The organism is Pseudoalteromonas sp. B131b, from assembly GCF_037162545.1.
Taxonomy (GTDB): Bacteria; Pseudomonadota; Gammaproteobacteria; order Enterobacterales; family Alteromonadaceae; genus Pseudoalteromonas; species Pseudoalteromonas fuliginea.
This window is the reverse complement of sequence record NZ_JARLUZ010000001.1, coordinates 2,593,781-2,709,123: the sequence shown is the minus strand read 5'-3', so window position 1 is coordinate 2,709,123 and position 115,343 is coordinate 2,593,781. Positions and strand designations below refer to the sequence as shown.

Genomic DNA, 115,343 nt, shown 5'->3' with positions numbered 1-115,343 from the left:
GTACACACATATAATCACCTGCTGCATCTATACATAAAATATCGTTGTAAGGTACAAGTTGTATAGGGTTTCGACCATCTTGTATAATTAAGTTATCAGCCTCAACTAACGTTTCAATTTTTGTTGAGTTGGTGAGTTTTGGTTGCTGCGCGTTTAAATAACTTTCGCGCATTTCAAGTAATTGCTGCTTGTTAACCACACTGCTTAAACGTTCACTTGCGCGCTCAATAGCTTCATCTAAGCGCTGCAATTTAACAGGCTTGAGCAAATAATCTACCGCCTTAACTTCAAAAGCTTGCACTGCATGCTGATGAAAAGCTGTAACAAAAATAACAGCAGGGCAATAATTCCCAATAAAGTATTTAACTAACTCAAAGCCTGATTTTTCAGGCATTTCTATATCTAAAAAAATAAGGTTTGGTTGGGTTTTATTTATAATACTTACGGCGTCATCTACACTATTAGCATGACCAATAACATCTATTTGAGGAAAGCTTTCAAGCCTTATCATCAACCCTTCTATAGCACTGTACTCATCATCAACTATCAGTGTTTTTAGCTGCATGCATATTCTCCTGTGTACGCTCAAGTGGAATTGCCATATTAACCCACGCTCCGCCCAGTTCGTTGTTACCTGTTTTAAATTTATTATTTTGAGGATAAATTAAGCTTAATCGTTGTTCACAATTTTTTAAGCCTATTCCTCTTTGAGAATTAGTATTTGTGTTAAAACCTTTGCCTGTATCTAAAACAGAAATAGACAACGTATTATTCTTTTGCTCTATTCTTAGCGTTATTGTTATGTTTTGAGCTTGATCCATTCCATGCTTTAATGCGTTTTCAACTAAAGGCTGAATAAGCATAGAAGGAATTAAAAAGTCATCGCAGTGTGACTCAGTAATAATGTTTACATTCAGCTTATTACCAAAACGGCATTGCTCTATATCAAGATAGGTATTTAATATTTGTACTTCTTCGTGCACTGTTATTTTAGCAAGCGGATCGGTGTACAAACTATACCGTAATAAATCACATAGTTTTTCAAGCATATCAACTGCATGCATATTATCTTTTTTTAGTATTAACGTACAAATTGCGTTAATGCTATTAAACATAAAATGAGGATTTAACTGATAACGCAGCATTTTAAGCTGTGCTTCGTTTGCTAAGTTAAGAGCAACAGCAGCTTTTTGTTTTTGCGCTTGGTTATCAAGGTAAGATGTAATACCAAAATAAGCCCCCGTCCATGTTGCTAACATAGTAAGTGACGCCGTACTCCAGGTGCCAAAGTCAAACCAACTCATCGCTGACCACCAATGGCCATAAAACCACTGCAAAGCAGCCCATTTAAAAGCGGTCCACACTATACTTGCAATCAACAGCGCTGAAACATGCAGTGGAATACTTATGTTTGCCGATTTTGTTCTTGCGAACAAATAACACTTCCTTAAACCAAGCGTTATGAAAAGCCCGCATAAGGTGTCGAGTAACAAATGCGGAATATGAATTTGCCAAGGCTCGTTACTAGGTAGCTTTATCATTATTTCAGTTAAAAGCGCATAAATCCCCCAACCACTCAACTGAAAAGCCCAAAATAAATAACGCCGAGATTCTAATTTCACATCTATCCTAATAAAATGAAAACAGGTATTAAACCCGATTAAAGTTTATAAATCATTACAGCCTATAATAAGGCTATTACTCTGTGTCGCTTTCACTAACGCAACATTCGCAATTGCTAAATTGAGTGGATGCTGAGCATTAATACTAAGTATTTCAGTGACTTCGTTCATCTTTGTTTGCGCTGCACTACATCCCAACTTTATAGCGACAGTTTGCCAGCCTTTATTTTTTAACTGGGTAAGTTGAGTCATTAGACTTATTTTAGTCAAACATACTTGTTCCCCACACATTGCGCGAAGCTCAACAACATCCGATTGCACATCATCAACACGTATATCAAATTGTATGAACTGTTTATCAACGTCTTTAAACTCTGTCGTTGCTTGTTCAAAACGTAAACTCACTATGGCAATCTCTTGTGTATTATTCCAAACAAACTGTCTGCCATCTTCTTGATACGCTAAGTTAACCGATTGCATAGAAATACTTTTGCCGTCGGCGCTCATGGCTGATGAGCTTTTAGTCATCATGTTGGTTTGAGTTTGGTCTGATAACGCCCAGCGAACGTTAGGTGCTAAGTTTCTAACAAAAAATGAGGTGCCTTGGCTGTCACTTTCATTAGCTTTTGGACTGGTTTTTTCTGATAGTTTTTTTACACTTTTAGGTTCTTTATAACTAAGTCCATAACCATAAGCAAATAAAGGATCGTAGTTTTTATCGCCTTTATTGAGAATAAATTGATCGTCAAATTTTGGCCACGAAAAACTTAATTTACCTGTAAAGTCGTATTTAACAGCATCGTTTTTATCTAAAAGTAAAACGTCAGCAACACCTTGCCCTTGTGAGCCCGGTAACCATGCGGCTACAAACGCATCCGACGCATTTATCTCTTTATTTACCCAAAGCGGACGACCGCTTATAAATACACTCACTACCGGAATGTTTTGTGCTTGCAGCGATTTTAATAAAACGAGATCTTTTTTATTATCTTGCTGATATTCAAGCCCTTGTATGTCGCCAAACCACTCGGCGTAAGGCTCTTCGCCAAACACGACTATTGCTATATCGGGTTTTTGCTTAAATTGTGCATTTTGCGATAATTCAATTTCACCACCAGCGGCAAGTACTTGTTCTTTTAAACCATCAAAAATAGACACTGCATTTGGAAAATCTGCATTGGTATTATCCGTTCCTTGCCATGATACGCTCCAACCACCCGCTTGTTTGGCAATATTATGTGCGCCATTACCTGTCACTAATATTTTGCTACGCGGAGATATTGGTAACACATTTTGATTATTTTTTAGTGTATTGTTTTTCAATAATACTAAAGACTTTCTAACAGCCTCACGTGCCAAAGCTTTATGCTCTGGGGCATTTAACCAGTCTGTATTTTTAGATTCTGCACGACTCGATGGCTTATCCTTGATAAATAATCCCCAACGCACTTTTGCGCGAAGAAAACGCCTAACCGCGTCATTTATTCGCTCAAGCTTTATATCGCCTTGCTTAACTTGCTTAACTGTATTGTGATAAAATGCCTCATAGTGTTCTGGCACCATCATTACATCGACACCGGCATTAAATGCACCGGCACATTGTTCAAGATCGCATCCTTTTACAAATTTATGCGCATTCCAATCACTTACAACAAATCCATCAAACCCCATTTTTTTCTTCAGTACAGTCGTTAATAAATATTTACTGCCGTGAACTCGTCTTGAATTCCAACTATTAAACGAGGCCATGATTGATTGCACACCTGATTCAATCGCCGAAAAATAACCCGCCGCGTGAATATCTCTCAGTGTTTTTTCATCAATCACAGTATTACCTCTATCTATACCGTTTTCGGTGCCGCCATCACCCACAAAGTGTTTTGCCGTAGCAATACGATGATAACCATTTAAAAAATCGTCGTTTATATCACCTTGTAAACCTGACACCATAGCACTTGCGTAACGTTTAACTATATCAGGGTCTTCTGAATAACTTTCGTAAGTACGTCCCCACCTATCATCCCTTACTACAGCAACTGTGGGTGCAAAACTCCATTCAATACCGGTTACTGAAACTTCTTTTGCTGTTGCTTTGCCAATTTTTTTATTAATTCTGCATCGTTAGCTGCACCTAAACCAATATTGTGAGGAAACAACGTTGCACCATATACATTACTATGACCATGCATAGCATCTGTGCCCCAAATGGTGGGTATTGTACTTTGGTCTTGCGAGCTATCAATTGAGGCTAAATACATTTCATCAGCAAAGCGTAACCACGTTTTTGAATCTGCGGTTTTATTGCCGTATGGTGCTGAATTACCTCCATTTAAATATGAGCCAAAGCCATACTTTCGCATTTTTTTAACGCTGAGATAGCTTATTTCTGGTTGAATTAATTGTGCTACTTTTTGCTCAATACTCATTGTCGCCATAAGCTCATCAATTTGGTGCTCAACCGATAGATTAGGCTTTAATTGCGTATTAACCATTGGCCAATCTACTGATTCTGTAGCCATTACGCTAACGCTTAAAGTACATACGCTTAACAAAGCAGGAAAAGTATTTCGCCAAAAACGACGATTAATAGTAAGCATTTAGGGATCCTTAGAGTTTTTATAACTTGATTTTTAATGCTGTTAGCCATTCGTGCTAACATTATTACGAAAAACGCTTCCTTGCGATTTTATGTAATTAACCTGAACCCTGGTTAAGAGATTTGCTAACATATTGAATCATGGTGATATTTAAATTTATTCTCTCTAACCAGCGATTTTCAGTGAAACAAGGCGAATTTACACGTCAATAGCTGGCCTACTGCAAGTAAATTTAACGCAGTTAGCGCTGAAAATAGCTGCTCAAGATAGGTTTATTATCCAGAGTTCAGGTTAATTAGCCGTAATAAAATAACGAACCACACAACGTTTAATGTAGTGATCAATTAAACAAAGTACTGTAGAACGACAAAGTGAGCTTAATTAGTTAGCCGTGTACTGAATGAAGTCATAGTATGCCCAAGCAGAGCTTTGATAATACTGACCTGGAAAATAATAAGCTTGCTCTGAGTTATCACCATGCCAGTGATTAATCATCAACTTGGTGTTATCAACCGGCCATGCATAAGCAGGAATTTCGTTATTTGTTAAATTGCCATCACCATTGTCTTTATACATAACGCGAATTGTTTGCTCTGTACCTTGGCTATTATAAATAAACCAGCGTATTTGATTTACACTCCACTCAAATCCTATTTCTACTAACTCATTTTGAATGTTTACTCCAAACTGTGCTAAATCAATATCTTCTTCCCAACTTTGATATACCCCGCCATTTGGCTGATAAATAATATTGGTATGAACGACATTGCCAAGTGAAGGTAAAAATTCAATATCAATTTCTTGCCAAGCCCGTCCTGGCTCATCAAACCATGAGGTATAGGTAAAAATAGATGATACAGTCCCTGGGGTATTCCCTGTTTTTAATGCTCCTTGTACTTTGCCATAGGTTATCGTATTTGTACTTTGTAGCTCAGCACATTTGTTGTTATCAACTACCAGTGTTATGCCATGTGAGCTTGGTGAGATTAGACCTGGTTCAAATGTACAGCCAAATGGGCTGCCATTATCGCCTGATCTGGGTGTCCATATTGATGAATCAAAACCCCATGTAAAATTATCTTTAAAACTATTAGCTAGTACATCAGGTACTAACAACGCATTTAGTAAAATGAATACGACTATTTTTTTATACATATTTAATGATCTCTATTAAGATTTAAATGCACGTCAAATACTGTAATTACACAACCGCTTAAAGCACAGGACGTGCGTTTTAATAATATATTTGACACTATAGGTTAAAAGTTAAACCCTACTTTTGCACCATAGTACCTAGGCATACCAAAACTGCCTTTAGCAAAGCCTTTAGAGGTACTGTTCCAATGCTGAACAGTTTCGTCACTGGCGTTACTAATGAACGCTTCTGCAAACCATTTTTGGCTTTGCGGTTCATATTTTAAAGAGGCATTAAACATTGCAAAGCTATCACGGGAGTCATCTATATAACGCGTGGCTTCATCAGAGATGGCAAACTCCATATCATCGAGGTGTTTATCAACGTTCCAAACTGTTGAATATGATTTATCTTTCCAACTTACATTAAACCAGCTGTGTATAAACCCGTATTCACCAAAATCAAAACTATGCGTGTAACTTAAATTAGCGGTAAATTTAGGCGTCATCGCCAAGACATTGCCTTTTAAATTAGTTTGTAACAAAGGATTTTCAGGATTGAGTGAGTCCTCATAAGAAATATCAAATAAATACTCAGCATCGTAGTCCCACTTTGTAAACCAATCGTCTGTTACTTGAGCCTCTGTCCAGGTTACATATCCCGTAATTCGACCGTTTGGATATGGCTTCCAATCAAATTCGAGCTCAATCCCTTTAATAGTAGAACCAGGTACATTTTGTGTGTAATACGCTATAACAGGCTGATTTATGTAATCTAATACAGGGTTTCCTGAGCCATCCAAAATAGGCCTGCCATCATTATCCTCGACAGCAGAAAGACGCTCAACGTTACCAATAGAACCAACAGATGCATACTGCATGTCTGTGTAATCTGTGTAGAAAAATGCAGCTTGTAGATTTAACGAGTTATCAAAAAAGCTCGATTTAGCGCCTATTTCCCATGTTAATACTTCTTCTGGATCAAATTGCGTTTCGAATCGATTTACTTCAGAGGTTCTATCGTTTACTACTTCAAACACATCGCCAATACCACCGGCTTTAAAGCCGCTTGCTAAATAAGTATAAAGCATTGTATCGGGGCTCAAGTCGTAATCTAAACCCACTCTAAAGTCATGGTGCGTCCAACTGCCTTTGTTGTCATTTTCAAAAAATGATGCGTAAATAGTAGGATCTTCAAAGTAATCTGCTGGCAAGTTATTTAAATCAGTACGATTAAACCAACCCGGCGCGCAGCCATCTGCATTTGAGCAACGATAAGAGCGCCCGCCTTTATCTTCTTTTGTTTCATCACTAAAGCGATATCCCAGTGTGGCGTGCAGTTTGGGGGTTATTTTATACGTAGCTTGAGCAAAAAATGCGAATGCATCGGTTGATCTATCAGGTTGATCCCAAAATACTTTATCGTCCATTGGATTATCGTAATACCCGAGCGTTGTGGTTTTTTCGTGAAAATAGTTAACGCCCACAATCCAAGTAAGGTCAGTCATATCCGATGATTGTAGTTGCAGCTCTGTAGAATAAGATTTAGCGCCAGTACCGTCTAAAAAATAAGTTGCACCATCCCAAACATCTAAACCCGCTTCGCTATCTTGCTTTGAGGAGCGCTCCATGTCTTCAAAGCCCACTAACCACACTAAATCAAGATCGTCTGTTAATGCATAATTAAGGGTATTACGTAAATACGTTATATCTAATTTAAGTTCACCGGGTACATTCACAACCGCTTGATATGCATTATCTGAAGGTAAAAAGTTTGAACAATCGCCACCGTACTCTGTTGGGCGACCTCGTAATTTATCGCAGTTTACCAAATCAACATTATTACCACTGTCGTTAACATATTTTTGAAATACGGTATGGTTGGTGAAATTACCATCTAAAGGCGACCATAACGTACTTACTCTAAATGAATACTCATTAGCACTATTATAAAAATCTGATTTGTCAGCTTCTGTTAACGCGCGAACTTGCTGCGACTCTGGGTTGGTAGCAGCTGCATCTATCCACCAATTCTCTCGTTGAGTAAGTGTACTGCCAATGTTTTGATATGAATCTTGTGAAATAACGTCTGTATTTAGTACTGCATCACTTAATCTGCGAGTATCGTATTGGTTAGGATCGTAATAACCTTCCAAATAAGAATCACGTTTTAACCCTTTAGCTGCAATACGGACCGCAAAATCGTCGCTAACTGAAAAGTTATAAAAACCTTCCGCACTGCGTGTATTATATTTGCCCGCTTCTAACGTTACACTACCATAATCATCAGTAAAATCAGGTTTTGCAGAAATAACATTAATGCTACCAACGGTCGAATTTCTGCCAAACAGCGTACCTTGTGGTCCACGTAGTGCTTCAATACGCTCAACATCGTACATTAATGCTAAAGCACCTTGCATTCTTGGTGAATAAATTCCATCTAAATGCACGCCAACAGCAGGGTCGCCAAGTTCAGTAATATTGGTAGAGCGCACGCCTCGCATAGATATAACTGGTGCTGATTGATCTGTTGCCGTTGATATATCAAGCCCAGGTACAAGATTTGCTATATCCCTTATATTATTAACACCACTTTGTTTTAATTGTGCCGATGTTAACGCTGTAATTGCGACGGGTGTTTCCATTAACCTTGTTTTACGCTTAGTCGCCGTTACCGATATAACTTCTAATGCAGTGTCATTTTTTTAACCTCGTTACTATTGCTTTGATCTGCTAAAGACTCTTGAGCAATACTAGGCAACGAACAAGCAAGTGCGATTGCCAAAGTTATTGTGTTTATTTTTTGCACGGGTATCACCTTTCAATTTGTGTGGGTTGTCAGAGGCATGTAAAACAGCTTTATTTACTACCTGTTAACAGGTTACAAATTAGTTACACCCATTGACTACCCTAATACGGTAAAGCGAAGCACTGGCAATACAACCCGAGTAAATTACACGTAAATAAAAATTAAGTTGTCATATTTATCATTATTAAATAACCTGAACTTTGGATAATAACTGCTTGAGATAAATAAGTTTAACTATCATTGTGGTTCAATATGTTCATAAATCTCTTAACCAGAATTCAGGTTAAATAGATATAAATTAACTAGAGCCTATTTACCTTTCGAGGTTAAATTTACAGCAGTATGTCTGGTTTTAGGCAAATTGGTGCTTATGAGTCGAGGTTATTCACCATAGGCGATGTAAGTCATTATATTAGCGCAGGAGCCGTTACCAGCTCCATTCGGTTACACACCTTACGCCTCGGTTAAGCCGCATTTAGATAAAACACATTTAAATCCTGAAAGATCAACCAGCCACAATAAAAGTGTTCCGATTGAGGTGAACATACGCTTTATGGATAATCAGATGTGATGAACTAAAAGCAAGGAGGGCAGCTTAACAACTCTTAGGTCACAGATATTAAAAAGCCATGGTTTTAAACCATGGCTTTTAAATTTAAAAATATGAAAAATTACTATTTTAGTGCTTTTTTAACAACTGGGTAGTGATCCCATACTTGTTTATCACTGAGTGAGCGTACCAGCTTAATGTATTCTGCGTGTGTCCAAGCTAGAGGTGTTGCTGAATTAGTCCCTTCGCCCAGTGTATAACCTGCTTTGTTTACACCAACGCCGTCCCATACTTGCTCTGGTAACATCATGCCTTCATTGGCAAATTGCTCTAGCCCTTTAACGTAACTGTTTTTAATTTGCGCTTGTTTAGCATCATCCAGAGCGTTGTTCGCATTAGCTGCAGCTATTTCATAGTTACCACGCTCACCGGTGAAAAACGGCCATACACGACCACGTTGGCCTGGTGTATTACTGCCACCCTCTGCGTAATTAGTACCGGTTACTTCATCTTCGCCGTAGCCATCATTACCGTAGCGACGGTAGCCTGCAAATGTGCCGCTGCCGTCGTCAAAGCTAAAGCTGTATTTAACTTGTAGGTTATCTTCAAGCGTTTCGTCATCGTACTCAGGCAATGTTTTAACAATGCTTTCGTCGTTAGCACCACGTACGCCGTAGCGTACTAGTTCTAAGAAGCCGCCATCTAAAATTTGCTTTTTGTTAAAACCTTCACGGCCATTATTAGCGTTAATTTTAGTGTCTGAGTTTGCATCGGTATCTTGGCCTATACGAATAAAGTATTCACCATCACTATTTTCGCCTTTTAAGTTACCTTTAGTGGTAAACATTTGCGATTCAATATCGTTGTTATACTTTTTAGCCGTAGCTAGGTAGCGCTGTGCGTTTTTATCATCGCCACTAAGCGCTGCTATATCACTGGCTGTAACAAGGCCTGCTACTATTGCGGCTGTAGTTGAAGGCGAATAACCGCTTTGCTCTTCCCAGCGCTCTTGTTGTGTTGCCGGTGGTGTAATTTGCGTGTCGTTCCACAAAATTTTAGCAAGGCCGCCCTCGACTAAAAAATCCGCCGCTGGTTTTAACATACGTGCGTACCAGTCTTTAAGCTCGGCATCACTAAGTACATTTGCTTGGTGTAATTTCCACGCAAGCATAATTGGCATCGCAGTTTGATCAAGCTGTACACCCACCCATTCTAGTTCGCCATCGACATGTGTTTTTTGTAAAAACCAGCCTGTATCGCCATTGTTACCTGGCGTTTTGCTATTAACTTGAACTTTTTCAAGGTATTCGAATGCTATTTTTGCTGTAGCTGTATCACCCAGTGCCATAAATGCCATAGCTACTTGGTAGAAATCTCGTACCCACACGGCTTTATAACCAGTTGAGCCTGTTTTAGCCGATACGGTTTCGCCCCACGGATTAGACAACGACGCAATAAGCGCACCTGCGTGCGTTTTGTCTTCTTGTGCTTTTAATACCATTGCGCTGGTATAAAGTAACTTACCGTTATCGGCCGTTTGCCCCGTCATTTTATTAATAGGTGTAAGGCTTTGTAGGTAATCTTGCCAACCAAATGCCGCACCTTTACCATTGTAGTTATCAAGTACACTTTGATAACCTTTTGCTAATGTTTGGGCGCCCTGCTCTGCACTTTGTTGCTCGTTATGTGCAAAGCTCAGTACTAAATCAAACGTGGTATTACTTTCAATATTGCCAAGCTCAGCAAGTAAACTGACATTACCTGACTGCTCACCAGTATTGCTATAGCTGGTATTTAATGATTGTGACTTTTTAAGCTCATCCAAACCATCGCTTACACCCGTAAAGCCAACCGTTTTTGCGCCAAATTCAGTATTTGCTTGCAATGTTAAGTAGTTGTCACCTTGCCAAGCAACTAAACCTTGCTCGGTAGTTTTTGCAAAATCATCAAGGCCGTTATTATCAATATATGGATTTACTACAACATAGGCTTTAACGTCTTTAAGGTCGGTATTAAACACGCTACGAACAAATAAACTTTGCCCATCAGGATCGGTAAAAACGTGTTTTTCAAGAGTGAATCTGCCTTGTTTATCTTTACTTACTATTTTATAAGCAAGTGATAACGGACGGCCTTGCTCGTCTTTGTATAGATAATCAATAGTGACATCAAGATCGTCTGCTTCGCTAACAGTAAAGTCTTTTCCTGTTACCACAAATTGCATATCTTTTATTTGTGCTTGATGAATAAGGCCAAACATAGTTTCGGTGATCATGCCTTTAGCTATTGAAAACCAGACTTTTGATACTACCCCTGTTGGTGCATCACTTGTGTAATGACCATTTTGGTATTGCTCGTACGATGTGCCAATCCCTGTTTTACCTGCGTATGACCAAAACGGGTCGCTGCCCGGGGCACCAGGCGCAGTTGTTTTAGATGTTTGTACTGTTTGTGACTGATTCGTATTTTGAGCACCGCATGCAGTTAATCCAAGTGCTAATAATGAAATAGTAATTAGGTTATAGTTTTTCATTTTTTTACTCTTAATTAGAATTTTTAACGCGCATAACAGCAATGGCTGCTAATACAAATGACGCAGCACCAATTAACAAAGCGTAAATGGGCTGATTAGAAAACACATGACTCAAAATAAGCCCTAAAATACTGGCTGCAAGTAGCTGTGGAATAACAATAAAGAAGTTAAATATTCCCATATAAACACCCATTTTATTACTCGGTAATGAGTTACTTAGCATTGCATAAGGCAGTGACAATATTGAAGCCCACGCAAAACCAACACCAATCATAGGAATAAGCAGCATTTTGGGGTCTGTTATAAACATAAAGCTGGCAATGCCTAATGCGCCTAGTAATAAGTTAAAACAATGCGCGCCTTTTAAGCCCATTTTTTTAACTAAGAATGGAATGCACATTGCGGCAATAGCAGCGAATCCATTGTAAGCCGCAAATAAAATACCGACCCAATCAGCGCCATCATTAAACGCTTTTGATGTTGTATCGCTACTCCCATAATGAAAGCTTGTTACTGCCGACGTGGTATAAATCCACATCGCAAATAAGGTAAACCAACTAAAAATTGCACCCAAGCTAATTGCTTCATCGCAGTTGGCATTGTAAATACATCTTGCACTACTTGATAAAAGCCCCCTTGAGTGTGATTTTTAGCTTTTAATAAACCAGCTATCCACTGCACAATGCCAAAGGCAAGTAAGCCACCCGCTAATAAATAAAGTTCTTTTTCAAGCGCTAAGCCCATCACTAGGGCAAGTGTTGCAAGGCCTAATACAACAAATATAATGCCGCCTTTATTGTAGTTAATATCAGCAATTTCAGCCGTTACAACTGGCCCTTTTTGTGCCTCAAATTTAGCTAATTGCTCAGGTGTGTATTCTTTTGTTTTTGCAACAGTCCACAACACAGCAGCTAGTAAAACAACGCCACCCCAGTAAAATGAGTACTTAACTGAGTCTGGTATTTCACCAATAGCTGCCGTGTTACTCACATCAAACCAATTTGTCATCATCCATGGCAGTGCTGATGCCAAAACTGCACCTATTCCAATAAAAAAACTTTGTAACCCATAACCGGTAGCGCGTTGTTTTTCTGGCAAGTTATCACCAACAAGTGCTCTAAATGGTTCCATGGTTACGTTAATTGACGCATCCATAATCCACAACATACCAGCAGCAATCCACAATGTTGGCGAATGCGGCATAATAAACAATGCAATGGTTGTTAATATTGCACCCAAAAAGAAAAATGGACGACGACGACCAAAACGACACCACGTTTTATCACTCCAATAACCAATAATAGGTTGCACAATTAAACCGGTTAGCGGTGCTGCTACCCATAAAATAGGAATATCATCCACTTGTGCGCCAAGGGTTTGAAATATTCGGCTCACGTTACCGTTTTGCAGGGCAAAACCAAACTGTATGCCTAAAAAGCCAAAACACATGTTCCATATTTGCCAAAAGCTTAGAGTTGGCTTGTCGCTATTATTTTGATTATTCATTATTAGCCTTATTTGTTAATACTGCGCTGCTAAATGCATCAAGTGTAAATGTGAAGGTTGCGCCTTGAGGCCCTGATGTAATCTCGGTGCTATGCTGCTCAAGTAAGTCATGCAATTGAGTGTATTCGCTGAGTCCCGCTAATTGCACTTTTGATAAATTAACCGTAATTGTTTGAGATTGTTCGCTAAAGTTACTTAATACGTAAAGCATTTGTTGGCCAAGTTTGCGGGTAAAGCCTACAACTCGCTCACTTCCTGTAACGCTTAGCTCACTCATTTCACCGCCCACCACTGCAGGTAAACTATTAAGTGACAGAATGGCTTTATAGTAATCACGAAGTGCTGACTGCTCTTTTGTTAAATTAGCGCCGTCAAACTTACCGCTATTCATCCATGCTTGATGCGCTGGTACGCCAATGTAATCAAAAATACTGGTGCGGGTTGGTAAGCCAAAGCCTGCATATTCAGATCCATCCTCCCCTACATCTTGGCCAAAATATAATAAGGTTGGTGCACGGCTAATCAGGTTTGAAACCACCATGGCTGGTTTACCCCACACGGCTTTGCCTGCAAAGTCTGGGCTTGCGATACGCTGTTCATCGTGATTTTCTAAAAAGTGCAGCATGTGCTGTTCAATATCCGCAACCTGTTGCTGCGCATCAAAAATAGCGTTTGCAGGTTGCTTGCTTTGCATAATTGCTTTTAAGGTATCGTAAAAACCGACCTTATCGTATAAATAGTCCATTTTACCTTGATGGATATAAGCACGGTACATTTTTGGGTTGTAAACTTCGGCAAGTAAAAATGCATCAGGGTTTTGCATTTTTATTGATGAGTTTAAAAAGCTCCAAAATTCAACCGGCACCATTTCGGCCATGTCGTACCTAAAGCCATCAACACCTTTATCTAACCAAAAAAGCGCAATGTCTCTAAATTTGTACCAGCTGTTAGGGAGCTCTTTATCTTGCCAAAACGCGTAGTGAGCACGGTAATCTTTATTTTTGTATTCACTTGGTAACTCTACAAAGTCGTAGCTGCCATCAGGCTTTACACCGTAATTCACTTTTACTGTTTCGTACCAATCGTTCATATCTGGTTTTGGAGATCGAGCACCATTACCTGTCCATTTGGCGGGTGTTTCATCAAAAAAACCATCAACAAGAGGATGAGCATTCCCGCCTAGCACTTTATAGGTTGTAGAGGTAGGCACTTGAAATGGCTGCCCAGGCACATAGTAAAAATTGTTGTTTTTATCGTACGTTTTACTGGTGTCGTCTTGCGCGCCAAAATCTTCAACCCCTTTAGGCTTTCCTAATGATTGATAATTTCGCGCAACATGGTTAGGCACTATATCAATAATGACTTTCATGCCATGGCTGTGCGTACGCTCAATGAGCTGGCTAAACTCTCCCATACGATTCGTCACGTTAATTGCTAAATCAGGATTTACATCATAATAATCTTTTATTGCATATGGCGAACCTGCTCGTCCTTTTACAACATCAGGGTCGTCTTGAGAAATCCCATAATCGCTATAATCGGCTACTAAGGCGTGGTGTAATACGCCAGTATACCAAACGTGCGTTGTTCCCAGCTCCTTTATACCTTTGAGGGCGGCATCGTTAAAATCGGCAAACTTACCTACGCCATTTTGCTCTTTAGTGCCCCATGAAACATTGGCTGTTTCGGTATTACCAAACAAGCGAGTAAATACTTGATATACAACCGGCTTGGTAAGCTCACTTTTTGTGTATGCATGCGCTTGCGGTTGCTCAGGTTTGTTATTCTCTGAACACCCTGTAGAAATAAGTGCGCTACACAGTACTGCGGATACATAAACTGATTTTTTCATTGTGTGTCTTTTTTGTCAGTATTGTTATTACTTTATACTAAAGATTACTGCAGCAACCATACAGTTGCTGCATACGTATTCAGGCAACTATTGTGGGGTATTTATAACGAATACCGTTGCACTCATAGCCGGTAAAGCAACTGTATTACCCAACACCTGTGTTTTGTGGGTGAATAAGTTTAGTGCTTTGGCATTTTTTGGTATTACTTCCTGCATATACTCAATATTCTTAGTGAGCTCTTTTGTGTTTTTATTCATAAATACCAACACAGTTTGCTCGCCGCTAATACGCGCGTAACTATACACACCTTGTTGAGGCGTAAAGTGTACAAGCTTTCCTTTATCAAGCGCAGTGCTGCCTTTTCTAAAATTAAGCAAGGTGCTAATTGTTTTATGCATCTCTTTTTGCTGTTTTGTTAGCCCCTCGCCCGTAAAGGCGTTACGAGTTTGGCCTTTAAATCCACCTGGGAAGTCTATTCTAATATCACCATGGTCTTTACTTGGAGTGTTATCTAATAGCACTTCCGTACCGTAGTACATTTGGGCTATACCTCGTGTGGTTAAAAACAAGGTCATTGCCATTTTAGTTTTGGCTTCGTCTTGGCCAAGTTCAGTGTAAACGCGGCTCATATCGTGATTATCTGCAAATACCATAATGTTATTGGTATCAGGGTATAAAAAATCATTAGCTAACGATTCATATACTTTAACCCAACCGGTGTTCCAACTTTCATCTTCATTTAGCGCTTGAATTACCGCCTCTTGCAACGAAAAGTCCATAACGCTTGGTAGGCTTGATGTATAGCCATCTTGGTTATGCTTACCACGTTGCCAGTAAGAGGCAATAGCAGGGTTAGAGGTCCACTCTTCTCCTACAATATTAAAATCCGGATACTCTTGCATAATTGCTTTTGTCCAATCGCTCAAAAATGCTTTATCTGAGTAAGAGTAAGTATCAACGCGAATACCACTTAAATCTGCGTATTCAATCCACCAAATCGCATTTTGAGTTAAATATTCGCTCAAGAGTGGTTGGCGCTGGTTTAAATCCGGCATGCTGGCTACAAACCAGCCATCGTTAAACTGGCGTTTATCGTAATCGCTTGCGTGTGGGTCTTGAATTGTTTGGCGGGCATGGCTTGTCGCATTTTTACCATTTTCAAATTCGCCATTAAAGTTGATCCAATCTTTGCTCGGTTTATCCTTCATCCATGTATGCTCAGCACCAAAGTGATTAAGCACCATATCCATTACCAAGCCTATACCCTGCTCTTTGGCCTTTACTGAGAGCGATTTATAAAGTGAATTAGAACCCATGCGTGGGTCTACGTTATAAAAATCAGTAATAGCATAACCGTGATAAGAGTAATCGGGCATGTTGTTTTCAAGCACCGGCGTTAACCATAACTGCGTTACACCTAAATCTTTTAAATATGGCAATGCATTAATAACACCTTGTATATCACCACCGTGTCGCCCGCCCTTTGTAGTAGGATCAGCGGCTTCTAGCATGCTAGGGACAGTATCGTTTTGCTCATCACCATTAGCAAAACGATCGGGGTTAATTAGATAAAGAGTATCGGCTGATGTAAACCCTTGGCGCTTTGCACTGTTTTTATCACGTGCAAGTAGCGGAAATTCAAAACTTTGGTTCGTTTCGCTGCTATTAAATTCAAGCGTTCCCGCTTTAGCGGCATCGGAAATGGTTATATTTAAAAATACATAATTAGGGTTATCTGTACGCGTTATTTTATTTAACTTAACGCCATTGTATTTAGCTAATTTAATTTGCTCGTTAGAAATGTTTTTTTCATGCACCATGATGGTTATAGTGCTTTTATTCATACCTACCCACCAATTGGCCGGTTCAACGTCAAGTGCATAGCTAATGGTTGGTAAGGTACATGCACTTACAAGTAAAAGTGTGTTTAAAAATCGCATCATTAGGCCTTTTTGATTTCTTTTAAAAAATCTTTATGAGTGGGTAACTGCTCTACCGTTGAAGTAATAAGCGTTTTTAATGTAGAAAATAAATCGTTAAGTTGTTCACTACTGAGTGAATCTACAATACTGTTGTAATCATCGGGGATAAGGCCCTGGCCTATAAACACTTGCTGCCAAGCAACTTCAGCAAATAACTCGTCGTTTTCACGGACTACCTTGCCTGTGTGTTTAAATAAACTGAGTTTATGAGCCAATGAGTCGGGAATTTCCATTTGCTTACACTGACGCCAAAATGCAGAGTCGCCCCGCTCTGTAAGTTTGTAATGCAAAATAATAAAATCGCGCATGTGCTCTATTTCTGTCACGCTTTGTTTATTAAACTCGCTTGCTAACGCATCGCTGATACCATGGTGTGGAAATAATTTAATCAGCCGTGTAACTGCGCTTTGAATTAGGTGAATGCTTGTAGATTCCAATGGCTCTAAAAAGCCACTTGATAAACCAACCGCGACTACATTTTTATGCCATTGTTTTACACGTCTACCTGTTTTGAATTTAATAAATCTAGGTTCTGTTATTGGATCTGCCGGTAAGTTATTAAGCAACAACGCCTTTGCGTCTTCATCCGATAAATAACGACTACAATAAACCAAGCCATTGCCTATTCGGCTTTGTAGCGGAATTTGCCACTGCCAACCGGCACTGTGCGCAATTGCTTGCGTATAAGGTTTTAATTCATCGTTTGATTTTGTTTGTACTGCGATGGCACTATCGCATGGTAAATAATGAGACCAATCTACAAATCCGGTATTGAGTGTTTTCTCAATAAGCAACGCACGCAACCCTGTGCAATCTATAAATAAATCACCGTTGATTTGCTTATTATCATCGAGTATGAGTGTTTCTACATTACCCGTTGCTAAACATTGTGTAACTTCACTAATTTTGGCATCAATGTGTTTTACACCGCGCGATATTGCCAGCTTTTTTAAATATTCAGCGTAGAGTGTTGCATCAAAGTGATACGCATAACTTAGGCCAGGCAATTGCGTATTAGGGATGGTATTTAATGGTGCAAATTTATGCTGTTTAGCAGCTTGATGATTTAACGAGAAATCCCATAGGCTATCTTCAGAGCCTGTAATATTTCCCTTTACCCAAAAATTGTAAAAATCGCAAAAAGGAAAGTCTTTTCCAAATGAGCCAAAAGCATGCATGTAGCTGTGAGAGGGTTTTTTCCAGTTTTCGAATTCAATACCGAGTTTAATTGTTGCGTTGGTTTCGTTTATAAACTCTTTTTCGTTAATGCCTAATGCGTTATTAAGTTGGATAATAGGTGGTATGGTTGCTTCTCCAACTCCCACGGTGCCAATAGATGATGACTCTATCAATGTGATATTAATTACTTTACCTAACACTTTATTAAGCAGTGCTGCAGTTATCCAACCTGCGGTACCACCGCCTGCGATCACGACGTGTTTTATTGATTTCATCTTATTATCCACGTTTTATTAAATCAAAGTATGATTAAAAAGTTAGGTAAAGTAGCTATAAAAAAGCCCTTGTAAAATAAATCACAAGGGCTTCTACACACAATTTTTATTATAGCTTGTAGCTAAAGCCTAACAAGTAAGTGCGACCGTAATCTTGGTAGTCACGTACTTGTAAATTGTTATCACCCGAAAGCGAAGTAAATGGCTCTGCGGTTAAGTTTTGAATTTGGAATGTAACAGATAACCCTTCCAGACCTTGTAAGCCAGATTCAGCAAAATCATATCCAGTTTGAATATCCCAAATTGTTTCGCCTTTAATATCTACTTGCGTAGCCGCAAGTCCTAAGCCGTTAACATTACCTTTAAAGTCAGAGCGTTTACGCATACTTGTACGCGCTTGAAAGCCATTTCTTTCGTAATAAAAAGTTAAGCTATCGATCTTCTCTGATAAACCTGGCAGTTCATATTCATTCCCATTTTGATCTTCAATATCTTGCTCTACACCAGTATGGCTGGCAATTAAGCCAAAGCCTTCCAGTGATGAACTAAATATACTCAATGGTAAAGAAAGAGATAGCTCGTAACCCCAAAGGTCACCTCCGCCACCATTTACTTTGCCTGAGCCAGAACCTTGGCTATTTGCTGGTATTTCACCTGTTGATGGATTAGCGACACCAGTCATATCTATTGCGTAGTTACCGTCAAAAATCCAAGTAGAAATATCTTTATAGAAATACGCTGCTGCAAAATAACCTTCTTCATGAAAATAGTTTTCATAGCTTAAATCAAAACCAGTGGCTTCTTTAGGCTCAAGCTGCGGATTACCACCAGATACACTCCAGTTATTACCGTTAGAGTCTTGAGTTGGGCTATATGTTGCATTTACAGAAGCGTTCATTTCATCTAAACGAGCACGTGAAATAGTTTTAGCTGCACCAAAACGAACCGTTTGTTCTTCATCTATTGCAAATGATAAGTTTAAGCTAGGTAATACATGCGAGTAATCATGGCTAATGTCTGTTGGAGATACAACAACTAAACCGTTTTCGGTCGTCGCAGCAGAACCTTGTGAGGATTGTTCCGTTTTAACATAACGCACACCAACGTTACCTGAAACAGGAATTGAACCTAGTTCAGTATTAATATCTGCTTGCAAAAATAAAGCTGTAACTTGTTCTTGTACTGTCCAAGACTGCGTTTTATGTTTTTGATCTGTTAAGCTCTCTTGTAGGAGATTGTAGTAACCGTCATTAACCAGACCATTAGTGTCATAAGCAATCATATTACCCATACCAATAAAGTCTAAACTTGCAGTGCCCAAACGGTATTTTTCAGGTACTGAGACCATTCCTGGGTTATCAAGTGAAAAATCTTTCAAAGTCATAAAATAACCTTCTGACTTTTTAGTTTTTTCACGGTCACGGTACGAAATACCAAATTTAATAGCGCTTATGTAGTCATTTTCAAGCACTTTGCTAGCAGCTAACTTTAATGTTTGAAGCTCATCATTAATTTCTGGTGCGTTGATGAAGCCATCTTGTGCTGTATTTTGGTAAGGCGTATCATTTAGGCCGTATTTATCATTTAACGCAGAGCTTGCGCCCCAAGATAACGGTCCACCTAGTTGAATTAAGTTATAGTCACTGTAATCAAGTTCATGGGTAAATTGCGCGCCCGTGTTGCCACCATTAAAGGTATAACCTAAGTTATCAGCAACACCATTACTGTCTCCGCGACCAGTTCCTGAGTAGCTTTCTATACTCCAAAGCTGACGTTCTACTTCAGATACACTTGCATCAAACTCTACAGACCATGCATCATTAATATCGTATTTTGTATTAAAACCGAATTGCTTTAGTTCAGCATTACGTTCTTCATAATCATTTCGAACAACAACACGCTGGCCTTGTTGCAGCTTAGCGCTAGTAATAAAACCAGAGTCTTCGTCTACAATAACACTGTTTGGATCTATACTACCTTGACCCCATGCAAATGGAATTTCAATACCGCGTAAAATTCTTTCGTCAGAAAAATCAACATATAATGCATCGAATGTCATATTCAAGCGATCATTCGGAGATGCTTCTATAACCAGCATTGCTGAGTCACGATCTAATGTAGATGAACGGACATAAGGTTTTGCACCACCTAAAATTGAATAATCTTTACCATTATTTGTGAATTCTGGATAACCCCACGAATTCCAACGCTTTTCTTGGTTTGGAGAACTCATTTTGTTATACGCGAATGCCACACCAATAGTGTCATCTGCAAATTGGTCAATATACGAAAAAGTACCGCGGAAACCTTGGTTATCGCCATCTGGGTTTAACTTGTCAAAGCTTGTTTTTTCAAGCTGACCATTAAACATAACAACACGTTCACCTTTACTTAAAGGCTTAACCGTTTGCATGTCAATGACACCAGCAATACCTTCGGCTTCAATACTGGCATTAGGTGTTTTATAAACAGTAACACCGCTCATTATTTCAGATGGGTAAAGATCAAACTCTACGCCTCGGTTGTCACCAATAGACACTTGCTCACGGCCATTAAAAGTGGTCGCACTTTCATCTTCACTGAAACCACGAACACTCACACGACTTGCTCGGCCATCTAAACGTTGTGCAGTTAAACCTGGTAAACGTGCAATAGACTCAGCAATAGACGAATCAGGTAGCTTACCTATATCTTCTGCAGAAATAGATTCTACAACCTGTGTAGAAAAGCGTTTAGTGTTTATAGATTCAATTAAGCTGCCACGAAAGCCTTTAACCTCGATAACCTCTACGTCATCTTTTTTTATTGTATTTTCTTGAGCAGCTAGTGTTGCAAAGCTTGATAAGCCTGCAGCTGTTAATGCCAAAGTTAATATACTTGGTTTGAACATAGACATAATGTTTCCCGTTACCCATATTGTGATACCCGCATTCATTGTTTGAGTGATAGTCAAACAGGCGAGCTAATTTTGTTGTCAGGATGAATATTAACGCCAGCTTTATTTTATTAACAACTTTATGCATACGTATTCAACCGTTACAGAAGGATTTAACATTAACATAAACTTGAAAAAATAAAGACCAACCAATTGATTTAATTACATATAAAAACAAATAATATCAATTGGAAAACATTGCTCGTTAAATTTACTCTATTAACAGTTAATAGCTCACTGACCTTGATGTAAACAAAGTGAAACTAATTAGTACCGCTATGAAAAATAAGAACTATCAAACATCAACCAAGTGTTGAATTGGTCAGACCATTAAAGGTGAAACATAAAATATATTTCCCTTATAGGACAAGCTATTAGGTTTAGTTCGAGTAAGAAAATAGCTAAATTATATAATTGGTAAACAAAAAAACACACAAATCGAACATTTTTAATGATGCCTAAGTACTTATTTTTAATAATTTAATTGTATTAATTTTAGTGCATACGTATGCAGGCTTTTTACAGTGTTCAAGGCTTCACGTATGCTTTTTCAAATAACGTGATTAATCTTAATCACAAATAAGAATAGTCTAAGTACTGTGTGGAATGACGGAGAAAAGCATGACCCAAAAGCAGTGGTATAAAGGTGCGGTTATTTATCAGGTTTATCCGCGTAGCTTTCAAGATAGCAACAACGATGGTATTGGTGATTTAAAAGGAATTATTAATCGTATTGATTACATTAAAAGCTTAGGCGTTGATGCTATTTGGATTTCACCTTTTTTCAAATCGCCAATGAAAGACTTTGGCTACGATATTAGTGACTACCGCGACATTGACCCGCTTTTTGGTGATTTAAATGATTTTGATGAGCTAATAAGCCAAGCCCATGATCGTGATATTAAAATAATTATTGATCAGGTATTAAGTCACACCTCTGATCAACATCAGTGGTTTTTAGATAGCCGCGATAATTTAATAAACGATAAAGCCGACTGGTATGTTTGGGCCGATGCAAAAGAAGATGGTACAGCGCCAAATAACTGGCTTTCTATTTTTGGTGGTGGGGCTTGGCAGTGGGAACCTCGTCGCGGGCAATACTACTTGCATAATTTTTTAACCGAACAACCGGATCTTAACTTTCATAATCCAGATGTAAGAAAAGCAGTGCTTGATAATGTAGAGTTTTGGCTTAAAAAAGGCGTTGATGGTTTTAGACTCGATGCTATTAATTTTTGTTATCACGATGCACGACTACGCGATAATCCAGCTAAACCAAAAGATAAGCGTCAAGGCCGTGGTTTTAGTGAAGATAATCCGTATGCGTTTCAGTACCATTATTACAACAATACTCAGCCAGAAAACATTGAGTTTATGCAAGATATTCGTGCATTACTTAATAAATACCCAGGTACTGTATCGCTTGGCGAAATCTCATCAGAAGATTCATTAGCTACAATGGCGCAGTACACCCAAGGTGGCGACAAACTGCACATGGGTTATAGCTTTGAGCTATTAACAAATGATTACTCAAGTGAATATATTAGAACTACGGTTCAAACCCTAGAACAACATATGCTTGAGGGCTGGCCATGCTGGGCATTTAGCAATCATGACGTAGAGCGCGTAGCAAGCCGCTGGAGCGAAAACGGCAAAATCAATTCTCAGCAATGTAAAATGTTAACCGCCCTACTTGCTTCTCTTCGCGGCAGCGTGTGTATGTACCAAGGTGAAGAATTAGGGTTAGGTGAAGCAAGTGTTGCCTTTGAAGACTTACAAGACCCGTATGGCATAACGTTTTGGCCTAACTTTAAAGGGCGTGATGGCTGTAGAACGCCAATGCCTTGGGAGCAAACTGGATCGCAGCACGCTGGGTTTAGTGAAGCCAAGCCTTGGCTCCCAGTAGATGATGTACACAAAAAACAATCAGTTGCGATGCAAACAAATGATAACAACTCAATTTTAAATGCCTACCGTGAATTTATGACCTGGCGAAAAAAGCAAACAGTTTTGCTTGAGGGTGATATTGAGTTTATTGAAACGCCTGAGCCTGTGCTTGCTTTTTATAGAACCCTTGGAACGCAAAGAATGCTTTGCATGTTTAATCTAAGCTTTCAACAAGCAAGTATTGATATGCCAACATCAATCGTTAAAGAATACACTGAGCTTAGCCACCACAGCGCAAAATTAAGCCAAGATACACTAACGCTTGAGCCTTACGCTTGCTTTTATGCAGAGTGTTAATGACATCAATAATTACACTTAATGTTACAGCTAAGCTCTAAACATAAAAAGCCCAAGTAAATTAATTGGGCTTTTTTGTACATTTAATTTTTCTAATGACTTTGGGTTTTACTGTTTAAGTAATCAGTTAGCGCAAATAGAACACCAGACATAACAAACGTAACATGAATAATCACCTTCCACAGTAATTCATCGTTTGGGTATGCACCTGAGTTAATAAATACTTTTAATAATTCAACAGCTGAAATAGCCACGATTGCGCTTATTAGTTTCATCTTTAGCCCTGAAAAACCGACTTTCCCCATCCAAGATGGTCTGTCTTCATGATTATCAATATCAAGCTTTGAAACAAAGTTTTCGTAACCGCTGAATGTAATGATTAGTAATAGCCCTGCTAATAGTGCGGTATCAACTAAGGTTAAAATGCCAACAAGTAATTCTTGATTAGTTGCTGAAAACGTCGCAATACCCATTAAATAAAGCTGTTTAAAAAATTTTATTAGTAACAATACAACTGCAAAGAGTAAACCAACAAAAAATGGGGCCAGAAGCCAACGTCCTTTAAAGATAAAAGATTCTAACGCATGCTCTAATTTATTCGCTTGGCGTGGCTTTTTTTGAGGTGTATGTGATGACATTTTTTGGTCTTTTAATTTAAAAAAGCGACCTTAGCTTATAACTCACAACAACACAATGATGTGAAAATACCGATAAATGAATTACTCATCTTCACGATAAAAATATTTCGTTATCTTTTATCTCAATTTCGTTTAAAAATCAGCATACCAACAGAATTGTTCTGTACTGGACACTATTGTTTTACGCTTCAACTTAAATAGCGTAATTCAGTCGTCACACCATTTTTTTAGGAATAAACGAATGAACAAAGCATTGCTAGCATTAATCGTAGCACCTTTATTTGCAGTATCTGCAACTTACGCAGTAGCAGACGATGCGACAAACGCCTCAGCCGAAACAATAAAAGAATACACAGAAATGTGTGTTAACTGGGCTAAAGATGACGACGTAAGTAATGAAGATCTAAATGCATACGTATTAAAGTGTGTAAATGATGAACTTGAATCAGAAGGATACAAGAAAATATCTTCTGTAAAAATTTAATAATATTCATACCAATCTGCTTGTATATGTGGTCTATTTAACGATAATAAAATCGCGCTAGAACTAGGCAAAAATTTTGTATCTATTTGTTATAAATAAAAATTTTTAACAACGTGTAGAGTGATTTAATTCGATAAATTGTTCAAATATTTATGCAGGTTGGTATTATATGTGCGGCTAACAAAGCCATTGCGAAGTACATATAAATAGATAAAAAAACCGGAATCGACACAAGCTGTGCGTTCCGGTTTTTTTATAGCTTTTAAAAGCGATGAATAAGCGATTATTTACTTACTTATTCAGCCTCTTTTTTTGCTTTTGGCTTAGCCTTTGCTTTAGCAGGGGCTTTTTTAGCCGCTGGTTTCTTTTTAGGTGCTGCTTTTTTCTTCGCTTCTTCTGTCCATTTACCCGCTTCATAATGAGCAGTCCAGCCGGTAGCTTTACCGTCAACTTCAGTCATAACATACTGAGATTTATTTTTACGGCTATAGCGTACAACAGCAAGATTACCATCAGGATCTTTAGCTGGTGCATCTGCTAAATAATAAAACTTAGGCGAAATGCGGTCTCTAAAGCGTTTTAACTCTTCTACCTTAGGTGCACGTGTTTCACGTGACTTAGGAAAAGTATTTGCGGCTAAAAATATACCCGCAGCGCCATCACGTAAAACAAAATACGCATCTGATTTTTCACATTCTAATTCAGTAATGTGAACAGGGTCTTCTTTTGGCGGCGCTGCTTCGCCATTTTTAAGTAGCTTACGAGTATTTTTACATTCCTCGTTATTACAGCCAAAGTACTTACCAAAGCGACCCGATTTAAGCTCCATGTCCGAACCACATTTATCACATTCGATAATTGGTCCATCATAGCCTTTAATTTTAAAGGTACCTTCCTCAACTACGTGGCCTTTACATGCGGGGTTATTACCACACACGTGCAATTTACGAGTTTCGTCAATTAGGTATGAGTCCATTGCTGTTTCACAAATTGGACAACGCTTCATTTGCATTAACTTTTCAGTTTCTACATCTTCAACATCTGCAGCTACAGCCTCATCACCCGATACCAAGTTCATCGTTGTAGTACAACGCTCTTTTGGTGGAAGGCTATAACCAGTACACCCTAAGAAAACACCGGTTGAGGCCGTGCGTATACCCATTTTTCTGCTACACGTAGGGCATTCAATATCTGTTTCAACCATCTCGTTAAGACGCATACCACCTTGTTCTGGCTCATCTTTGGCGACAGTTAGTTGCGTTGAAAAATCAGCATAGAATTTATCAAGTACTTCAGTCCAAACGCGCTCGCCTTCCGCGATATCATCTAGCCGACCTTCCATTTTAGCGGTAAAGTCAAAATTCATTAAATCTGTAAAGTTTTCAACTAAACGATCGGTAACAATTTCACCCATTTTTTCAGCGAAGAAACGGCGATTTTCAACACGTACATAACCACGGTCTTGAATCGTTGAAATAATAGATGCGTACGTAGAAGGACGACCTATACCTCGTTTTTCAAGCTCCTTAACCAAACTCGCTTCACTAAAACGCGCAGGCGGCTTGGTAAAATGTTGCTTAGGATCAAGTTCAACAAGAGTCAGTGTTTCACCTAATGTAACCGGTGGTAATGATTGATCTTCTTCATTCTTTTTGCGAATTGCAGGTTGTACTTTAGTCCAACCATCAAAGCGTAATACGCGACCCTTTGCTTTGAGCTGAAAATCGTTTGCTGCAACAGTCAAAGTAGTTAGATCATATTCTGCAGGCACCATTTGACACGCAACAAATTGACGCCAAATAAGCTCGTATAATTTTTTAGCATCAGCGTCAACGCCTTCAATGTGACCAGAAAGCACTGTTACACTTGATGGACGAATAGCCTCATGCGCTTCTTGTGCATTGCCTTTAGAACTGTAGTTAATCGGATCTTTTGGTAAATATTTTTCACCAAATTGCTCGGTTACATATTCACGACACATAGCAACTGCATCTTTTGACAGATTAGTTGAATCGGTACGCATATACGTAATGTAACCACCTTCATACAAACGCTGAGCAAGCATCATGGTTTTTTTAACGCCATAACCTAAACGTGTACTCGCCGCTTGTTGCATTGTTGAAGTAATTAAAGGCGCACTTGGACGACTCTTACTTGGTTTTTCTTCAACATTAACAACTTTATATTCGGCATTCTCAAGGCTTTTAACTGCTGCGCTAGCCTGAGCTTCATTTACTGGCTTAAATGGCTTGTCGTCTTGTTTGGTTACTTCTAAACGTAACTCTGACTCTGTGTTTTTAACATCAGCATGAATATCCCAAAACTCTTCTGGTATAAATGCCTTAATTTCACGTTCACGTTCAACCAATAAACGCACTGCAACTGACTGAACTCGACCTGCAGAAAGTCCGCGAGCGACTTTTGCCCACAGTAATGGCGACACCATAAAGCCTACAACGCGATCTAAGAAGCGTCGCGTTTGCTGAGCAAAAACCATATCGGTATTTAACTCACCCGGCGTTTCGAACGCTTGTTGAATAGCATTTTTAGTAATTTCGTTAAAAACTACGCGTTTATACTTTTCAGGCTCTCCACCAATGATTTCTTGAAGGTGCCAAGCAATCGCTTCCCCTTCTCTATCCAAATCCGTTGCGAGATATATTTGATCTGCATTTTCTGCCAGTTTTTGTAATTCTTGGACAACTTTTTCTTTACCCGGCAATATTTCGTAATGCGGTTCCCAGCCTTGTTCAGGGTCAATTCCCATACGTGCGACTAAGTTGGTATAATCTCGTTGTTTTTTATACGCTGCTTTTTCTTCAGGTGGCAATTTACGAACTTCTGCTGGCGTTTTAGTTGCCGGCACTTTAGCTTTGCTCGAACCCGAAGTAGGTAAATCTCGTACATGTCCAATACTAGACTTTACGATGAAATCATTACCTAAATATTTATTAATTGTTTTAGCCTTAGCAGGTGACTCTACAATTACTAGCGATTTGCCCATAGTTGCCTATTTCTAACCAAATATTAAAAATGTGTTTACCGCTCTAAGCGGCGCGAATATTTATAGGTATATCTACAAACACTAGTTGTTACAAGCTTTTAATACAAACTTTTCAGTATTTACTGAATAAACGAACAATTTCTGTTGCTAATTTAAACAAATAGGTGTTTTTAGAATAATTGTTGTGGAATATATAGAACACAAACAAAAATGCCAACCTAAAGGTTGGCATTTTTTTAAAACATCATAAAATTATAGCTTAGCGTCGTCAGTAACTGCAATTGAAGTTGACGAAATAAGACCCGATGTAGCTTCAACACTAATTGTTAAAAAACCATCAGTTATATCATTTCTTCCATCGGCTGGCTCTCTTGTTATACCAAAGGAAATACCTACAGGCACAAAACTTGTTGTATTAGGAAAGATATAACTGTTAGTGCCCGTTAGAATACCATTTTCAGAGGCGATACTTACCTCACTCCCAACGGGTAAAGGGTTATTATAGGCATCAGCTATGAACACGGTTAATCCAACACTATTAGTTCCTGTCGCTTCTGTTAAGTCTATTGAATCAACTCCACACATTAGCTGGCCTGTTGAACTACGCACTAAAGGCCCTGTAGGGTCACTATTTACACGCACCTCAGTCGCTGTTACGCCTGTAATAGCAGCACAATCATTGGCATAAGTTATTAACCTAAAGAAAGCAGCATCACCAGACATTACAATTTCTTGGTTTTGAAATACGTTAACCATTTGGCGGCTGCATATACCAGCAGTTTCGTCTTCTTGACGGCATAGTAAACCATTGTATAAACCGTTCTCTGTAGTCCAAGAACCATTACCATCAAAATCTACAAACTCTTCAAACTCATCGCCTGTTGAGTTATCACGTGAACAAGGATCCGTTCCATCGTTACAGTCTTTACCGCCAAAAGTGCCATCTTCATTGTTATCAATAAAAGCTTCTGGAATATCAAATAAATCATCAAAGAAGTCTGTCCTATCAAAGTAACCATTACCATTTAAGTCTGAAAAAGTCTCTTCACCAATAGCATATGCATGAACGGTTGCACGCCCCCTAATGGTAAATCTAATGTTAGATCATTATTTAAAATACCTAATGGACACGGTAATCCACTATCACATTTTTGAGCAATTGTATTTTCGTACATTGAATCGGTAAACGGGCGTGGATTACTACTTGTCCACATAACACTACAAACGCCATTCGTAGTCGTACAGCTTGGTTCGATAACACCACCTTCAGTAATAAAACTTACAGCAGTGCCATCTGGTACCGGGTTATTAAAATGATCGGCTAAGCGCGCATTAACAGATACTAAAGTCCCATCAACATTTAAACCATGCGTATTAAACTCTGAGCGAGATAGTGAAAAGCTATTTTGATCAGCAATCCCTGTGCTTATAACTAAAATATCCGAAGGCGCTGTTACAACCACAGTTTCGCCACCAACATCATCTTTACTTGAAGCAATAACACGCACAGGAGTCGCAACTGCACCAGACTGAACTGTAGTCTGTATCTCACCAGCACTATTGGTGATAGCCGAAGCGGTACTAAGCGTAATTCCACCTACTGAAGTGGATAATGTAAAGTCGACAGTTCTAGAAGCTAGTGCATTACCGTTAGAATCAATTAGTTTAAATCTAACTTCTGAAATTTCACTTCTGTTAGCTCCACCTGTACCTTTTAATGAAATAACAGGTTGTGTTACTTCAATAAATTGGATGAAGCCAATATCAGCTGGAGATACATTAATCGTTGCCGTACCTGATACAGTATCACCTCCAGTAACAACTGTTGCAGTAATAATATCGCCGCCAACACACGTTAAAGGTCGGTAAGTTGAACGGGCGAAACCACCAATGCTGGTAACAGCTTCATCCATTACAGCTAAACCACTTGCAACACAGCCTGATGAAAATTCTACATTTAATGGGGTTGTATAGGCTTCACCATCTTTAGTAATTTCAATAGAAATTAGTGCTGTAGCACCTGCGGCTAGAAATTCATCATCAGCTAAAGAGCTTGTTATAGTAATATCAATATCTACAGCAGCTATCTGAAATGCTTTGGTAATGCTGCTCCCTAATACTGAAACAGTTATTTCTCCAGCCCCTACATCTCTGCCGGGGATAATATCAAGTATTGCAACACCATTTACATCGGTGATTGCGGTGCCCGTTGTAGGTGAAATAGAGCCAATCGTTGTTGTTGCCGTAACGAGAGTTTGAGTTAGTGGTATGGTTGAATCTTTTTTATTAACTTTAATATAAAGGATGCCGATTGAATCACCAGAAATACCGGCAGTCTCTTCACATAAACTCACATCCTTCGTCGTTTTGAAGTCAGGTGGGCAGTTTTGGAATATTGTAAATGCTATATCGGCACTGCTTTGATTTGGATCAATCGCATCCCCACTGGTATAAAAGCCCAATGTAGATTCAACCGCTTCAAACTGTGCGGTAACAATACCAGCCCCTTCAATTGTTCCTGATGTCAAATTAAGCGTAGCTATACCCTTTGAGTCAGTCAGTGCAGTCCCTGAACTGGGCAATAAACTACCAAGCGATGAGTTAAAGGTAACAACTTCTCCAACCGCCGGTTGACTATCAGAATCTAGAACAAGCGCCTTAATTAAACCACTTTCACTTGCACTAATCTGGCTCGTTTGTGCCAGCGTTGTCGCCGAAAGTAAGCTTAAATCAATCGTAAAATCTTCCGACAATCCCAGTACAGGAGCGTCGCCTGCTGTAGTGTAAGTATAAGCATTAGAGTTTATATTACTGCCATCTTCAGTAATATAAGTAGCTGAAACAGTTCCTGCACCAGCTTCAGTGCCAGCAAGTATATCTATTTTAGCAATGCCTTCATTATTGGTCATTGCTGTTCCATTAGACGGATTTATTGTTCCAAAGCCTGATAGATTAAATTGTATTAGCTGAAAAGCAGCTGGTTCACCGTCTAATAGAAGTATTGCTTGTGCAATTGCGGGCGTTAAAAAATCTACATTTCTGGCCTCTCCCCCATTTAATGTTTGTAAATTAACGGCCAGCTCTACTTTAGGTATAACTTCAGTTTGAGTTTGAAAATCAAAAACGTCTGTATACGATGCGCCATCAATAGTATACGTCGCAGTAACTTCTCCCGCGCCTGTAATTGTTCCCGCAGAAAGTTCAACAGTGGCAATACCGTCACTTTGGGTTAATGCCGACTCTGGAGTAAGTTCACCCACACCATCAGCTAAACTGAACGTTATGCGTCTACCTGCAACTGGGGTATCATTTTGTTTAAGTGTTACACGTAAATCTATTGGCGCGTCAGCAGTTACTGCATTTGATTCAGAGTCACTAGTTTGAGAATACCCTTGAAGGGTTAATGTATAAACAGTTGTGTCGGTATCAGTATCACCACCCACTGTGCCATCTTTTTCAAGCGTCCCACCTCCGCCACAAGCCATGAGTAAAAAGCTAAGTAACATAATACTGAGCAATCGCGTTAAAGGCATTGACCTCTCCCTAGTGTTGTTATTATTAACTAAACGTTATTTACCTAATATTAACCTATAACCTAGTTTAAAATCACAGTTTTTTATTACTTTTTTGTATAAAATAATTTTCAATAAATACTAACTTTTTCTGTATAAATATTTATAGGCTGGTAGTCTATGACAAAATTTATTAAAAGTAGATTAGGGTATATGTCAAAAATCCGTTCAATGAGTTTAACCACTCGCATCATGATAGGTATGGGGTTAGGGGTTGTAGTAGGCTTTATATTTCAGGCTATTTTAGCTGGTGAAGACGATTATCTAATACCACTTGGGTTATTCTCTTTGCCAATTAAAGCATTTTTTGTCGATGGCCTTTTTCATGTGGGTGGGCAAATATTCATCGCTAGCTTAAAAATGTTAGTTGTTCCGCTCGTTTTTGTTTCACTTGTCTGTGGAACCTGCAGCCTTAGCGATCCAAAAAACTGGGACGCTTAGGTGGCAAATCTATTAGTTTATATTTACTAACTACAGCTATAGCTATTACAGTAGCAATCTCCCTAGCCTTATTATTTAATCCTGGGGAAGGAATTGGCTTACCTTCTCAAGCGAGTTACGATGCAAAAGAAGCACCTACTCTAGCTAGAGTTATTATAGACATGTTCCCAACAAATCCATTTGAAGCAATGGCTAAAGGCAACATGCTACAAGTCATTGTATTTGCATTACTATTTGGTATTGCTATGGCACTAAGTGGTAAAGCAGGCAAACGCGTTGCTGATGTATTTGAAGACTTAAACACAGTTATTTTAAAATTAGTTACTTTATTAATGAACATCGCACCATATGGCGTGTTCTTTTTAATGGCAAAGCTGTTCACTACAATAGAGCTCAATTTAATTGTGAGCCTAGCTAAATATTTTGGCGTTGTTGTTTTGGCCCTGCTATTACATGCGCTTGTAAATTACACATTACTATTAAAAATACTAACGGGCTTAAACCCACGTATTTTCTTAGCTAAAATGAAGCACACCTGTTTATTTGCATTTAGTACATCAAGCTCTAGCGCAACCATGCCTATTACACTTGAAACTGCGACTAAAAAGTTAGGTGCAAGCAACTCAGTTGCCTCATTTACTATCCCCCTAGGTGCAACCATTAATATGGATGGTACAGCGATTATGCAAGGCGTCGCAACCGTATTTATTGCACAAGTGTTTAGTGTTGATTTAACGATTTCTGACTATTTAATGGTCATATTAACAGCTACGCTCGCATCTGTAGGCACAGCCGGTGTTCCTGGTGTTGGCTTAATAATGTTGGCAATGGTACTTAACCAAGTTGGCTTACCTGTAGAGGGGATTGCTATTATAATTGGCGTAGATAGATTGCTAGATATGACCCGTACTGCGGTAAATGTTACTGGTGACTGTATGGTTACCTGTGTTGTTGCCAAGTCTGAAGGTGAACTTGATGAAAGCGTATTCAATGACCCTAACGCAGCTAAAGATTTAGAAGATTATCATAAGTCTATTGATTCATAATCTATGACTATTGAGTTATAAAAAACCTTGATGTTTTGCATCAAGGTTTTTTTCGAGTAAAAATAATTAGCTTGTTCTCAGGTTAAAAATTCTAATCTAAGGATTTAGGGACTTAAATTTAGAAAGTAAGTTTATCCCGACTTTATTTACGCCACTACTCAAGCCAAGCGCGAGCTTATCGCTCAGTCCTTTTTTGACTTTATATTTAATTTTATAGATTTGGCGTTCATGTTGTTGCTCTAATAAAGCATCATCACTTGTTTTTATAACATCTACCAAGCCTTTTTCAATAGCTTGAGTTGCAAACCAATGCTCGCCTGTCGCAACTAGATTTATATCTAAACTTGGGCGTTGTGTACTCACAAATGTTTTAAATAAGTCGTGAGTTTGTTCAATTTCTTCACGAAATTTTTCACGGGCCTTATCTGTGTTTTCACCAAATAAAGTAAGCGTACGCTTAAACTCACCAGCAGTTATTTGTTCAAATTCAACATCATTTTTCTTCAATATTTTATTAAAGTTAGGAATTTGAGCAATCACCCCAATAGAGCCAACAATTGCAAATGGTGCAGCGAGTATTTCATCGGCAACACATGCCATCATGTACCCCCCACTGGCAGCCACTTTATCAATTGAGACACTCAAGGGTATGCCAGCATTTTTAATACGCTGTAGTTGCGAAGCAGCAAGTCCGTAGCCATGTACGACCCCGCCACCACTTTCTAAACGAATAAGGACCTTGTCTTTACTAGGCTCAGCAATAGAGATAATGGCTGTTATTTCTTCTCGTAAGCTTTCCACCTCGTGTGCATCCATACTGCCCACAAAGTCAATTACATATAAACGAGGTTTAGCTTCGTCTTTATCTGCTTTTTTACTTTGCGTTTTTAACTCCTTTTGATGCGCCTTTAGCTCTTTTTTACCGAGCGTATTTTGCAAAAAACTTTCTTTAAGTTCTACTAATTGTTCTGATATATCATCTATTTGTATTTCACCTTTTTTAGCTTTTGGCTTAACTGCAGCGCCAACTATTAACATTAAAATAACTGCTATAGCGATAACAAAAGTAACTGTTTTAGCAAAAAACAAACCGTACTCGTATAAAAATTCCAACTGGTTTCTCCATTTATAAATTTCAGCTAATTTAACATGCTTTAAAACAAAAAAAGCCACTTTTCAGTGGCTTTTAAAGGTTAATTATTTTACTGGTTATTAATCAGTCACAACCTCAGGGTTGGAAACTAATAACATACGTCCACGTGCAGCTAAATAAGTAGCTACTTGCAGCTGCATTTCTGCATTAGCAGCAGCACTGCCTTCAACAGTTGAAGCCTGTGCAGCATCTTGAGCTGGCGTTAATATAGAACCATGATGCCCTTTAGTAAATTTAACTAAATAGCTCGAAGGTGTTTCACTTAATGCTTGCGAAGTACTTACTGTTTCAAGACCCATCAAGTTAGCTAATGGAATTGTGCCAGAAATAGGATTATTAGCTGCCATTGGCGGTATCACTTGGTCGGGCTTGTTATCAACACCATCACCCACAACAACATTAGTATAAACAGGAGTACCTAATGCTTTCACCGTGGCAGCGTAGTTAGTTGGATCACCACTATCAAGTGCTGTTTGTGCCGCAAATGCAAACTGTGTAAATACACCTTGAATGTTAGTAAGTTTAGTCGTTTCACCCGCAGTAGTAAGTGATGCAACATATTCATTGTAACCACATGTCAAGTAAGCTTCCATGTCTGGTACTAATGAGCCACAGTTAGAAAGCGCAGCGCCTTGTAGGTAGACATTAAGTTCATCAGCTTCGGTTGTACCAGCTTGTGAAAGTACTGAACCTTGAATAAATGGACCAAACGCAGCAGATTCAAGTAAGAAGCTTGCTATGCCACCGCCGCCACTTGCAAGTGCTACTGTATTTACATTAAACAGTGGGTCAACAGTAGGTGCCATTGGGCTATTAGCTTGAGCAATAAATGCCGGGGCTACAATAGACCCTAACGAATGCCCGATGTAGGTAACATCTTTGCTATTGATAGTCGTATCGTTAATGAAGTTTAAACCCAAGCGTAAGCCTAATAAATCAGCCGCTGATTGACGTAGGCTATCTCGCGCAACAAGTAATGAACTCAAGTCCATATAACTAAGTACCGAACCTGTTGTTGCATTAAAGTCATCACTGCCATCACCATCAACATCGATACCGCGTTCACCATGTCTTGGGTGGTCAATTGCTACAGTTGCAAAACCTTGAATAGAAAGTTGGGCAGTTAACGCTAGCATACTTTCTTTTTGCGTAGTAATACCATGTTGCATAATTACAACAGGCCAGCCATTTTCTGGCATTTCAATAGCCGGTAATTGTAGTTGCGCACGAACACCGTTAATAATTGGTAAAATAGGTTTTGTTAGTTGTACTGGCACATTCGCCATGCTTTGTACTTTTGGAATGGTATTATATTTAGTTAAATGACGCGTGCTGTCTAAACCTAAATCTCGAAGCTGTCCACTACTCAATGCAAAACATAACCCGTCATTCTCACTAATAGGTTCTGCAGGAAAAGCATCACCTGCAACAGCTTTATAACCAAGTATTGCTACTGCATTATCACACATACCTTGCCAATATGTATCGTTTAAATCACTTATCTCAGTGCCTGTTGGAGTCCCTAGGTACATAGGAAGCATAATGCTACCCTTTTGATATTGAACACCAGAAAAAGCAGGCGATACTTCAACACCTTGTGAAGCAAATACTTGTTGTACATTTACCATTGGTTGTTCTGGTACTTGCACAGCAGGTGTTGCCATACTTGGCTGTTGCAAGCTCACTGCTAACAACTGCTTGATAGTACCCAGCACAGGCCCTGCTGATTGAATAGTCATCGCACCTGAGAAAATAATGTCGTCTTTCGTAATATTTCCAGAACTAACAACTACATTTTCGTAGCTATTAACTGCGCCCTGCAAACCAAGTTGGGCTGCTGTAATTAATGGCGCTTCTTGTTTAACCAACCCATAAGTTGAAGATGGCTCAATAGAGCGACCCAATGAGTCTTTAAGCCCTGTTGTTAATACATTAATGTATGAACTACCAGCTTTAAATGGTTTTAGAGGAACAATTGCAACAGCATTACCTGAAGCTTGAGTAACAAAGTCAACACCAAAGGTAAGTTCGCCCACTAATTTACAAGCAGTACCTGCAGCTACTACCGAACATTCTTCATCCGTTAAGCTTGCACCCATTATTACTTCAAAAATTCTAACCGTACCAGGAGCCCCAGCAGACGCTTCATCTAAACTCACACTCGGTGGGAATGTTAAATCAATTTTATAAGGAACCTGCGAAGACCAACCATCAAGTGCGCCTAGAGCCAATTGTGGGTTGGCATAAGCTGTGCGTGGAATAGACACGTTATCATCATCTAATTCACCAGGAATGTTTAATGTACCGTCTTGGGTACCACTCATTAACAAATCGTTTGGGACAGATATAACTCCATTAGCAGGGTCAAAACTTACTGTTGCCGTTGGAATTACTGGGGCTGTGTCGTTTTTAACATCTTTTAACGTTTCTCCACCGCCACAACCTGCTAAAGCAGCTGTAACCGAGAGTGAAAGTAGCATTTTTTTCATATTGTTGGCTCCGCACATATTTTATTTTTATAGTGTGTTTAATCAGTGTATTAAGTTAAAACAATGTAATCAGGTTATTAATGAGACATTAGACCAGTTAAACTTAACGTAAAGTTTCTATTTTCGCCACCTAATTTTGCAATAAATTCGATTACTTCACGTTTTGCTATGTTAAAATTAAAAAAATCATACAATTTGGTACTTTTATGCACACTTATCAAGCAGCTGAAAACGCACTCAAAGATAAAGTTATTTTAATAACAGGCGCCGGCGATGGCATTGGTCGAGTAGCAGCCATTACATATGCAAAGTATGGTGCTACGGTTATTTTATTAGGTAAAACAACTAATAAACTTGAATGTGTTTACGATGAAATTGTTAATGCAGGTTATCCTAAACCTGCAATTGTGCCTATGGATTTAAAAGGCGCAACGAAGCAAAACTACCGCGACCTTGCCGCAACGATTGAATATCAGTTTGGCCGCCTAGATGGGCTTCTTAATAATGCCGGTATTTTAGGCTCGCTTGGCCCACTTGAGCATTTTTGCTCATCTACGTTCGAAAACATAATGAAAGTAAACGTGACTGCACAAGCGATGCTCACTAAAGCCTTGTTTCCGGTTCTTCGTAAATCTGATAATGCATCAATCGTATTCACATCATCAGGTGTTGGTCGCAAAGGCCGTGAATTTTGGGGACCTTATGCCATTTCGAAATTTGCAGTAGAAGGCATGATGCAAACATGGGCATGTGAAGTAGGTAAAACAAACATTCGTGTAAACTGTATTAACCCAGGTGCTACGCGCACTTCAATGCGAGCGGCTGCATATCCAGGTGAAGATAGAGACGCGCTTGCTACACCAGAGGATTTAATGCCTACCTATTTATATCTAATGAGTGACGATTCTAGTGAAGTGAATGGCGAATCGTTAGATGCTCAGGTAAAAAAATAACCCAGCCTAAGTCCTGTGTTATTTAAAAGCACATTAAAAAAGCCGCAATTAGCGGCTTTTTTGTGTTAAATAAATAACTAATTGACTATTTACGTTTAGTCGGCTTAACACGTTGATTGTGTTTTTTAACTGCTTTGCGGATCTGGTTGATTTTAGCGCGTTTATCTTTGCGCTTTTCTGGCATAACAGAAAGCTTAGTCTGCGTCTCGCGACCTAATTTAACGGTTTTACGTAAATAGTTTACCGTTTCTAGATCATACTCCATCCAACCACCTTGCGGTACGCGCTTATCTAGCTCCAATTTACCGTAACGAATACGAATAAGACGAGATACTTCCGCATCTTGAGATTGCCATAAACGGCGGACTTCGCGGTTACGCCCTTCATTTAACGTTACGTTAAACCATCGGTTAACACCTTCGCCACCCATTGGGGTTACAGTCGTGAATTTGGCTGGGCCATCTTCAAGCTCAACACCACGTAGTAGGTTTTTAACCGTTTCGTTGGTTACTTCACCAAATACACGTGCAGAGTATTCACGTTCTACTTCATAACTTGGGTGCATTAAACGGTTTGCTAACTCACCATCATTAGTAAACAGCATCAAACCTGATGTATTAACGTCTAAGCGGCCTACTGCAATCCAACGATCGCCATCAATACGAGGAAGTCGGTCAAATACAGTACGACGCCCTTCTGGATCTTTACGTGTACTTAGCTCACCTTCTGGTTTGTTATACATAATTACACGACAAATTCTATCTGCTTTTTCTTCAATTTTTACAGTGTGTCCGTCAACACGAATTAAGTCTGTTTCCTCAACACGGTCGCCTAACTTTGCCACTTTACCGTTTACACTAACGCGGTTTGCATCAATGTATTTTTCCATTTCACGGCGCGAGCCTACGCCTGCACGGGCTAGGACTTTTTGTAACTTTTCACCTTGTATACTCATTCGGATGGTTCTCTCACAGAAGGATCACTTAATAACTGGTTAATTTTACTTTGCTGCTCTGTTGGCAGCGCCGGTAAATTATCTAAACCTGTTAACGAAAAATAATCTAAAAATTGTTTAGTAGTTGCATATAAAGCCGGTTTACCCGGAACCTCTTTATGCCCTACCACTTTAACCCACTCTCTTTCGAGTAGGGTTTTTATAATATTCGAACCCGTAGTAACTCCCCTTACTTGCTCAATTTCGCCACGTGTAATGGGCTGCCTGTATGCAATAAGCGATAATGTTTCCAGTAAAGCACGTGAATACTTAGGCGCACGTTCTTGCCACAAATTATTTAACCAAGGGCTTAAACTGCTACATGCCTGAAAGCGATAACCACTGCCAACTTCGACTAGACGAATACCACGAGTTTGAAAATGTTCTTGTATAGTATCTATTGCGCCGTTTATTCGCGCCATAGAAATAGCTAAATCTATTAATACTACGTCTTTAAGGTGGCGCTTACTAACAGGCTTATCTGCAACAAAAATAGCTGCTTCAATGATCTCAACTAGTTGTTCATCACTAATTCGCCGACCCGCCATACACACTCTTAACAAATAAAAATACACAGCCATCTATTATGACAGAACAACACCAAACTAGGAAAATATATCTACTAAATAACTAGATTTTAAACACAAAAAAGCCAGTGATTATCACTGGCTTATAATTTACTCTTTAAAACAACAAATATTAGCTATGTTTAATGGCTTCTAATGCATCATCTTCAGCTACTGCGTTACCGTATTTTTTAATGTAACCCATAAACTCGCTTTTACTGATGCGCTTATCTTGGTTTTCATCCATATAACCAAAATGATTTGAAATATCATCATCGTTGCCTTCAGCAATCGAAATATAACCGTTGCTATCATTATCTAAACTTGAAAAACTACTCTCAATTTTATCAAACTTAGCTATTTCAGCTTTAAACGCTGATTCACTTACGTCGCTATCAGTCGCCACTTTACCTGCATTAAGCTGCATGTAGGCGTTAAATTCTTTACGGCTAATTTCATTATCCATATTGGTATCAATATTCGAAAAATGCTCCCAGATGCTATCATCATCCGCTTCGACTTTTGAAATGTAGCCATCGCTGTCGTTGTCCAGGCTTGCAAAATCACTGTCTATTTTCTCAAGGCCTTGATTTGAAGAACAAGCCGCGAGGCTCAAAGATGCTAAAATTGTTGTTGCTAATGTTAACTTTTTCATAAGACGTGTCCTTGTAATTAAATAAATGTCACTTTAGCTAATACAATTCGGATGCCAATGTTAGTTAACTAATTAAAATCAAATAGTTACAAATAAATAGAGTATTTAATGAACAATTTCAATAAGTTATATCTGAAAACTTTGCAAAGTGCTTTGTAATTTTTGCAAAAAAAGCCCAGTATATATAAATATACTGGGCATGCTTTTCAAATCTTTGTGTTATTAAATAGCCGCATTTTGATAACGTTTTACAAAATCAGTTACTTTTTGACCATTACACTTTAGAGAGTTTAAATTACCGATTTTTTGACGAACTGGCGCTAGACCTTGTTTTAAAGCAGTCATACATAGTTGTGTTTCTTGTTGAGTGTCTTTAGCAAACACCTCAACTTTAGTTTTAATCACTTCAGCAGTTGTTCCTTTTTTAGCAATATCACGAATATCTTCGCCATTACACAAAATACTTTGTGAAAAGCGTGATAAAAACACACCATGCTGGGCTGCTTCTTTACGAGCGGCAGAAAAGCCTTCATTGGCACTTAATACACACAATTTAGATTCTATTTTATTATCTTTACTAAAATACGAATTACTTTGTGCCGAGACCGTAGTTGATGCTAAAAGTGCTGCAGCTAAAATTAGTTGTGTTTTCATGTGAGATCCTATTTGAACGAGCTTATTGAGTGATTTCGCGCATTATATAACCTGCTTTTTAGATATCAATTGAATTTTTTATTTATTTAACAAATTAATATAGCATTAACAATGTTTAAACTTTAAGCACCATTTGGTCAACAATTATGCAGCGATTTTCTCCATTTCAGTCATGTTATGTACGCGTAAATACTGATACAATTTGGTGCATTAAATAGAACCAATTTTAAGGTAAATTCAATGAAAGTGATTTCTTTCAATATCAATGGTCTGCGTGCTCGTCTTCATCAATTACAAGCAATTATCGATAAACATCAACCAGACGTAATTGGACTGCAAGAGATTAAGGTTCATGATGAGGCGTTCCCACTAGAAGATGTGCAAAAAATGGGATACCACGTTTATTACCATGGTCAAAAGGCACATTATGGTGTGGCTATGTTATGCAAGAAAGAGCCTAAATCGGTCTTAAAAGGATTTGCTACCGATACAGAGGAATCGCAAAAACGCATGATAAGCGTTACTGTAGAGCAAGAAAACGGTCGTGATTTAACCGTAATGAATGGTTATTTCCCGCAAGGCGATAATATCAATCACGAAACTAAATTCCCTTATAAACGCCAGTTCTATATTGACTTGATGACTCACCTTGAAACAAACCATACACCCGATCAAGATATAATTGTTATGGGCGATATCAACATATCACCTACCGATTTAGATATTGGTATTGGTGAAGTAAATGCTAAACGTTGGTTAAAAACGGGTAAATGTTCTTTCCAACCGGTAGAGCGTGAATGGCTTGCAACATTACTTAATTGGGGCTTTAAAGACACCTTTAGAGAACAAAACCCAGAAACAGACGATCAATACTCATGGTTTGACTATCGCTCTAAGGGGTTTGTAGATAACCGAGGACTTCGAATAGATGTAGTACTTGCAACTAATGAGCTTGCAGCACGCTGTATAGATACTGGTATTGATTACGAACTGCGCGGTATTGAAAAACCCTCAGATCATGCCCCTATATGGTCAACATTTAAGTAATTACTATGCTCAGCATAACAATACAAGGGCTACTTTGGGCCCTTGTAATTATTATTGCCCTACTAAGCTTTGATAAAAAAACATATAAAACATTGCTTAATACGCCAGCCCGTCAAACTGGGGTGCTTGCATGTGCGTTAGTGTTTGCAGTGCTTTGGCGAATAAAAGCAGGAATTTTAACTGGCCTCGATTTACACATATTAGGCGTTACAGCTGCAACATTAATTTTAGGCTGGCGATTGACTATTTTAAGTAGCCTACTTGCCACAGCCCTACTGACTGCATTTGGTCAAATTGAACTTGAACTGTTGCCAGTTCAACTGCTTATTTGTGCATTTATTCCTATTTTATTAAGCTACCTTGGCTTTATAATTAGTTACCAGTATTTACCTCGTCATTTTTTTGTTTATATATTTGTTTGTGCGTTCATAACTGCAGGGGTTATAGCCTGTATAAAAATAAGCCTAGGTGCTTTATTTTACTTAGCTATAGGGCAATACAATTGGCAAGAACTCGCAGATAACTACGTTTATTTAAGTGCCATAATTTGGTTTCCTGAAGCAATGCTCAACGGCATGGCTATAACAGTTATGATCACCTATCGCCCGCATTGGGTAAAAACTTTTTACGATAAGGACTACCTAGGCTCATGAGTCTACAATATCAATGCCCGCTGTGTAACCACGCACTTTTGAAAACTGATTCAACACTTCGTTGTGCTAACAACCATAGCTTTGATGTTGCTAAAGAGGGCTATGTTAATTTACTGCCTGTGCAACAAAAAACTCAAAACAACCAGGCGATTCGCTTGAAATGGTACAAGCTAGGCGTGCATTTTTAGAACGTGGCTATTATGGCTTTTTACAAGAAAACCTTAGCGATATAATCAGTAATATAAGTGCAAATACTATTATTGATTTGGGATGCGGTGAAGGGTTTTATACCCAAGCAATAGCAAGTAAAACAAACGCAGTTGTGTACGGCGTCGACATTTCAAAATCTGCGGTTAAATATGCAGCAAAGCGCTACTCTAATTGCAACTTTAGTGTGGCATCAATTAGCCAAGCGCCTTTTGAAAGCCAATTTGCTGATGTACTTGTTAGCGTATTTGCACCTTTGTTTGAGCAAGAGCTTGAGCGCCTTGCAAATCAAAACGCAACATTAGTGGTTGCAAGCCCAGGACCTTGTCATTTAAAAGAGCTAAAATCGTATATATATTCAAAAGTAAACGAACATACTGAAATATCTTCGCCAAAAGGGTTTCAAAAATCAGAGCAAGCTCTTTTAACAGAGCATGTAGCGCTTAGCTTTACTGATATTAAAGACTTAATAATGATGACGCCATTTGCATGGAAGTTCAGGCCAGAACATTGGGAAGCACTTAGGGAAAAAGGCGAGCATACTGTCACCTTGTCATTTTACATTACGCAGTTTACAAAAACTGCATAATCAAATTTGGGGTTATTTAGGCGTAAGTTTAACGACGTCTAAAATTGCTCTTTCGTAAACGCTTTATCCATTTTATCAAACATGTCTTTAAGTAGACTCGCAAGCTCCAAATAACGAGGCTTTTTTTCGCTTAACTGCGCTTGATAACCGTTGGCAACCATTTTTGTATAAAGCTCGTGATACCACTTTTGCATGGCTGGCTCTAAAGGTGTTTGCGCACGCTTACCTAGCCATAATAACCCTTGTAACGGTAACGAGATAAAAAACAAAGCACTCGCAATAGCTTGCGGTAAGAAGTCTGAACCGAGGTAATTCAGCTGAAAAAATAACGTAAGCATGGCTAAAATAGGCATAACTGTGATCGCAAGATCAGTAGCTTTAATAACCTTAAACTCGATGAATAGAGGTGCTAACTCTTTTCTCATTGGCCATTGTTTTGCATACAACCGCCCTGTTTGTACTTGTGACATCACACTTTTTTGCATCATGACTCCTCACAGTGACTCTATTAAAACACAATACTAAATTGATTATTTCTAAAGTGTAACACAATTTTAAGGGCTTTTACTTTCTCAGTAAAAGTGCTTAATTTTGCTGTTAAAGTGTGCAAAACACTAAACTAAATTCCATAACTGGGGTAAAATATTTCGCATTGATTCAGCTACATTTTAGTTTAGCTTAATTAAATGTTTGAGCCTTATTTATCACTCTGAGTGTAACGATTAATGTTTCACGTTCACTTACTAAATTTTGTTTATGGAAATGAATTTATGCCAACAACCTCCCCTAAGTCACAACACGTTTTAGTACTAAATTGTGGTAGCTCCAGCTTAAAATTTGCCATTATTGATGCAAACACGGGCCACGAAATTATATCTGGTCTAGCAGAGCGCTTAGGTGCAACAACTCCTTCTATAAAATATAAATTCAAAGGCGCTAAAACTGTCATTAACTTAGTAGCAGGTCAAGCCCATGCAGAGGCAATAGATACGTTAGTAAGCCTAATAAAAGATCATAGTTTAGATGAGCAACTTATTGCTGTGGGTCATCGTGTTGTGCACGGCGGCGAGCATTTTACGCAATCTGTTTTGATTGACGAGAAGGTCATTGCGGGTATTACACAGGCAGCAACACTTGCGCCACTTCACGGACATGCTAATTTATTAGGCATTGCATCTGCACAGGCATCGTTCGAAGGCTTACCACAAATAGCCGTATTTGATACTGCGTTCCACCAAACGATGAATGAAGTAGCTTACCTTTATGCACTGCCATATAAGCTATATACAGAATTTGGCGTTAGACGTTATGGGTTTCATGGCACAAGCCACTTTTATGTTGCAGGCCAAACAGCAAAACTACTTAATCAACCTATTGAGCAAAGTAACTTTATCAGTGCCCACTTAGGTAATGGTTGTTCAGTGTGTGCTATTAAAAATGGTAAGAGTGTAGATACCAGTATGGGCCTAACACCACTAGAGGGCCTAATGATGGGCACCCGTAGTGGCGATATAGATCCAGGCCTGTTTAACTTTTTAACCACGCAGCTCGATTACACTGCACAGCAAATAGATAACTTGCTCAATCAAAAAAGTGGTTTATTAGGTATCAGCGAGCTTTCTAATGATTGCCGCACAATCGAAGAAGCGGCTGTTGCCGGTAATAAAAAAGCAATACTCGCGCTTGATATGTTTTGCTACCGTCTTTCAAAACAAATTGCCGCTTATATGGTACCACTACAACGCCTTGATGCGATTATTTTTACCGGCGGTATTGGCGAAAACTCTGATATTATTCGTGAAAAAGTAATCTCACAGCTTGCCTTTTTAGGACTCGATTGCGATCAACAAGCTAATCTTAATGCTCGTTTTGGCCAAGAAGGTATTATTAGCTCTTCACAGGCACGTAGTAAAGCCGTTGTCATGCCTACAAATGAAGAGTGGGTTATTGCACTTGATGCTGCAAACATAGCAAAGGAGCTTTAATATGGCGCGTCGTATTATGTTAATTCCTGTCTCTACAGGTGTTGGTCTAACCTCTGTCTCTGTTGGTTTAGTCCGCGCTCTTGAGCAAAAAACAGTTAAAGTTAACTTTTTTAAACCAATTGCGCAGCCCCGCTCGGGTGAAACGGGCCCTGAAAAATCAACGCAAATAGTTACCCAAGGCTCACCGATTAACCCACCTACACCTTTTGCACTCGATTACGCAGAGCAAATGATTGGCGATGGCAAAGGTGACGACCTACTAGAGGAAATTGTTGAGCGTTTTGAGAGCAAAATAAACGACGATGAAGTAGCCATCATAGAAGGTATGGTCCCTACTCGTCGTCAACCTTACGCTGGACGTGTAAATCGTGAAATTGCACAAACACTTGGCGCCGACATTGTATTTGTACTCACCCCCGGTAATTACAGCATTACACAAATAGAAGACCGCCTTGAAATCGCAGCGGGTAACTATGGTGGAATTGATCACCCTCGCGTACTTGGCTGTATTTTTAATAAAGTAAATGCGCCACTTGATGAAGAGGGCCGCGCTCGCGCCGATTTAGTTGACACCTACAAACCAGAAGAACTTGAAAACGAATTAAATCGTTTAGCGTCGTTACCTATTTTTAGAAAAAACCCGTTTATGCTACTTGGTGCAATCCCTTGGGATTTTGACTTAGTCGCACCTCGCGTAAAAGATTTAAGCGCGTATTTAAAAGCAACGATAATAAACGAAGGCGATATGCTGCATCGTCGCCTGCGTCGTATTACTTTTTGTGCGCGTACAGTGTCAAATATTTTAAATTACTTTACGCCTGGAGCCTTATTGGTAACACCAGGCGATCGCTCAGACATACTTGTTGCTGCGTGTTTGTCAGCTATGAACGGTACTAAACTTGGCGCTATATTACTCACAGGTGGCTTTGAGCCAGAGCCACGTATTATGGCCTTGTGTGAGCAAGCTATGCAAACTGGCTTGCCTATACTCGCTACTGATGGCGATACATGGCGCACCTCGTTATTACTGCATAACTTTAATATGGAAGTACCAAACGACGACGACCAACGAATTGAAAAAGTAAAAGATCATAACGCTGAACATATTGATTCTGACTGGTTAGACACGTTAGCCAAAAGCGTAGGTAAAACACGTAAATTATCGCCTCCAGCATTTCGTTACTTGTTAACAGACAAAGCCCGTAAAGCCGGAAAAACAGTTGTGCTACCAGAAGGCAATGAACCTCGTACTATTAAAGCGGCTGCTATTTGTGGCCAACGCGGCATTGCTAAAACTATATTGCTTGGCGATCGCGAAGAAATAATGCGTATTGCAGAGCAGCAAGGGATTGAGCTTAACGAACACGTAAGTATTATTGAGCCTAAAAGCATCATTAATGATTATATTGCGCCTATGGTCGAAATCCGAAAAAGCAAAGGCCTAACTGCCGTTGTAGCACAAGAGCAGCTACAAGATAACGTCGTACTTGGCACAATGATGCTTGAGCAAGGTAAAGTAGATGGTTTAGTGTCGGGTGCAGTAAACACCACTGCCAATACAATTCGCCCACCACTGCAGTTAATTAAGACAGCGCCAGGATCATCGTTAGTATCATCCGTGTTTTTTATGCTACTGCCTGACCAAGTGTTAGTTTATGGTGACTGTGCAATTAACCCAGACCCTAATGCTGAACAACTTGCAGATATAGCGATTCAATCTGCCGACTCTGCTGCTGCATTTGGTATAGAGCCGCGTGTAGCTATGATCAGTTACAGTACGGGTACGTCTGGCACGGGCGCTGATGTAGAAAAAGTACGCGAAGCCACAAAAATAGCGCAGCAAAAGCGTCCTGATTTAATCATTGATGGGCCACTTCAATACGACGCAGCCATTATGGAAAACGTGGCACTTAAAAAAGCACCTAATAGCCCTGTTGCAGGTAAAGCGACTGTATTTATATTCCCTGATTTAAATACAGGCAATACTACCTATAAAGCAGTACAACGTAGCGCTGATTTAATAAGTATTGGTCCAATGCTACAAGGTATGCGCAAACCTGTTAACGACTTAAGCCGTGGTGCATTAGTTGATGATATTGTGTATACCATTGCACTAACGGCCATTCAAGCAGCACAAGCTGAAGCACTTAATTAAACACCAACACTAACATGTGCTTTTTATAGCCTAGCTATTATTTATTTAATAATTAACTAGTTAGGCTATTTATACCCTGCAACCCCCATACTTATCCACAGAAATTGTGGGTAAGTTTTTCTACCTTCGGGAATTAACTCACTTACTATCAGGTTAGTTACTGTTACACCTTTAATTTAAAGCTAATAATCTATACTATAAACCTACCGATATTGCTGTTTCGCAGGTTTTTAATGTCAAAACAAACATTACAATTACACAGCACCGTTTTATCTATACATAGCTTAGATATAGATGCCGACATACCTGCGGCGCTGTTAAAACTCCCGTTGTTTTTTATTTCTAAAACCCACGACGAACTTTCAATTGTATGTCCTAGTAGCTTTGAAATAAACAGCCTAGACACAGAGCCAAATTGGCAAGCACTTGAAGTTGTTGGCCCGCTTGGTTTTTCGCTGACCGGGATAATGGCCAATATTTCGGGCGTATTAGCACGTGCTAAAATATCTATATTTTCAATTTCAACCTACGACACCGATTACATACTTGTAAAAAAGCAGACTGCACTTCAAGCTATTACGGCACTAAAAAAAGATGGCTACAATGTGGTGGCTGAATAAATTATGAAAGCACAAAAAGTAGAATATATTGCGCAAAACAAAATACCTCGTAACGCCATTAATATTACCAGCCCTTTTTCAGGCAAAGTACTGGAGCTAAATGAACATCCAGAACCTTTGTTTCGCTTTGGCACACTTGGGCCAGGTATTATAGTGCAACTAACTAACCATAAAATTCTAGCGCCCTTTGATGGCACTTTATTACAGGTAAAAAATGCAGGCACGGAGTTTATATTACAAGCAAAAAATGGGTTAAAAGTGTTAATCAACTTAACCATTTCAACATCGCAACCAATTACACACACTCATATAGCACAGCTCAATGGTAGCAAAATAATCAAAGGCCAACGCCTTGCTTATTTTGATTTACGAGAGCTTGATACTCCTATGCTTGCTAGCCTAATTTTACTAAATGGCCACAACCTTGGTACATTTCATTACTCTCACTCACTGGTACAAGCGGGTGAAGACACTCTATTAACTATTATTAAGAAGAATTAAATCTATGATTACCTTATACGGCATTAGCAATTGTGACACGATTAAAAAAGCTAAAAAATATTTAACCGATAACAATGTCGAATTTACTTTTCACGACTACCGTAAAGATGGCGTGAATGAGCAAATGGTGAGTGACTTTGCTGATAAGCTTGATTGGGAACAGCTTGTTAATAAACGTGGTACTACTTATCGTGCATTAACTGATGAGCAGAAACAAAGCTTAACTAAAGAGAGTGCTATTTCACTGTTAGTTGAACAACCTGCAATGATCAAACGTCCGGTACTCGTAAACAATGGCAGCTACCATTTAGGTTTTAAAGCAGTTCAATACGATGAGATTTTTAAATAATGACTGTTGACGTAATTGCACTCGCTCAAGCGCTAATCCAACGAGAGTCAGTAACCCCCGAAGATGCTGGCTGCCAACAAATGATGAACGATCGCCTTGCTGCGGTTGGTTTTAATATAGAGCCATTATTTTTTACCGACACACTTAACACTTGGGCTCGAAAAGGCACACAATCACCGCACTTTTGTTTTGCAGGTCACACCGATGTGGTGCCAACAGGCCCTGAAAAAATTGGCAACATCCGCCGTTTTCAGGATTAATAAAAGACGGTCTCTTACATGGCCGTGGCGCTGCCGATATGAAAGGCTCACTTGCAGCAATGCTTGTAGCAACCGAGCGTTTTGTTACTAAGCACCCAGATCATAAAGGTTCAATTTCATTTTTAATTACTTCTGACGAAGAAGGTCCATTTGTAAACGGGACGACTCGTGTAATTGATACGCTAGAAGCACGCGGTGAAAAAATCGATATGTGCCTAGTTGGCGAACCTTCATCACGAGATGTACTAGGTGATGTTGTTAAAAATGGTCGAAGAGGCTCACTCACCGCTTTTTTAACCGTTAAGGGCGTACAAGGGCATGTAGCCTACCCACATTTAGCACAAAACCCAATTCATCTAGCAACCCCTGCTCTTACTGAGCTTAGCCAAACGGTGTGGGATAACGGAAATGAATACTTCCCTGCTACCAGCTTTCAAATTTCAAATATTAATGGCGGCACAGGTGCTGGTAATGTGATCCCGGGTGAACTAGAAATACAGTTTAACTTTAGATTTAGTACGCAAGTAACGCATGAGCAATTACAACAACGTGTAAATGACATTCTACAAAAGCATAACTTAAATTATGAATTAAGTTGGATAGTAAATGGTTTGCCTTTTATTACCGAGCACGGACCTCTTGTTGATGCCACAGTCAATGCTATTAAATCGGTAACCGGTTTAACCACAAACCTAGAAACCACAGGTGGCACATCTGACGGGCGTTTTATTGCGCAAACAGGTGCTAAAGTAATTGAACTAGGGCCACGTAACGCTACTATTCATAAAGTAGATGAATGCGTAAGTACCGATGATTTAATAGCCCTTACCAACATTTACGAGCAAATATTAGAGCAACTTTTAACATAATGGATGCCACTCAACCAACATCGATAATGTGTATTACAGGGCAAAGTGATACACATTTAACTGATATACAAAATCATCACTTGCACAGCGCTATTATTAGCGACTTTTTAGCGCTGCAAAGTGCAGCTCAAAAAGCGGGATTTGATCTTACTATTGCCTCAAGTTTTCGCGACTTTGAACGTCAGTCAATTATTTGGAATAATAAGTTTTTAGGTAGTCGACCTGTTTATAATAAACAGCAAGAAGTTGTAGATTTAACTAAGCTAAGCGAGATTGATAAATGTATAGCAATAATGCTCTACTCTGCACTACCTGGGGCAAGCAGGCATCATTTAGGGACTGACTTAGATGTGTTTGATAAAGCTGCGGTAAGTGATGATTATAAACTGCAGCTAGCACCTGATGAATACCTACAAGGTGGGCCTTTTGCGCCTTTAAGTAATTGGCTTGATACTAACTTAGTTAAATTTGGCTTTTATCGCCCTTACCAGCATGATTTAGGTGGCGTCGCACCTGAGCTTTGGCATATAAGCCATATTAAGCAATCACAATTATTAGTGAATAAACTTAGCGAGCAAGTACTTTTTGAATGTATAAAAAACAGTGAACTACAGGGCAAGCAGGCGATACTTGATAACTTACCTGCTATTTATACACGCTTTGTAACAAACGTAAGCCCACACCTAAAAGAAGGTTAGGTTATATTAAGCCTTCTTTTTATTTAAAATAAACACCAGCACGGCCCCTAATATTAAGGAGCTTGCGACTACAAACTCCATTGCTACCTGCTCAGATAAAAACAAAACCCCAGCAATGGCTGCAAGTACCGGCACACACAACTGCACAACAGCAGCTTGGGTACTTTTAAGCAGTGGCATTGCTACATACCAAACACTATAACCAACTCCAGACGCTATTGCCCCCGAGGCACACGCAAGTAACACCCCTTCAATACTGATATTTTTTAAATAACTCATACCTACGAGTAATAAAACAGGGATAGCAACTAAGCTTCTTATAAAGTTAAACCCAGTAGTACGCAGTGGCGATACACACACTTTACCGCGAATACTGTAAATACCCCATGCTATACCGCTGAGTGCCATAAGTGATGCACCAAACAGTGAAGGCACTGCAGCAGATGGTAGCATTAAATATACAAAGCCACCTAGCGCCACTATAAACGAGCACCACTGAAGCACACTCAACTGCTCTTTTTGATATATACCCCAGCCAATCATAGTAAGTTGCACAGCGGAAAACAAAATAAGTGCGCCAGTGCCTGTATCAAGCTCTACGTAAGCAATCGAAAAACAAAGTGCATAAACCAAAAGGCTAATACTACTTCGCCAGCTTCCTCTGTCACTTATAATAGCGGGGTTAAATGTGCCTTTACCTTTTAAATTATGGGTATAAATAGCCATTATAATGCCCAAACACGCTGCACCACTTAGTAAGCGAATAACTGTAAAGTTCCAAGCATCTATATAGCCTTCGGCTAAAGCCATTCTGCAAAAAAGAGAATTTGCGGCAAACGCAATTAAAGCAATGATTGTGTATATGGTGGCTTTCAAAAAATTCCTTTGCAACAAAAAAACATTGTTGTTTAAACTTACTCGTTAATTAACCAACCACGTTCAAGCCACTGATTAATTTTAGTAATTAAAAACCCAGCGATTTGCTCACCAGGGAGCTCATTTAAACAGGATTGGCATAACTGTGCAAAGGGTGTGTTTTGTTTTAATAGATTCAGTAAGCGATGCTCTTGTGCATCAACGCTTAAATATTGTGTACGCCTGTCAATATCACGTGCAATAACCCAAAAGCGAGGTTCTGAGGCTATTGGTTCTGGCGGTGTTTGCTTTTCTTTTATTGCCTGCCAACTTTCAACCGCCAACGTATTAAACGCGACTAACTGTACACTTGGATGTAATTTTAATAGTAAATTTGGCCATTGCTGTGGTTCAATACTTTCAAGCTCTGATACATTGAGTAATGTTTTATCGCTTGCATCAAACGCGCTTAGCAATAGTCGTTCAAATTTGGCTATATCTGCAAGTATGGGGTAATCGTTAAAAGGAGTATTGGTGGCTAAGTAATCAGGTAATTTCTCTGCAAAAATTCGTAGTGACGTATGAGTTGAAGGATATAAAGCTAAATAACCATCAACCATCATCTCAAATAAATCATCACCTAAGTAAATGCCCAACTGTTCGTGATCTTGTTCTACAACAGCTCTTAAACGAATTTTATAAGCGTTTTGATAAATAGAGAGTCGCTGTTGTGTATTTAACTGCCCTTGCTGCGCAATTTGCTCGCTAATATCCGAACTTTCACCTTGCAGTAAATCCATAAACTGTTGTTGCAGCTTCGCTAAATCGCTCATGCTCTAATATCCCAAAACGGTTTCACTAGCGTTTTAGCATGCTCAAGCTCAGTTATTAAATCATCAAGGGAGCCAATATTATCATCGCGTTCAATCATAGTACTTACAGGACCTAATGTTTTTGCATACTGAGCATATAAGTCCCATACCGCATCTGGGACATCTTCATCATGAGTATCTATAATATGCGTACCAAAGTCTTGATGTCCTGCTAAGTGAATTTGCGCAATAGCAGTACTCGGAATAGCCGATAAATAATCCATTGCGTTAAAGTCGTGATTACGTGCACTTACATAAACATTGTTTACATCCATTAAAAACTTACAGCCAGTTTGCTTATGTAATTGCGCTAAAAATTCCCACTCACTAATTTGTGAAGCGTTGTATGTTAAATAACTCGACACATTTTCAAAAATCATCTCTCGGCCTAGGTAATCCTGAACTTGCGATATTTTATTAGCTAAATGTTCAAGCGCCTCATTGGTGTAAGGCATTGGCAGTAAATCGTGGCTATTTATGCCGCCAACTTGAGTGAAGCATAAATGATCAGACACCCACTGCGGCTCTACTCTTGCAATGGTGTTTTTTAACTGATTTAAATAGTCTTTGTTGATTGCGTCTGTACTACCAATCGACATTGATACACCATGCATCACAATGGGGTAATCAGATCTGATTTTATTTAAATAATGCCAAGGTTTTCCACCGGCTACAAAATAGTTTTCTGAAATAATTTCAAACCAATCTACAGCTGGTTTCTCTGCAATAATTTGCTCAAAATGAGGGGCTCTTAGTCCTAAACCAAAACCTAAAAAACGATTTGTCATAAACTTCCTTAATAAGCCTGAATAATAAAATACATCGTTCAGGCTTATTTTATGCGTTCGATAAATTTTTATACCAATTGCATTAAATTAGTGATCTATTATAGCGCTAAGAAAATAACGCAATAAGTGTGCTATTTAATGCGATAAAAAGATCATATTTTTAATAAAATTGGTATTAGCTACCTACAGAACCACCAATGTCACCACATGCTTTTGCTGGCATTGATACAAAACCAGTCCCTTTACACGATGCATGTCCAGCGCACGCGTTATTAGCTGTTTTACAATCGTTATGACCGCCACACACATTTACATCATTACAATGTACTAAATCAGCTTTAGCTACACTGCCAACCCATTTATCTTTTACTTTACCGCCAACGTCAGCACACGCTTTTGCAGGCATAGCTACAAAACCAGTCCCTTTACATGATGCTTGACCAGCACATGCATTTTCAGCTGTTTTACAGTCGTTATGACCGCCACACACATTTGCATCGTAACAATGAACTAAATCAGTTGTTGCGCCATTATTTGCAACAGAACTTGATGGTGATGTTTCTGCCTCTGTTGCATTACAACCAACTAAACCTGCAACCATTACAGCCATTGCTGCACCTGTGAACTTTTTCATTTTTTATTTCCTCTGAGTGATATAACAAATAGCTAGACCGTAAAAGCTAAATTACTATTTCAGTGTAGTTGATAAAAAATTAATAGAGTTCACGTTTTGTTCACCAGTGTGATCTTATATTTCTAGATTAGCAGGCAATTTTACTCTACGATTTTTTACAATATTTCACACATTTAGCTAAAAATAATATGTTAATGTATGTAGGTAAATTAAGAGGAGTGCGCAGTGCGCCTAAGTATAACTTTAAGCTTTTGTTTTATTTTAAGTGGGTGTAGCACAATAGGTTTTAGTGACCTATTTAATGACTATGCCACGCAAATGACACCAATAAGAAATGCGATCGAGAAAAATAATATCGAAGAAGCGCAATCCCTTATTGCTAATAATAGCACCCTGCACAGCAGCTACTTACTCAACCAACTCGAGCAAGCTCGTTTAAACGACTTAGCGAATACAGCAAATGATGCACAAAGCAAATTCGAGAATGTGTATACGCAAATGCAAAAAAACGTGAAGCCGCCAAAATACAGGTAAGTGCAGGGCTTGAACAAAGTAATGCGTTATTTACTAACGACTCAGCCATTACCTATGTTCCACCTGCTTACGAAATGAGCATGCTTCATAGCTATAAAGCACTTAACTATGTATATAAAAATGATATTGAAGGCGCTTTAGTAGAAATTCGTAGAGCTAATAAAGTACAAGTTGATGCACTTGCAGAAAATCAAACTGAAGTCGACTCAACAATAAAAGAAGCGCAACAGCACTACCCGAGTATGAACAATGTAACCAGGGATGTAAAAAATGGCTTTCAAAATGCCTACTCGTTTTACTTATCTGCTTTGCTTTACCAAAGTGCTAAACAATACGACGATGCTTATATTGATTATAAAAAAGCACTCGCTATACAACCTAACAATATTTATTTACAACAGGACGTAATACGCCTTGCTAAAAAACAAGGGTTTGCGCAAGACTTAAGTGAATTCAAAAAACGTTTTAGTGATGCGCCAACTATTTCTTCATCACAAGGCGAAGTGATTGTTTTATTTGAACAAGGCTTAGTACCAAAACAAGATGAATTTAAACTGCGCTTACCAATTTATTCATCACGTGGCGATGCACGCTTTTATAGCCTAGCAATGCCGGTATATAAAGATAACGCCTATGTGCGCCGTCTTAACACCATAAACATTGATGCACAAAGCTTAACGCTTAGTCCACTGGTACACATTGAAGCACTTGCAGCCAAAACATTAGAAGATCAAATACCTGCAAAAGTAGCCCGTCAAGTACTTAGGTTAGTGGCAAAAGAAAAAGTGCGTGCAGAGTTTGCTCGCAGCGCCGGTGATGTAGGTAACATAATTGCCAATATTTATAATTTGGCATCTGAGCAAGCTGATACACGCAGTTGGCTTACGCTTCCAAATCAAATAAGTGTTGCAAGGCAAAACCTAAATACAGGTGAGCATTCTCTGCATATAGGCACACAAGCGCCTATAAATTTCACCATTAGTAAGCAAGGGTTAACGTTAATTTACTTAACCTCTATCAATAACTACTTTAATTACCACGTAGTTCAACTTTAGGAGCCATCATGAAATACATAGCGCCATTATTAGCAGTACTAATGCTAAGTGCATGTTCAAGTAAACCGATTACATCCGGTATTTCTGTTGAACAAAATAAAAGCCAGTTTAATGAGCAATTACGTGTTGATAACCCAGCTTTAAGTAAAAAGCTGACTATAACTGACATAAAGACCCGTCAAACAAACCAGTTAACCGATGTGGTAGTGACACTTTCGAGTCAGTATAAAAAATCACAGTATTTACAGTATCAATTTAATTGGTTTGATAAAGACGGCTTTGTTATTAAAGGCAACCACTCACCTTGGCAAGCACTCACCTTATTTGGTTTTGCAAAAACACAATTACCGGGCTTAGCACCAAGCTCTGATGCAGTTACCTTTTCTTTAGCAGTAAGAGAAGTGTCTACCGAATCACAAGAATTTAAAGATTAAAGGAAACAACCATGATCATCAGTAACAAATTTAAAACAGCATCAACTTACGCTTTAGTTGGCTTGAGCGCTTTAGTATTAAGTGGCTGTGCTAATAAAGCCGTAGTAAGTTATGGCGATGCACAAGCAGTAGAAACAACCGATATTAATTTTGGCTCTACTGACTTACAAAAAGTAGCGAGCCAAATGACCGATTCATTACTCAGCTCACCCGTTGTTGGCACAATGACCGCTAATAAACGCCCTGTAGTATTTGTTGAGCGTATTAAAAACAAAACCAGTGAACACATTGATACTGAATCAATCACCGATTCAATCTCAACACAAATGCTACGCAGCGGTAAGTTCCGTTTTGTAGATATGACTCGTGTTGAGTCAGTACGTGAGCAATTAACGTTTCAAAACGAAGATGCCCTTGTTAACCCTGCTACAGCCGTTGCATTTGGTAAACAAATTGGCGCGCAATATATGTTATACGGAAATTTATCAAGTATCGTTAAATCAAATGCTGATAAATCAGACGTATACTATAAATTTACGATGCGTCTAATGGATATGGAAAGCGGCCTAGTTGAATGGGCAGACGAAACTGAAATTCGTAAAACGAAAGAAAAATCAACCTTTGGCTGGTAGCCAATAGGAGCAAATTATGAAAGCAATTACTGTAATTATGTGCGCCTTACTTATAATAAGTGCGCCTACGTTTGCTAAATACGAGCGCAATAAAGCAGTCCCTGTGCAGCAAGTTTTATTTGGTGACGTAAAATCGGTCCGCAATATTACCGAACAAGAAATCATTCAAGACAAAAACAACGGCTGGAAAACCTTCGGCGGTGCATTACTCGGCGGTGTTGTAGGCAACCAGTTTGGTGGCGGTAGCGGCCGCACAGTAGCAACAATATTAGGCTCGGTAATTGGCGGCAGTGTTGCACATAACAGGCAGCAGCAAAGTCATTATCAGCAAAATCATTTTGTAGAGTTATTAATACAAGTTGAAAACGGCGACCAGTTTATGGTTGTTCAAGATGAAGACCAATCAATGCGTTTTAGTAAAGGTGATAACGTAAGATTAGTTTACTTGAACGACAACACGGTGCGTGTAGATAAAGCGTATTAGGCCGTGCTGAACTTTGGTGGTTGAATTTGCAGCGGCATGTTTGGTGTTTCGACAAGGCGGAACCTATGAACGGTGGTTGTTCCCCATAAATAGGCGATAACGCAGCATAAATGCCAAACATGCGCTGCCCGCAGGGTTCTGCCTAGCGGCAATTAACTCTTTGTTGCTCGGTTTTTACTTAGCCCGCTAGGTTACAAACCTCGCGTCGCGATTTAATCGCCCCTAGATTGAACAAAGTTCAACACGCCCTGCTAATATATTCATGACTAAAGTAAAAAACGAGCCAAATTTGGCTCGTTTTTTTATTTTGTTAATAGCTATACTTGGCGATAGTCTTTAAAAAGCGCTTCATTTTTAACATCGCATCGGATAAATCATCTTTGCTTGGTAAAAATACCAACCTAAAATGATCCGGCTCGGGCCAATTAAACGCCCTGCCATGTACAAGTAATATTTTTTCGGCTTTTAGCAAATCGTACATCATCTTTTCATCATCTTTAACGTTAAAAAGTGCTGTATCTACTTTGGCAAACGCATAAAGCGCGCCTTTAGGTTTTTTACAACTAATGCCTTCAATAGCGTTTAACCCGCGCCATGCTATATCGCGCTGCTCGTATAAGCGCCCGCCTGGGTTAATCAAATTATCAATTGATTGCACGCCGCCCAACGCTTGTTGAATTGCATATTGCGCAGGTACATTTGCGCACAAACGCATAGATGAAAGTATTTCAAGACCTTTGCGTAAATCATCCATAACTGAGGTACGACCGCTTAGCACCATCCACCCCATTCTCAGCCCCGCTGCACGGTAAGTTTTAGCTAAACCGTTAAAAGTAATGATTGGTACATCATCACAAAGTGAGCCGATTGAAGTATGCGTTATATCATCGTATAAAATCTTTTCGTAAATTTCATCGCTCAATAGCAGTAGTTTATGTTCACGCGCTATATCAATTAATTGCATTAGCAAATCGTCACTGTAAACCGCACCTGTCGGATTATTAGGATTGATTAATACCAGCGCTTTAGTTTTAGATGTTATTTTGCTTTTTATATCTGCAATGTCCGGAAACCAATCTTGCTCTTCATCACATAAATAATGCACCGGATTACCACCCGATAACGTGACAGAAGCAGTCCAAAGTGGATAATCTGGAGCTGGAATAAGCACTTCATCGCCATTATTTAATAGCGCTTGGGTGATCATTTGAATAAGTTCGCTTACGCCATTACCAATATAAATGTTATCTACATCTAAATTATGTAATCCACGTTGTTGGTAGTGCTGATAAATAGCCACGCGGGCTGAATAGAGGCCTTTAGAGTCACAGTAACCTTGGGCTGAATATAAGTTGCGGATAATATCGCGGTGCATATCTTCTGGCATATCAAAACCAAAAGCAGCCGGATTACCTATATTCAATTTTAATACTTTTTGACCTTCGTCTTCCATTTTTTTAGCTTGTGCTAAAACCGGCCCACGAATGTCATAACATACACCTTCTAATTTGTGACTCTTTTTAATATCAGACATTTTTACCTCTTTAGGGCGTATTGACTTTATGGATTAAATTTGTTCAACCTAGGGGCGATTTAATCGCGGCGCGAGATTTGTAACCTAGTGGGCTAAGTAAAAATTGAGTAACAAAGAGAAAATAGCCCCTAGGAAGAACCCTCTGGGCAATGCGTGTTTGGTTTTTATGTGTTGTTATCGCCTATTTATGTGGAAAAACCACACTGCATAGGCTCTGCCTAACCTAAAAACCAGACACTCGTTGCAAATTCAATCCCGAAAGATCAACACGCCCTAGTGAATCTTTAGACTAACCTAGTAAAGGCGTAAAATGCCAGTGTATTTGATTACTTAATACTGAAATAAATTCACGTTTCAGCTTCAATAATTAGCGAGATGCTAACCATTCATTTAGCTTAGCTTGAGAGCCTGTTACTTGAGCCATTAAGCTATTAGATGCGTCGATAGCTTCAGCTAAGTTATCTACGTTTAAATTTTGCTCAATAACACGCGATACTTCAGCAAGGCTTGAAGCGCCAAACTGCGCCGCGTTCGATTTTAAACTATGGGAGTGGCGAATAGCTGCTTCTTTATCTTTACCAATGGTTGCTAAAACTTCTGAGCCTAAACGTTCAAACTCTGAGCAGCAAAAATCAAGTGTATCAGCAAACTGCTCACCCAATAACGATTCCATACTCTCTAATGCTGATGTATCAATATTTATTTCTGTCATATTTTAAGCCCTTAAAACAATCCATGTAAGTTACAGTTTAATAGTACTACTTTATATTGATGCGTAAAAAAACCAACTTAATTACCTTATAAATGTATAATTATGAGGATCATACTGGCAACAAAAAGTTTATTAAATGGCACGCACACTTTGTAATCATTGTAAATTTGCACTTAACACCTGTATTTGCAGCGCAACTACAAATATAAATAACAAAGTTACGGTTATTATTCTACAACACCCAAGCGAAGAAAAAATAGCAAAAAATACCGCTAAGCTATTGAATTTATGCCTAACTGATTGCCAAATAATCAAAGGTGAAAATAATGATGACTTTTCCATACTAAAAACGCTGCCAATAAGCTCAACTGTTTTACTCTACCCTAACGAAAACGCTATAAATTTAGACGATAACGCTGAGCAACCCAGTGTAAAAAACATTACCCATTTAATCGTGGTTGATGGCACATGGAAAAAAGCCTATAAAATTTTACAACTCACTCCCTTTCTCAATCAGTTCAAAACGGTCAGCTTTAAACAACTACCTAAAAACCGTTATGCTATCCGTAAAGCCCCCCGTGCTGATAGTCTTTCCACACTTGAAGCCGTTGCACATAGTTTACTGCTTATAGAGCAGCTAAATCCCGCACCACTTTATAATGTGCTTGATGAATTAATACAAAAACAAACCCAACATATGCCCGAGCACGTAAAAGCACGTTACTTAGATTAAATTTGGCGCCATAAACTTTCATGCGTAATTATCCCAACAGATTAAAACGAGGCTTTACTCGCCAAGGACCCGACTATCGCTTTGACGACCAAGTCGACTTTAGCGATATAAGAGATACCTTCGGCTTTAGATCTATGGTCGTTGGTAAATGGGTAACTAAAGAAGAGCGCTACATTAGCGCCAATTTAATTTACGATGCGCTGGCGGATCTTGCGCAAATACTGCATTTACCGCCCAAAGCTATTGGCCTGCGCGGCAAGCTTAACTTTGCATTTGGTCATGGTGGTCAAAAAGGTGTGCAAGCGCATTATAATGCAGCCTCTCAAACACTTGCTCTTGCAAAAAATGCAGGCGGTGGTGCACTTGCTCACGAATGGTTCCATGCATTTGACCATCATATAAGCGAGCATTTATTTGCAGCAAAACCCCGCTTTGGCTTTGCCTCAAAATTGTGGCTTTCAAACACGCCTAATTTATCGCATCCACTTAATAATGCTTTGAACAGTTTTTATAAACATGTATTTTTAGATGAAGATGGTATTGATGCAAATAGCTTTGTACAAACGTGTATAGAACACGATAAAGCCCACAATATGAATTATATGAGCATGCCAGAAGAGCTTGCAGCACGGTGTTTTGAAGCCTGTATTGAAGGCCACACATATATAAAAAATAGCTTTTTAGTGGGAGGCTTAAAAAGTAGTAATTTAATATACCCAAATAGTGAGCATATTAATAAAGCAAATGAAGCGCTTAACCAGTATTTTGAACTACTGGGCTATGCGCTTCATAAAATAGACGAGTAATGCCTATATTTGGTGATTATTTGTCGTCACTAATACGACTTGCTACTGCGCTGCTTTGATCTTTATATTTTGCATCTTTACGAATATTGTATGGGTTTTCACACGGCCCCGATAACATTTCAAAGCTCATAGCCCCAATTTTCATCAGTGGGCGAAGCGCCAGTGGTAATTTACCTGAGTTGTAAAACTCTAAAACAATATTACCGCTCCAGCCTGGGTCTATTCGGTGCGCTGTTACATGCACCATTAAACCCAAACGCGCAAGCGATGAGCGTCCATCTAACCAACCTACTATATCTGCTGGCAACGTTACTTTTTCATGGGTAATAGCTAGTGCAAGTTCACCTGGGTGTAAAAAGAATGCTTCACCTTCATCAAGCACTATTTCTTCACTCATGATTGATTCCATGGCTTTATTTAATTGATCTTTTGGACCACTTAAATCGACGTATGCTGCATTATGCGCATTAAAAGTTCTAAATTTATTACCCAAGCGTAAATCGGCCGTTACACCGGAAATCATCTCGCTCGTTGGTGCAGGCTCAATGACTATGCGACCATCGCTTAAGTATTCATTAATATGGGTGTCTGAAAGTCTCATTATTATTTAATCTTCCGTAATCACAATTTCAATCGAATTGTGATGCTGTTGATAATAAAGCGTGCTGGCTATTAGCCTCGCTGCTGCGCTGTATGTTTTGCTTATCGCGGCGTTGTTATCGTTTGCAATAAGTTTACCTTGCTCAGAATACTCGCGTATATCTATGGCAAGAGGAATATGGCTAAGTACAGGCACGCCATGCTTGTGCGCCAGTTTTTGTGCGCCGTCTTTACCAAATACGTGATTTGCCTCACCGCAGTGGCTGCAAATGTAGTGGCTCATATTTTCAATTAAGCCAAGCACCGGTACGTTTACTTTATTAAACATAGCAATGCCTTTTTGCGCATCGGCTAGCGCTAAATCTTGCGGTGTAGTGACAATAACAGTGCCGCTAGCGGGTACTTTTTGGCTCATTGTAAGCTGAATATCACCGGTGCCAGGTGGCATATCAACAATTAAGTAGTCAAGCTCGGCCCAATCGGTTTCGTTAAGTAACTGGCTCAGCGCGCCTGACGCCATTGGTCCACGCCATACCGTGGCATCATCGCTTGGAACTAAAAAGCCAATTGACTGCGCTTTAATGCCATTTGCATCAAAAGGCTGTAGCTGTTTGTTATCTTTAGTGACGGGCTCTGCGCCCACTAATCCTAAAAGCATTGGGATAGATGGGCCATAAATGTCAGCATCTAAAATACCCACCTTTGCGCCTTCATTTTTAAGCGCGCCTGCCAAGTTAACAGCAGTAGTCGACTTACCTACCCCACCTTTGCCTGAGGCAATAAGTACAATATGTTTAATCGCTTTAAACTTAGCCGCCTCTTTAATGATAACCTTGGCGCTAATTGTTATAGGCACATTTAAGCTTTCACTTACGTGTTGCTCAACTAAAGGCATTTCTGATTGCCCAGCAAATGGCAGAGTTAATTTAATGTGTAGTGATTTATCGTCATTTTGAGTAATAGTATCGATAAAGCTTTCGTCAATACCGACGGCAAAAGCCGCACTACGATATGCCGCTAAGGCAGTTATAATCGGTTGTTTTTGCACCGATTTAGAAGAGAATAGTTTCGACAGTCCAAACATAGCAATTAAATAGCGTTTCTTTGATGAAAAGTGCCACGGAATTATGTAACATTCAGGGCATTAACACCAGTCAATTAATAAAAATCCATAAGCTGTGCGCACTCTAAGCAGATAGCTTGTAGATAAATTAATGATAATTGCCGTTTGTATAATAAAAACGGCGCTTTATCCTCAATTCGGAATGATTATGACGCAGCGAAAGATCCTGATTACCAGCGCATTACCTTATGCAAATGGCCCTACTCACCTAGGTCATTTATTGGAATATATTCAAACTGATATTTGGTCACGTTTTCAAAAACTACAAGGCCACGAAGCTTATTATGTTTGCGCAGACGATGCCCACGGCACGCCAATTATGCTTAATGCGCAAAAGCAAGGGATCACGCCTGAAGAAATGGTAAAACAAGTGAGCATAGAGCGCCAACGCGACTTTGCTGACTTTAATATCAAATTTGATAACTACCACAGCACGCACAGCCAAGAAAACAAAGAATTAAGCGAACTTATTTATAACCGCCTAAACGATGCCGGTCATATTAAAAAGCACACTATTTCGCAATTATTCGACCCTGAAAAAGGTATTTTCTTACCAGACCGTTTTGTAACAGGTACTTGCCCAACGTGTAAGTCTGAAAACCAAAACGGCGATAGCTGTGATTCGTGTGGTGCTACATACAGCCCTACCGAACTTATTAATCCGCGTTCTGTAATGTCAGGCGCAGAACCTGTACTTAAAGATTCTGAGCATTACTTTTTTGACCTGCCAGCATTTGAAGGCATGCTAAAGGAGTGGTTACACTCGGGCACTATTCAACAAGAAATGGCTAACAAGCTAGACGAATGGTTTACCGATGGCTTGCAGCAATGGGATATTAGCCGTGATGCACCTTATTTTGGTTTTGAAATCCCAAATGCACCAGGCAAATATTTTTACGTTTGGTTAGATGCACCTATTGGTTACATGGCGAGCTTTAAAAACCTATGTGACGAAAAAGGCCTCGACTTTGATGCGTTTTGGGCTGAAGGTTCAGACGCAGAGCTTTATCACTTTATTGGTAAAGACATCATTTACTTCCACAGCTTATTTTGGCCAGCAATGCTAGAAGGCGCTAATTTTAGAAAGCCAACTAACGTATTCGCTCATGGTTTTGTAACTGTGAATGGCGAAAAAATGTCTAAATCAAAGGGTACGTTTATTAAAGCGCGTACTTATTTAGATAACTTAAACCCAGAGTACTTACGTTACTACTACGCAGCAAAATTAAGCAGCGGTATTGTTGATCTGGATTTAAACCTAGAAGACTTTGCACAGCGCGTAAATTCAGACCTAGTAGGTAAAGTAGTCAACATAGCGAGCCGTTGTGCTGGCTTTATTACTAAAAAGTTTGATGGCAAACTAAGCAGCACTATTATGCAACCAGAGCTGTTAGCAGAGTTTCAAGCTGCTGCACCGAGCATTACAACACACTACGAGAACCGCGATTACAGCCGCGCAATTCGCGAAATAATGGCGCTTGCCGACAAAGCAAACCAATTTATTGATGGCGCAGCGCCTTGGGTATTAATTAAAGACGAAACTAAGCAACAAGAAGCACACGAAGTGTGTTCTCTTGGTCTTAACTTGTTCCGCGTTTTAATTACTTACTTAAAACCCGTGTTACCAGGAATGGCTGATAACGTACAAGCGTTTTTAAATGACGACCTTGCATGGGACGGCGTTCAAAATGCACTAGTAAGCCACCCTATCAATAAATTTAAACCGTTAATGCAACGTGTTGAAATGGATAAAGTGAACAAAATGGTTGAAGAATCTAAAGAAAGCTTAGCACCAAAAGTAACAATTGACCCTAACAGCCCACTTGCAAAAGAGCCAATTAGCGACGAAATTGAATTCGATGATTTTGCAAAAGTAGACTTACGCGTAGCTAAGATTGCTAAAGCAGAGCACGTAGAAGGCGCAGATAAACTACTTAAGCTAACACTTGATTTAGGCGGCGAAACTCGCCAAGTGTTTGCGGGTATTAAATCAGCTTATGCACCTGAGGATATCGAAGGCAAGCTAACCGTTATGGTTGCTAACCTTAAGCCTCGTAAAATGCGCTTTGGTATGTCTGAAGGCATGGTATTAGCAGCAGGCCCTGGCGGAAAAGAAATTTATATTCTTAACCCAGATGACGGCTCAGAGCCTGGTATGCGCGTAATGTAATATTACTCATACAATAAAAACCGCTGATACATCAGCGGTTTTTTTATGGGCAAAAGTAATGTTTAGTCGTATATTAAGCCTAGCCGTTTATACAAATGCCTTTGCATTAAATAAAGTGAATTGTAATTATGACCCAAATTTTAGATACCAACAGAACAAAAGTAAGTAGCCAAATAAAGCAACACAAATTAGTCGCCATACTGCGCTTAAAACAACAAACCGATGTAGCTCCATTAATTGATTGTTTAATAAATGCGGGCATACACTCATTAGAGATCACTTCAAACACACCTGGCTTTGAGCAAGAAATAGCAAAAGCTCGCGCAGCGCATAAAAACGCACTTATTGGTGCTGGCACAATAATTAACACCACCCTTGCCCAGCAAGCTATTGATGCGGGCGCGCAGTTTATCGTAACGCCAAATACCAACAAATCGGTTGTCGAACTTGCCCACCAGTACGGGTTACCCGTATTAATGGGCGCACTAACACCTACCGATGTAGCAAATGCAATTGAATATAACGCTGATATTATTAAGGTATTTCCTGCCGGCAGTATGGGCGTCGGTTACTTTAAAGCATTAACCGGTCCTTTTTCAGAAGCACAATTAATGCCTGTTGGTGGTGTGAATTTAGATAATATATCTCAGTGGTTTGAAGCAGGTGCTTGTGGCGCTGCAGTCAGTGGCGATTTTTGTAAGGTATTAAATACTGAACAAGAGCGTAGTGTTCTTACCAAGCTTGTAAAAAAATATATAAGTGAACTGCCTAAATAGGCAGTTATATTTTAACTATAAAATTAATCATCTTTTTTAATTGAGCTTTTTCAATACGCGGTCTTTTCTTGGTAGGTAATAGTTATCGTAATCAAGTGAGACTATAACGCGCTCTGCTTTTCCTAATAACTCATTACGCGGAATTAAACCTATTACACGCGAGTCAGCGCTATTGTCGCGGTTATCGCCCATTGCTAAATAATAATCATCAGGAATTGTAATTGCGTCAAAGCCCGATAAACGTGAAGGAATATTTGCCACTCTTATCGAATGCGCTAACCCGTTTAAATCTTCGATTTTATCAAGCGAGTCTATGTTGCTTTGCTGATCTGCATAATTAAGTTTTTTACCATTAATAATGAGCTCATTATTTTCAAGCGCAACCGTATCCCCTGGCACACCAATTACACGTTTAATTAAACGGTTATCAGCAGCTTGTGAGTCAAAAACAATAATATCACCGGTTTGTGGGTCCGCTAGTTTAAGTAGTTTTATATGCGTAAATGGGACACGAATATCATAGGCCATTTTATCGGTAAGTATTCTGTCACCTTCTTGAATTGTTGGTTTCATTGAGCCTGTTGGCACTTCGTACCAATCGGCTACAGCGCTTCTAAATACGCTCATTAGTGCAATAAATACGATAAGAGATCGGTTGTTTTTCCAAAACTTATAAAGCGGTTTCATATTATTTCCCTGCGTTAATTAAGTATTATTATGACTAACTAAATGCTGAGCAGTTCAATGTAGAGTGTAACAAAAAGTGTGTGCTTTACGGCGGGTATAGCAAGGTCGTTGCTTACCTTGCTATATGATCAATCTGAAAATTAGATTATCAATTACTGTTGATTTAGTTTTTCTTTCGCTTCTTTTACTTTTTCAAAATCTAAACCAAGTTCGTCAGTCGCTTCTTTAATAAGATGCGGTTGAGTCATCACGACTGCCATTAATTGTTGTAACTTTTCTGGCGGAATACCAAGCTCTTGAACAAGCGCCATTGCCATCATTGGGTTTTGAGTAAACGCTTCAAACAATGCTTTTACTTTTTCGTCGCTTACATTGTGCTCTTTAAGTATTGCTAGTATTGGATTCATTATTAAACCTTAAATATTTTTTATAGGGCTTAGTATATGGGCTAAACCCTAAAATTAAAGAGTTACTCTACAAGTAAAACCACTTTTCCTGCGTTTTCATTGCGCTCTAAAATAGCATGGGCTTCGTTTGCGTCGCTCCAAGGCAATGTTTTATACAGGTTAAAGTCGTACTTTTTAGTGGCAATATCATTGTAAAAGCGTGCTACAAAGTCGTCGCGTACCTGGCGTTTAAACTCAATACTACGATTTCTAAGCGTTGAGGCATGAAACGAAATACGCTTTTGTAAAAGTGCCGCAAAATCAACTTCTGCAAAACGTCCATCTAAAAATGCAAGCATTATAATTTGGCAATCCATGGCTGCAATAGCGGCATTTTTATTTAAGTAACTACCCGAAACAGGATCTACAATTGCATTTGCTGTTAACTCATTTGCTTTCATATATTCTACAAAGTCGGTGGTTTTGTAGTTAATTGCATGATCGGCACCGAGCTCTTTTGCGTGTTGGCATTTGTCATCCGTACCAGCGGTAATAACCACGGTAGCACCTGCGCTTTTAGCCATTTGAATTGCTGCACCGCCTACGCCACTAGCACCTGCATGAATAAGCGCTGTTTGCCCTTTTTGTAATTTACCAAGCTCAAATAATGCGCCAAATGCCGTTAAATACACTTCGCTTATTGCGGCGCCCTCTGCCATTGTTACATCATCGGGTAATTCCATAAGCTGTTTTGCATCAACTGCTACATATTCGCTATAAGCACCACCTGAGCACAACGTAAAAATACGCTTGTTTAGCCAGCTTTTATCTACATCTTTTCCAAGCTCAGTAACTGTACCCGCACATTCTAAACCTAAAATCGGGCTATCTCCCGCAGGGGCCGGGTATTTACCTTGGCGCTGCATACTGTCTGCACGGTTTACACCTATTGCTGCAACTTTAACAAGTACTTCATGGCTCTTTAAAACCGGTTTTTCGGTTTCACTAAATGCAAGGTTGCCATCTTCATGAGAAATATATTTCATTATTACTCCAAGTTTAAAAACTGTAATAACATATAGATGGGGATGAACACAGATTCAAACAACCTCAAAAGCGCCAACTTTGTTTGTAAGGATAAACATCGGGTAGAAAACCATTATGTACTTGTTGCTGACAACTCTGCCAAAACGTCGCTAAAAACAAGTTACTGTGCTCATTATTAAAATAGTTAAACGCAATATCGTTGGCACTAAAAAACACCTTAAATTGGCTCGGGAATATATCGTTTTCAGCTATATCAAAATACGAGTTACTACTTAGCTCTTCGAGTGCATTTTGGGTGTGTGGCACGTCTCTAAAGTTACAATCGGTAAGCGGGCAAATTTCGTCAAAGTCGTAAAACACCACTCGCCCCCATCGCGTTACGCCAAAGTTTTTCATTAGCATGTCGCCCGGAAATATATTAGCGCCCGCTAACTCTTTAATTGCTTTACCGTAGTCATGCATCACACTCTCTAAGGTTTTGTTATCGCATTGGTTAATATATAAATTAAGCGGGGTCATTTTACGCTCAACATAAACGTGCTTTAAAATGAGTGCCTTGCCAGATATAACTATGCTGCTGCCAATTTGGCTTTTCATCTGCTCAAGAAGCTCATCACTAAAACGGCTTAAATCAAACGCTAAATATCTAAATTCGTGTGTGTCTACCAAACGCCCAACCCTATCGGCTTGTTTTACAAAGTTATACTTTTCTTTCACTTGTGCTTTGGTGGCTGTTTTTGGCGCACTAAATTTGTCTTTAATTACTTTATAAACGTAATCTAGCCCTTCAATAGTAAATACCAGCATTACCATACCTGGCGTCCCTGGTGCTGTGACATACTTGAAGTTGGCTGGGCTATTTTTAGTAGTATCGACCTTATACCGATAAAACTCAGTTTTGGCGTGCTTTATAAAACCAATGGCGTTAAATAACTCAAAGCGTTGTTTGTGTGGCATTAATACACTTAGGTAATCTACATAACGTGCGGGCTTATCGGTATCAACCATAAAATAGGTGCGTGCAAAGCCAAATAATAAACTTAATTGATCGGCGCCCATCATTACAGCATCAAGCTTTAGTCCCTCATCGGTATTTAAAATAGCGATAGCAAAAGGCATATTGTCGCCATTTTTAGCAATGCAGCGCCCAATTAAATAACAGGCTTTGTTTCTAAAAAATAATGAGTTGGCGTATTCAATATACCCGTCGTTTAAATTTATAAGTTCGTACACCTGTTTGCATTGCTGCTTAGCGCCTTGCATTAACGTACTTTGTAATATGGCTACATCACGCTCTAAATTACTAAATGGCACTCTAAATACTTGATTAGTGATAAGCGTTTTAACGGCGTTATTAAACCCATTGTGTAGCGATACTCTACTTACTAAGCTTTCATAAGAGCGCGGCTCACTACGATACTTTGCTTTTAATACAAACAAATGCACTGTACGAATTTTTTTATAGTCCCAAATTGCACCAAATGTTGAATTAAAAAAAGTATGCGCAATAGGTTTATTTTCGTGATTTTGTACCATATCGCCGTAAATATTTTTAGCTAACTGCCACGTTTGCGGGCAAGTAAGCTCAGCATAAGCGATAACTCTCACGGCTTCACTCACGTTTTTCACTTCGCGCTCGTAAACCTGTAAACGCTCACGCATAGCACTTTGCACACTGTGGTACTGTCGTTGTTCAAAACGGCTTTGCGCACCCAGTGTAATATTTAAAAATTGCGAAAACATCGCCTCAAATCCAGCAAAAACAGATCGCGCAAGCTTGCTGGCAATAACGTTTTGCAGCGTATTATTAGATTGATTTGTTAGCCTATTTTGCATAAATACAGCACTTATATTGATGTCAGTTATGGCGGTTATTTTTTATTAATTGTTTACACCTTAGCAAGCAGGCTTTAATTTAGATAATTAATAAACCATATAAATAGAATTTATTGGGCGTATTGACCTTTCGAGGTTAATTTTGCAGCCGCGTAAAGGCCAAATACACACTGCCCATAGGGTTCTTTCTAGGGACGATTAACTCTTTGTTGCCTACATGGATGTAGGTAAGGGGCGTGAGCAAGACGCGGAAGCTTTGCTCGATTTTTACTTAGCCCACTAGGTGGCAAACCTCGCGCCGCGATTAAATCGCCTCTAGATTGAACAAATTTCAACCCTGAAAGGCCAACACGCCCATATGAATATAAGAAACGTCGATCTTAACCTTCTCGTTTACTTAAATGTACTCATCGATGAAAAAAGTGTGTCGAAAGCTGCCAATAAACTCGCGCTTACGCAACCGGCTATGAGTAATGCGCTAAAACGTTTGCGCGATTTATTTGACGACCCGCTACTTGTGCGTGCTGCAGGCTCTATGACGCCAACGGCAAAGGCACTTGCATTAAAGCCTGAAGTTGAGGCCCTATTAAAAATGGCCGAAGCAATTACGCAGCCTAGTGAGCAATTTAACCCTACAACGGCTGAAGTTACGTTTAGAATAATGGCAAACGACTACATAGAGTCGACCCTAATAGCCCCTTTTATAACGGCGCAGCTTAGTAAAAACCCCGGTATTAATTTTGATGTATTAAGTCCAAGCGACGTAAACCTACAAGATATGGAAAAAGGCACTATAGATTTAGCAATAAATCGCTTTAATGGCCTGCCACGCTCGTTTCATCAAGCCAGTGTATGGCGAGATAACTACTGTTGTTTAACGCATCCTAAAAATACATTTTTACAACAATCAGGGTTAGACGATTACTTACAAAAAGAACATATTTGGGTAAACCGTGCCGGCTGGGGGCCTGAAGCCGCTGTTACTAATAAATCAGGAAAGCAAAAATTAGGCTGGGTAGATGAAGCGCTTTGGCAACTAGAACAAACCCGTAAAATACGTGTTTTTACTCGCCACTACATGGTCGCAAGCCTGCTTTGCCAATCAGAGCAACTTATTGCCACCCTACCGCGCAGGCAAGCTAAGTTATTAACCTTTCATACTGATTTAGTAATCAGCCCTGTGCCATTCCAAATAGTGCCTATTGAGGTAAAGATGATATGGAGCCCACTGCTGCACCATGCACCGGCGCACCAATGGTTAAGGCGTGAGTTATTAGCGTTTGCTAAAACGATTGCAGATAGATAAATTATTATTTTCATCACATCAAACACCAGGTATTTTACTATCGCGCATACTGTCCAAGCTTTACTTTCATTAGAAGAATATAATGATAAACAAACTTAATAATAAGAATAACGATACTGCAAATATAGTTTTTGCTGTCTTTCAAAAGTCCTATGCTATAGAGGCTAAACTGATCGGCGCGCATAACTTTCCTCCTTTAGCGCGTAATATTAAAGGTATAAAAAAATCAGAAACAACCTTTTATGGCTACAGCGAAAATGAATGTTTAGCAGCCGTTATTGAAGTAGATACAAACAACGAGTATTTAGATATTTGTAGTTTAACCGTTGATCCTAGTCATTTTAAAAAAGGTATCGCAAGTAAGCTAATAAGTTATGTTTTAGCAATGGATGATTTTTCTCATGCAATAGTGGAGACTGCGGTTGCTAATACTCCTGCAATAAATCTATATAAAAAGCATGGCTTCGTGGAATTTAAAAGATGGACTCCTTCACATGGTATTGAAAAAGCTGGCTATGTCGGTCGTAATTTAAATCAGTATTTCAAAATAGGTAATTTACAAATGGATAGTGCATCAATAATTGCGTGGAGTGTTTTGTTTGGAGGCATAGGTATGGCTACCTTACTTACGGGCGAAGAAAAAGCCGTAGTACCGCTTTGTATTGGTTTATCGCTATTGGTATTTCCGTATTTTATGACTAGTGTTAGCATGCTGTTGATTGTAGGCGCTATTTTAGTGGCTATTCCCTACTTTATCAAAATTTAACATTACTACTATTATTGCAATTATTATGGCTAAATAAAATACACTAGAAAATAAAAAAGCGCCGTGGTATTCAACTTTGGGAAAATACCATGGCGCTTTTGGAAATCGTCGATATAGGAGTCTACCTACAGTGTAAGATTAGCAAGCTTAGTACCAACTTCATAAAATAATTAAAATTCAATAAAAACAATTAACTAAGCATCAACCTTAACTCATCAACTAATCCCCTTGTTCCAGTTTTGTGCACGTTTTTACCGCTCTGCACCAAATTAATTAGTATAATTTAGGTATGTTTTCTATTTTATTTAGTTTTAAAATTCACTATTGATAAAATCAATATCAGTTATTGAAAACAACAATTTTATTAATAATACACTTAGCGCTAGAGTGAAGTTAAGCCAACAAACTAAGAGTAATAATTATGACAACATCAAGCTTCACACAACAAGACGGGTTATTTATTGATGCTAATTTACATCAGTTTATTGAAGAGCAGTTATGCACAAAAGCTAACACCACTGAAACTTACCAAGCATTAGCTACTTTAGTTGATGAGTTTGGTTGTAAATGTCGTAAAACAAAGCACCAACCAGATGATGTATTAGAAGTAGATACATTATTAAACGCATACCAACTTAAAAACCACCCGCTTTGCCATGTTGATGCGCAAACGACAGAAGCTGTTTTAGATGAATATTGCTGCCAGGTTCCTGCAATTATTGTTGTCGCACTAATGGATACGCTTAGCGGTACACAGTGCGATGAACCTCAAGCACATGATATTTACCATCGTGCAGCGCAGTTAACCAACCGCCCTTGTATGCACAGAGTAAAAACTGCCTCAGCAGCTTAATAATGAATGTGTTTAAAAGTGCTCGATAACCTTCTTTGCAAAGCCAGTACAAGTTAAGGTTGTCGAGTTATGAATACTTGAGTTATCGCTCTGCTCTTGCGCTAAATCAAAGGTTACTTCACCACTTTTAAATGTTTGCTCTAACGCACTTTCTATCAGTAATGCGGCCTCGTCCCATCCCATAAATTTAAGCATTAATACCGCACTTAAAATACTGCTACTTGGGTTTGCTTTATTTTGCCCTGCTATACGTTCAAACGTGCCGTGTGTGGGCTCAAAAAATGCAACATCATTATTTAAATTAGCTGCGGGCATTATGCCAACACCACCAACTTGTGCGCTTAGCATATCCGCTAAAAAGTCGCCGTTTTGGTTAGTCGTCACCACTACATCAAATTGCTCTGGATGCATTAAACATTGTTGCAGCATGTTGTCAGCTATGACTTCTTTAATAATTAAGGGCGCTTGGTGTCCTCGCTCTATTTGCAGCCAACGCCCATTTTCATGTGCGGTGGCATTAAACTCGCTTTTTGCAAGTGCAAACCCCCAACGCTTAAATGCCCCGTCGGTAAATTTAAGTACATTGCCTTTGTGCACTAGTGTTAAGGATTCACTATCGTTTTTAAGTGCATACTTAATTGCAAAGCGCATTAGTCGTTCAGAGCCTTCTTTGGATATATTTTTAATGCCAATACCGCACTCTTGTGTAAACCTTAAGCGCGTTACCCCCATTTCTTCGCATAAAAAGTCGAGCATTTTTTCGCTTTCTACACTGCCTGCTTGCCATTCAATACCTGAATACACATCCTCGCTGCTGTCGCGCAGCACGGTTATGTTTGTTAAAAAAGGATTTTTTAAAGGAGAAGGGAGTGCACTAAAGCCTTTTATAGTGCGCATATTTACAAATAAATCCATTTCTTGCCTGAGGGCTACATTGAGTGAGCGAAAGCCACCACCCAGCGGCGTTGTTAACGGCCCTTTTATGGCAATTTTACAGGCGCGTACTGCGTTAATTGTTTCTTGTGGAAACCAGTCACCGTCATACAGTTTTGCGGCTTGCTCGCCGTTATAAACCTGCATCCAATGTATTTTTCGAGCGTTTTTGTAGCAATGTTCAATTGCACTATCAACAACGTGGCGCATTACCGGCATGATATCTAAACCCACGCCATCGCCATCAATATAAGCAATGATAGGTTCTAACGGAATTTGCCACTGTCCGTATTGGTCTATCGTGATATTTTGACCTTGCGTTGGCACATTTATATGTTGGTACTGCATTGCTAACACCTACAAAGGTTCTATAAATATGATTAAAGCATGCTAATTAAGGCGTGTCTGTATTTGTACTTTTATAGTTACTATCATTTAAAAAAATAACAAATTAACTGTGACTATTTACGTCATGGGTTGGTCTTGTTTAATTAGCCTTATCGTATTAGCTATTAAATTACAGTGGAACACTTTAATGAAACTCTTTTTTATATTGCTACTATCAATCAACTCGTTTAAAACGTTAGCCGTTGAGGTAGTAATACACAACCTCAATTCACTCTCAAGTAGTGGTCAAAGGACGGTGTCTACTTGGGTGAATCAAAGTGTTGAAAAAACACAAAATACGTTAGGGCCTCTAAAACAAAGTACCTTACCTATTTATTTAAAACCGCAATATTTTGCTTTTGAGCCAGTACCTTGGGCTACTGTAAAGCGAAATAATCCCGATGGGCTAGAACTACATATAGATCGTTACGCCAGTTTAAAAGCATTCACTAAAGATTGGACGCTATACCATGAACTTTCACATTTATATTTGCCGCTATTTCCCTACTCCGGTTTTTGGCTAAGCGAGGGTTTTGCCAGTTATATGCAAAACGTAATAATGCGTGACAGCGGTATAATCACCCAGCCGCAGTTTGTACAACGCTTAAATGCAGGGTTTGATCGTGCCCGCCTGCAAACCAAAACTAAAACACAGCCACTTAATAAGCTCTCTGCCGATATGTGGAAACAACGTGCTCAGCAACGTGTTTACTGGACAGGCGCAGCTTTTTTTGCCCAAGCAGATCTAGCATTGCAAAAACAAGGGCAAACTTTGGCAAGTGTTATAAAGGCGTATCAATTATGCTGTAGGCCAGCACGCTCTAATGCTAAAATGTTTATAAAAGAGCTTGATAAACAATCTAGAAGCAGTGTTTTTTCTACTCTATACGCACAATACAATAATCGCACTGACTTTCCTAATATTACAAAAGCGCAAATTAATCAGCTATAACGCTACTTTTAAGTAATGGCTAAAATAGTTATACGCTTGCTCATTAAAATTGACTGAGTGCTCGTTCATAAAACCATGTAGGTAGTTTGTTTTATTACACTTTACTGCGGACTTATTATTTAAAATGGCTATCACTTCATCAACATTAAAATGTACCTCATGTTTAGGAAAAATAAACTCACAGGGTACGTTTGCATCTAATGCTAAATAATTACGAATTTGTGATGGGTAGAACCCTATTAACTTTTTAAGGTGTGTATTGCCTGTTAATAACTGTGCGCGCCATGCTGCACTTGCCCCTGCGCTAAATGCGATACAAGTTGTTGGTGCTTGCAAATGCGCAAAACATTTTTGAAGTTTGTCGGTGTATTTATCATGCCCGCATTTCTGTATGAATTTATTGTAGTTATATTCTTCACTATCAATAGGTTGTAACTCATTATCATAAGGATCAATAACCGTTACCTTAGTGTCAAACCCCTCTGTAAACTGCGTAAAAGCAGGTGTTAAACCAAAAATATCGCTCGCAATTAGGTAATTCATACTTATCCTTTAGTAAATAAAATTGGAGGCCATAGGCAGTTGATAAAATGTATTATAAATAAATAAAAAAATAGCTTGCACATAATATACATATAAGTTACCTTCCCTCTCTGGTTTAAAGAAACCGCCGCGGTTAACCATTTACCCTGATCCAGTAAGCCCCGCAAAACGTATATTTGAAAGCTAAGTTATTGTACGGCGAGAACCCCTTAAATAATACCGAGATGAATTTTATTATCATCGCAAAAGTGTCATAAAGATCGTCAACACTGTAATGAAGCTAAACACAACATCGTTTATTTATTGACTGCACGAAGCTATAAAATATAGCGCAGAATAAATAACAAGAATAAAGTGAGTTTTATTATGTCTTATAAATATAATGGGTCTATGATCCAAATTGCACATCCAGTGCAATCAATTTCAGTAAACAAACATCGTGTAATCTTTAGTGATACACAAGGTTTAAAAAATGCATTATTTCAAAAAGCGAGTGATGCACGCCAATTTGTTAAATGGCTAAAAGCTAGTTAAACAAAACTTTAATTGCTTTTTATTATTGTGATTATTGAAAATATATTTTGCCAGCCTCGTTGCTGGCATTTTACTTTTTAGCCCTTTAATGGTTACAATAGTTTTACAATAATAATTATTGGCAACTGCTGTAATGCTCCGTTTATGTATACTTTTTTTAATGTTTTGTTTTGTAAGCCCTGTAAGTAATGCTAAAACCATTAATTGGTTAACGCACGACTTTGCACCGTACTACATTTTAAATGGCCAATATCAACACCAAGGCCGCGATGAAAGCATTATATCCCTACTTGAAAAACAACTACCCGCTATTACCTTTAATCAAATTATCATCCCTTCGGGAAAAGTAATCCAAGAGCTATCAAATACGTCCAATAATACTTGCGCATTATCTCTTTATAAAAATGATTACCGAAAAAAGCATATTTACTTTACAGACGAAAGCTCAACTACAGGCCTATCACCTTCTGTTGCTATGCATAGCAAGCTTGCAGACGCACTTGAATTGCCTGATGCGTCTGAAGTGTCATTATTAGATTTAATACGTGATAAAAAGCTAACACTCGGCATATCAATGAGTCGTTCTTATGGAAAAGAGATAGATTCGGTTATAAACACAACTCCCGATATAGATTTAGTAATAAGACCTACTCGCGACAGCTTAGCGAGCCTTACTTATATGCTTAATTTAAAACGGATTGATATTTTATTGGGTTACCCAAGCGAACATTATTATTTAGCTAAATTAATGAATTTTGATAAAAATTTAACACAACGACCGTTAATCGAATCCCCTGCGTTAAGTTATGGCTTTATTGGTTGCACTAAAAATGAGCAAGGTGCAAAAGATATAGCAATGCTTAATGAGCAGCTCAAAGTAATAAAAAAACACCAGCTTATAATGATGTGCTAATGCGCTGGTTGCCAGAGCATTTAAGGCCTTTATTGCAAGAGCGTATAAAAAAATAAGTATTTATAGAAAAAAACGCCATTAAAAATGACGCTGTTTATTGTTTATAATTAAGTATTTTATATATTACTGACGAATACCTTCAATAAATAAACCTATATCTACATGGGTAGAGGCTGGCCCTAAATTGTAATCAATACCGTAGTCGGTAAGCTTAAGGCTTGTTTCACCTTCAAAGCCTACACGGTAACCACCCCATGGATCTTTACCTTCACCCACTTTATCAATTTCAAAAGTAATGGTTTTGGTTACACCATGCAGCGTAAAATCACCTGTTACTTGACCTGAATCGTCTTCAAATTTAATACTGGTGCTTTTAAACGTCGCTGTTGGGTATTTATCAACATTTAAAAACTCTTTACCACGAAGGTGTTTATCGCGCTCGGCATGATTAGAATCAAGGCTTGTTGTATCTATATTAACCATAATTTGCGACGCATTAGGGTTTTTAGCATCGTAGTTAAATTTACCATCAAAGGTATTAAAACGGCCATGTAACCAGCTGTAACCTAAATGTTTAATTTTAAAGTTTACAAATGCATGAGCACCCTTTGTGTCAATTACGTAGTCGGCTGCATTAGCAGTTGTTACCGATAACATCATTGCAGCCGAAACGGCTGTGCTTACTAATAATTTTTTCATTTTAATCATCCTTTAATGGTTTGATCATTCTAATTAAGGTTTTATCTTTATCGATAAAGTGATGTTTTAACGCCCCTAGTGCATGCAATACTGCAAACCCGATTAATGTGCACGCGCCGTAATAGTGTACTTTTCCTGCAATATCGGCTTGGTCATCAAAGGCAAAATCAAGCGCTGATACATTAAATAAAGTAAATACTTCTATTGGACGCCCGTCTGCGGTTGATATTAAATACCCTGCAACAACAATAACAGCCAAAATAATATACATAGCAATATGCGCAGTATGTGCTAATTGGTTCATGCCTTTACTTTCACCTAATGGTTTAGGTTGTGTAGATAAAGCACGCCATAAAATTCTAAATAAAAATACGGCGACAAGCGTAATACCAATGCTTTTATGTAAATCGAGCGAGCCTTTATACCAGCTATCGTAATAAGTAAGCTCAACCATATATAAACCTAAACCAAACAGGCCAAAAATAGTCAACGCCATGAGCCAATGTAAAATAATGGCGACAAGTCCGTAAGATGAAGGTGTATTTTTAAACATGTGTAACGTCCTATAATGCTATGACGTTACAATATAGTGCATAGCCTTAAATGAAAATAACATTTACAAACACTTTACGTGCGTATACGCACAGAACTTTGATAATTAAAGTCAGTTTTAGAAGTTGAGGATTAAACAGATAAGTTTATAGAGTGGATTGCTCGCTCAAGCTGACATAAATTAAGCTCTCTGGGCTTACTTGCAAACAAGTAACAAGTCCTTCTTTAATGAGTTCAAGCATGGCTATAAAACTAACTACCACACCACTACGCCCTTCATCAGGCGTAAAAAGCGCATTAAACACCACTGCTGAATTTGCTTTCGATAGCTGTTGTAATATTTGGCTCATTCTCTCTCGGGTTGAGAGTACTTCGGCAGTAATTTGATGATGTTCAAACGTTTTTGCTCGCGCCATTACATCACTCAGCGCCAGCATTAAGTCTTTAAGTTCAATATCGGGGAGGTTTTGACTTGTGTCTTCATTTATTGGCATAGCGGCATGCGCTATAAAAATATCACGCCCAACACGGGGGATATCATCGAGGTTTTCGGCGGCTTTTTTAAATAACTCATATTCTTGTAGACGTTTAATAAGCTCAGCGCGAGGGTCTTCTTCCTCTTCAAGCTCTTCGTGTACAGGAAGTAATAAGCGCGACTTAATTTGTGCAAGTAACGCGGCCATAACTAAATATTCACCGGCAAGTTCGAGTTGAAACTCGGTCATCATTTCAACGTAACTTACATACTGCTCTGTAATACTAAAAATAGAAAGGTCGAGCACATCAAGCTTATGCTTTTTAATTAAATAAAGCAGTAAATCGAGCGGGCCTTCAAAGGTTTCTAATATTATTTCGAGCGCATCGGGCGGAATATATAAGTCTTCGGGTTTATCTACAACCGCTTTACCATGCAAAAAAGCCAGTGGCAGCTTTTGCTGCACTGGCTTTTCACTACTTTTTGTATCAGCAGTATTTTCGCTCACTTGTTATTACTCAAACGGGCTTGTATCACCACAGCCAACACGTAATATTTGAACTTCATCTTCTGACAAATCGATTACTGTGGTTGCTTGCTCTGGCAAGTAACCACCGTGAATAATTAAATCAACGTGCTTATCTAATCGCTCTAATATTTCATCAGGATCTGATTCTGTAAATTGTTGCCCTGGTAAAATTAAAGAACACGACATTAGCGGCTCGCCAAGTTCGGCAAGTAACGCACAAGCAATTGGATGTTCAATTACACGCATGCCAATGGTTTTTTTCTTGTCGTTTAATAAACGCTTAGGGACTTCTTTTGTGCCTTTAAAAATAAAGGTATAAGGCCCTGGCGTATTATTTTTAATTAATCTAAATAGCTGGTTATCTACACGTGCATAAGTAGATAGCTCCGATAAATCACGGCAAACTAGCGTAAAATTATCGTTTTTTTCAATACCACGAATACGCTCTATGCGCTCTTTGGCTTGCTTATTACCAATGTTACAGCCAATGGCATAGCCCGAATCTGTTGGGTAAACAACAACGCCGCCTTGTTTAATAATATCAACGGCTTGACTAATCAGTCTTGGTTGCGGGTTATCAGGATGAATATGGAATAATTGACTCATGTTAATGCCCCTTCTTGTCCTTCCCAAACTTGCCAAACACCTTGGCAGTCTTTCGGTAAGTATAAATTTTTGCCAAGCTCTAAATAGCTTGTCGGAAAATGAAAATCAGACCCTTGCGAGCAAAGTAGTTCGTACTCACGGCTGAGTTCACCTAAAAATTGACGTTCGCTTGGCGCCTGTTGAGGTTGTGCAACTTCCATTGCGTCTCCTCCTACACTTTTAAATTCTACTAATAATTTGCGTAGCCACTTGTTTGACATTTGATAGCTACTTGGGTGAGCAAGTACAGCAACACCACCAGCGGCATGTATTGCCTCTACAGCGGTTTGCATGGTGCACCAGCAACTAGGTACGTAGCCTGTTTTGCCGCGCCCTAAGTACTTTTTAAAAACACCCGGGAAATTTTTAGCTACACCGCGCTCAATAAGGGCACGTGCAAAATGTGCGCGCGTAATTTGCGCGTCTTTTGCCAGCTCTTTAGCTTGCTCGTAAATGCCATTAAAACCATTTTTTGCAAGGCGTGCGCCAATTTCTAGTGCACGCTCTTCTCGCTTTTGCTGCTGAGCCGATAATAAAGAGGTAAGGTCAATATTATTAATATCAATATTTAAACCTACAATATGAATTTCGAAGCTTTCCCATTTGGTAGACACTTCGGTACCCGTTATTAATGAAAGCGGTAAGTTTTCTGCTTCAATAAATTGCTGAGCAGGCTTAATAGCCGCCACAGTGTCATGATCGGTAATAGCAAACACATCAATATTTTTATCAACAGCGCGATGCAATAATTCTTCAACCGTTAAACGCCCGTCTGAATGTGTAGTATGGCTATGTAAATCGTATTTTATCAAAAGAAAACTGCTTAAAATTAAGGGTTACTGGTGTTTATGTAAGTATAACAACTTTTTTGACTAAATTGTTTTAAATAAACACTTGACACAAAAGCATAAGATACGTTTTACTGTAGCCACTTTCAGACACATTAAGAATTAACAATAATGATCAATTCAAACTTAAACACTATTTGGTGGTGGCACTCGTAATTTTCGGGTGATGAATTGTCGTGTCTAGCAAAAATTCAAAACCCGCAACTATGCGGGTTTTTTTATAACTAAATTTTACGAAACATATACGTTAACAATATTTAATAAATTTTGAGGCAGAAAAACATGAATAACGGTCTTACTCTTACACATCGTTGGTGGTGGCGCCTGATATAGCGGGACGGTAATGATCTGTTTGTAATTTAGATATCGTTATTCAAACCCCGCATTGCAAAAGCACTGCGGGGTTTAATTTTTTGAGGGAATGAGGTTTGATTTTTAGTCATATAACTACCACACCAGGCGAAGTAACAAGCATTACGCAAGTACGCGACTATATTAGTAGCCCTCTTGCATTATACGCGGCACTTGATAAGCCTAACTCACTACTGCTTGAATCGGCTGAGATTGATTCTAAAGACAGTGTAAAAAGTTTAATTTTAGTCGACTGTGCACTGCGCATCGTATGCCAAGATAAAACAGTCACTATTAATGCTCAATCTAATAATGGGCAACAACTACTTAGCTACTTGCAGGCAAATGTTAAAAGCTGTGATGCCACTTTAGACGGCGAAACACTTACCCTTTGTTATTTAGACACTAGCGGCGATACTGACGAAGCGAGCAAGCTCGTTGCTGATAACGCATTTAGCGCACTACGTACGTGTATCAACAGTATTAAAAGCACAACCAACAATCCATTTTCGGTATTTTTAGGCGGCGTATTTGCTTACGATATGGTGGCAAACTTTGAGCAATTAAGTGATGTACCTGATGGCGAAAACACCTGCCCAGATTACGTATTTTACTTAGCCGAAACCTTAGTTCTTATTGATCATCAAAAGCAAACAACTGAGCTCATTGGTAATGTATTTAATGGCCCAGACGTACACGCTAACTGCTTTGAAGTAGGTAAAGAGTTAGAACGATTAAATACACTTTGCGATAACGCAGCAGAATTTAGTGCGGAAATGCAAAGTGGCGAATGTGAGGTAAGCGTTGATATAGACGATGACACTTACTGCGAGCAAGTTGTTAAGCTTAAGAAGAACATTGTAGATGGTGATATTTTTCAGGTAGTGCCGTCGCGTACATTTTCACTACCTTGCCCTGATTCTTTACATGCGTATAGCCAGCTTAAAAAGCAAAACCCAAGCCCTTACATGTTTTATATGCGCGATGAAGACTTTGCTTTATTTGGCGCGTCTCCTGAGTCGGCCCTTAAGTACGACGTAAGTAATCAGCAAGTAGAAGTATACCCAATTGCTGGTACTCGAGCGCGCGGCAAATTTACTAACGGGCAAATAAACCCAGACCTAGACAGCCGCATTGAGTTGGAACTAAGAAACGATCAAAAAGAGCGCGCCGAGCATTTAATGCTCGTTGATTTAGCGCGTAACGACGTAGCCCGCATTAGTGTTGCAGGTACTCGTTTTGCCAAAGAGCTATTAAAAGTAGACCGCTATTCACAAGTAATGCATTTAGTGTCACGCGTTGTTGGCACACTAAAACCCGAGCTTGATGCATTGCATGCTTACCAAGCGTGTATGAACATGGGCACGCTTGTTGGTGCACCAAAGGTTCGTGCTGCTGAGCTTGTTCGTCAAACTGAAGGTAAGCGCCGTGGCAGCTATGGCGGCGCAGTAGGTTACTTAACCGGTGATGGCGCAATGGATAGCTGTATTGTTATTCGCTCAGCTTTTGTTAAAAATAACAAAGCCTACGTGCAAGCAGGTGCCGGTGTAGTGTTTGACTCTGATCCTATTTCAGAAGCAAACGAAACTCGCGCTAAAGCACAAGCGGTTATCACCGCCATAAAATCTACGTATAAGGCGGTATAAAATGAGTAAAACGAATCCTATTAAAATCTATTTTTTAGATAACTTTGACTCATTTACATATAACCTTGTTGATGAGCTTACGATGCTTGGCTGCGAACTGGTTGTTTACAGAAACAACATTAGCGCTGAGGTTATTTTTAATAAAATGCGCCAAGAGCAAGGACAAGTACTCTTAGTACTTTCCCCAGGTCCTGGCACACCAAGCGATGCAGGCTGTTTAATGGAGCTTATCGAGCTCTCTAAAGGCCACTTCCCAATGTTAGGCATTTGTTTAGGCCAACAAGCGTTAACACAAAGCTATGGCGGAGTAATCGGTCACGCGGGTGAAACCGTACATGGTAAGTCTTCAATTATTAAATTAGGCGAGCACCCTGTATTTGATGGTATGGGCAATACAATGCCTGTAGCACGTTACCATTCATTAATGGCAACAAAAGTGCCTGATAATATAAAGGTTATTGCCCAGTACGAAGATATCCCAATGGCTATTTATCATCATGATGACAACGCATTGGGTTACCAGTTTCATCCAGAATCAATACTGACGCCAAACGGCGCAATGCTACTTCAGCAAAGTGTCGCTTACTTAACACGCGCCAAATAAAAGAGGACATTATGAGTACACAACCAGAACAACCCATAAATGTTCAACACGCTATTGAACAACTAATTACAGGGCAATCATTAAGCTACGCAGACGCCAAAGCACTGTTTGATGAAATAATGCAAGGTAACATGAGCGAGATTGAGCTAACCGCCCTACTAATAAGCCTTAAAATTAAAGGCGAAGTAAGCGATGAAATAGCAGGTGCTGCAGCCTCAATGCGCGAAAACGCTGTTGCTTTTACTACCAGCAGTACGCAACTTGCCGATAGCTGTGGCACTGGTGGCGATGGCTCAAACACAATTAATATAAGTACAACGTCAGCAATTGTTGCCGCTGCTGCTGGTATTAACATGGTAAAACATGGTAATCGCAGTGTATCGAGTAATTCAGGCTCAGCCGATTTACTCAAAGCCTTGGGCATTAATATAGATATGAGCCCAGAGCAAGCAGCAAAATGTCTTGAGCAAACCAATTTTACCTTTTTGTTTGCACCGCACTATCACAGTGGCGTACGCCATGCGATGGGCGTACGCACATCGCTTAAAACACGCACTATTTTCAATATTTTAGGCCCGCTTGCTAACCCTGCAGCACCTGAAGTGCAATTGTTAGGTGTGTATAACGAAGCTTTGTGTATGCCAATGGCACAAACACTTAAAACCCTTGGCACAAAGCGCGCTATGATTGTTCACGGCTCGGGCACTGACGAAATAGCCCTACACGGCCCAACAACGGTAGTTGAGCTAAATAATGGAGAGATTACGCAGTACACACTAAACCCAAGCGACTTCGACCTTGCAAACTATTCACTTGAACAACTCGCTGGTGAAGGCCCACAATACAATGCAAATGCTAGCCTCGCCATCTTACAAGGCAAAGGCACAGATGCACATAATGCTGCTATTGTGGTTAACGTAGCTGCCCTTTTATACCTAACAGGTAAAGCAGCAACGCTAAAAGAAGGAGCAAAACAAGTACAAACATTATTAAGTTCAGGGCAAGCCATGAACACACTAAATGCAATTATTGAGGTAAGTAATGGCTAATGTATTAGACAAAATTGTTGCTGATAAAAAATTGGAACTCATTGAGCGTAAAGCCGCACGTCCGCTTGAAAGCTTTAAACACCTTGCGGTGCCTACAAGCCGTAGCTTTTATAAAGCACTTGCAGCACCTGGCACACAGTTTATTTTAGAGTGTAAAAAAGCATCGCCTTCAAAAGGGTTAATTAGAGAGCCTTTTGATTTAACTGAAATTACTTCAGTTTATAAAAAATATGCTACCTGCATGAGTGTGTTAACTGATGCTAAATATTTTCAAGGCAGTTTTGATTATCTTGAATTTGTGCGCAGCCAAGTAGAACAACCGCTTATCTGTAAAGACTTCTTTATAGACGAGTACCAAGTGTATATGGCACGTATATATGGTGGTGACGCTATATTACTGATGCTTTCGGTACTCGATGACGAAAGCTATAAAGCACTGCATGCTGTTGCCGATTCACTTAATATGTCGGTGTTAACCGAAGTAAGTAATGAAGAAGAAGTACACCGCGCACTTGCGCTTGATGCACAAATTATTGGTATTAATAACCGCGATTTACGCGATTTAAGCACCGACTTAGCCACTACTGAAAAACTACGAAAGCTTATTCCGGCTGATAAAGTGGTTATTTCGGAATCGGGTATTTACACCCATCATGACGTAAAACGTTTAGCTCCTCTATGCGATGGCTTTTTAATTGGCAGCTCACTTATGGGCGAGCGTGATTTAGAGCAAGCATGTCGCCGTGTTATTTTAGGTGACAATAAAGTATGTGGTTTAACACGTAGCCGAGATGCACAAGCGGCATATCAAAACGGTGCTGTTTATGGCGGTTTAATTTTTCATCCTAAATCGCCTCGCTATGTCGATTTAGATTGTGCAAGAGAGCTGAGCCAAAGCGCACCACTTAATTTTGTTGGTGTATTTGTAGATGCCCCCATTGAGCAAGTTGCTCAATACGCAAGTGTGCTAAAATTAGCGGCAGTTCAATTACATGGTCAAGAAAGTGACGATTACATTGCTGACTTGCGTACACAGTTACCAACTAATTGCGAAATTTGGAAAGCTCAAGCAATAAAAGATGCATTGCCAACGCCTGTAAATGGGGTTGATCGACACCTTTACGATACTCACAGCGATACACAAGCTGGCGGTACAGGTAAAGCATTTGATTGGTCGGTGCTTAGCGGTGGAACTACACCATTTATGCTCGCTGGAGGCTTAAATCCAGACAATATTGAAGATGCGCTTTTTAAAGGTGCCCTAGGCCTTGATTTAAACTCAGGCGTTGAAGAATCTGCGGGTAAAAAGTGCCCTAACAAATTACATAATGCTTTTACAAGCATCAGAAATTATTGAGGTTAAAATGCAAAATCCAGCTTATTTTGGCGAGTTTGGCGGTATGTTTGTACCCGAGTTACTTGTCCCTGCGCTTAAGCAGTTAGAAAATGAATTTAACAAAGCACAAAAAGATCCTGAGTTTCAGGCAGAGCTAAGTAAATTATTAAACGAGTATGCGGGTCGTCCTACCCCACTTACTTTAACGCGCAATTTAGTTAAAAACCCAAAAGTAAAACTGTATCTAAAGCGTGAAGACTTACTACACGGCGGCGCACATAAAACCAACCAAGTACTTGGCCAGGCGTTACTTACAAAGCGCATGGGTAAAAAACAAGTAATTGCTGAAACCGGTGCTGGTCAACACGGTGTTGCAACCGCGCTTGCATGTGCACTACTGGGTTTAAAATGTCGAATTTATATGGGCGCAAAAGACGTTGAGCGTCAGCAACCTAACGTATTTAGAATGAAGTTAATGGGCGCAGAGGTTATTCCGGTAACAGCGGGTTCTGGCACATTAAAAGATGCAGTAAATGAAGCGCTGCGTGACTGGTCAGCAAATTACCAAGACGCGCACTACCTACTAGGTACAGCTGCAGGTCCACACCCATTCCCAACAATTGTACGCGAGTATCAAAAAATTATTGGTGAAGAAGCCAAACAACAAGTACTTAAAGCAGAAGGTCGTTTACCTGACGCTGTTATTGCTTGTGTTGGTGGTGGTTCAAACGCGATTGGTATGTTTACTGACTTTATTGACGAACCAGGCGTTAAATTAATTGGTGTTGAGCCTGCTGGTAAAGGTCTTGATACAAATGAGCACGGTGCAACAATTTGTAAAGGCACCAAAGGCATATTACACGGTACTTATACGTATATTATGCAAAACGACGATGGCCAAATTGAAGAGTCTTACTCTGTATCAGCGGGTCTTGATTACCCTGCGGTTGGTCCTCAGCACGCATTTTTACACGAAACTGGTCGCGCTCAATACGTGGGTATTACCGATACAGAAGCGCTTGATGCGTTTCAATCACTTGCTAAAAACGAAGGGATCATTCCGGCGCTTGAATCAAGCCATGCGTTAGCTTATGCGCTTAAGTACGCAGAAGAGCAAACCGAGGAAAGCGTTTTAGTGATTAATTTAAGTGGTCGCGGCGATAAAGATTTAGCACACGTTCACAATGTACTAACTGAAAGAGGTCAGCTATGAGCCAAGTAAAAACGGATCGTTACGGCAAAATGTTTGCAGCGCTTAACGAGCAAAAACAAGGTGCGTTTGTACCATTTGTAACAATTGGCGACCCAGGTAAAGAGCAAAGTGTTGCGATTATTAAAAGCCTAATTGACGGCGGCGCTGATGCGCTTGAGCTTGGTATTCCGTTTTCGGACCCGATTGCGGATGGTCCTGTAATTCAAAAAGCTAATATTCGCGCACTTGATGTGCACATTAACACGCAAGATTGCTTTGATATTATTAAAGAGATACGCGAGTATAACGCCGATATTCCAATTGGATTATTGCTTTACTCAAACCTTGTTTTTAAGCGCGGCATAGAAGCATTTTACAAAGATGCAAAAGCGGTAGGTGTAGACTCTATTTTAGTGGCTGACGTGCCTCTGCATGAATCTAAAATATTTAGAAAATCGGCAATGGATAACGGTGTAGACCCAATTTTTATTGCAACACCTAATGCGGATGACGACACACTTCGCCAATGCGCCTCTTACGGTCGTGGTTATACGTATTTACTATCGCGCGCTGGTGTTACCGGTACCGATACTAAAGCACAAATGCCAGCGGGTAATATTGTCACTAAATTAAAAGAATACCATGCAGCTCCTGCTCTTTTAGGGTTTGGTATTTCAACACCAGATGATGTAAAAGCCGCACTTAACGCAGGCGCAGCAGGTGCTATTTCAGGCTCTGCTGTAGTTAAAATTATTGAAGCTAACCTTAACGATTTAGACGCAATGACAACGCAGTTAAAAGCATTTGTTAGTGAAATGAAAGCCGCAACCGCATTATAAAAAGTGTAAATTTACACATTAAAAAAGGGCATTTAAATGCCCTTTTTTGTTTTTGAAAAGCAAATTAGTGAGCTTGGTGTTTACCCTCTAAAATCTCTTCAATAAATTTAGCATTAAATGCTTCCAAATCAGCTGGGCTTCGGCTTGTTACTAAACCTTTATCTACACATACTTCTTGGTCAACCCAATTAGCACCTGCATTAATTAAATCGCTTTTAATACTAGGGAAAGAGGTAATGGTACGGTCGCGCAATTTATTAATTTCAGCTAACAACCACGGCGCATGGCAAATAGCAGCAACGGGTTTGTTTTTTCTGCGCCAAAAAAGCCATCAATAAATGCTTTAGCATCTTTATCTTGGCGTAAACTGTCTGGATTAAATAAACCACCAGGAAGCATAAGCGCGTCGTAATCAGCAGGGTCTGCATTTGTAACTAATTTATCTACTGTTACTTTATCGCCCCACTTGTCTTCATCCCAGCCAGTAATTTGGCCTTCTTTAATTGATACTATTTCGATGTTTGCACCAGCATCAAGTAATGCGCTGCGCGGAGATAAAAGCTCACTTTGCTCAAATCCATCAGTGGCTAAAATTGCAATTTTTTTGCCTTGTAAACGTGTGCTTGTTTGTAATGTACTCATTGAGATCTCCTTATTTTCTTAAAAGGTATATTTAAAATACACAATTAAAAAAGCACGATGCGTGCCGATAACAAGCAATTGAAAATAAAGGAGTAAATTGAAATAGAGTTATGCTACCATGTAAATTATTTAGAGATTATGAATAATGTACATAAGTGCCACTTTATTTCCAGCTCATGTAATTTAACACCACCAAAAGCGAGGTGTAAAACCTCACCTACAACATATTTCCACATTGGTGCGCTTACTTCGCGCTCATGTAATTTAAAGCCATTAAACGCGACGTGTAATCCTGAACTACAGCATATACCCGTAGGTGCGAATTTACTTCGCGCTCATGTAACTTATCTATCAATACGAGGTTTAAAACCTTAAATAAATTTAAAGCAGATCTTTTAACGCTTTCGCGGGTTTAAAAACCGCTTTATTTGCGCCTTCTATTTCAATTGCAGCCCCTGTTTGTGGGTTACGCCCAGTACGCGCTGGGTAATAACTTAGCGCAAAGGTACCAAAGCCATTAATTTGAACTTGATCGCCCTCAGAAAGCGATTTAGTAATGACTTTTTGCAAGCTTGAAAGTGCCGCTTGAGCATCTTTTTTTGTTAATTCACTTTTGTGTGCAATGGCAGCAACGAGTTCTGCTTTATTCATTTTAGGCTCCTAAATACACGCCAAATCAGTGTTGGTTAAGCGTGGGAATATGATGATATGAAAAATACCAAACCAAATTGGTAATAAAGCCACGCAGGCTAAGGGTTACAGGGCAACAAGTCAACCTTGTAGTTGCTAAGCTTTATGTGGTAAAAAGCCTTTGACTCTTTTTTGTATAATTTAGGTAGTATATGCACGCATTAATTGAATACATTCCACTCATACTGTTTTTTGCAGTGTTTAAACTCGTCGATATTTACTGGGCTACTGGTTTATTAATGGCCACTACGCTTATTCAAGTTGCTTATAGCTACTTTAAACATGGCAATGTGCCTACTCGCCATTGGATATTTTTTGGCATTGCGGCTGTGTTTGGTACGTTAACGCTGGTACTTCATGATGAGCAATACATTAAATGGAAAGCAACACTGATATATGCAGGTTTAAGTTTAACGTTACTTGTTAGCCGTTATGTACTTAATAAAAATCTCGTTAAAAAAGCGCTTAGCTCAATCCTCGAAAACGCTAATGATACAAAGCAAACCATTGTTGTCCCAGAACCATTATGGGATAAGCTTAACCTAATGTGGGTTGCTATAACTGCTGGTATAGCGGCACTAAACATTTATATTGCGTATAATTTTTCGCTCGACTTTTGGGTTAACTTTAAAGTGTTTGGTTTAATGGGTATTACTTTTGTAAGCATTTTTGCCACTATTATCGCCTTATATAAATACTTCCCTGATGAAGAAGAGCCTGTAAAGTAAGCCCCCTCGTCATAAAAGTGTCGTCTTAGCTTGCTAGCTTATTAAAAAAAGCAAGTTGAGACGACCTTGAACGCTAATCAATACCGCTGGTTTGAATTTACCCTCATTTTTATATTGCTGCCCTTGTTGGGTTTTGGATTACGCGAGCATTTAGCTAATTGGCTTATCCCTGCGCTTATTATACTTATGAGTGTGTGTTGTATGTTGCTACTAGGCGATCCCCATTTTAAACGGTTTAGGCTTACAAGCCTTGGACAATTTTCTGCTGTTAAAAGGCGTGTGTTTAGCTTCTTTTTTAGGTGCGCTGTTCTCAGGCATGTTTTACGGGATTATTCATCAGGGAAACTGGTTTACCCTTCCCCGTAACTCGTTTAATGATTGGCTTTTACTGTTGGTGCTCTACCCAATACTGTCGATTATTCCTCAAGAATTAATATTCAGAACGTATTTTTTTCATCGTTATAAACGCATCATGCCAAAAAAAGCAGTGCGTATTGTAGTTAGTGCGAGTGTATTTGCGTTGGCGCATATTGTGTATGCAAATTGGATTGCAGTAGCCTTAGCATTTTTAGGTGGCTTACTGTTTGCTTATACCTACGCAAAAAGCCGCTCAACCTTTGTGTGCGTTATTGAGCATAGCTTATGGGGGCTTTGGATGTTTACCCTTGGCATTGGCAGCTATCTCGACTCAGGCGCATTTAATTAAAGTAACCTTTATTTAAATTTACATACAAAAAAGCCGCAACAAGTACGGCTTATATAATTGGGTCTGTATTTAAAAGCCAAATATTTTTAGAGCAAAAAACTTAGTCGCGACTGTATTTATAAATATTACCGCTAAAATAATTGGAATAAACGTTGAAAGTGAAAAATTAACGTATTTTTCCATTAAGCTACCAGCATAATTAGGCGAGCCTAAGCTTAGCTCTTGTGTTAAACGTGCTTTTTTCCAGCGGTACATTACAAACAAACACACCATTAAGCCATTAAGCGGTAAAATTGTGTCGTAGAATACATCAACAATAATATCGAAAAAGCTCTTATTTACACCGCCATAACTGGTAAACGAGGTAAGGCTGTCAATCATACCAAACGACATAGTACATAAAATAGTTAGCACGCCAGTTGTAAGTGTTAAAATACCCAATGCTTTTTTACGGCTAATTCCTTTGCGGTCGCTTAATGTGGCTGTCGGTACTTCAACAATAGATACCAATGACGTAATTGCAGCAAAAAATACCAACAAGAAAAACGAGAATGCTACAATTGATGCGCCTACGTATCCGATATCATTTTGCAGTGCTAATAATATTTTCGGCAAGTACACAAAAATCATCGACACTGACGAATCAGAAAGTGCTGATGGGTCTGTGTTTGGATCAAAACTAAATATAGCCGGTAACACCATAAGACCTGCGACAAAGGCGACTAACGAGTCAGTAATTGCTACCATTTTTGCACTACTTACAATGTCATCTTTTTTAGATATATACGACGCGTAAGTCATTAATATACCCATACCTAACGACAACGAGAAAAATGCTTGGCTTAGCGCCCCATTAAGTACGCTTGCACTCATTTTAGAAAAATCAGGGATAATATAATATTTAACACCTGCCATTGCATTATCAAGTGTTAATACATAAATAACTAAAGCAAGAAGCATGACTAGAAGTGCTGGCATCAGAAATTTAGCGGCTTTTTCTATGCCTTGCTTAACACCCCCTAATAAAATTAAGTTAACAATAATTACCACTACCGCCATGTAACCAAAAACAGTGTAGCTATTAATAAAAACACCAAAATGGCTAGGTTCAGCGAGTAAATCTAAATTCCCCAAACCAGTTTGCATTAAGTAGCCGAAAATCCACACTGTAATTACCATGTAAAACACTGCAATCATAAATGGTGTAAGCACAGCTAAAAATCCTGCAAACTTCCACTTTTTGTCATTGTTTGCCAACAACTTGTACGAGCCGAGTGGATCTTTTTGAGCATTACGGCCCATTGCCATTTCAGCCATCATGACAGGTAAGCAAATGAATACGACAAATAAAGCATAAATTAATAAAAATGCGCCACCACCATTTTTGGTAGCAGAAACAGGAAAACCAACTAAATTACCAATACCCACAGCAGAACCTGCTGCCGCTAGTATGAATCCGAGACGGGAACTAAATCGCTCTCTATTATCGCTCATGCATAAAACCTTTTTATTATTTTGTATATTTCAGCGACTCTACCAGTGTTACACAGATATTTTCAAGCAAATACAGTGTAAAAATAAAATCGAAGTGTAAACCTGCCTAAATACGCTTTTAATTCACCAATTTTCAACGCTGTGATAGTATTGCGTTAATCAAATTTAACAATTTTTATGAGATTTCTTATGTTGTACATGATTCACTCAACAGATGTTGAAAACAGCTTAGAGCTTAGAAAAGCAGCACGCCCAGCACACTTGGAACGTCTTAATGAGCTTGATTCACAAAATCGCTTATTTACTGCAGGTCCTTTTCCAGCAGTTGACAGTGAAGATCCTCAAGAGGCTGGTTTTACCGGTTCACTCGTTGTGGCTGAGTTTGATTCAATAGAAGCCGCGCGTGAATGGGCTGCGGCTGATCCGTATGTTGCCGCAGGCGTATATGAAAATACTGTTGTTAAACCATTTAAAAAAGTTTTCCCTGCTTAACTATAAATAATCGCTTATTAACATAGTTCAGGGTTTGTTCACGGGTTTTTAATTAAAATTGTTAAAGTAAAAGCTAATTTAGTGTTTTTACTTGAATTTTAGTAACTTAGTTAATTAAACTAAGTGTGTTTGGTCTAGGGGTTCTATCATGCGCATATTATTAAGTCTTACTTTTATTGCTTGTACTAGCTTTGCTAGCTTTTCTCAAGTAAATACAACAGCCACAAATCCAACGGCTAAAGCTGAAGTAAGCAAAAAGAAGGCTGTAATACTCGCAAAAAAACCATTAACGGTAAAACGTTTAAGATTTCTGAACAAACTGACTTTTATACAGTGCGAATACTCAAATCTGACGGCCATGTCGTCGATTTACATATAAATAAAAAAACTGGCGAAGTAAAAAAGGATTAACCGATGCGAATTTTAGTTATAGAAGACGATTTACATTTAGCAGATAACCTACGTAATGCTTTAGAAAAAGAACGTTACAGCGTGGATTTATGCCACGATGGTGAAGCAGGTCTTTTCCATATTACTGAATATCCGCTTGATATGGCCGTTGTTGATTTAGGTTTACCTAAAATAGACGGTATCGAACTGATTAATAAAGCACGTGCACAAGGTATTACTATCCCTATTCTGATTTTAACAGCGCGTGATCGCTGGCAGGACAAAGTAGAAGGTTTAGATGCTGGCGCAGACGATTATCTTACAAAACCATTTCACGTTGAAGAGCTTATTGCACGTTGTAATGCATTAATTCGTCGCAGTGCAGGTAAGGCAAATCCAGAAATGACAGCAGGCCCAATCAAAATCCATACACGCTCGCAGCAAGTTTGGGTTGATGATAAAGAGCTCAGCCTAACCGCTTACGAATATAAAGTGCTTGAATATTTAATGGTAAACCCGCAAAAAGTAATCTCAAAATCAGAATTGACTGAGCACATTTACGATCAAGATTTTGACCTTGATTCAAATGTTATCGAAGTATTTGTACTGCGTTTACGCAAGAAACTTGACCCTGAAGGTGTATTAAACCCAGTAGAGACACTACGTGGGCGCGGTTACAGGCTTAAAAGTCAGTGGTAATACCGCAAATATCGTTAAAAATAAGGCAAGGATTTATCCTTGTCTTTGTTTTATTAGTCGCACTCCCAATCCTGTTCTATTCAATTGGCAAAGCGTATTACGCTTCACTTGTTGATGCGACAGAAAAAACCCTCGAAGCACAGCTATACTCGCTTATATCTGAAGTCGACTTTACTGAGCATGGCATTATTATGCCAAGTACAATTTTAGCGCCTGAGTTAAATAGACTAAACTCCGATACCTACGCAATGATCTATCGTGACGATGAACCCATTTGGCATTCTGAATCAGCTGTTAACGTTAATTTTGTACCTCAGCAAGTAGAAACAAAAGCAGGTGCAGCGGACTTTAGACGAGTTGAATATAAAAACACTGCGTACTGGCAACTTAGCCTTACTGTTATTTTAAACAACATAGATCAATCAGAACAGGCACGCTTCATATTAGTTAAACGTAACGATGCCCTACTGCGTTTAATGGACGGTTTTAAGCAAACACTTGTTGATTGGATGTTTATAATGGGCATTGCAATCGCGGGTCTTATGGCGGTTGGTTTTATTTGGAGTGCGCGGCCACTGCAACGACTTGATAAAGAAATAAAAGCGATCGAGTCTGGCGATATCCAAGAAATTAAAGGGTTATACCCCATTGAGTTGCAAACTATTAAGTCCGATTTAAACTTACTCCTTGATTCTCAACAACGTCAGAAAGAGCGCTACAGAGCCTCATTGAGCGACCTTGCACACGCGCTTAAAACACCACTAGCTGTTTTGAAATCAAGCCCGCTGGCTAATGATGCAGATGCACAAGAGCAGCTTGACCGTATTAATGTGATGATCGAGCACCAATTAAAACGGGCAGCAACCGGTGCCTCTGATACTTGGAAGAAACAAACGCCAATTAAGCCAGTTCTCGATTCTATTTTAAGTGCTATGGCAAAAGTGTATCGTGATAAAGATATTATTTTTAGTTGCACAGTAACAGATAAAGACTACTTTTTAGGTGATCAAACCGATTTAATGGAACTATTGGGTAATTTAATTGATAACGCCTGTAAAGCATGTCGTTCACAAGTCGAAATACAAGTAGTCCAAAGTAAAACTCTGTGTATTGGTATTAGCGATGATGGTCCTGGTGTACCAGAAGACAAGCGCGAGTCTTTACTCACTCGTGGTACACGCCTAGATACATATGAAAGCGGACACGGTGTGGGTATGGCAATTGTATCTGATTTAGTTAAGTCGTATCACGGTACTCTCACTATCACTAAAGCTGATAACTTGGGCGGTGCTCAATTTATTTTAGAGTTTAATTATAATGATAAAAAGTAATAATTTATTAAAGCTAACTGCAATTGTACTGTTAATAATTAGCCAATACAGTTTTGCTGATGAAGCGTGTACTTTAGTAAAAAAAGCAACCACGGATGAAGCTAAGCGTTATATCCAATGCCTAGATACACAAATAAATAAAGCAAAACTAGTGCAAGGCAGTTGGATACAAAAGCGTAAATACGAACTCACTACATCACAAGAAAGTACAGGTAATACCCAAATACTTCCATTATTTATGCGCAGCATTAGTAATAATGAAAAATACATAGAAAGCGCTTGCCAGTGGCGTTATTTATTAAAACTCCCTAATGCAACAACTGCGGCTATTAGTTATAAAATCTGTGAAATCCAACTTATCAACCAATTTACTGATGCACTTAAAAAACCATTTTAAAACAAGCAATCTACTAATCGGTTGCTTATAGGTAATAAAATGATTAAACCTGTAATTATTATAGGTGGTGGGCTGGCGGGCTTATACAGTGCGTATCAGTTGCGACTACTTAATACCCCATATTTATTATTAGAAGCTAAATCGCAATTAGGTGGCAGAATTTATTCGGCGCAATCACCAATAAATAGTGGTGTTAGTTTTGATTTGGGCCCTACATGGATATTTCCTCACCAGCCAAAAATTCAAGCGCTAATCAAGTCACTCAACTTAAGTCTATTTGAGCAATACACCAAAGGCGATGTGTTATACCAATCGCCACATTCAGAGCAACCACAACAAATTGCAGGCGCTGGAGAGATGCAATTATTTAGGCTCAAACACGGTATGAATACCTTAATAACTGCATTGTATGAGCAACTTAATCCAGATTTTGTATTGTTAAACCACAATGTCACTGAGCTTAAAAAGAGCGGTGATAGCTGGCAAATTACAGTGAATCATTTAGGTAATATAAAACACTTCAATACGAATAAACTAATGTCAGCAATTCCTGCACGCATGGTGACAGCCCATTTAACACCTGAACAATGGGCTACTCCAACACTCATAAGCCGCCTCAACAGCGTACCGACATGGATGGCAGGACAAGCCAAGTTTATAGCTACTTTTGAACATGCATTTTGGCGTGATAATAACTTATCAGGACAATGCTTTAGCAGTGTCGGCCCTATGGTCGAAATTCACGATGCCAGTGCTGAAGATGATAATTACGCCGCATTATTTGGTTTTATAGGTGTGCCCTACTTATCACGAAGCGAAGTAACTAAAGAGCAGTTAATTCAAGCCTGTGTCCAGCAGCTTAGCTACTTTTATGGTCAGGATGCTAAAAAGGCAACAGGGTACTTTATTAAAGACTGGGCAGAGGATGAACTTGTAGCCAATGAGGACGACCGTACTCAGTCTTCACAACACCCTGAATTTAATTTTTCAGGCTTGGGTGAGCAGCTAAGTAACCTAAATATTCATTTTGTAGCGAGTGAATTTGCAAAACAAGAAGCAGGATACTTAGAGGGTGCAATAAATGCAGTTGACGAAGCTATTAATTCAATAATTAGTCTTTAGCAATCAAGAGCTGTAATTTATCCAGCCCTTGATAGTTACAGCGACTAGTTATTTTTGGCGGCGTCTTCACCACTGCCCAATAAAGTGGCAACCCACTTACCTTCGGCACTGGCTTCTAAGCCTATTTTTACAATCATAGTTAATGGCACAGATAAAAGCATACCTACAGTGCCTAGTAACCAACCCCAAAATATTAATGATAAAAACACCACTAATGTTGAAAGACCCAGCCCTTTACCTAAAAATTTAGGTTCTACAATATTGCCCATTACCGTATTTATTGTTAAGTACCCTGCAGCAACAAGTCCTGCCACTAATGGGCCTTGAGTAATAAGGGCAAGTAATACCGCAGGTACAGCTGCGATAATTGATCCAATATTAGGAATGTAATTAAACATAAACGCTAATACTCCCCACAGTACAAAATAATCGATATCTAAAATCCATAAATAAAATGCAGCGATTATACCGGTGGCTAAACTCACTAATGTTTTAATAGCAAGATAGGAGTTTATCGATTCTAAAAAGCGGTCTATTTGTTTCATTTTACTATCGGGATCATCAAGGGCCATGTGTATTTTATTACTCAGCATCGGTCCTTCAAACAACATAAAAACAACCGTTAAAATAATTAAAAACATGTTGGCCATTACCCCACCTAAACCAGTGAGCATATCCGTGGCTACATCGACCATTTTTCCTGGATCGAACATATTGATTAACTGTTCTTTATTAATCAATATGTTGTATTGAGATGCTAAATCTACCAGCCATACAAACTCTTCTTTAAGCTGTGTTTTATACTCAGGAAGCTGCTGCGAAAAATCGTTTATGGACTGCCCAACAAGCCCACCTAAGCTTACGCCTAAACCAACAATAATTAGTACCACTAACATAACAGCAATACCTTTGGGAATTCGATATCGCGCGAAAAACTTAATAAATGGATTACAAATAATGGCAATAAACGCCGCTAAAATAAATGGAATAATAATTACACTTGCTGATTTTATACCCGCAAGTACAACGACCAAGGCAGCAAAAACTATTAAACTTTTATTCACTCCAGTTAAATTTGCCAACTCACTAATCCTTTTATTAATTATATTGCCCCAGTGTAAGGCAAAAGCTAATGAAATGAAATAATTACCAAGTGATCATAAAAGTATGCTTTACGTATAAACTTGAAGCTGTTTGCTAGCGAGTATGTTTTTTAATCACTTGCTACTATTTTATTGTAAGGATTAATAATGCATATATTTGTTACTGGCGCGACTGGATTAATTGGTAAGCACTTATGCCCTTTTTTACTTCACCATAATACTGTTACTGTGCTTAGCCGAAACCCGACTAAAGCAAACGTATTATTGGGCCATAAAGTTAAAGCCGTAAGCAATGTTAATTCAGTGGATTTTAACAGCGTTGATATTGTTATTAATCTAGCTGGCGAACCGATTGTTAATAAACGTTGGAGTGACAAACAAAAACACATAATACGAGACAGCCGTATTGGTGTTACACAGCAAATTAGTGAAGCAATTAAAGCCAGTAACACTCCCCACATACTTTTATATCAGGTAGTGCCGTTGGTTTTTATGGCCGACAAAATAGTAACCTTATTGACGAAACTTTTGAAAACCCACACGACGAATTTAGCCACCAGCTTTGTAAAGAGTGGGAAAATGCAGCTTTACTCGCGCAATCAGAACAAACCAGAGTGTGCCTTTTACGAACGGGTATTGTTTTAGCTAAAAAAGGTGGGGCATTAGGTAAAATGCTACCCGCTTTTAAATTATGCTTAGGCGGCCCGATTGGTAACGGCGAGCAAGGTATGTCATGGATACACATTGACGATATGATTCAGCTAATACTCTTTATAATTAAGCATCCAGAAATTTCAGGCCCAGTTAACGCAACAGCGCCAAACCCGGTCAGTAATGCCGAGTTTAGTAAAAGCTTAGGGAATGCATTGTCGCGGCCTGCATTTATCGCTATGCCAACCGCAGTACTTAAACTGCTAATGGGTGAAATGTCAGATTTATTAACCACTGGGCAATTTGTTATCCCACGTAAGTCGCAAGCTCATAATTATCGCTTTCATCACCCTGATATTAAATCAGCCCTAGAAAGTTTGACTTAGTCATTATAAATAAACTGCGCCAAAATTAAGCTAAATTTTGTATCTAGTTGTTCTAAATTTAAATTAACAATGTTAAGAATTATTTAATTCGTTAAATTACTCAAGTATTTATGCAGGTTAGTATTAATCCTCTACATAAAAAAACCCTTCATTAGAAGGGCTTTGGTATACACACAATAGAGTTAATAAACTACTTACAAGACAGCGTAGCCTCGTCCGCTTTATTTGGTACAAACTGAATATTAGCTACAGAAATTGATGCTTTACCATTGCTGTGTAAGCTAAATGGGCTTGTTAGGTTTGCAAAATTAACACCCTTATCAGCAAAACAACCTAAATCGATTGATACTGACTGCCATTTATTTTCAATAGTTTTATCCACTACGTTTGCTAAATCAATGCTTGCACCACACTCACCAGAACAAGTCATAGCAAGGGCTACATCGCTCGTTAGTGCTTCGTTTAATTTAATATCAAAGCTAATCACACTGTTTGCTTCAACGTAGGCAATGGTATCTTCTGCAAAGCTTGTTACTATTTCAGCACTGGCTTTTTCTGCACCGCTGAAGTTAAATTGGCGCGCGTCTTCTTGTACTGTTTTGTCCTCAGTACGGTATTTAATTGCACCAAATTCATGGGTACTACTCGATACATCTAAAAGCTCATCGCCCGATTTTAACAATAAGCGCCATGGTGCTACAGGTGCACCAACAAGTATATCCATACTTGTAAGCCCTGAGTTATCAAGTTTAGAGTCTTCATCAAGGTCGTCAGCTAGCACGTTTTTATCGCCATACGTTAAACCAAAACCATAAGGAAGTAATGGATCGTAATTTTCATCGCCTTTATTAACCGCAGTTTGTACCGCCGATTTAGGCCAAGAAAACGATAGCTTACCTTTAAAGTTATTTTGGATGGTGCCGTCTGCCGCTTTTAATAAAACATCAGCAATACCCGCACCTTCTGTACCAGGTAACCATGCAGCTACAAACGCATCAGATGCGTTAAGTTCGCTGTTAACCCACATAGGGCGACCTGAAATAAACACAGAAACAACAGGGATGCCTTGCTCTTTTAGCGAGCTTAAAAGTGCTAACGACTTTTTATTTCCGCGCTCAAACTCAAGGTTATCTTTATCGCCGTGCCCTTCTGCGTAAGGTTCTTCACCAAATACAACAATGGCAACATCAGGACGTTGTTCAAACGTACCATCAGCACTTAAAGTAACACTTCCACCTGCTGCAGATATTTGCTCTTCAAGCCCTTTGTAAATTGACGTTGCTCCAGGGAAGTCTGCATTTTTATTATTAGTCCCTTGCCACGTAATACTCCAACCACCCGACTGTTTACCTATATTATCGGCACCATCACCTGCAACAAGCACGCGTTGATTAGCTGCGATAGGTAATAGGTTATTTTTATTTTTAAGTAATACAAGCGATTCGCGCACAGCTTGACGTGCTACTTCGCGATGCGCTTGCGCGCCAATAAGCTCTGTTTTACCTGAGTAAAGACGCTTAGCCGGACTTGGTTTATCAAATAACCCAGCGCGTAACTTAACGCGTAAAATACGTGCAACCGCATCATCAATGCGGCTCATACTTATTTTACCTGCATTTACTTGTGCTATTGTATTTTCATATAGCGGCTTCCACGCGCCTGTTGGCACCATAAAAATATCAAGGCCAGCATTTACCGCTTCTGGGCAGCTTTCGTTAGTACAGCCTTTAATTTGCCCATGGCCGTTCCAATCACCTACTACAAAACCATCAAAACCCATACGTGTTTTTAATACATCTGTAAGTAAGTATTTATTACCGTGATTTTTAACGCCATTCCAGCTATTAAAAGACGCCATAACAGATTGACTACCCGCCGACAAACCACCAACATAACCTTGGGCATGAATATCAAATAGCGATTGCTCGCTGTCTATATTATTTCCCTGATCATCCCCATCAACGGTGCCGCCATCGCCAATAAAATGCTTAACCGTGCTAATAACGCGCTTATCACTTAAAAAGTCGCCATCGGCTTTACCTTGCAATCCATTTACAATCGCTGCTGAGTAATCGTGAACAATTTTTGGATCCTCAGAATAGCCTTCGTACGTTCTGCCCCATCGGTCGTCTCGTACTACTGCTACAGTGGGTGCAAATACCCAATCTATTCCCGTAGCCATTACTTCTACTGCGGTAATAGACGCTATTTGCTCTATTAAATAGGGGTTATTAGCCGCGCCTAAACCAATATTATGTGGAAAAAGCGTCGCGCCAATTACGTTATTATGGCCATGTACTGCATCGGTGCCCCACATAGTTGGAATTTTGCTGCCATCCACTGAGTCATCAATAGATGCTTGATACATTTTTTCTGCAAGTGCAACCCAATCCTCTGGCGTTGCATGCTTATCGCCATTAGGAAAAGCACCACCGCCATTAAGGTAAGAGCCAAAACCATATTTGCGCATGTCTTCAACGGTAATATCACGAATTTCTGGTTGAATCATTTGCGCTACTTTTTGCTCAAGCGTCATACTTTCTAAAAACGTGACAATTTGAGCTTCAATCGCTGGATCTTTTTTCACTGCAATTGAAAGCTTTGGCCAAATTTTCTCAAGCTTTGATTGCGCTTCAACATTTACTTTTTCAACATTACTTTCGTTAGTACATCCGCTTAATGCAGTAACACTTCCTACTAACGTTGCAATTGCTAATGCATTAAGTTTAAAAGTCGTTTTCATTATGATGGCTCCTTCACTAATACTGGTTTGCTGCCTCGTAGGCCGTAAAAAACGATAAATATGTAACATAAAATAGGTAAAACATACGAAAGTTGAACACCCACACTATCAGCAAGCGCACCTTGTAAAAGTGGCACTATTGCACCACCTACAATCGCCAAACACAAAATACCAGAGCCTTGAGCGGTATGCTTACCAAGTCCATTTAACGCTAAACTAAAAATAGTTGGGAACATAATAGAATTGAATAAACCAACCAATAGTATTGACCACATTGCTAATTGACCCGACGTGCTCATGGCAATAATGACTAAAATAATAGCCATGGTTGCGTTAAAGCCAAGTACTTTACCAGCGGGTAGTTTTTGCATTACAGCAGCACCAATAAAACGCCCAACCATAGCACCACCAAAATAATAAGTGATGTAATGAGCTGCAACATGCTCTTTTAGCCCTGCTATATTTTCTTGTGCTAAAAAGCTGACTAAAAAGCTACCAATTGCCACTTCGGCGCCTACATACATAAATATACCCACAGCACCTAATACAAGATGGCGATACTGCCAAGCACTGCCTTCAATTGCTTCTGATTTTTCGGCTTCTGCTTTTTGCTCGCTCATAATGTCTGGTAATTTAAGCCAAGCAAAAATACCGGCTAGTAAAATAAGCATTGCAGCTAAAAGGAGGTAAGGAAGTTGAACTGACTCTGCATTTTGAGCCGGTGTTAAAAAGGCATCTGACGCTGAGTCTAGAATTAACAGAGCACCAAATGATGGCGCAACCGTAGTGCCTAACGCGTTAAAAGCCTGAGTAAGCGTTAATCGAGACGACGCTGTTTTTGCTGAACCCAACAAACTTACATAAGGATTTGCAGATACTTGTAATAACGTTATGCCACTGGCAAGTACAAATAAAGCGAATAAAAAGACAGGATAACTATGTAAAGACGCTGCTGGGTAAAATAATATACACCCGACTGCCGCAATTAAAAGCCCAACCACGATTCCTTTTTTATAACCAAGCTTTTTAACAATGTGTCCACTTGGAAGTGACATTAAAAAGTAAGCGCCAAAAAAGCAAAACTGCACAAGCATTGCTTGTACATACGTTAGGTTAAATACGGCTTTTAAGTGTGGGATTAAAATATCATTTAAGCAGGTTATAAATCCCCACATAAAAAATAATGTTGTTAAAGAAGTTAATGCAAAACTGTAATTTTTATCCTGATAGTTTTGCGACTGTGTGTGTGTTGTCACTGGTGCTGAACTTGCCATGTGTTCTCCGTATTTTATTATTATAAATCTATTCTTAAGCTGCTCTGTTGCAGTTTTCAGCTGTCTTTAAACCATCCAGAAGCATTAAAGAGTTGACCTAAGAATTAATAAACACTAACCTTAAATGTAAGCGCTTTCATATGCAATTAAATACGAACAAGCTGTATATTTCAACACTTTTTATTTTTTGTACCACGCATACAGCATTAATTAAATAAAAACACAGGGCTGATCTCTCTGTAAATGACCAACAAAAGGTTTGTTATTAATGACAAAATTATCACTACCGCCCCATTCACCGCTTTTATCTAAAAACTTTGTGTACGGTGTGGCCACGGCTTCTTTTCAAATAGAAGGCGGATCACAAGATCGTCTCCCATGTATTTGGGACACTTTTTGCGATACGCCCAATAAAATAGTCGATAGCTCAAACGGTCATACCGCGTGCGATCACTATAACCTTTGGCGTGATGATATAGACCTTATTGAGTCACTTGGCGTAGATGCTTACAGGCTTTCTATTTCATGGCCGCGCGTGATGACCCAAGACGCAAAGTTAAATCCTGTAGGCGTGAAGTTTTATACTGATATTTTAGATGAGCTAAAACGTCGCAATATTAAAGCCTTTGTTACTTTGTACCACTGGGATTTACCGCAACATCTTGAAGATGAAGGCGGATGGCTTAACAGACAAACAGCTTACGCTTTTGAGCATTACGTAAATTTAATTACCAAAGCCTTTGGCGATCGCGTTCACTCTTATGCCACACTGAATGAACCATTTTGTAGTGCGTTTTTAGGTTACGAAATTGGTATCCATGCCCCAGGTAAAGTGGGTAAAGAATATGGTCGTAAAGCAGCGCACCATTTATTATTAGCCCACGGACTCGCTATGAGCGTATTAAAGCAAAACTCGCCTAATACTTTAAATGGCATAGTGCTAAACTTTACGCCGTGTTATAGCCTAACTCAAAGTGATGAAGACTTAAAAGCCACTGCATTTGCAGACGACTACCTTAATCAGTGGTATATCAAACCAATAATTGATGCCCAATACCCCGATATAATTAATCAATTACCATTAAACCATCAGCCTGAGATTCTTGAGGGCGATATGGAACTAATTTCTCAATCTATTGATTACTTAGGTATTAACTTTTATACCCGCCAAGTTTATAAAGCGCACCCTACTGACATTTATGAGCCTATTGCACCTATGGGCCCGCTAACTGATATGGGGTGGGAAATTTATCCGCAATCGTTCACTGACTTGCTCGTATCGCTTAATAAAACATACACCTTACCGCCTATTTATATAACCGAAAATGGTGCAGCAATGCCCGATACGTATAATAATGGTGAAGTTAACGACTTAGACCGTTTAAGTTATTATAATACTCATTTAAACGCGGTTCATAATGCAATTGAACAAGGTGTTGTTATACATGGCTACTTTGCTTGGAGCTTAATGGATAACTTTGAATGGGCAGAAGGCTATTTAAAACGTTTTGGTATTGTGTATGTAGATTATAAAACCCAGCAACGCACTATTAAAAACAGTGGCTTAGCTTATAAAGAACTCATCTCTAAAAGATAAGAGCATACCCATAACTAAAAACAAGTATAAAGCGGGATAAATAATCATGGTCAGTGTAAAAGAAAAAATAGCGTATGGCTTAGGCGACACCGCCAGTAATATTATTTTTCAAACAGTTATGATGTTTTTAATGCTGTACTACACAGACGTAGTGGGTTTATCACCCGCTGTTGTCGGTACTATGTTTTTAGCAGTACGTATTTTTGATGCCGTAACCGACCCATTAATGGGCAACCTTGCTGACAAAACACATACGCGCTGGGGGCACTTTCGCCCCTACCTACTTTGGCTTTCACTTCCTTTTGCTATTATTAGTATTTTAGCGTTTACTACGCCTGATTTAGAAGGCACCGATAAAATAATTTACGCCTTTACTACTTACACACTACTTATGGTGGCTTACACCGCTATCAATATTCCTTATTGTGCACTGGGCGGTGTACTTACAAGCGACGCAAAAGAGCGCGTGACTATTCAGTCTTACCGCTTTGTATTTGGTATGTTAGGCGGCGTAATAGTAGCGGGTTGTACTATGCCAATGGTTGAGTACTTTGGCCAAGGCGATGCAGCTAAGGGCTATCAATACACCATGACTGCAATGAGCATTTTAGGCTTTGTACTTTTTTACTTTGTTTTTTAGGCACAAAAGAGCGTATACAACAGCCAAAAGAGCAAAACATTCCTTTTGCCCAAAGTGTTAAAGCATTAATTAAAAACGATCAATGGCGAACGCTTTGCTTAGCGGCGTTCTTTTTACTTACCGGTCAAGTATTAAGGCTTACGCTTGCTGTTTACTACGTAAAATACTATTTAGGTCGAGACGATTTAATCACCTTATTTATGACACTAGGCGTTGCAGCAAGCATGGTAGGTTGTGCTTTAGCTCAACCGCTTGCAAAGCGCTTTTGTAAAATAAAAGCCTATATAAGCTTACAAGTTATTGCTGCCGCTATTTGTGGTTTTAGCTACTTTATTAGTAAAGATCAATTAGTACTCGCATTTACTGCCTTTATTTTATGGAAATTCTTTTTAGATATGGCAACCCTGTTGTTGTGGGCCAAAATGGCCGACACCATAGATTACGGGCATGAAAAAACAGGTGTACGCATTACGGGTTTAGTTTATTCAGGCGTCATATTTTTTATTAAAATGGGCGTGGCGGTAGGCGGCGCAATTGCAGGCTGGTTGTTATCTTTTTACAGCTATCAGGCCGATGCAGTACAAACACTTGATACTCAACACGGTATTTTACTTTCATTTACTGTCTTGCCTGCTTTTGGATCTTTATTTGTTGCCTACATAATGAAAAAATATACACTGACTAATCAGGTTGTTGAAAATATTCAATCTAAACTAACAACTAGGGTCTGTTGATCTTTCAAGGTTAAATTTGCAGCAGTCTGTTTGGTATTTAGGCAAGGCAGAGCCTATGTAGTGTGGTTATTCCCCATAAATGGGCGATAACGTAGCATTAATGCCAAACAGGCGCAGCCCAAAGGGTTCTTTCTAGGGGCTATTTACTCTTTGTTGCTCGGTTTTTACTTAGCCCACTAGGTTACAAACCTCGCGCCGCGATTAAATAGCCCCTAGTTTGAACAAATTTTAATCCGCAAAGATCAACAGACCCTAGTTAAGGATAAGCGAGTGAACAAATAACATGGCAACAATTTATCAAGTCTCAGAGCTTGCGGGCGTATCGTTAGCCACCGTTTCTCGCGTGATGAACAAAAATACCCGTGTAAGCGATAAAACCAAACAAAAAGTGCTTGATGCCATGGAGCAGCTTGGCTACAAGCCTAACTCAATAGCGCAATCTTTAGCCTCTAACTGTACTAACAGTGTCGGTATTTTAGTGTCTGAGTTACATGGTCCTTTCTTTGCCCAAATGATGGCAGGTATTGAGTCGGAGCTTCGTGCTGCGGGTAAACACGTTATTATTACCACCGGGCACAGTGAAGAAGACAAAGAACAAGAAGGCATTGAGTTTTTAATTAGCAGACGCTGCGATGCTATTATTTTGCACGTAGAAGCCGTTTCAGACGACTACCTAATAAAACTAAGTAAAGGCTCTACGCCCGTTTATTTAATGAGCCGTTACGTAGAGCAATTAAAAGATAACTGTATCAGTTTAGATAATCAATTAGGTGGCTACCTAGCCACTAAATCTATATTAAATCAAGGCCATACACAAATAGCGTACATTGCAGGTCCGCAGTTTAAAGCCGATGCTTTTAACCGCTTAGAGGGTCATAAACAAGCACTCACAGAGGCTGGTATTAAATTTGATCCTGCGCTTTATTACATTGGCGATTTTAACGAAACCGGTGGTAGTGAAGGCTTAAAACATTTTATTGATGAAAAGCTCAGCTTTACTGCACTAGTGTGCGCCAATGACGAAATGGCTTCCGGTGCTATGAAATATGCTCGAGAGCACGGTTATAATTTACCAAACGATTTATCGATTGTTGGATTTGATAACGTTATTTTTGCAAACTATCTGTACCCTACACTCACGACCATAGATAATCCGGTCGGGAAAATGGGCGAAATGGCCGCTAAATTAGTGCTTAAAGATGTTTATCAAAATAAAAACCTTGTTATAAATCGCTTTTTTGAACCCACTTTAATGCAGCGCGATTCATCTTCACCACTTATTAAATAAAGACTAAAAGCAAATACTAATTTTGCTACAAAAAAAGCGGCTAAATGCCGCTTTTGTATGTGAGCTACTTAACAATCCAAGGCGTTACTTTAATAACCTGCGATATATCGCCAAATGCTGCGGTATCATCTTCCCAGCTATCTTTAACTGCAAAGTAACACACTGACTTTTCACACGTTATGCTCTTATCATCAAATTGCATTGGGCTTTTAAATGTAACTGCTACGCCCTTTTGCTCTGGTAATAAAAACCACATTAATTTACTTACAAAAAAGCCCGACAGATCAGTTAACAGCTCATCAAGTTCTTCGTTAATGGTATATAACGACTGCTTTGAAAGCGCTAAACCTTCAAGTTCATTTGCTTCTATTTGTAACTTTAATTGGCAATCATGTTCAGGGTTTTGTGGCTGAACAACAATCACCGCTTTATCGCTATCAAGTTGCTTATCGAACGGTAATAGTAGCTGTGCTTTATCGGTAAAGTTGAGCGGATACTCGTTTTTTTCGGTTAAAATAGTACCGCTTTTTATTGCGCACGCTTCGTTAGTTGCTATATCACTTATATAAAAGTTAACTCGCGCATATTGAAAATCGCCTTTGTTAACTACCTTTAAGCGATCGTAAAAACCGTCGTACGACATCACAAATTCTCTCGCATTGGCGTTAAATACCGTCGTACTAAGCAACAACAACGAGATAACACTCACGCAATTTAGAATACGTTTATTCATCAAAGTAAGCTCTATTTTGGTTGATCATGGTGTTCAATTCTTCAATGTACGCTTCACCACGTTCAGAATATGACATTAAACCCTGCGTTAGTTTTGTCGCCTTGATCTGCTTTTGTTCAAGGCGTAAATTTTCGCGAATCGCGCGTAAATCTTTATAAGCAGGATGTGTGTTGATATTTTTAAAGTAAGAATTTATAGCCGCTCTTACCGACTTAAACGCAGCCACTTCATGCACAGCACCTGTATTACGGCGTCTTGGCACCATGCCACAACCTTTTGAATAACACCACTGACCAAAAAAGTTAAGGCCAATACGTGCAAAACGCGATGTGCCCCACGCAGATTCATTCGCTGCTTGCATAAGCGCTAATTCTTTAGGAATTATATCAACACGGCGCAGTGCTTGTGTAAGTATTAGCGTATCAACCGTGGTTGGTAAGCCGTACGACTTTAAAATTTTAACAATATCTTTGCTTTGTTTAGATTGCAGTGGCTCGTTATCCTCAAGCATCATGCGTGCTATTTCAAGCTTAGCGCGTTGCTGTAGTATTTTTTTATTTTCGGCTTCAACGTGCGGACGAATAAAGCTAAAAAATGCATGTTTTTTTCTTTAACATCACTAAATTCTGAAAACTTTGGCAGTTTTACATTATGTAATGGTTTTTCTTTTTTCTTCACTTTTTTTGGTTGTTCTGACGTTTGTTCTTCCGATTCAACATCGTCACTTTGTATAAACGGATATGCAAGCGCCCATACAAAAAACACGGTTAGTAAAAGCTTAAAAATCGTTTTTAACATGTATTCTCTCTTTGAAACAACAACTATGCATGGTTTATACACAAGCATACGAAGGCGCATTATACCTAAGCCACTTTATAAACGCGAATAACTGGGGTTTGATAACCTTTTACGGTTGAATCTTCGCAATGTATTTGGGTTTTAGATAAAACAGAGCCTATGTAGTGCATTTGTTCATTCGCAATTTATAAGTGCATGGGTATACTAAGCAAAGTTTAATAATATTAACTATGTGTGAGTAAGCAGTATGGATAAACAATGGCAAAGCCGAATAATAGAGCAATATAAACATCGTCCTAGCGATAACCGCTCGCCGTGGCAGGTCGATCGTTCGCGTATTATTCATGCCGCTGCATTTAGGCGTTTGCAAGCTAAAACTCAAATTATGGGCATTGGCCTAAACGACTTTTACCGCACTCGCCTTACCCACTCTTTAGAAGTATCGCAAATTGGTACCGGCATATTGCGCCATTTAAAAGCGCAACATAGCGACTTTACGCACTTTCCATCAACAGGACTGCTAGAAACACTGTGTTTAGCGCACGATATTGGCCATCCGCCTTTTGGTCATGGTGGTGAAATAGCGCTAAATTACATGATGCGCGATCACGGTGGTTTTGAAGGTAACGCACAAACACTGCGCATAGTTGCAAAACTTGAGCCCTACAGTAACGGGCACGGTATGAACCTAACTCGCCGTACTCTATTAGGTTTTATAAAATACCCCGCATTTATTAATACGCTTTGGCATACCATTCCCGATGCCACAACCGGTCGTGCATTTATAAAAGCGGATGATTGGCGACCTGCCAAAGGGTTATACAACGACGATGCAGCCATATTCAATTGGATAGTAGAGCCACTGAGTCAAAACGATAAAACGTTGCTGGGTAACCATGCCGCTATTGATAAGTACCGCGCTAAAACAATATATAAATCGCTCGATAGCGCCATAATGGAACACGCCGACGATATAGCGTACGCGGTACACGACTTAGAAGATGCCATTGCAACACATGTACTTACGTTAGACGATTGGCAAACTCATGCTCTACCTCATTTAAAAGCACTAAACTTTGAATGGTTAAACACCATGCTTGAGTCGCTCACGAAGCGTTTGTTTTCAAAAAATGATTATGAGCGAAAAGATGCCATAGGTGAGCTGGTTAATACCTTTATTATTCATATACATTTAGATATTCAAAACGATGACTTTAAATGCCCTATTTTAAAGTACACCGCTAAATTAGATACCCAATACGACAATGTATTGCAAATACTTAAGCATTTTGTGTTTCAACGTTTAATACGTGACCCCGAAATGCAGCAAATAGAATTTAAAGGTCAAAATTTACTAATAGAGTTATTTACGGCGTTTGCTAGCGATCCGCTGCGTTTATTGCCCGAAACAACACAAGCACAATACATAGAAGCACAAAAGCAAAGCCAAGGGATGCGTATAATTTGCGATTACTTAAGCGGAATGACCGACGAATACGCTTATAAAACGTATCAACGATTGTTTTCACCTATGCAATAAAAATGTAATACGAAGTAAAGTTCAACTAATTTTAAACCATTTACCTGTTAAATTAAAAAAGCAAAGTAAAAAAATGAGATGCAAGATCAATTAATTATTGAATTTTTGTTAAGTAAAAGCTACGGTATGCTAATTAAAATTTATTTATAAGGAAATTCCATGAGAATACTATGCTCAGTTGTTTTACTCTCCGTACTAAGCTTTTCTAATGTGGTCAACGCAAATGACTTAACAAAATACATGAACTCCATAAAACCCAAGGAACCTACAATTTACCCTCTAGACGATAATGGGCATTTGAATATTACCTGTAAGTTTGGTTGTGATATACATAAAGAACTGAAATATCTATTCAGTTTTTATGATTCGTTTTTGAGTGAATCACAGGTTTTTAATTTTTTTAGTGATGATCAATTCATTGAAAGCATTACTCTAAAAGATTACTTGGATGAATTTTATTCTGGCGTTACTACATCCTCAACTTTATTAGCGGGTAATAATATAGAAAAAGATAATGCTATTGGGTTATTAGATATGCCTTTAGAATGTAAATACGACCCAGATTATAGCTGTGAGCAATGGGTGTAAAATGATTTTATAAATTACATATCCAGCCAAAAAATAGAACTTACGATAAATCAGCCATTTATCGATGGTAATAATGATGCGAGAAGAATTGCAATTTCCTTAATAACTTCACATCGGGTGGGGAAGCTAGCAACACAGGTTGCAAAAGCGTTAAAAGTTTTTATTAGTGCGAACCTCACTGCTACTGCTACTGCTGTAGCCACAAACGAGGTTTTGACTAGCACTAATTGGTATCAAACTGATTTAAAAGCAGGTGATACGCTAGTCATTAAGGGTGGTAAATTGATTAATATACGCTCAAGCCAATCATCAGGAAGTGGCTCAGAGGGTGGGAGTAACTGGGATGGAGTCGAAACCCTTGAAAGGGGCTTTGTATGTATGAACGTCTGGACTAATTCTGGTGGGGGAGACATAATACAGCAAGTCTGTTATTAATCATATAATCTAAAAATTTCACCCTCCTATTTTGGATGTTATTATGGATATACTTTTTATATTTTTATTACCGCTTATATCACCTTTTATTTGTATTAAAGTTTTTGAACTTTCTGGTAAAGAAACATTTGAAAGTTTTATAAATTACTATCTTTTATGGTTGTATTTTTTTGCTTTTGGTTCAATAAGCCCTTACATTATTACCTTAATATATTTAATTTTTAGTATTTTATTGCTAACTATACTTTCATATGAAAATTGTAAAATAAGAGTTATTAATTTAAAAGATTACAAATTATATCTTGGGCTATTTGGTAGCTTATTTTTGATATCAATAATATTTAACTATGATGGATTACAGTGGGTGAGTGCTAGTATGCTGCTATTACAGTGTATGTGTTTTGTGATCGAGCGAATATTAAATTATAAGAGCTCGTATCATGATAATAAGAAAAGTTAACTTTCATTTTTATAATCTGGTTTTTATTATTAACTCAAATAAAAATACTTAAAAAACAACTTATATCCATTAGCTTACACCAAAAAAAGAAAAGGCCGAGTAAATTAACTTTACTCGGCTTTTTTTGTTTTGACTATTTTGTTAGCTATTTTGTTAAAGCGCTTTTATAACGACTCTACACCCATGTTATATAGCGTAAAACCAAATATATCAGCAAACTGCTCAATTGTTTTGCTTGTTGGAGTACCTGCACCATGCCCCGCATTGGTTTCTATGCGAATAAGCGTTGGATTATTACCCGTTTGCTTTGCTTGAAGCTCAGCTGCAAACTTAAACGAATGCGAAGGGACAACGCGGTCATCATGATCGCCAGTTGTAATCATAGTCGCTGGGTACTCAACACCTGCTTTTACATTATGAAGTGGTGAATAACCTTTAATGTATTCAAACATTTCCTTGCTTTGCTCACTGGTACCGTAGTCATATGCCCAACCAGCGCCTGCTGTAAATGTATGGTAGCGCAGCATATCAAGTACACCTACAGCAGGTAGAGCCACCTGAAATAAGTCAGGGCGCTGCGTCATCACTGCGCCAACTAACAAACCACCATTAGATCCACCGCGAAGTGCTAAGCGCTTTTTAGACGAGTACTTTTTATCTTTTAAGTACTCAGCTGCGGCAATAAAGTCGTCAAACACATTTTGCTTTTGCAATTTAGTGCCGGCATTGTGCCAATCTTTACCGTACTCACCACCACCGCGAATATTAGCAACGGCGTACACACCACCTTGCTCAAGCCATACTGCATTAACGGGGCTAAAGCTTGGCGTTAAACTAATATTAAAACCACCGTAACCGTATAAAATTGTAGGGTTAGATCCATCAAGCTTAATACCTGTTTTATAGGTAATTACCATCGGTATTTTAGTACCGTCTTTTGATGTGTAAAACACCTGCTCAGACGTGTAATCATCACTATTAAAATCAATAGCCGACTTACGATAAACACCCGATTCACCCGTAGTTACATCAAACGTATAAGTAGTACCTGGTGTTTTGTAGTTAGTGAACGAATAATAAAGCGTTGTTTGATCTTTTTTACCGCCAAAACCACGTGCTGTACCCACGCCAGGCAATGTAATTTCGCGAATTAGCTCGCCTTTTTTGTTGTACTGTTTTACCTGCGAAATCGCGTCAACCATGTAGTTGGCAAAAAAGGTATCGCCGCCTTTTGTAAGATTTAGTACGTTTTTGGTTTCAGGAATTAAATCAACCCAATTTTCTGGGCTTGGGTTACTTGCATCAACCGTCACTACTTTTTTGTTTGGTGCATTAAGGTTAGTAACTAAAAACAGCTTGCTGCCTTCGTTATCAATAACTGATGTATCTGAATCAGTATTTCCTACAACCGTTACAAACTCACTGTTTTGCTTTGTTAAGTCTTTTACAAACAGCTTATTGCCTGAGGTTGACGTACTAGCTGAAATAAGTAAGTAGCGGCCGTCATGAGTTACATCAGCGCCTACATAGCGATGTTTTTGCTCATCAGTTTCACCAAATACAACACTATCAGCAGATTGAGCAGTACCTAGCTTATGGTAATACGCTTTATGCTGATCTGTTTTAGCCGAAAGCTCACTGCCTTTAGGTTTTTCGTAACTTGAATAATAAAAGCCCTCGTTACCTAACCAATCAATGCCACTAAATTTAACGTCAACAAGCGCTTCTTCAACTTGCTCTTTAGTGTGAGTATCGATAACAATAATTTTACGCCAGTCGCTGCCACCTTCAGATATTTGATATGCGAGCAACGAGCCATCTTTGGAAAACGATAAACCAGACATAGACGTCGTACCATCGTCACTAAACTTGTTTGGATCTAAAAATACTTCAACGTTGCCGCCCTCTTTACTGCGGTACAAAACATATTGATTTTGCAGGCCATCGTTTTTATAAAAATAGGTGTAATCGCCTTCAGTAAAAGGAGCGCCTATTCTTTCGTAATTCATTAGTTTTTCAAGGCGCTGCTTTAACTTATCGCGATAAGGTATTTGTTCTAAATAAGAAAACGTTAAATTGTTTTGCGCTTTAACCCAATCAGCAGTTTCGCCGCTCATATCATCTTCAAGCCAACGATATGGATCCGTCACCGATTCTTCAAAGTAAGTGTCTACCACTTCACCTTTTTTAGTCTCTGGGTACACAATTGTATTTACTTGTTTCATTGATACTTTTACTTCTTCTTGAGTTACTGTATTAGTTGGCTCTGAACAACCGCTAAGTGCCATAAGTACAGCACATGTTAAAGTTTGCTTAAACATGGTGAGTTCGGTTCTTATTTATTATTAATAGCATAAGAAGTTATTAACTTTTAATCCTTTTGTCTATTAAGATGCGTTCAATGCTATTTGTCGTTGTAAACAAATGTAAAGGTGCGCTTTAATAGCCCACAATCTTCATAAAATAAAAAACAATAAAAGAGCACGCAATGCAAAGTACAAACCCCACATTTAAAAGCTTTAAAGCCTTCTACCCTTATTATTTAAAAGAGCACCGCAACGTTATTTGCCGCCGCTTACATTTTATAGGAAGTACACTGGTTCTTGCTGTAAGCGCAATAGCATTAATAAAACAACAATACAGTTTATTATGGCTATTACCTGTTATTGGATATGGGTTTGCGTGGGTCGGGCATTTCTTTTTGAAAAAAACCGCCCTGCTACTTTTAAACACCCTTTTTACAGTTTGTGGGGAGATTGGGTAATGTTTAAAGATATGCTTGTAGGAAAAATTAAATTTTAACACTATTTTTAGCACTCTTTTTTATACCAATTACTTATAAAAAAAATTACTTCATGCTTTAGAGTATAGGTTCTAATAAGTAGTACATAATTTATAAATCACCCATTAAATGTTAATTTAGTTAACATTTAATGGGTGGTTTTGTATTTTACATTTTTTAAAAATATTTATAGCTCAACAGCTTTTTATTGCCAGCCCAATAAAAACGGCTTCCTACTCTCAATTAATTAAAGCCATCAACCTCATCTTACCAGTTAACTAAACGTTAAATTTAACTTTTAAATATAATTCATTATTCATCAATTACTTAGCAATCACCTTAGCTATATAACTAAAACAATGGTCATTATAAAAAACAACCAAATGTAATTATAAAAATCCCTAGATTAATTGAATGTTATTCAATTGACTGACTTTGTTAATTAAGTATATGTTCAAAATAACAAAGAGGTTTACCCACTTTTTTGTATAAAAAAATAGAATAATTCAATGGGTTTCGAATGAGGGAAATAGAACATGAATAAAAAGCCATTATTTCAATTACAGACATCGGTACCACAAATATTACTCGCCATGAGCGCCTCTGCTGCACTACTGGGTTCGCTCTCAGTAAATGCTGCAGAGCAAAACACCAAAGCAGAAGAAAATATTGAACAAATAAGCGTCATAGGCTCTCGCCGATTAGGTCGTACAGTAGAAGATAGTTCAGTGCCTATTGATATTATAGGTGCTGATGCACTCAATAATTCAGGTTTTACTGAAACGAATGCCCTGCTTAGCAGTTTATTACCAAGCTTTAACTTTCCGCAGGCATCCCTTACAGATGGTAGCGACCATGTGCGCCCTGCCCAACTTCGTGGCTTAGCACCCGATCACACACTAGTGCTTGTTAATGGCAAGCGCCGCCACAGTAATGCACTGCTTAACCTAAATGGCTCAACGGGTCGTGGTTCATCATCGGTTGATTTAAATGCGATACCAGCAAATGCTATTGCCCGCATTGAAGTATTACGTGATGGTGCAGCAGCGCAATATGGCTCTGATGCTATAGCCGGTGTTATTAATATTGTGCTTAAAAGTGCCAGCAGCGGTGGCTCGTTTTCAGCAAACTACGGCGCTAACGTAACCGAAATGGACGGTGTACCACAGCTAAAGTCAGTATCTGAAGGCAGTGATGGTGATTTAGCCTTTACCGAGGGTAGCGATCGCTCGTTAACCGACGGTCAAACATTAACCCTACAAGGTAATATGGGTTTTGAACTAGGCGATAATGGCTTTTTAAACATCTCAACAGAATACCGCGATCGCCATTCAACTAACCGCTCAGACTACGACCAACGTGAAAACTATGCACGATTAGAAGATGGCTCACTCGACCCACGCGAACTGACCGTAAATCGATATAACCATAATTTTGGTAATGGCGATGTTGAAGACTTCTCTATTTTTTACAACGCGGGTTACCAGTTAACAAACAACGCCGATTTATATTCATTTGGCTCTTACAGCAAACGTGAAGGAGAAGGCGGCGGGTTTTATCGTCGCGCAAGCGATAGTCGTAACGTAGAAGAGATTTATCCTGATGGTTTTTTACCGGTTATTACCTCAGATATAAATGACTTTTCATTAGCTCTGGGTGTTAAAGGCTTCGTAAGCGAATGGAATTACGATGTATCGGCCGTATATGGTCAAGATGCATTTGAATTTGGTGTTACCAACAGCTTAAATACTTCATACGGCCCTACTAGCCAAACAAGCTTTGATGCCGGAACACTTACCTACGACCAACTTACCTTAAACGTTGATTTTAGCCGTGAAGTAGACGTCAGCTTTTTAGAAAGCTCTGTAAACGTAGCCGTAGGTGCTGAGTATCGCCGCGAAGGTTACCAAATAGATGCAGGCAAAGAAGCCTCATACGCACAAGGCACATTTGGCCCCGGCGGTGCAGTAACCGACCCTATTGATGGCCCATTTGGCGCAGCGGGATCACAAGTTTTTCCTGGATTTACACCGGAATCCGAAGGTGATAATAGCCGTCATAACGTGAGCTTATATATAGACCTTGAAACTTACCTTACCGATGATTGGAACCTAACAGTTGCCGCTCGTTACGAGGATTACTCAGACTTTGGCGATACCGTTAATGGTAAAGTTGCAACTCGTTACTCATTAACTGAAGACTTAGCACTACGCGCCTCTGTTTCTACTGGTTTTAGAGCACCTTCTTTGCAGCAACAATACTTTACCTCAGTGGCCACTGTATTTGTTGATGGTGAACCAACCGAAACCGGTACCTTTGCACCAAGCAGCGATGTAGCAAAAGCACTGGGCTCGCCGGGTCTTGATGCTGAAGAAGCCACAAACTACGGCGTTGGTTTTACATGGTCTACCGACTTTAATTTCAGCTTATCGGTTGATTACTACCAAAT

Annotated in this window: 87 protein-coding genes and 15 pseudogenes (2 of these 102 running past the window's edge); 51 read left to right on the top strand and 51 right to left on the bottom strand. The window is 39.1% G+C overall.

Translation table 11 applies throughout. From position 1 onward, the window contains the following. From P4S65_RS12550 to P4S65_RS12490, 13 genes and pseudogenes are all read right to left on the bottom strand, one after another. Positions 1-565 carry the 5' portion of a LytR/AlgR family response regulator transcription factor gene (locus P4S65_RS12550; RefSeq protein WP_337120279.1) on the bottom strand. The gene continues 263 nt to the left of window position 1, outside the view, so the window shows 565 of its 828 coding nt (coding positions 1-565); the start codon lies at positions 563-565; its stop codon lies beyond the left edge, outside the window. After that, positions 540-1,622, bottom strand: a complete 1,083-nt coding sequence (locus P4S65_RS12545) for a sensor histidine kinase (protein ID WP_007375367.1) — start codon at positions 1,620-1,622, stop codon at positions 540-542. Before P4S65_RS12545 ends, P4S65_RS12550 begins: the two co-directional genes overlap by 26 nt. 45 nt (positions 1,623-1,667) lie before the next feature. Continuing rightward, positions 1,668-2,129 (bottom strand): putative glycoside hydrolase, encoded by a 462-nt coding sequence (locus tag P4S65_RS12540; RefSeq protein WP_337120755.1) that lies wholly within the window; start codon positions 2,127-2,129, stop codon positions 1,668-1,670. A gap of 225 nt (positions 2,130-2,354) precedes the next feature. Beyond that, a pseudogene (locus P4S65_RS12535) lies at positions 2,355-3,982 on the bottom strand (glycoside hydrolase family 3 protein); the annotation flags it as partial. Between the two features lie 618 nt (positions 3,983-4,600). Beyond that, positions 4,601-5,374, bottom strand: a complete 774-nt coding sequence (locus tag P4S65_RS12530; protein WP_337120278.1) for a family 16 glycosylhydrolase — start codon at positions 5,372-5,374, stop codon at positions 4,601-4,603. 104 nt (positions 5,375-5,478) lie between these two features. After that, positions 5,479-7,998, bottom strand: coding sequence for a TonB-dependent receptor (locus P4S65_RS12525; RefSeq protein WP_337120277.1), 2,520 nt, complete (start codon positions 7,996-7,998; stop codon positions 5,479-5,481). Positions 7,999-8,039: 41 nt separating this feature from the next. Beyond that, positions 8,040-8,162 (bottom strand): hypothetical protein, encoded by a 123-nt coding sequence (locus P4S65_RS12520; protein WP_337120276.1) that lies wholly within the window; start codon positions 8,160-8,162, stop codon positions 8,040-8,042. Positions 8,163-8,836: 674 nt separating this feature from the next. Further along, positions 8,837-11,245, bottom strand: a complete 2,409-nt coding sequence (locus P4S65_RS12515; protein WP_337120275.1) for a glycoside hydrolase family 15 protein — start codon at positions 11,243-11,245, stop codon at positions 8,837-8,839. Positions 11,246-11,255: 10 nt separating this feature from the next. Next, positions 11,256-12,751 (bottom strand): annotated as a pseudogene (locus P4S65_RS12510) (MFS transporter). Further along, positions 12,744-14,603, bottom strand: coding sequence for an alpha-amylase family protein (locus tag P4S65_RS12505; protein WP_337120274.1), 1,860 nt, complete (start codon positions 14,601-14,603; stop codon positions 12,744-12,746). Before P4S65_RS12505 ends, P4S65_RS12510 begins: the two are co-directional and overlap by 8 nt. A gap of 87 nt (positions 14,604-14,690) precedes the next feature. Beyond that, a complete protein-coding gene (locus tag P4S65_RS12500) occupies positions 14,691-16,547 on the bottom strand; it encodes a glycoside hydrolase family 13 protein (RefSeq protein ID WP_337120273.1) in 1,857 nt (618 codons plus the stop codon). Beyond that, a complete protein-coding gene (locus tag P4S65_RS12495) occupies positions 16,547-18,040 on the bottom strand; it encodes a tryptophan halogenase family protein (protein WP_337120272.1) in 1,494 nt (497 codons plus the stop codon). Before P4S65_RS12495 ends, P4S65_RS12500 begins: the two co-directional genes overlap by 1 nt. A 109-nt stretch (positions 18,041-18,149) precedes the next feature. Then, entirely contained in the window at positions 18,150-20,936 is a 2,787-nt protein-coding gene (locus P4S65_RS12490; protein ID WP_337120271.1) for a TonB-dependent receptor, read from the bottom strand. A gap of 660 nt (positions 20,937-21,596) precedes the next feature. Here P4S65_RS12490 and P4S65_RS12485 point away from each other — a divergent pair. Continuing rightward, positions 21,597-23,219: an alpha-glucosidase family protein gene (locus P4S65_RS12485; protein WP_337120270.1), complete on the top strand. Its 1,623-nt coding sequence runs from the start codon at positions 21,597-21,599 to the stop codon at positions 23,217-23,219. A gap of 92 nt (positions 23,220-23,311) precedes the next feature. Here the strand turns inward: P4S65_RS12485 and P4S65_RS12480 are convergent, their stop codons facing one another. Beyond that, entirely contained in the window at positions 23,312-23,857 is a 546-nt protein-coding gene (locus P4S65_RS12480) for a TIGR00645 family protein (protein ID WP_007375378.1), read from the bottom strand. 241 nt (positions 23,858-24,098) lie between these two features. Between P4S65_RS12480 and P4S65_RS12475 the strand changes: the two genes are divergently transcribed. Continuing rightward, positions 24,099-24,341, top strand: coding sequence for a hypothetical protein (locus tag P4S65_RS12475; RefSeq protein WP_007375379.1), 243 nt, complete (start codon positions 24,099-24,101; stop codon positions 24,339-24,341). Positions 24,342-24,636: 295 nt separating this feature from the next. On the opposite strand, the gene topA is transcribed toward P4S65_RS12475, so the two are convergent. Then, entirely contained in the window at positions 24,637-27,345 is a 2,709-nt protein-coding gene (gene topA / locus P4S65_RS12470; protein ID WP_008134073.1) for a type I DNA topoisomerase, read from the bottom strand. 252 nt (positions 27,346-27,597) lie between these two features. Further along, positions 27,598-30,878: pseudogene (locus tag P4S65_RS12460) on the bottom strand (Ig domain-containing protein). A gap of 192 nt (positions 30,879-31,070) precedes the next feature. On the opposite strand from P4S65_RS12460, the pseudogene P4S65_RS12455 reads away from it, so the two are divergent. Beyond that, positions 31,071-32,404: pseudogene (locus tag P4S65_RS12455) on the top strand (dicarboxylate/amino acid:cation symporter). A gap of 96 nt (positions 32,405-32,500) precedes the next feature. Here the strand turns inward: P4S65_RS12455 and sohB are convergent. Further along, positions 32,501-33,517 (bottom strand): protease SohB, encoded by a 1,017-nt coding sequence (gene sohB, locus P4S65_RS12450; RefSeq protein ID WP_033039337.1) that lies wholly within the window; start codon positions 33,515-33,517, stop codon positions 32,501-32,503. 99 nt (positions 33,518-33,616) lie between these two features. Beyond that, positions 33,617-36,046 carry a VolA/Pla-1 family phospholipase gene (locus P4S65_RS12445; RefSeq protein ID WP_096792958.1) on the bottom strand — a complete coding sequence of 810 codons (2,430 nt, stop codon included), beginning with the start codon at positions 36,044-36,046 and terminating at the stop codon, positions 33,617-33,619. Between the two features lie 206 nt (positions 36,047-36,252). On the opposite strand from P4S65_RS12445, the gene P4S65_RS12440 reads away from it, so the two are divergent. Then, on the top strand, positions 36,253-36,999 hold the full coding sequence (locus P4S65_RS12440; RefSeq protein ID WP_337120267.1) for a YciK family oxidoreductase: 747 nt from the start codon (positions 36,253-36,255) through the stop codon (positions 36,997-36,999). Between the two features lie 85 nt (positions 37,000-37,084). Here the strand turns inward: P4S65_RS12440 and rluB are convergent, their stop codons facing one another. From rluB to P4S65_RS12420, 4 genes are all read right to left on the bottom strand, one after another. After that, positions 37,085-37,954, bottom strand: coding sequence for a 23S rRNA pseudouridine(2605) synthase RluB (rluB, locus tag P4S65_RS12435; protein ID WP_002959716.1), 870 nt, complete (start codon positions 37,952-37,954; stop codon positions 37,085-37,087). Continuing rightward, positions 37,951-38,541 (bottom strand): SMC-Scp complex subunit ScpB, encoded by a 591-nt coding sequence (gene scpB / locus P4S65_RS12430; RefSeq protein ID WP_337120266.1) that lies wholly within the window; start codon positions 38,539-38,541, stop codon positions 37,951-37,953. The genes rluB and scpB overlap by 4 nt, the downstream gene beginning before the upstream one ends. Positions 38,542-38,692: 151 nt before the next feature. Then, the gene (locus P4S65_RS12425; protein ID WP_337120265.1) at positions 38,693-39,214 is read right to left on the bottom strand and encodes an EF-hand domain-containing protein; all 522 of its coding nucleotides are present in this window, start codon (positions 39,212-39,214) and stop codon (positions 38,693-38,695) included. Between the two features lie 222 nt (positions 39,215-39,436). Further along, the gene (locus P4S65_RS12420) at positions 39,437-39,868 is read right to left on the bottom strand and encodes a hypothetical protein (protein WP_007375389.1); all 432 of its coding nucleotides are present in this window, start codon (positions 39,866-39,868) and stop codon (positions 39,437-39,439) included. A gap of 240 nt (positions 39,869-40,108) precedes the next feature. Between P4S65_RS12420 and xthA the strand changes: the two genes are divergently transcribed. From xthA to P4S65_RS12405, 3 genes and pseudogenes are all read left to right on the top strand, one after another. After that, positions 40,109-40,915, top strand: coding sequence for an exodeoxyribonuclease III (gene xthA / locus P4S65_RS12415; RefSeq protein WP_007375390.1), 807 nt, complete (start codon positions 40,109-40,111; stop codon positions 40,913-40,915). A 5-nt stretch (positions 40,916-40,920) separates the two neighbouring features. Beyond that, positions 40,921-41,568, top strand: a complete 648-nt coding sequence (locus P4S65_RS12410; RefSeq protein WP_096792957.1) for an energy-coupling factor ABC transporter permease — start codon at positions 40,921-40,923, stop codon at positions 41,566-41,568. After that, positions 41,565-42,364: pseudogene (locus P4S65_RS12405) on the top strand (putative RNA methyltransferase). Before P4S65_RS12410 ends, P4S65_RS12405 begins: the two are co-directional and overlap by 4 nt. 38 nt (positions 42,365-42,402) lie before the next feature. Here the strand turns inward: P4S65_RS12405 and yfbV are convergent. Continuing rightward, positions 42,403-42,849 carry a terminus macrodomain insulation protein YfbV gene (gene yfbV, locus P4S65_RS12400; RefSeq protein WP_033039346.1) on the bottom strand — a complete coding sequence of 149 codons (447 nt, stop codon included), beginning with the start codon at positions 42,847-42,849 and terminating at the stop codon, positions 42,403-42,405. A 285-nt stretch (positions 42,850-43,134) separates the two neighbouring features. Here yfbV and P4S65_RS12395 point away from each other — a divergent pair, with 285 nt between their 5' ends. The 7 genes and pseudogenes from P4S65_RS12395 (at position 43,135) to P4S65_RS12365 (ending at position 49,801) form a co-directional block, all read left to right on the top strand. After that, positions 43,135-44,349, top strand: a complete 1,215-nt coding sequence (locus P4S65_RS12395; RefSeq protein WP_337120264.1) for an acetate kinase — start codon at positions 43,135-43,137, stop codon at positions 44,347-44,349. A 1-nt stretch (position 44,350) separates the two neighbouring features. After that, positions 44,351-46,504: a phosphate acetyltransferase gene (gene pta, locus P4S65_RS12390; RefSeq protein WP_007375395.1), complete on the top strand. Its 2,154-nt coding sequence runs from the start codon at positions 44,351-44,353 to the stop codon at positions 46,502-46,504. A 233-nt stretch (positions 46,505-46,737) separates the two neighbouring features. Next, entirely contained in the window at positions 46,738-47,124 is a 387-nt protein-coding gene (locus tag P4S65_RS12385; RefSeq protein WP_007375396.1) for an ACT domain-containing protein, read from the top strand. A gap of 3 nt (positions 47,125-47,127) precedes the next feature. Continuing rightward, entirely contained in the window at positions 47,128-47,625 is a 498-nt protein-coding gene (locus P4S65_RS12380; protein ID WP_007375397.1) for a PTS glucose transporter subunit IIA, read from the top strand. A gap of 4 nt (positions 47,626-47,629) precedes the next feature. Continuing rightward, positions 47,630-47,974 (top strand): ArsC family reductase, encoded by a 345-nt coding sequence (locus tag P4S65_RS12375; RefSeq protein ID WP_008134091.1) that lies wholly within the window; start codon positions 47,630-47,632, stop codon positions 47,972-47,974. Next, a pseudogene (dapE, locus tag P4S65_RS12370) lies at positions 47,974-49,103 on the top strand (succinyl-diaminopimelate desuccinylase). Before P4S65_RS12375 ends, dapE begins: the two are co-directional and overlap by 1 nt. Then, the gene (locus tag P4S65_RS12365) at positions 49,103-49,801 is read left to right on the top strand and encodes a M15 family metallopeptidase (RefSeq protein WP_096792953.1); all 699 of its coding nucleotides are present in this window, start codon (positions 49,103-49,105) and stop codon (positions 49,799-49,801) included. Before dapE ends, P4S65_RS12365 begins: the two are co-directional and overlap by 1 nt. A 6-nt stretch (positions 49,802-49,807) precedes the next feature. On the opposite strand, the gene P4S65_RS12360 is transcribed toward P4S65_RS12365, so the two are convergent. The 4 genes from P4S65_RS12360 to bufA2 form a co-directional block, all read right to left on the bottom strand. Continuing rightward, positions 49,808-50,677 carry a DMT family transporter gene (locus P4S65_RS12360; protein WP_337120263.1) on the bottom strand — a complete coding sequence of 290 codons (870 nt, stop codon included), beginning with the start codon at positions 50,675-50,677 and terminating at the stop codon, positions 49,808-49,810. Between the two features lie 38 nt (positions 50,678-50,715). Further along, entirely contained in the window at positions 50,716-51,489 is a 774-nt protein-coding gene (locus P4S65_RS12355; protein ID WP_337120262.1) for a DNA-binding domain-containing protein, read from the bottom strand. Continuing rightward, on the bottom strand, positions 51,486-52,316 hold the full coding sequence (gene bufB, locus P4S65_RS12350) for an MNIO family bufferin maturase (RefSeq protein WP_337120261.1): 831 nt from the start codon (positions 52,314-52,316) through the stop codon (positions 51,486-51,488). Before bufB ends, P4S65_RS12355 begins: the two co-directional genes overlap by 4 nt. 175 nt (positions 52,317-52,491) lie before the next feature. Next, complete coding sequence (gene bufA2, locus P4S65_RS12345; protein ID WP_007375404.1) at positions 52,492-52,950, bottom strand: BufA2 family periplasmic bufferin-type metallophore; 459 nt, start codon at positions 52,948-52,950, stop codon at positions 52,492-52,494. 225 nt (positions 52,951-53,175) lie between these two features. On the opposite strand from bufA2, the pseudogene P4S65_RS12340 reads away from it, so the two are divergent. The 4 genes and pseudogenes from P4S65_RS12340 to P4S65_RS12325 all read left to right on the top strand — a co-directional run bounded on the left by P4S65_RS12340 (position 53,176) and on the right by P4S65_RS12325 (position 56,089). Next, positions 53,176-54,539: pseudogene (locus P4S65_RS12340) on the top strand (COG3014 family protein). Positions 54,540-54,547: 8 nt separating this feature from the next. Then, positions 54,548-54,973, top strand: a complete 426-nt coding sequence (locus tag P4S65_RS12335) for a YcfL family protein (protein ID WP_007375406.1) — start codon at positions 54,548-54,550, stop codon at positions 54,971-54,973. Between the two features lie 11 nt (positions 54,974-54,984). Continuing rightward, positions 54,985-55,605, top strand: a complete 621-nt coding sequence (lpoB, locus tag P4S65_RS12330; protein ID WP_007375407.1) for a penicillin-binding protein activator LpoB — start codon at positions 54,985-54,987, stop codon at positions 55,603-55,605. A 16-nt stretch (positions 55,606-55,621) separates the two neighbouring features. Next, entirely contained in the window at positions 55,622-56,089 is a 468-nt protein-coding gene (locus P4S65_RS12325) for a glycine zipper 2TM domain-containing protein (RefSeq protein WP_096792950.1), read from the top strand. Positions 56,090-56,399: 310 nt separating this feature from the next. Here the strand turns inward: P4S65_RS12325 and P4S65_RS12320 are convergent, their stop codons facing one another. Both P4S65_RS12320 and P4S65_RS12315 read right to left on the bottom strand, forming a co-directional pair. Then, positions 56,400-57,623: a pyridoxal phosphate-dependent aminotransferase gene (locus tag P4S65_RS12320; protein WP_337120260.1), complete on the bottom strand. Its 1,224-nt coding sequence runs from the start codon at positions 57,621-57,623 to the stop codon at positions 56,400-56,402. A gap of 367 nt (positions 57,624-57,990) precedes the next feature. Further along, positions 57,991-58,335 (bottom strand): Hpt domain-containing protein, encoded by a 345-nt coding sequence (locus tag P4S65_RS12315; protein ID WP_337120259.1) that lies wholly within the window; start codon positions 58,333-58,335, stop codon positions 57,991-57,993. Positions 58,336-58,471: 136 nt separating this feature from the next. Here P4S65_RS12315 and P4S65_RS12310 point away from each other — a divergent pair, with 136 nt between their 5' ends. Continuing rightward, positions 58,472-59,068, top strand: coding sequence for a tRNA-uridine aminocarboxypropyltransferase (locus tag P4S65_RS12310; protein WP_337120258.1), 597 nt, complete (start codon positions 58,472-58,474; stop codon positions 59,066-59,068). 20 nt (positions 59,069-59,088) lie between these two features. Next, positions 59,089-59,874, top strand: a complete 786-nt coding sequence (locus P4S65_RS12305) for a CLCA_X family protein (protein WP_337120257.1) — start codon at positions 59,089-59,091, stop codon at positions 59,872-59,874. Between the two features lie 16 nt (positions 59,875-59,890). Here the strand turns inward: P4S65_RS12305 and dcd are convergent, their stop codons facing one another. Together dcd and apbC are read right to left on the bottom strand one after the other, a co-directional pair. Then, entirely contained in the window at positions 59,891-60,475 is a 585-nt protein-coding gene (gene dcd, locus P4S65_RS12300; RefSeq protein ID WP_076923901.1) for a dCTP deaminase, read from the bottom strand. Positions 60,476-60,481: 6 nt separating this feature from the next. Then, a complete protein-coding gene (gene apbC, locus P4S65_RS12295) occupies positions 60,482-61,558 on the bottom strand; it encodes an iron-sulfur cluster carrier protein ApbC (RefSeq protein ID WP_096792948.1) in 1,077 nt (358 codons plus the stop codon). Between the two features lie 187 nt (positions 61,559-61,745). On the opposite strand from apbC, the gene metG reads away from it, so the two are divergent. Beyond that, on the top strand, positions 61,746-63,767 hold the full coding sequence (gene metG / locus P4S65_RS12290; RefSeq protein ID WP_337120256.1) for a methionine--tRNA ligase: 2,022 nt from the start codon (positions 61,746-61,748) through the stop codon (positions 63,765-63,767). 128 nt (positions 63,768-63,895) lie between these two features. Further along, a complete protein-coding gene (locus tag P4S65_RS12285) occupies positions 63,896-64,543 on the top strand; it encodes a bifunctional 4-hydroxy-2-oxoglutarate aldolase/2-dehydro-3-deoxy-phosphogluconate aldolase (protein WP_096792946.1) in 648 nt (215 codons plus the stop codon). Between the two features lie 36 nt (positions 64,544-64,579). Here the strand turns inward: P4S65_RS12285 and lepB are convergent, their stop codons facing one another. The 4 genes from lepB to aceK form a co-directional block, all read right to left on the bottom strand. Further along, the gene (gene lepB, locus P4S65_RS12280) at positions 64,580-65,230 is read right to left on the bottom strand and encodes a signal peptidase I (protein WP_007375417.1); all 651 of its coding nucleotides are present in this window, start codon (positions 65,228-65,230) and stop codon (positions 64,580-64,582) included. A gap of 152 nt (positions 65,231-65,382) precedes the next feature. Next, positions 65,383-65,637 (bottom strand): DUF2999 family protein, encoded by a 255-nt coding sequence (locus P4S65_RS12275; RefSeq protein ID WP_002963210.1) that lies wholly within the window; start codon positions 65,635-65,637, stop codon positions 65,383-65,385. A 62-nt stretch (positions 65,638-65,699) separates the two neighbouring features. Then, positions 65,700-66,662, bottom strand: coding sequence for a zinc-binding dehydrogenase (locus P4S65_RS12270; protein ID WP_337120255.1), 963 nt, complete (start codon positions 66,660-66,662; stop codon positions 65,700-65,702). A gap of 64 nt (positions 66,663-66,726) precedes the next feature. After that, positions 66,727-68,499 carry a bifunctional isocitrate dehydrogenase kinase/phosphatase gene (gene aceK / locus P4S65_RS12265; RefSeq protein ID WP_337120254.1) on the bottom strand — a complete coding sequence of 591 codons (1,773 nt, stop codon included), beginning with the start codon at positions 68,497-68,499 and terminating at the stop codon, positions 66,727-66,729. A 358-nt stretch (positions 68,500-68,857) separates the two neighbouring features. Here aceK and P4S65_RS12260 point away from each other — a divergent pair, with 358 nt between their 5' ends. The 3 genes from P4S65_RS12260 (at position 68,858) to P4S65_RS12245 (ending at position 71,424) form a co-directional block, all read left to right on the top strand. Continuing rightward, positions 68,858-69,805, top strand: a complete 948-nt coding sequence (locus P4S65_RS12260; protein ID WP_337120253.1) for a LysR family transcriptional regulator — start codon at positions 68,858-68,860, stop codon at positions 69,803-69,805. An 82-nt stretch (positions 69,806-69,887) separates the two neighbouring features. Then, positions 69,888-70,571, top strand: a complete 684-nt coding sequence (locus P4S65_RS21930; protein WP_442961867.1) for a GNAT family N-acetyltransferase — start codon at positions 69,888-69,890, stop codon at positions 70,569-70,571. Between the two features lie 421 nt (positions 70,572-70,992). Then, positions 70,993-71,424 carry a hypothetical protein gene (locus P4S65_RS12245; RefSeq protein WP_033028414.1) on the top strand — a complete coding sequence of 144 codons (432 nt, stop codon included), beginning with the start codon at positions 70,993-70,995 and terminating at the stop codon, positions 71,422-71,424. A gap of 12 nt (positions 71,425-71,436) precedes the next feature. On the opposite strand, the gene icd is transcribed toward P4S65_RS12245, so the two are convergent. Next, positions 71,437-72,705: an NADP-dependent isocitrate dehydrogenase gene (icd, locus tag P4S65_RS12240; protein ID WP_096792939.1), complete on the bottom strand. Its 1,269-nt coding sequence runs from the start codon at positions 72,703-72,705 to the stop codon at positions 71,437-71,439. 187 nt (positions 72,706-72,892) lie between these two features. Here icd and P4S65_RS12235 point away from each other — a divergent pair, with 187 nt between their 5' ends. Further along, positions 72,893-73,696, top strand: coding sequence for a M61 family metallopeptidase (locus tag P4S65_RS12235; RefSeq protein WP_008138360.1), 804 nt, complete (start codon positions 72,893-72,895; stop codon positions 73,694-73,696). Here P4S65_RS12235 and P4S65_RS12230 read toward each other — a convergent pair. Further along, positions 73,691-74,239 (bottom strand): hypothetical protein, encoded by a 549-nt coding sequence (locus tag P4S65_RS12230; RefSeq protein WP_007375426.1) that lies wholly within the window; start codon positions 74,237-74,239, stop codon positions 73,691-73,693. The two genes, P4S65_RS12235 and P4S65_RS12230, sit on opposite strands and share 6 nt — an antisense overlap. Positions 74,240-74,605: 366 nt before the next feature. Between P4S65_RS12230 and P4S65_RS12225 the strand changes: the two genes are divergently transcribed. Next, on the top strand, positions 74,606-74,773 hold the full coding sequence (locus P4S65_RS12225) for a hypothetical protein (protein ID WP_007375427.1): 168 nt from the start codon (positions 74,606-74,608) through the stop codon (positions 74,771-74,773). Between the two features lie 160 nt (positions 74,774-74,933). Further along, a pseudogene (locus P4S65_RS12220) lies at positions 74,934-75,742 on the top strand (hypothetical protein). 67 nt (positions 75,743-75,809) lie between these two features. On the opposite strand, the gene P4S65_RS12215 reads toward P4S65_RS12220, so the two are convergent. The 5 genes from P4S65_RS12215 to rnm all read right to left on the bottom strand — a co-directional run bounded on the left by P4S65_RS12215 (position 75,810) and on the right by rnm (position 79,398). Continuing rightward, complete coding sequence (locus tag P4S65_RS12215; protein WP_008138356.1) at positions 75,810-76,385, bottom strand: YceI family protein; 576 nt, start codon at positions 76,383-76,385, stop codon at positions 75,810-75,812. 1 nt (position 76,386) lies between these two features. Further along, complete coding sequence (locus P4S65_RS12210) at positions 76,387-76,938, bottom strand: cytochrome b (protein WP_002961572.1); 552 nt, start codon at positions 76,936-76,938, stop codon at positions 76,387-76,389. 145 nt (positions 76,939-77,083) lie between these two features. Next, positions 77,084-77,920: a segregation and condensation protein A gene (locus P4S65_RS12205; RefSeq protein ID WP_008138354.1), complete on the bottom strand. Its 837-nt coding sequence runs from the start codon at positions 77,918-77,920 to the stop codon at positions 77,084-77,086. 6 nt (positions 77,921-77,926) lie between these two features. Beyond that, entirely contained in the window at positions 77,927-78,547 is a 621-nt protein-coding gene (locus P4S65_RS12200) for an L-threonylcarbamoyladenylate synthase (RefSeq protein WP_007375432.1), read from the bottom strand. Continuing rightward, positions 78,544-79,398: an RNase RNM gene (gene rnm, locus P4S65_RS12195; RefSeq protein WP_096792934.1), complete on the bottom strand. Its 855-nt coding sequence runs from the start codon at positions 79,396-79,398 to the stop codon at positions 78,544-78,546. Before rnm ends, P4S65_RS12200 begins: the two co-directional genes overlap by 4 nt. Before the next feature lie 464 nt (positions 79,399-79,862). Between rnm and P4S65_RS12190 the strand changes: the two genes are divergently transcribed. Genes P4S65_RS12190 through trpA form a run of 6 tightly spaced genes read left to right on the top strand, consistent with a single transcriptional unit; the run spans position 79,863 to position 86,451 of the window. Then, positions 79,863-81,431 carry an anthranilate synthase component 1 gene (locus P4S65_RS12190; protein WP_096792933.1) on the top strand — a complete coding sequence of 523 codons (1,569 nt, stop codon included), beginning with the start codon at positions 79,863-79,865 and terminating at the stop codon, positions 81,429-81,431. Between the two features lies 1 nt (position 81,432). Beyond that, entirely contained in the window at positions 81,433-82,035 is a 603-nt protein-coding gene (locus P4S65_RS12185; protein WP_096792932.1) for an aminodeoxychorismate/anthranilate synthase component II, read from the top strand. Between the two features lie 11 nt (positions 82,036-82,046). Next, entirely contained in the window at positions 82,047-83,084 is a 1,038-nt protein-coding gene (gene trpD / locus P4S65_RS12180) for an anthranilate phosphoribosyltransferase (RefSeq protein WP_337120252.1), read from the top strand. Next, positions 83,077-84,441 (top strand): bifunctional indole-3-glycerol-phosphate synthase TrpC/phosphoribosylanthranilate isomerase TrpF, encoded by a 1,365-nt coding sequence (gene trpCF / locus P4S65_RS12175; protein WP_337120251.1) that lies wholly within the window; start codon positions 83,077-83,079, stop codon positions 84,439-84,441. Before trpD ends, trpCF begins: the two co-directional genes overlap by 8 nt. A gap of 7 nt (positions 84,442-84,448) precedes the next feature. Further along, positions 84,449-85,633 carry a tryptophan synthase subunit beta gene (gene trpB / locus P4S65_RS12170; RefSeq protein WP_096794100.1) on the top strand — a complete coding sequence of 395 codons (1,185 nt, stop codon included), beginning with the start codon at positions 84,449-84,451 and terminating at the stop codon, positions 85,631-85,633. Then, positions 85,630-86,451, top strand: a complete 822-nt coding sequence (trpA, locus tag P4S65_RS12165; RefSeq protein ID WP_096792929.1) for a tryptophan synthase subunit alpha — start codon at positions 85,630-85,632, stop codon at positions 86,449-86,451. The genes trpB and trpA overlap by 4 nt, the downstream gene beginning before the upstream one ends. Positions 86,452-86,515: 64 nt before the next feature. Here the strand turns inward: trpA and P4S65_RS12160 are convergent. Beyond that, a pseudogene (locus P4S65_RS12160) lies at positions 86,516-87,093 on the bottom strand (type 1 glutamine amidotransferase domain-containing protein). A 381-nt stretch (positions 87,094-87,474) separates the two neighbouring features. Then, the gene (locus P4S65_RS12155; protein ID WP_077538106.1) at positions 87,475-87,744 is read right to left on the bottom strand and encodes an HU family DNA-binding protein; all 270 of its coding nucleotides are present in this window, start codon (positions 87,742-87,744) and stop codon (positions 87,475-87,477) included. 191 nt (positions 87,745-87,935) lie between these two features. Here P4S65_RS12155 and P4S65_RS12150 point away from each other — a divergent pair, with 191 nt between their 5' ends. Both P4S65_RS12150 and P4S65_RS12145 read left to right on the top strand, forming a co-directional pair. After that, positions 87,936-88,511: an inner membrane-spanning protein YciB gene (locus tag P4S65_RS12150; protein ID WP_337120250.1), complete on the top strand. Its 576-nt coding sequence runs from the start codon at positions 87,936-87,938 to the stop codon at positions 88,509-88,511. Between the two features lie 66 nt (positions 88,512-88,577). Next, a pseudogene (locus P4S65_RS12145) lies at positions 88,578-89,217 on the top strand (CPBP family intramembrane glutamic endopeptidase). Between the two features lie 69 nt (positions 89,218-89,286). Here the strand turns inward: P4S65_RS12145 and P4S65_RS12140 are convergent. Then, on the bottom strand, positions 89,287-90,711 hold the full coding sequence (locus P4S65_RS12140; RefSeq protein WP_007375444.1) for a sodium-dependent transporter: 1,425 nt from the start codon (positions 90,709-90,711) through the stop codon (positions 89,287-89,289). Positions 90,712-90,900: 189 nt separating this feature from the next. On the opposite strand from P4S65_RS12140, the gene P4S65_RS12135 reads away from it, so the two are divergent. The 6 genes and pseudogenes from P4S65_RS12135 (at position 90,901) to P4S65_RS12110 (ending at position 95,142) form a co-directional block, all read left to right on the top strand. Beyond that, complete coding sequence (locus P4S65_RS12135) at positions 90,901-91,203, top strand: YciI family protein (RefSeq protein WP_033022975.1); 303 nt, start codon at positions 90,901-90,903, stop codon at positions 91,201-91,203. 148 nt (positions 91,204-91,351) lie between these two features. Beyond that, a pseudogene (locus P4S65_RS12130) lies at positions 91,352-91,614 on the top strand (PepSY domain-containing protein). Between the two features lie 3 nt (positions 91,615-91,617). Beyond that, positions 91,618-92,292, top strand: a complete 675-nt coding sequence (locus P4S65_RS12125; protein ID WP_007375447.1) for a response regulator transcription factor — start codon at positions 91,618-91,620, stop codon at positions 92,290-92,292. Then, a complete protein-coding gene (locus tag P4S65_RS12120; protein WP_008138328.1) occupies positions 92,286-93,623 on the top strand; it encodes an ATP-binding protein in 1,338 nt (445 codons plus the stop codon). Before P4S65_RS12125 ends, P4S65_RS12120 begins: the two co-directional genes overlap by 7 nt. Continuing rightward, entirely contained in the window at positions 93,610-94,020 is a 411-nt protein-coding gene (locus P4S65_RS12115) for a hypothetical protein (protein ID WP_008138326.1), read from the top strand. The genes P4S65_RS12120 and P4S65_RS12115 overlap by 14 nt, the downstream gene beginning before the upstream one ends. A gap of 39 nt (positions 94,021-94,059) precedes the next feature. Then, complete coding sequence (locus P4S65_RS12110) at positions 94,060-95,142, top strand: flavin monoamine oxidase family protein (RefSeq protein ID WP_337120249.1); 1,083 nt, start codon at positions 94,060-94,062, stop codon at positions 95,140-95,142. A 44-nt stretch (positions 95,143-95,186) separates the two neighbouring features. Here P4S65_RS12110 and P4S65_RS12105 read toward each other — a convergent pair whose 3' ends face one another. After that, positions 95,187-96,224 (bottom strand): AI-2E family transporter, encoded by a 1,038-nt coding sequence (locus P4S65_RS12105; protein WP_008138322.1) that lies wholly within the window; start codon positions 96,222-96,224, stop codon positions 95,187-95,189. A 168-nt stretch (positions 96,225-96,392) separates the two neighbouring features. Here P4S65_RS12105 and P4S65_RS12100 point away from each other — a divergent pair. After that, positions 96,393-97,282: pseudogene (locus tag P4S65_RS12100) on the top strand (TIGR01777 family oxidoreductase). Between the two features lie 190 nt (positions 97,283-97,472). Here the strand turns inward: P4S65_RS12100 and P4S65_RS12095 are convergent. Together P4S65_RS12095 and P4S65_RS12090 are read right to left on the bottom strand one after the other, a co-directional pair. Beyond that, complete coding sequence (locus tag P4S65_RS12095; RefSeq protein ID WP_337120248.1) at positions 97,473-100,025, bottom strand: glycoside hydrolase family 3 protein; 2,553 nt, start codon at positions 100,023-100,025, stop codon at positions 97,473-97,475. After that, positions 100,025-101,299, bottom strand: a complete 1,275-nt coding sequence (locus P4S65_RS12090; RefSeq protein ID WP_096792921.1) for a sugar MFS transporter — start codon at positions 101,297-101,299, stop codon at positions 100,025-100,027. Before P4S65_RS12090 ends, P4S65_RS12095 begins: the two co-directional genes overlap by 1 nt. Positions 101,300-101,567: 268 nt before the next feature. On the opposite strand from P4S65_RS12090, the gene P4S65_RS12085 reads away from it, so the two are divergent. The 3 genes and pseudogenes from P4S65_RS12085 (at position 101,568) to P4S65_RS12075 (ending at position 105,558) form a co-directional block, all read left to right on the top strand. After that, complete coding sequence (locus P4S65_RS12085) at positions 101,568-102,896, top strand: GH1 family beta-glucosidase (RefSeq protein WP_096792920.1); 1,329 nt, start codon at positions 101,568-101,570, stop codon at positions 102,894-102,896. 46 nt (positions 102,897-102,942) lie between these two features. Beyond that, positions 102,943-104,270 (top strand): annotated as a pseudogene (locus P4S65_RS12080) (glycoside-pentoside-hexuronide (GPH):cation symporter). A gap of 283 nt (positions 104,271-104,553) precedes the next feature. Then, the gene (locus tag P4S65_RS12075) at positions 104,554-105,558 is read left to right on the top strand and encodes a LacI family DNA-binding transcriptional regulator (protein WP_096792919.1); all 1,005 of its coding nucleotides are present in this window, start codon (positions 104,554-104,556) and stop codon (positions 105,556-105,558) included. Positions 105,559-105,622: 64 nt separating this feature from the next. On the opposite strand, the gene P4S65_RS12070 is transcribed toward P4S65_RS12075, so the two are convergent. Continuing rightward, positions 105,623-106,291, bottom strand: coding sequence for a DUF2987 domain-containing protein (locus P4S65_RS12070; RefSeq protein WP_198403013.1), 669 nt, complete (start codon positions 106,289-106,291; stop codon positions 105,623-105,625). Next, a pseudogene (locus P4S65_RS12065) lies at positions 106,284-107,089 on the bottom strand (glucosaminidase domain-containing protein). Before P4S65_RS12065 ends, P4S65_RS12070 begins: the two are co-directional and overlap by 8 nt. A gap of 247 nt (positions 107,090-107,336) precedes the next feature. On the opposite strand from P4S65_RS12065, the gene P4S65_RS12060 reads away from it, so the two are divergent. From P4S65_RS12060 to P4S65_RS12050, 3 genes are all read left to right on the top strand, one after another. After that, positions 107,337-108,629 carry an anti-phage deoxyguanosine triphosphatase gene (locus tag P4S65_RS12060; RefSeq protein ID WP_337120247.1) on the top strand — a complete coding sequence of 431 codons (1,293 nt, stop codon included), beginning with the start codon at positions 107,337-107,339 and terminating at the stop codon, positions 108,627-108,629. Positions 108,630-109,001: 372 nt separating this feature from the next. Then, positions 109,002-109,217, top strand: a complete 216-nt coding sequence (locus tag P4S65_RS12055; RefSeq protein ID WP_337120246.1) for a hypothetical protein — start codon at positions 109,002-109,004, stop codon at positions 109,215-109,217. 213 nt (positions 109,218-109,430) lie between these two features. Then, positions 109,431-109,652: a hypothetical protein gene (locus P4S65_RS12050; protein WP_337120245.1), complete on the top strand. Its 222-nt coding sequence runs from the start codon at positions 109,431-109,433 to the stop codon at positions 109,650-109,652. Between the two features lie 624 nt (positions 109,653-110,276). Here the strand turns inward: P4S65_RS12050 and P4S65_RS12045 are convergent. After that, complete coding sequence (locus tag P4S65_RS12045) at positions 110,277-112,433, bottom strand: prolyl oligopeptidase family serine peptidase (RefSeq protein WP_337120244.1); 2,157 nt, start codon at positions 112,431-112,433, stop codon at positions 110,277-110,279. A 167-nt stretch (positions 112,434-112,600) separates the two neighbouring features. On the opposite strand from P4S65_RS12045, the pseudogene P4S65_RS12040 reads away from it, so the two are divergent. Together P4S65_RS12040 and P4S65_RS12035 are read left to right on the top strand one after the other, a co-directional pair. Beyond that, positions 112,601-112,914: pseudogene (locus tag P4S65_RS12040) on the top strand (Mpo1-like protein). 516 nt (positions 112,915-113,430) lie between these two features. Then, on the top strand, positions 113,431-115,343 hold the 5' portion of the coding sequence (locus P4S65_RS12035) for a TonB-dependent receptor plug domain-containing protein (protein WP_337120243.1). 658 nt of this gene lie beyond the right edge of the window; only the first 1,913 of its 2,571 coding nucleotides appear in the window; the start codon lies at positions 113,431-113,433; the stop codon falls past the right edge of the window.

Excerpts from the sequence above, each read along its gene's own strand:
- icd (WP_096792939.1), bottom strand. The coding sequence starts at position 72,705 with ATGCAGTACCAACATATAAATGTGCCAACGCAAGGTCAAAATATCACG.
- P4S65_RS12200 (WP_007375432.1), bottom strand. The coding sequence starts at position 78,547 with ATGAGTCAATTATTCCATATTCATCCTGATAACCCGCAACCAAGACTG.
- P4S65_RS12210 (WP_002961572.1), bottom strand. The coding sequence starts at position 76,938 with ATGTTTAAAAATACACCTTCATCTTACGGACTTGTCGCCATTATTTTA.
- P4S65_RS12310 (WP_337120258.1), top strand. The coding sequence starts at position 58,472 with ATGGCACGCACACTTTGTAATCATTGTAAATTTGCACTTAACACCTGT.
- P4S65_RS12305 (WP_337120257.1), top strand. The coding sequence starts at position 59,089 with ATGCGTAATTATCCCAACAGATTAAAACGAGGCTTTACTCGCCAAGGA.
- trpD (WP_337120252.1), top strand. The coding sequence starts at position 82,047 with ATGAGTACACAACCAGAACAACCCATAAATGTTCAACACGCTATTGAA.
- P4S65_RS12060 (WP_337120247.1), top strand. The coding sequence starts at position 107,337 with ATGGATAAACAATGGCAAAGCCGAATAATAGAGCAATATAAACATCGT.
- P4S65_RS12075 (WP_096792919.1), top strand. The coding sequence starts at position 104,554 with ATGGCAACAATTTATCAAGTCTCAGAGCTTGCGGGCGTATCGTTAGCC.
- P4S65_RS12155 (WP_077538106.1), bottom strand. The coding sequence starts at position 87,744 with ATGAATAAAGCAGAACTCGTTGCTGCCATTGCACACAAAAGTGAATTA.
- P4S65_RS12355 (WP_337120262.1), bottom strand. The coding sequence starts at position 51,489 with ATGAGCGATTTAGCGAAGCTGCAACAACAGTTTATGGATTTACTGCAA.
- scpB (WP_337120266.1), bottom strand. The coding sequence starts at position 38,541 with ATGGCGGGTCGGCGAATTAGTGATGAACAACTAGTTGAGATCATTGAA.
- lepB (WP_007375417.1), bottom strand. The coding sequence starts at position 65,230 with ATGAAACCGCTTTATAAGTTTTGGAAAAACAACCGATCTCTTATCGTA.
- P4S65_RS12070 (WP_198403013.1), bottom strand. The coding sequence starts at position 106,291 with ATGAATAAACGTATTCTAAATTGCGTGAGTGTTATCTCGTTGTTGTTG.
- P4S65_RS12125 (WP_007375447.1), top strand. The coding sequence starts at position 91,618 with ATGCGAATTTTAGTTATAGAAGACGATTTACATTTAGCAGATAACCTA.
- P4S65_RS12260 (WP_337120253.1), top strand. The coding sequence starts at position 68,858 with ATGAATATAAGAAACGTCGATCTTAACCTTCTCGTTTACTTAAATGTA.
- bufA2 (WP_007375404.1), bottom strand. The coding sequence starts at position 52,950 with ATGAAAAAGTTCACAGGTGCAGCAATGGCTGTAATGGTTGCAGGTTTA.
- P4S65_RS12335 (WP_007375406.1), top strand. The coding sequence starts at position 54,548 with ATGAAATACATAGCGCCATTATTAGCAGTACTAATGCTAAGTGCATGT.
- P4S65_RS12085 (WP_096792920.1), top strand. The coding sequence starts at position 101,568 with ATGACAAAATTATCACTACCGCCCCATTCACCGCTTTTATCTAAAAAC.
- P4S65_RS12235 (WP_008138360.1), top strand. The coding sequence starts at position 72,893 with ATGAAACTCTTTTTTATATTGCTACTATCAATCAACTCGTTTAAAACG.
- P4S65_RS12095 (WP_337120248.1), bottom strand. The coding sequence starts at position 100,025 with ATGAAAACGACTTTTAAACTTAATGCATTAGCAATTGCAACGTTAGTA.
- metG (WP_337120256.1), top strand. The coding sequence starts at position 61,746 with ATGACGCAGCGAAAGATCCTGATTACCAGCGCATTACCTTATGCAAAT.
- P4S65_RS12245 (WP_033028414.1), top strand. The coding sequence starts at position 70,993 with ATGACAACATCAAGCTTCACACAACAAGACGGGTTATTTATTGATGCT.
- P4S65_RS12395 (WP_337120264.1), top strand. The coding sequence starts at position 43,135 with ATGCCAACAACCTCCCCTAAGTCACAACACGTTTTAGTACTAAATTGT.
- pta (WP_007375395.1), top strand. The coding sequence starts at position 44,351 with ATGGCGCGTCGTATTATGTTAATTCCTGTCTCTACAGGTGTTGGTCTA.
- P4S65_RS12225 (WP_007375427.1), top strand. The coding sequence starts at position 74,606 with ATGTCTTATAAATATAATGGGTCTATGATCCAAATTGCACATCCAGTG.
- P4S65_RS12325 (WP_096792950.1), top strand. The coding sequence starts at position 55,622 with ATGAAAGCAATTACTGTAATTATGTGCGCCTTACTTATAATAAGTGCG.
- dcd (WP_076923901.1), bottom strand. The coding sequence starts at position 60,475 with ATGAGACTTTCAGACACCCATATTAATGAATACTTAAGCGATGGTCGC.
- P4S65_RS12215 (WP_008138356.1), bottom strand. The coding sequence starts at position 76,385 with ATGAAAAAATTATTAGTAAGCACAGCCGTTTCGGCTGCAATGATGTTA.
- P4S65_RS12420 (WP_007375389.1), bottom strand. The coding sequence starts at position 39,868 with ATGAAAACACAACTAATTTTAGCTGCAGCACTTTTAGCATCAACTACG.
- P4S65_RS12270 (WP_337120255.1), bottom strand. The coding sequence starts at position 66,662 with ATGAAATATATTTCTCATGAAGATGGCAACCTTGCATTTAGTGAAACC.
- P4S65_RS12475 (WP_007375379.1), top strand. The coding sequence starts at position 24,099 with ATGAACAAAGCATTGCTAGCATTAATCGTAGCACCTTTATTTGCAGTA.
- apbC (WP_096792948.1), bottom strand. The coding sequence starts at position 61,558 with ATGTTTGGACTGTCGAAACTATTCTCTTCTAAATCGGTGCAAAAACAA.
- yfbV (WP_033039346.1), bottom strand. The coding sequence starts at position 42,849 with ATGCAAAAAAGTGTGATGTCACAAGTACAAACAGGGCGGTTGTATGCA.
- P4S65_RS12445 (WP_096792958.1), bottom strand. The coding sequence starts at position 36,046 with ATGAAAAAAATGCTACTTTCACTCTCGGTTACAGCTGCTTTAGCAGGT.
- P4S65_RS12385 (WP_007375396.1), top strand. The coding sequence starts at position 46,738 with ATGTCAAAACAAACATTACAATTACACAGCACCGTTTTATCTATACAT.
- P4S65_RS12185 (WP_096792932.1), top strand. The coding sequence starts at position 81,433 with ATGAGTAAAACGAATCCTATTAAAATCTATTTTTTAGATAACTTTGAC.
- P4S65_RS12500 (WP_337120273.1), bottom strand. The coding sequence starts at position 16,547 with ATGATGCGATTTTTAAACACACTTTTACTTGTAAGTGCATGTACCTTA.
- P4S65_RS12375 (WP_008134091.1), top strand. The coding sequence starts at position 47,630 with ATGATTACCTTATACGGCATTAGCAATTGTGACACGATTAAAAAAGCT.
- P4S65_RS12480 (WP_007375378.1), bottom strand. The coding sequence starts at position 23,857 with ATGTCATCACATACACCTCAAAAAAAGCCACGCCAAGCGAATAAATTA.
- P4S65_RS12485 (WP_337120270.1), top strand. The coding sequence starts at position 21,597 with ATGACCCAAAAGCAGTGGTATAAAGGTGCGGTTATTTATCAGGTTTAT.
- P4S65_RS21930 (WP_442961867.1), top strand. The coding sequence starts at position 69,888 with ATGATAAACAAACTTAATAATAAGAATAACGATACTGCAAATATAGTT.
- P4S65_RS12490 (WP_337120271.1), bottom strand. The coding sequence starts at position 20,936 with ATGTCTATGTTCAAACCAAGTATATTAACTTTGGCATTAACAGCTGCA.
- trpB (WP_096794100.1), top strand. The coding sequence starts at position 84,449 with ATGCAAAATCCAGCTTATTTTGGCGAGTTTGGCGGTATGTTTGTACCC.
- P4S65_RS12380 (WP_007375397.1), top strand. The coding sequence starts at position 47,128 with ATGAAAGCACAAAAAGTAGAATATATTGCGCAAAACAAAATACCTCGT.
- aceK (WP_337120254.1), bottom strand. The coding sequence starts at position 68,499 with ATGCAAAATAGGCTAACAAATCAATCTAATAATACGCTGCAAAACGTT.
- P4S65_RS12540 (WP_337120755.1), bottom strand. The coding sequence starts at position 2,129 with ATGAGCGCCGACGGCAAAAGTATTTCTATGCAATCGGTTAACTTAGCG.
- trpCF (WP_337120251.1), top strand. The coding sequence starts at position 83,077 with ATGGCTAATGTATTAGACAAAATTGTTGCTGATAAAAAATTGGAACTC.
- P4S65_RS12115 (WP_008138326.1), top strand. The coding sequence starts at position 93,610 with ATGATAAAAAGTAATAATTTATTAAAGCTAACTGCAATTGTACTGTTA.
- P4S65_RS12090 (WP_096792921.1), bottom strand. The coding sequence starts at position 101,299 with ATGGCAAGTTCAGCACCAGTGACAACACACACACAGTCGCAAAACTAT.
- P4S65_RS12275 (WP_002963210.1), bottom strand. The coding sequence starts at position 65,637 with ATGAATCCAATACTAGCAATACTTAAAGAGCACAATGTAAGCGACGAA.
- P4S65_RS12110 (WP_337120249.1), top strand. The coding sequence starts at position 94,060 with ATGATTAAACCTGTAATTATTATAGGTGGTGGGCTGGCGGGCTTATAC.
- xthA (WP_007375390.1), top strand. The coding sequence starts at position 40,109 with ATGAAAGTGATTTCTTTCAATATCAATGGTCTGCGTGCTCGTCTTCAT.
- rluB (WP_002959716.1), bottom strand. The coding sequence starts at position 37,954 with ATGAGTATACAAGGTGAAAAGTTACAAAAAGTCCTAGCCCGTGCAGGC.
- P4S65_RS12135 (WP_033022975.1), top strand. The coding sequence starts at position 90,901 with ATGTTGTACATGATTCACTCAACAGATGTTGAAAACAGCTTAGAGCTT.
- P4S65_RS12505 (WP_337120274.1), bottom strand. The coding sequence starts at position 14,603 with ATGAAAAAATCAGTTTATGTATCCGCAGTACTGTGTAGCGCACTTATT.
- P4S65_RS12230 (WP_007375426.1), bottom strand. The coding sequence starts at position 74,239 with ATGAATTACCTAATTGCGAGCGATATTTTTGGTTTAACACCTGCTTTT.
- P4S65_RS12140 (WP_007375444.1), bottom strand. The coding sequence starts at position 90,711 with ATGAGCGATAATAGAGAGCGATTTAGTTCCCGTCTCGGATTCATACTA.
- P4S65_RS12525 (WP_337120277.1), bottom strand. The coding sequence starts at position 7,998 with ATGGAAACACCCGTCGCAATTACAGCGTTAACATCGGCACAATTAAAA.
- P4S65_RS12495 (WP_337120272.1), bottom strand. The coding sequence starts at position 18,040 with ATGAAATCAATAAAACACGTCGTGATCGCAGGCGGTGGTACCGCAGGT.
- P4S65_RS12150 (WP_337120250.1), top strand. The coding sequence starts at position 87,936 with ATGCACGCATTAATTGAATACATTCCACTCATACTGTTTTTTGCAGTG.
- P4S65_RS12045 (WP_337120244.1), bottom strand. The coding sequence starts at position 112,433 with ATGTTTAAGCAAACTTTAACATGTGCTGTACTTATGGCACTTAGCGGT.
- P4S65_RS12425 (WP_337120265.1), bottom strand. The coding sequence starts at position 39,214 with ATGAAAAAGTTAACATTAGCAACAACAATTTTAGCATCTTTGAGCCTC.
- trpA (WP_096792929.1), top strand. The coding sequence starts at position 85,630 with ATGAGCCAAGTAAAAACGGATCGTTACGGCAAAATGTTTGCAGCGCTT.
- lpoB (WP_007375407.1), top strand. The coding sequence starts at position 54,985 with ATGATCATCAGTAACAAATTTAAAACAGCATCAACTTACGCTTTAGTT.
- P4S65_RS12515 (WP_337120275.1), bottom strand. The coding sequence starts at position 11,245 with ATGAAAAACTATAACCTAATTACTATTTCATTATTAGCACTTGGATTA.
- topA (WP_008134073.1), bottom strand. The coding sequence starts at position 27,345 with ATGGGCAAATCGCTAGTAATTGTAGAGTCACCTGCTAAGGCTAAAACA.
- P4S65_RS12315 (WP_337120259.1), bottom strand. The coding sequence starts at position 58,335 with ATGACAGAAATAAATATTGATACATCAGCATTAGAGAGTATGGAATCG.
- P4S65_RS12440 (WP_337120267.1), top strand. The coding sequence starts at position 36,253 with ATGCACACTTATCAAGCAGCTGAAAACGCACTCAAAGATAAAGTTATT.
- P4S65_RS12410 (WP_096792957.1), top strand. The coding sequence starts at position 40,921 with ATGCTCAGCATAACAATACAAGGGCTACTTTGGGCCCTTGTAATTATT.
- P4S65_RS12365 (WP_096792953.1), top strand. The coding sequence starts at position 49,103 with ATGGATGCCACTCAACCAACATCGATAATGTGTATTACAGGGCAAAGT.
- P4S65_RS12320 (WP_337120260.1), bottom strand. The coding sequence starts at position 57,623 with ATGTCTGATATTAAAAAGAGTCACAAATTAGAAGGTGTATGTTATGAC.
- bufB (WP_337120261.1), bottom strand. The coding sequence starts at position 52,316 with ATGACAAATCGTTTTTTAGGTTTTGGTTTAGGACTAAGAGCCCCTCAT.
- P4S65_RS12530 (WP_337120278.1), bottom strand. The coding sequence starts at position 5,374 with ATGTATAAAAAAATAGTCGTATTCATTTTACTAAATGCGTTGTTAGTA.
- P4S65_RS12285 (WP_096792946.1), top strand. The coding sequence starts at position 63,896 with ATGACCCAAATTTTAGATACCAACAGAACAAAAGTAAGTAGCCAAATA.